Genomic DNA, 105,107 nt, shown 5'->3' on the forward strand with positions numbered 1-105,107 from the left:
TGTGGAGTCAATCTCCACCAGTTCCCCGGGCCGCGAGGGCGCCTGCCGGCCCCAGGGCCGGTCGGGGCGGTTGGCCTGGGTCCTGCGGGTCGTGGCGTTGCCGAACGGGTGCCGGGACTTCTCCAGCTTGGCCAGGATCCTGTAGAGAGTTGCGCGGGACGGGGCCCTCAGGCCCTGCTGCCCGGCGAGGGCGCAGACGCGGGTGACGGCGCGGGACCGGCTGCCGGTGGAGGTGCTGGTCTGGCCTGCTATCTCGGCTTCCAGCAGCGCCACGACACGCGGATCGGCCCAGCCCGCGACGCTGGCCTCCCTGGTGTTCCGTCCGTCGGCGAGCCCGGCGATGCCGTGCCTGCGGTATGCGGCCAGGTGGCGGTGGAGTGTGCGGCGCCCGATCGGGGTCCCCGCGGCGGCGAGTTCGGCCACCTTGGCGTCGACCCGGCGCACGAGCGGGTTGGCGAGGTCGTATTCCGGCTTCGGCGCCGACCCAGGGGCGGCGTCCGGTGGGGTCCCGTTGAGGAGCTCGTAGACGTGGCGGTGCAGGAATTCGGTCTGTGCCCGGGCGCTGGGGTCAAGCGATTCGAGCACGGCGGCACCGTCCAGGGACGGCAGCGGAGCGGGGGAGTCCGGCAGGTAGGAGTCATCGGCCAGGAGCTGGCCCACCGGCACCCGGCGGATGCGGTTGGTGGCCAGGTTCTTCAACGCCAGCTCGGCGCCGTCCTGGGCGACCACCTGCCACGAGGCGCCGTCAAAGTGGATGAAGTCGAACAGGCGGACCGACTTCACGAGGCCACCTCCGACACCCCGGCACCCCAGGCCGGGCCGACCGTCAGCGCCTGGCAAGGAGAGACCACAGAGTCCTGCGAGAGCGGCCTGTCGAGATCGACGGCCAGCACGCCGGAGAACAGGAGATGCAGGACGTGCGCGCGGACGATCCCATCGTCCACCCGCAGCGTCCGAGCGGCCCGGCGGACACCGCTGGACAGCGAAGACTCCGGAACGAAAGAGTCGACCAGCACGGCCGCGGCTGTGTCGTCGGGGGCGAAACGGTCCTGACGGTATCCGGCAAGCCACCGCAGATTGGACCCCCGGGGCTCCCCGAGGCCAGTGAACAGCTCGTATTCCCACCCCGCCGCTTCGCAGGCCTCCCGGGTCAGCCCGAACTGGCGCTCCGCCGACCCGACCCGGTCCGGGTGCTTGACGTCAACGACCCGGCCCCCGCCGTCCCGCAGCCGGACGAAGAAGTCCGGGACATGCCAGCGCCCGCCCTCCGTGCCACGGGGCCACAGAAAGGCGAAAGGCTGGGAGGCCACGCCGACCAGGTCCCGGTCATAGTCGGCCGACATTAGGAATTCGCGCTCAAGGAGGCTCTCGAACCCCACATGAGACCGCGTCGTGCTGGACCACCACACGCCCTCGTAGTTACGCTTGCCCGGCCACGAGAAGAACGCCCGGACCGGAAGCGCCGACTCAAGCGCGAGCGATGCCAGAGCCGTGGACACCGGCGCATTCGCCATCCCATCGACGAGGCACGCCAGAAGACGCCCCTCGTCAGCCATGTTCGAGGGCATCGATCTCAGACCACCGGCAACTTCCATGATTGCCAGCTTAACTGAGACAGATCACCGAATCCCGCAGATTGCCAACTAAAATGAGAAAATTGCCAACTAAATTGAGACCGGACAACTTCACGTTGCTTCATCACTATTTTGTCCTTCTACACACTGCCAACCTTACATAATCACGGTTATCGGTGATTAAGGGTGTGATTTGAGATGTGTTTGAGTCGTTGATTCAGTGGGCCTTTTCGTGGGACCATGAACCATGACTGCAGTGACAGGCGCCCGTGGCGGGCTGAAGGCGCACCAGGATTCCATCCGGCTGCCCGAGGACGTGCTGGTCCGGGATCTGAGGGACCTGCTCGGGGCGAAACTGGTGGCGTACATCGGGTCCGTGAAGGAGACCCGGGCCGTCCGGCAGTGGGCCGACGGGGAACGGAAACCGTCCGCCGATGTGATGCACCGACTAAGGACCGCCTACCATGTGGCGGCCCTGCTCGCGGAGCGGGATTCCCGGGCCGTGGTGCAGGCCTGGTTTCAAGGCATGAACCCGCAGCTGGACGATGTCCCGCCGGCACGGCTGCTCCGCGAAGGCCAACTGGACGACGCCGGCCCGCAGGTGCTGGCCGCCGCACGCGCGTTCGCGGCCGCAGGCTGATCGGTGGTTTCTGCACAACTGACCGCGGGCGGGGCCGAGGGCAGGGTCTGGCGTGTCGGGTTCCGCCCGGAACCGTGGGCCTGGAGCGGCTGGGAATGGGCCACCGACGGCCGGTTCCCGGGCCGGTGGGATGACCTTCACGGCAACTTCCGCACCATCTACGCCGGCTCCTCCCTGCTGGCGTGCCTGCTCGAGGTTCTGGCGCACTTCCGCAAGGATGCACGGCTGAGCCTGGAACTGGACGAGATCGTCGAGGACGACGAAGATAAGGTCCTGCACCCCACCATCGCTCCGGGTCAGGTCCCCAGGGAGTGGCTCGAAGTAAGGACAGCCGCGTCCGGTCAGCTGTCCGGGCGGTACTGTGCGGTGACCGCCGCGGGCAGCGTCGCGGCCCTGTACCCACACTTCATCGGCTTGGCCCTAAGCCAAGGTCTTGCTGACTTTGACGCCGCCGCGCTGAAGGACGCCCGACCGCGACGCCTGACCCAGGCCGTCGCCTCGTGGCTCTACGAGATGACAGACTTCGATGGCGTCACTTTTGCCTCCCGTCACGGTGACGACCTCCAGCTATGGGCCATTTTCGAACGCCCCGGCGATCCAGCGGTCACGCCGAACATTCATGAGGTAATCCGCGAAGAACCGCTACAGCACGACGGCCCGGAAATCAGCAACGCTTTCCGCCTCCTCGGGCTCCAGTGGGAAAACGACTAAGCCGCCCTGTCAACGGGGGCTACTTCCGTCCCGAAGCAGTCTCCGGTGTGGAGGCGCTGTGGCGCCGGGACCCGCTGAAACGGTCCCGACCCGCTTGGGTGGGAGGATTGGGGCATGGACCTGGGCGCTTGGATTTCGACGATTGTGGCCGGCTTGTTGAGCGGCCTTCTTGGAGGCATGTGGACCGCCGCGGCCATTGCACGAAAAGGTGAGGTAGCTCGGAAACGCTATGAGGCTGAACTGGCCATATGGCGGGAGCTGGCCACCTACCGTGACCTGCTCCGGTACGACCACGATCAGCTGTACGTCCAGCAATCGTTTCCGGTGAAGTATGCGGAGATCAAAGGCCAGCAGCAGCTTGCCGAGAAGGTACTCGTTCATCTGCCGGCCCTCGGGCGCCGGACGCGCGCCAAGCTTTACAGCGGTCTATTTCTACTCGTCGGACCTACCTCTCTTGGGTGGGTCGAGAAGTACCTTTACGTCCCGGACGAACAGAGAAATGCCGATGGGGACGGACAACAGCAGCTCGTCGAGCAATACAAAGCAATCAAGGATGACGAGTACCGAGGGGCCGTCAGCGCCTTGCTCCGAACGCAAAACAAAACATCCGAGCATCAAGACCTCTACGACTCGATAATGGCCAGCTTCGCCTCTCTCATGGTCCTTGTCGCCCCAGATCACCCCGGTCCGTGGGGGAAAATTCGCGGGTCGGTTACGTCGCGGTGGCGTACTGCACGCACTTGAACCAGCCTTCAAGGGCACTAGGGTGTGTCTCCCAATGCGGCGCTCCAGATGACGACGGCGTGCAGGACGGCCGCTGAGCGGTAGGTGAGGGCCAGTTTGTCGTAGCGGGTGGCCAGGGACCGCCATTGCTTGAGGGTGTTGAAGCTGCGCTCGACCACATTGCGCCGTTTGTAGGCGTCCCTGTCGTATCTGACGGGGCGTCCCCCGGCGGAGCCCTTGCGTTTCCGGTTGGCCTTCTGGTCGTCCTTTTCCGGGATAACGCACTCGATGCCCCGCCCGCGCAGGTACGCCCGGATTGCTTTGGAGGAATAGGCCTTGTCGGCCATGGCCCGGTCCGGGCGGGTGCGGGCCCGGCCGGGACCGGGCCTTTCTACCTTCAGGGCCTCCATGAGGTTCTCAAACATCGGCGAGTCCCCGCCCTGGCCCGGCCCCAGCAGCAGGACCAGGGGACGCATGTTGCCATCCACCAGGGCGTGGATCTTGGTGGTCAGCCCGCCGCGGGACCGGCCGATGGCATGGTCCTCAGGCTCGTCGAGCAGATTCCTGTAATTCGACAGGTCCCCCTGTGTGGCGGGGCAGGTTCGTGCCGTGCTGGTGGGCACGGTTGACCGTGGAGTCGATCGAGACCTCCCAGTTGATCAGCCCGGCCGTGTCCGCGCGGGTCAGCAACGCCGCCAGGACCTTGTCCCAGGTCCCGTTGGCGGCGTTGCGGCGGTGGTGCTTCCACACGGTCTTCCACGACCCGAAATAGGCAGGGAGATCACGCCATGGGATCCCTGCCCGGTAGCGGTAGATGATGCCCTCGGTCATCAGCCGGTGGTCGTTGAAGGGTCGGCCCGGTTTCCCCGACGAATCGGGCATCAACGGGGCAATGGACTCCCACTGGGCATCGGACAACACGGAATAGCGAGAAGGCACCCATCAATCATGCCAAACCGCAAAACCACTGATTAGGAGACACACCCTAGCGGGAGTTTCCGGGCTATTTCGTTTTTGAGGGCTCCGACAAAGTAAAAACCGCGCAAGTTGCGGCGTGTCGGGGCCTTCATTTCATTGAAGTATGTATGACCTAAAGTATCATGTATGGCATGGCGCTCTACAAGAAAACGGTCAACGGCAAGGTGTACTGGTACCTGCGTGAAATGGCGCGGGTGGACGGGAAGCCGAAGATGGTTTCCGAGCGCTACCTGGGCAGTGCCAAGGACATCGAGAAACTGCTGGACGCCAAGGAAGCCGCCATCGTTCCGGAGAAGACCCGGCACCTGGGCTTCGGCGACAGTGCCGCGGTGTGGGGCATTCTGCAACGTCTGGATGTCGCCGGGATCATCGACGGGGTGGTTGGCCCGCGGCGTAGCGACGCTGGCGCGTCCGCGGGGACCTACCTGTCGTTGGCGGCCTTGAACCGGGTCGTGGCGCCGACCTCAAAGCTGGGATTCGCCGACTGGTGGAAAACCACTGCGGCGGACCGCTTCACCAAGATCCCCGCTTCCGTGCTGGATCACCGCCGGTTCTGGGACGCGATGCACCGGGTGTCCCTGGAGGAGCTGGCGGTGGTTGAAGAGCGCATCGCGTTGGCGATCATCAGCGAATTCAACCTCGACATCTCCGCCCTGGCCCTGGATATGACCAACTTCGCCACCTACATTGACTCGGCCAACGAGAAGGCCCCGATCGCCCAGCGCGGCAAGGCGAAACAGAAACGCACCGACCTGCGACTGGTGGGCTTGGGCCTGGTGATCACCCGCGACGGTGGGATCCCGCTGCTGGCCCACGCCTACCCGGGCAACAAACCCGACCTCACGCAGTTCCCGGTCAGGATCGACGCCCTCGGTGCCCGCCACCGCAAGCTCGCCGAAACCGCCGGGACTGGCGAAACCCCGGAGGTGACCGTGGTCTTTGACGCCGGACAGAACTCGGCCTCCAACTTCTCCCGCGTCACCGACACCGAGCTCGCGTTCGTCGGATCCATCCCGCCCTCCCACGTCACCGAGCTGCTGAAAACCCCCGCCAAGGACCGTGCCATCGTGGACGGGGCACGGTTCGGCGGGCTCACTGCGGCCGAGACCCGGAAGGTGGTCTACGGCACCGAACGCCGGGTAATCCTCACCCACTCACCGACCCTGCACGAGAAACAAGTGGCAGGGTTCGCCCAGACCCTGGCCAAGGCCCAGGCAAAGCTCGCGGACCTCGCCGAGACCCTGGCCCGCGGAAAAACCCGCCGCACCACGGCCGCACTCACCGACCACATCGCCTCCATCACCGGCGACCCGTGGCTCCGTCGCGTCCTGGACTGCGAGCTGACCGGCACCACCCCGGCCACCCGCCGCCTTACCGTGAGCGTCAACGAGAAGGCACGGGCGGAACTCGAGGACGAGGCCTTCGGCAAAAGGATCCTGGTCACCACCCATGAGGACTGGCCCGTCGCCGAAGTGGTGGCCGCCTACCAGTCCCAATCCGATGCCGAGTTCGGATTCCGGCAACTCAAGGACCCCCACGTCGTCTCCTTCTCACCTATGCACCACTGGACCGAGCACAACATCCGCATCCACACCTTCACCTGTGTCCTGGCCCTGCAAATCGCCCACCTCATGCGACGAGAAGCCGACAATGCGGACGAACACCACTCCGTCCGCGAATTACTCGAGCGGCTGGCCAGCATCGGCGAAACCGTGATGATCTACCCCTCCACCGGAGGCCGCCCCAAAGCCCGCCGCATGCTCACCGAGGAAATCGACACCTACAGCAAACTCGCCGAGATCTTCAACCTCACCAAGCTGGCCCCGAAGAAAAGTTAGGCCATACACTCCCAACCACCGAAAACCACCCCTGACCTGCACCGATACAAGTCCCGGACCACTTAGCTAGGAAACTTCCGCTAGTGCTGGGTTCCTCAAAGGAGGTAGACAAACCGGCGGCGGAGGGTCCGGGTCGGCGCGGCGGGCCGTCCCCAGATCCAGGGTCTGGCGCGGGTGTTGAGCCAGACGGGGGCCAGCCGGGCGGCCGTTTCGATCTCTTCGGGGCTGGCGAAGGACCGCCCGGCCAGGGCGGCCTTGCGGAAGATCCGCCACCAGCCCTCCTCCAGGTTCAGCCAGCACGCGCCAACCGGGATGAAGGCGTGGGAGATCCGCGGGTGCTCTCCCAGCCAGGTGCGGGTGGAGAGGCTGTTGTGGGAGGAAAGGTTGTCGGCGATGACCACGATCTGCCCGTGCGGGTTGGCCTGCTCCACGGTCTGCACGAACCGCTGGTAGTTGGCGCTGTTGCGGGATGAGGCGGTCATCGTGAGCTCGCGGCCGTCCGATGGCCGCAGGGCGCCGTACACCCAGATCTTTTCCGGGCCCCGGCCGTAGTCGAGGTCGCTTTTGATCCGGTGCCCGTCCGGGGACCAACCGGGCGCCGGAGCGAAGGTGCGCGGGATCACCGGACCGAGTTCGTCGAGGCAGAGGACCGTCGAACCCCCGGGCGGGTCCGTGTAGAGCTCGACGATCCGCGTCCTTTTCCCGCGAAGTCCGGGTCCTTGCTCCGGATCCAGGAGCGGGTGCGGCGCCAGCGGACCCCTTCTTGCCGCAGAATCCGGCGCACCTGGCTGCGGTGAATGTCAATGCCCTGGGCGCGGGCGGCCTCGGTGATCCGCCGTAGGCGGCCCTGCCCGCCCAGATCGGCCAAACCGTCCAGACCGGAGGCGTTGAACCGGACCAGCCACCGGCGCACCGTCTGCTCGTGGCAGCCAAGCTCCCTGGCGATTGCCGGCACCCGCAGCCCGGACCAGCTCAGGGCCACGATGCGGCCCCGCTGGTTCCAGTCGGCCGGGGCATGCCGGGCACCGGCCAGCTTCCGGACCGTTCTTTCCTCGGCCGCATCCGCGGCCGCCCTCGCGCGCAGGATTTTCGGCATGCCACCCACCTCCAGACTTTTGAGGCAGCCCTCTTCCAATCTACGCCTGCAAAGAGGAACCCAGCACTAGTACTACAGTCGCGTTTGTTTTCGGCTGGGTCGGCGTTTTAATCGGACCTTGGTCCCAAATCCTGTTAATCATGACGGGTGAGCGATGATATTTGGGTGGCAGAGATACAGGAATGGGCGCAGGGCCTGGAGGAAATCCGGGACCTGATCGGGGACGAGTTCGCACGTACGGAGCCGCGGAACAACGCGATGAGTTACATTCGTGGCCTGCTCTCGGATGAGGAGCGGAAGAACTCCTGGACCCTGTCCGAGCGGGCCGGGCACGGCACTCCTGACGGGATGCAGCGCCTGCTCTCGACCACGGACTGGGATCCGGATGCGGTGCGCGATGCCCTGTTCGCCTACGTAAAACGGCATCTGGGTGATGCGAGGGGGATCCTGGCGATCGACGAGACCGGTTTCCTGAAAAAGGGGACGGCTTCGGCCGGGGTCGCCCGCCAGTATTCGGGCACCCCGGGGTGTTGTTCCTGAATAACTGTCAGAGTTGATCTGCTGGGTGGTCCTCGCCGGAGAAGCGGGCTCGGATCTGTTCCAGGGTGCGGGCGGGCGGTCCGGGCAGCGGTGTGACGACGACGCGGTGCAGGTCCAGAAGGCGGTGCCCGTCCTGGAACTGGTTGGACAGGTTGGTGCGGCCGACCCCCAGCAATTGGGCCAGCAGGGTGCTGGTGATCGCCCTGCGGCGGCGCAGCAGCGCCGCCAGGAGACGGTGGTAGTGGTCCAGGCTGCTGGTCTGCGGGTGGAGGTAGCTGCGCGGGCGATGGAAGCGCCGCTGAAAGGCCGCCTCGGCCAGAGCATCCCAGTACGGCTCCGAGGCTGCCGCCAGGCGTTCGAAGTCAGCCCGTGGCATGCCGGTCAGGGCCGGATCGCTGAGCATCGTGGCCAGGGCGGGGTCGATCCGCCGGATGGTCGCCGGCGCCTCCGGGACTCGGGGAGGAACGGGGTCCACGGCGTAGTTCCAGTCGCCATGGAACGCATTGGGAGTGATCGGCAGGGCGTTGAACTCGGCGGCGGATACGGTGGTGCCCAGGCAGTAGCTGCCGGTATCCAGCTCGGCCCCGATGCTCAACCCTCCCCGGGTGGTCGTCGCGGCGATGGTTTCGATGACGACCTGGTAGCCGGTCAGCGGCCGGCCCCGCCAGCTCGCGGTGATGTGGCAGAACATCCGGTGTTCGATCTTGTTCCATTTCGACGTGCCAGGCGGAAAGTGGCAGACAGTGATCTCCAGTCCGCTCGCGAGGGCGAAGGCGGCCAGGTGTTTCTTCCAGGTCCAGCGGCGGGGATCGTTGGACCCGCCGGCGTCGGCGGTGATCAGCAAGCGGGTGGCGTCGGCGGTGATCAGCAAGCGGGTGGCGTCGGCGGTGATCGGCCCGCCCACGGCGCTGCCACCAGCGGCGTATGGATTCCACCGCGAACTCGGCGGTGTCGTGGTCAGTGCCGACGTTGACCCAGCCGGTGTTGGTGGCGAGGTCGTAGATCCCGTAGGGAATGGCCACCGGCTGGTCGCTGGTGGTGAAGGTGTGGCAGTCGACCTTGATCGGGTCCTTGCCCGGCCGCCAGGTGCGGCCGGGCCGGTCACGGTTGCCGAGCCATTCCTTGGCCTTGGTGTCGACACTGGTCACCGGCTGCCCGTCGTCGAGGAAAGCGGTGGCCGTAGCGTTCAGGTGGGCGAACTGGGCATCGCGATCCGGGTGGCTGGCGCCTTCGGTGGTCTTGACCGTGCCCTGCAGACTGTAGCCCAGCTTGTGCAGCAGGCGCCCGACGGTTGCGGCGCTGACCCGATGGCCCTGTGACGTGAGGACCGAAGCGAGGGCACGCAGCGACAGGGTGGTCCATCGCAACGGGGAGACGGGATCACCACGGGTGTGCGGGGCAATCAACGCCTCCAGCGCTGGCAGCAGACCGGGGTCGGTGACCGTCAACGGCTTGCGGCCGGCTCCCGGAGCACGGACCCTGCTCATCGGCACCGGGGCTCCGGCCAGTTCAGTGACCCCCCGAGTAACGGTGGCGATGCTGGCTCCGGAAGCAGCAGCCACCAGCGTGATCCCGCCGTGGCCGATGGCCGCAGACTCGCTGGCCAAATAGAGCCGACGGCGGCGTTCGTCAAGATGCGGCAAGATCCGATCGAACTTTGCCCCTAACACGGCAACGGGCGGACACACAGTCATGGTCCACCCTCCCACCAACTCCACCTAAGCAAGCACTAATTGAAATACAAGACCCCGGGAGGGTGGAAAACTGCCAGATCGGGATGTTCCTGAGCTACGCGTCCCCGGCCGGGCGGACGTTCCTGGACCGGGAGCTCTACCTGCCCAGGGTTTGGACCGAGGATGCCGAACGCCGCACGCGTGCCGGCATCCCCGAGGACCGGGTGATGGCCACCAAGCCCGTGCTGGCCGCCGACATGATCGAACGCGCCCTGGACGCCGGCATCCAAGCCGAATGGACCACCGGGGATGCCGTCTACGGCCAACACACCGGGCTGCGCCGCAGGCTCGAGGCGCGCGGCATGCACTACGTCATGGCCGTGCCCATGAACCAGCGCGCCATCGTCCCGGCCCCTGCTTCATTGGGCACCGAGGGCCGGGCCGATGGGCTCTTCGCCGCCCTGGACGGGCGCGCCTGGCGCACCCGCACCGCCGGCACCGGCACCAAGGGCGAACGGCTCTACGCCTGGGCAAGGATCCGCATCAACGGCCCCGCCGAGACCGGTGAGCACTGGCTGCTGACCCGCCGCTCCCTCAAAGACCCCACGGACCTGGCCTGCTTCATCTGCCACACGCCGGAAAACGCCACCCTGGCCGAACTGGCCCGGGTAGCAGGAGCCCGCTGGGCCATCGAGGAAACCTTCCAAACCTCCAAGGGCGAAACCGGGCTCGACCACTACCAGGTGCGGCAATACACCGGCTGGCACCGGCACATCACCCTGTCCATGTTCGCCCACGCCTTCCTGAGCGTCATCCGCTCAAAAAAGGGGGCCCAGACCCAGGTACCGGGCACTTGGTAAGACTTTCACTGCCCGAAATCAGGCACCTCATCACACGGATCGCCTGGTGCCGGGAACCAGACCCCCGCCACATCATCCGATGCTCCCTCTGGCGGCGAAAACACCAACACCGGGCCCAGCAATGCCACTACAAATCCCGCGGCCACACCCCACAAACGCGACTATAGTACTAGCTGCTTGGACCTCCGGTCCGGCTGGTGGTGTCGGCCGGTCCGAGGAGGCAGCTGTGGGGGCCGCCGCACAGCGGAGGCCCTCCTCAGTCGGGGAGCCGCACCGTCCTGCAGTCGTAGTAGAGATAGTGGTCCGTGGGTCCGTTGGTCACGCGCAGGCCCATGGACCGGCCGTGGATCACCATCACAACACCCTCGGCGTGCCCGTTGAACGGATCGTCAGCGACGACGTAGTCCCCCACTTTGAACGGATTCCTGGACATTGTTCTCCCCTGCCTGCTCGTGGTTCCGGTTCCATGGCCGCACCGATGTGCACGGAGCAGCGGCTTTTGCGGATGGGGGTACGTCCCGGCCCGCGGCGGCACGGTGATGTGGTGTACGACGTCGGGTGGCTGGGGCGGGTCGACGGTCCGAAGTGGTCGGCGGAGAGTTCATCGGAGCGGACCAGCCGGTGGATGGCCGCTGTGGACCCGTTCAGGCAGGCGGGGAGGTTCGGCGCAGCCGGAGGCTGTGGCGTGGAAAAGTCATGCGCTTCTGCGGTCTCACCCATCGGTCCCCCTCGCCTGTCAGCGGCCCCGGCCGTCGCTGCGGCCGGGTAAGAACTGTCCCTTCACCCTAGGTGCTGGTGTGACGGATGTTACAGATGGTCGCGGTTTCCGTTCTGTAACGATCACCGGGGCTTGGGGACCTCTGCTCCGAAAAGGCACGTCCCGCAGTGCGGGCAGCAAAGACGCCAAATCCCTTCCGGGTCGGGCGGGAGGGCCGGGGAACAGCTCCATGTGTGACTGTTAGCCTTCAGGATGGCGGTTTTTCACAGCCCGGTTTGGCGGTTTTGCAGTCCCTAATGGGCAACCTGTAGCGGGCTGACACCCGGCCGGCTTTAGACCTCGCCGGTGCTCGATATCGAATATCCGTGGACGACCCGGCCCGGCCCACGACCCGGGACGAAAGGCGACGGGCCGCCGGACCGGCTACCAAACCTCCCGCATCCACCGTGGATTCGTCGGTGGCGTGCACACGGATCTGCTGCCCCCACCTGCGCCCCTGGCGGGCATCCATCGACGAGTCACCGGCCACTGGCCGCCGGCCCTTGAATGTTGTTAGGCATGCTGTTTAGATCGTGGCTACGGCCACCTTCCACGACCGGTCTACCGAAAGGACGTGCAGTCATGGGAATTCTCGGTTTTCTCCTTCTCGGGCTCATCGCAGGAGCCATCGCCAAGGCGATCCTGCCAGGCCGGCAGGGCGGCGGCTGGGTCATCACCCTCGTTCTGGGTGTCGTGGGCGCAATCCTCGGGGGCTGGATCGGGTCGTTGATCTTCGGCGGAGGCCTCGGCGATTTCTTCGACATTCGGACCTGGCTCCTCTCCATCCTCGGCGCCGTCATTGTGCTCCTGATCTACGGCGCGGTTGCCGGCCGCAGAAGCAGGGTCTAGAGGCAATGCCGTTTACTTAGGATTCTTTGGTACTCGTTTGAGCGGCCGGTTCGACATCGTCCGTTTGACCACGCGCGGGTTGGTGCGGTGCCGGCGCGGGGGCAGCAGTTCGTGCAGGATTTCCCGGCAGAAGACGGCGAAGGCCTCAGCCAGGCGTTGAGGGGGAAAAAGCCGGGCGCCCGGCAAGGGAACGCTTGGCTGCCCGGAGGGTCCGTGTGAAGGAGAACCGCAGCGGGTCCTCCTCGAAGTGCCGGGCGACATCGCCGATGAGGGACCGGATGGCGTAGTGCACGCACAGGTGGCCGTAGATTTCCTGCAGGACCCCGCCGGGGGTTTTGGACCGCAGCACCATCCCCGGCCCGCGCTGGCGGGTCTTGAGTTCGTCGAAGCTGGACTCAATTTCCCACCGTCTGGCATACGCCCCGGCGAGGTCTTGTGCCGGTGCCGCTTCCGGGTCCAGGAGGGTGGTGATGAGGCGGAAGCCGCTGACCTCCTCCCCGGTGGTGACCGTGTATTCGATGACCCGCACCCGGACCGGGTCCGTGTCCTTCCTCCTGTCCTTGGGGCTGGCATAAAGGTCCGAGAGGTAGGACCCGTCGGCCAGCTCCTCAACGACGGGCACAGGTTGGAGGCCTTGACCCGCCACAGCAGCGCCGCCCCGGTTCCGGCACTGTCCGTCCAGGCGGTGTAGGAGAAGAATCCCCGGTCGGCCATCAGCAGCATCGAGGCATCCAGGTCCGCCTGCAGGGCCGGATACAGGTCGTGCTCGGAGGTGGAAAGCCCGGCGACCACGGCCGAGAGGACCGCGTGCGTGCCACATTCGACCAGGCCGAGCACCCGCGCCTGCGGGTAGGCGCTCTTGAAGTCCGTCGTCGTGCCCGGACGCCCGTAGGCGCGTTCGTTGGCCGGCGTGTCCGCCAGGTCCAGGGTGGTCCCGTCCACGGCCACCAGCCGCCACTTTTTGTAGAACCCGGGCCCGTCCGGTGCCGCGAACGGCGTCGCCACCTCGGCGAACAGCTCCGCCATCACCGTGGAGCCCAGCCGGGTGCGGGCCTTGAAGATCGCGGCCTTCGTCGGCATCTGCCATTCCCCGAACCGGCCCGTGAGCCACTCCATCCCGGCCAGCAGCGACCGCATCACCTCCTCGTACGACCCGGCCGAAAACAGCGCCAGGGACATCACGTAGTAGACCATCAGCCGGGAGGGCAACAGCCGGGTGCGCTGCTCGGCGGCCCCGGTCCGCTCAATCACCGCATCCACCACATCCGGCGGAAACACACCGATCGAGACGTGATCACTCAACCGCTCGGGACCCTCGCGTGTCACCCCGCCACTGCGCGCCATGCCGAAAGATTAACACAAAGGGCGTAAGTAAACGGCATTGGGTCTAGAGGGCCCCAGAACCTGATCGTCCCGCGGGGACGTGGCTTGGATGGCTGGGGGCCGCTTATGTCCGACCCCGGGAAATGCGCCGAGCACCCCGGCCGCCGGTGCTGCGAACCCGTTCCGGAGGAGACGCCGGGGCGAACGTATGAAACAGCCAGGAACCTGACGGAGACCATGCACGGGCCGCGCCCCGGGACCCAGGGACGACAACCTGCCAAGGGCCAACACCCCCGTAGCGGACACTTTCGCAGACAATTCCATCCCCAAGGAGGGTGCGCGATGACATCAGATCCGCTGACGCCGCAAGGTTCGACCCCTCCCCCGGCCGGTTCCCCGCCACCACCACGGGGGAAGGCGGCAGTGACCAGGGCGGGTATGGTGTGGGCGGCCACTGCCACCGGATTGGTGCTGCTGGTCCTCCTCATCATTTTCATCCTGCAGAACCAGGAATCCATCACGCTGCGTTACTTCGGGTGGGTCGGCGCAGTTTCACTCGGTGTGGCGCTGTTCGTCGCTGCGGTAGGCGGAGGCATTCTGGTGGCAGTGGCCGGCGCAGCCAGAATCATCCAGCTGCGCTACCGTGCCAGCCATCGCCCCCGCCAGACGCGGAGGACCCGGGTCGGCCGGGCTAGGTGGGCAGACACAGGGAAGGTGACGTGCGGAGCAAGTATGAGCCGTGCAGCTGTCGTTGGCGGTGCTGGTTGAACTTTGGTGTCGTTCCGGAACGTTTCGCTCACGACAACTGCGTTGCTTTCTATCGGCATCTGCCGGCTGGCGGCGTTTTGTCGGCTGGCTTTTGTACAGGACTTGATGGGCCATCCCCATGGGACTAGTAGATCGTCGTGGCTAATGTGCACAGTTGGGGATGATGTTCCTGGCGGGTTCTTCCCCGACCGACCGCCGGGATCGAGGCCGTGGTGTCCAGGACGAAGTCGCGGCCGGTGGCGCTCAGCCCGGCGGAGCGGCAACTGCTGACGGCCCTGACCCGGACCGGGGCGCATCCGGCCCAGCAGGTGCGCCGGGCCAGGATCCTGCTCGAGCTCGACGAGAACAACCCCCGGCGCGAGGGCCGCGTACCCACCCAGGCGGTAGTGGCCGAGCGGGCCGGTGTTGCCGTTGACACGGTCGTGAAGGTCTCCAAGGCCTACGCAGGGCGCGGCGGCGACGTGGCCGCCACGATCACCCGGAAGAAGCGGGCCACGCCGCCGGTGGCCCCGACCGTCACCGGCGAGGTCGAGGCCCGCTTGATCGCGCTGGCCTGTTCCGCCCCTCCCGAGGGCAGGGACCGGTGGAGCCTGCGCCTGCTGGAGAAGCACGTCGCGCTCATCGAGGACATCCCCGACCTGGACCACTCCACCATCGGCAGGGTGTTAAAAAAACGCAACTTCGCCCCCACCTGAAGCAGTGCTGGACCATCCCGCCGCACGCCAACGGGGAGTTCGCCGCCCGGAGGGAAGACGTCCTGGACGTCTACCCCACACCCTTCGACCCGGCCCGGCCGGTGGTGTGCACGGACGAATTATGCGAAGCTTTGCATAATTCGTCGATGCTGACTGCCACCGCGTTTTCCGGCGGGGACATGTACAGGCCCACCACGTCCCGGAGCTTGGACTCCAGCGCGGGGTCGGTGGAGAACTTGAACGTCCCGGTCCGGTGCGGTTGGATTTTCCAGCGGCGCCAGATCCGGGCCACGGAGGAAAAGGAGATTCCGTGGCGTTCGGCCATGATGCGGGCGGACCAGTGCGAGATCCCCAGCTCGGCCGGCGGGATCCCGTCATTGGTCAGGGTGTCCGCGACCAGGGCAAGCTCATCAATCTCCCGGTCCCGGCCCGGGCGCCGGACATCGGACAGGGCCTCGATCCCGCCCTCGGCATAGCGGTTGCGCCACTTCAAAACCGTGGGCGCCGAAAACCCGGTGGTCTTCTCGATCTGGATATTCGGCATCCCGTCGGCAGCCAACAGGACCGTGCGCGCCCGCAGGGCCACTGTCGCGGTGGATGCTTTCCCACGCGTCAGCGCCTCCAGGGCTCCACGGTCCCCGTTGCGCAGTTGAAGTGCCTTTGCCAGATAAACCATGGATCAAGTCTGACAAACAATCAGACCCAAAGGAATCAACGACACACTACACTAGGGACCAAGCCTGGCCGAGGGCAACGCTCTTCCTCAGTTTCGGCGTTCCCGTTCTTGTGCAGCGGTGCGCCGCCCGGTGGGGAGTTGGCCCGCGGGGATCCCGGGCCACGGCTTGCCCTTGTTGTATTTGCGCTGGAGTCGGCGGACTTCCCTGTGAGTAGCGGCCTCGATCAGGTCGGCGATCGCGCCGTATCCCTCGAGGTGCCCGACCGCGTCGTATGCAGCTCTCACCTGCTCGGCATCCGGCGTCCTGAAGTAATTGGAGGAGCTTAGCTTGTTATTTAACCTTTGGTGGGCCACGCCGACGGGCTGGATGACGGGTTTGACCCGGTTGGGGCGGCCCCTGGGACGTCCCGGCCCGGCCGTGGAGGCTATCGGCGTCTTTGCCGGATGAACCGCGTTCTGGCAGGTCCGCCGATAGGTGGCCCGGACCCGTGCGGGGGTGAGCCTTGACGGCGGTGTTGGCTGTTGCCACGGCAGGCGGCATTCGGCGGCCAGGGGCCGTGCGAGCCGGAGTTGCGCATGGGCGCTCGGCACGATCCAGGTCCACCGGTCGGCTGCCTCGGGGTGGCGCAGCCGGGGCCTGGTCCATCCCAGGCCCTGTTTGAGGAACCTGAAGGTGTGTTCCAGGTCGAAGCGGCGTAGATACATCGACCACCAGTGGTCCGCCTCCAGGGCGTCGGCGGGTGCGTGCTTTGAGGCCCACAGCCACAACGGCTTGGGGTTCTGGTTTCCCGGCAGACGCTCGACGTTCACCCCGATCACGGTTCCCTCGATCAGGGGCAAGGGGCCCGGGTGCCCTGTCCATCCGCCCCGCGACTCGAGCCTGGGGTGCATCCGGGCGAACGCGACCGCCCGGGTGGTGCCGTAGCGGTCAAGGACATGCTCCGTGGAACACACCGGCGCCGGGTGGGTGGACGGGTCGGCCAGCACGAGCTTGGGCCCCGTGCCGTGGCTGGCGTCCCTTGGTCGGGCCGCGGCGTGTGCCGGCAGGGGCATAGAACACCCGGTCCGATCGCAGCCGCCCGACCAGGATCACCGGCAAATCCTGCAGGAGCCAGGCCAGGCGGACCACGTCATAGCCGGCGTCCATCACGATCAGCACCTCAGGGTCGCCATCCCGGTAGTGCCCTGCCCGGGTGAGTTCTTCGACGACGGTGCGCAACTGGCCGGCGGTGACCTCCGTGGCATCATCGCCGGGCCCCAGCCGCACCACGTCGAGCAGGGCGGTCCACGAGGTCGCCCCCGGTTCCAGGGCGGCCACGAAGGAATAGGGCCATCCCGGGATCATCTGTGCCTGACCGCTGCCCCGGGCGTAGGTGTGGCAGAAGGCGCGTTCGGGACTGGCCGCGGCATCCGGACGCAACCAGTTCGAGACATCCATCGCGAGCACGATCCGTGCCCGGCCGGCAGGTTCGGGCATTCTCGGGACGGGGAGCGCGGTGATCCGGGCATCGGAGCGCCGCCAGGTTGATCTGCCCTGCGTTCATCGCGTCATAGAGCGCCCCGTACCCGCGGTGGTGTTCCGGCTCCAGGGACAGGTGGGCCAGGTCGGTGGCTTTCCCTGGCCGCACAGCAGGGCATCGGCCAGTTCGAACAACGTGTCGGCACGGCGCGTCAGGCACGCGTGGAACCCTTCCCGGAACGCATCGAATCGATGGTGATCCGATGCCGGTTGCGCTGCTGGAAAGCTGTCAGGGATGGTCATGATCAAGGCCGTCGTTTCCCGGTGGTGCTTCGTTGTTTGGTTACACAAAGCATCGGAAACGGCGGCCTTCTTGGCAACGTGATGCGCCGAACGGCCACCCCATCCTCCGTGGCCCCACCCTCAAGGGTTAAATAACAAGCTAAGAGATCGCGCCAATAGGTGAGGCCGGGCCGGATTAACGAAGCAGGCACAAGCCCTGCTAAACACGGATTGTTCAGATTCACGTTTAGCCAGGAGTGCTTGTGCCTGCCGTCCCATCCTCCAGCATGAAACCCCTGTGGACCCAATTCGAGGCGCTGATCCCGCCGGTCGAGGACAACCACCCGCTCGGCTGCCACCGGCCGCGGATCCCGGACCGGGTCGTGTTCGAGAAACCTATCCAGGTCCTCGTGCCCGGGGCCGCCTACGAGAAGATCGCCGACGCCGGCTGCTCGGCCACTTTCGATCAGGCGCCGCCGGGATGAATGGATCGCCGCAGGTGTCGTCGCGGACCTCGAACAGATCTGCCTGGACTCCTACGACCGGGTAGCCGGCATCGACTTCGAGGACCTGGCCGTGGACGGGTGCATCGTCAAGGCCCCCTGCGGGGGGTGAGGCCGCCGGGAAATCCCCGGTGGACCGCGGAAAACAGGGCACCAAACGCTCCGTGCTGGTCGAGGGCAACGGCATCCCGCTCGGCGTCGTGATCGCCCCGGCGAACCGGCACGACTCGCCCCTGCCACGGCCCACCCTGGAACGGCTCTGCCGCTTCGGGTTCCACCTCCCACAGCGGATCACGGTCCACCTCGGCGCCGGCTACGACTCCAAGAAAACCCGTGAACTGCTCGCGGAGCTTGGCTGTGAGGGGCAGGTTGCCACCAAGGGCAAACCCGCACCGATCCAGGTCGGCAAGCGGTGGGTGGTGGGCTGCTTGGGAGTTTTCGGACAGCGGATTAGTGGTTTTTCTACGCTGCCGCGGCCGGCTGCTGGTAACTGTAGTGGACTTCATTCGGTCGCCGGTAATCGAGTGCCGAATGGCGTCTGCGGCTGTTGTAGAACCCCTCGATGTAGCGGATGATGTCACTACGGGCCCGGTCCTTCGTGGCGTACGTCGTGCGGTACACGCGCTCGTTTTTCAGGGCCGAGAAGAAAGTTTCTGCCTGGCTGTTGTCCCAGCAAATGCCGGTTTTCCCCATGGATGAACGCATCCCCAAGCTGGCGACCAGGGCCCTGAACGAGGCTGAGGTGTAAACGCTCCCGCGGTCTGAATGCCAGATCGCGTTCGGCTCGATTCGTGTCGTGGCTGCGGCGTTGCGCAGGGCCCGTTCCACTAGTTCGGAGCGCATGTGGTCATCGATGGCCCAACCAACGACTTTCTTGGAATAGCAGTCGATGACCGTGGCCAGGTAGATGAAGCCCTGCCACGTATGGATGTACGTGATGTCTCCGACGAATTTGATGCCAGGCCGGTCGGCGGTGAAGTCCCGGCGGACCAGGTCCGGCATTGCGGCTGCCGCTTCTGCATCGGCGACCGTGGCGGGCCTGAAGGGCCGCGGCTGGCACGGAACCAGGCCTTCTTGCCTCATGATTTGGCGCACCAGTTCCGGGGAACACTCGGTCTCCTGGGCCGACAGGTCGGCGTGGATCCGGCGGTACCCGTAGGTCCCCTCGGATTCCTCAAAGAAATGCCGTACACGGGCGGTCAGTGCCGTCCTGCGGGCTGCGGTGGCCGAGACCGGGCGGGAGCGCCAGTGGTAGAACCCCCGAGCGGGAGACCTCCAACCACCGGCACATCTTCAACACCGCCGGCACCTTCTCGGTGGCCGCGTAGGAATCGATGAATTCATGCTTCGCCACTACCGTGGCTCCCTTGCGAAGTATGCGGCCGCTTTTTTTAGGAACGCGGCCTCCGCCTTCAGTTCCTGGTTCTCACGTTCCAGTTCCTTGAGCCGGGCACGTTCGGAGACGTTCAACTCCGCCTCCGTCTCAATGCCACCGTGGGCTTGCCTGTACTTCTTCAGCCAATTGCGCAACGTCTCGGCGCCCACGCCGTATTCGGTGGCGACGGATTTGATGGGCTTGGACGAGTCGATGACTTCGCGGCACAGTTCATCCTTGAATTCCTGACTAAACCTGCGACGGGTTGATGACATTCTGGTGAATCCTCATTCCGGTAGTCCCCATCATTTCAGGGGTACCACTGTCCGAAATCCCCAGAGCAGCCCATGGTCGAACGCACCAACTCCTGGCACACCAGGGGTTTTCGCAAACTGGCCATCTGCACCGAACGAAGCACCACCGTCATCAACGCCTACATCGCCCTGGCCAATGCCGTCATCATCCTCAGACGACTCATCCGCGGAGCCTGGACCACCCACCGCTGGGACACCCGCCCCAAACGACGCCCCTGACCCTATTGGCGCGATCTCTTACTGGTTTGGCCTTGCTCCCAGAGGTTTACGCCTCGTTCCCCTTCGGCCATCCCCCTGCGGGCTGCCGGGCGACAAATAGCGCTGCGAAAAGACCGCAATTTATCGCTGCGAGTCACACATCAACTGGCGCGGAACATGACAGTGGGCTTCCGCGGCACGGTGATCGACCGGCTTACGGGCAGGAGATCGCGTCAGTTCTTAGCGGCGACAATGGCGACCGTGGAGTAGTTCATGGTGAAGCTGCCGCCCCGGCTGTCAATGACCTGTCCGACCCCGCTGAGGAGTGCCGCGAGTTGGGCGGCCGGGATGTGGTTGTGGCCTCCCATCGTGGGGATCTGGTCGAGCCAAGCCTCACGGGTGATAGTGGTTCGCCAATCGAAGCGCATGCGCTTGGGCTCGCTAAAGGCACCAGCGGAGCAGATGCCGTCCGTGGTGCGGACGAGGATGCTCTCGTAGCTCTCGAGTGCCGGCGTCGTCCACGGGGTGAAGGGCATGCCCGATTCGACGGAACGGTAAACCTCGGCGAACTCAGCGGCGGTCTCGGGTTCAGGGTCGCCAATGTTCCAGAAGACGGCGAGCCGTCCGGCTGGCTTCAGTAAACTGGCGGCTTTGGTCGCTCCAGCGGCGGGATCGATCCAATGCCAAGTCTGCCCGGCAATCACTGCGTCGAAGGTGCGGCGCTTGGCATCCCAGTCCTCGAAGCGGGCCACCTCGACCGGAAAGCCGCGGGACTGGGCGACTTCGGCCATGCGCGCATCGATTTCGACGCCGAGAACCTCTGCGTCTGCGTCCCGGAATGGCAGCGCGGACAGTCCCGTACCGATGCCGATATCGAGGATCTGCCAACCAGGCAGGTCAGCGAGGACTGCGTCGGCGAGAGCCTGCGGATAGCGGGGCCGCGCGCGGTCATAGCGTTCGGCCTCGAACCCGAAGGACTCGGCAATCGAGCGGTTCTGATGCGGCATCGGATCTGGCGTTAAAGGTAGAGTGGGCATGCGCCCACTCTAAATGGGCGTATGCCTACCCGTCTATCACCTGCTGGAGGAATCATGCCGACCGGGGTGTCACTGCGCGATCCGAGGGCGCAACTGTTCGCCGCGGCCGAACGCGTCCTGGTACGCAAGGGCCCCAGCGCATTGACCAGCCGTGCAGTGACTGAGGAGGCCGAGGTTGCCAAAGGAGTTCTGCACCGGCATTTCACAGACTTCGACAGTTTCGTCTCAGAACTCGTCCGCAACCACATCTCCGAGCTCGCGACAGAGATCGCCGGGCTGAGCGAGGCTGCAGGCACCGGCTCAATAACAGTCAATCTGATCGAGGCGTTCGGGAGGATCTTCACCCCGGTCAACCTCGGACTGGTCAGCCTGGTCATCACACAAGATGGACTGCGCTCGAAGCTCCGCTCCACTACCCCGAGTGGCATACCGATCCTCACCGAGGCGGCCAAAGCGCTCTCGGCCTACCTAGCAGCCGAGCGCCACCTGGGTCGCATCGCACCCCAGACCGACGCCGATACGATCGCACTGACGCTCATCGGTACCGGCCACCTGCTGATCGCAGGCGAAGCGAGTTTCCCGCCAGCCTTCACTGCGCTCCAACAAGCCGTCGAATCCATCATCAATAGCGCCGGGTCAGTCCACCCCGCCCCCCCGTTACCCCCAGCCGGCCGCCAACTCGGATAGGGAACTCGTGCTCGGACTTTTAGCGCTTCCTGGCCTTCTTCGGTGCGCCGCCGCTTAACTGCCGACCGCCACGACGCACATACCGTTGCCCCGGCCCGGCCGGCCCCGCAGGGCATGCCAGTGAGCGCTGATCTTGATTCCCACCAGTCAGCTCTCCTGGACCGAGAGGATGAAACCCAAAACCGCTCCGGCGACCTCGCCATCCCCGACGACTACGCCTGCCGCCTCGATTGACTCAAGGCACACGTCTGGCCAGTCCGAATACAGGCACGACCGTGTATCAACACCCAGCTCATCGCCCTGTACTGGTCCATCGGCCAGCGTCGGAGCGGCCCTGAACCCAGCTGTTGAGCATCCTCGCAAGGAATTCCGGCTGTTTGGTCTGGCCGCCAGTGGGTATCGTTCGTGGCCATATGGTTCGTTTGCCTCGGAACGCTATTGGCCGCCCTCGGGCACTTTTCCGTGGCCGCTGACATAGGGGTGCGGTGCGTCGTCACACTCGCCGGCCCGCTGGCGTATCGGGTCATGATTGATGCATGGACATCCCTGCATACGCTGTTCCCCGCACGCATATCTGCCGTGCTGTCTTCTTCGACATGGACGGCACACTGGTCGATTCCACACCCGTCGTGGAACAGGTTTGGAGCGAGTTCGCGATCCGTTATGACCTGGACTATGCCGAGATCATACGTACGTCCCATGGTGTGCAGGCGCTTGACACTGTGCGCCGATTCGCCCCGGCAGGAGCCGACGTCCTAGCCCTTGCTGCCGAACTCGGTGCCATGGAACGTGGCCGGACCGAGGGGATCATGCCGCTGCCCGGGGCCGGCGAACTCCTACACAGCCTTCCCAGCGACGCCGTTGCCCTGGTGACGTCGGCCGACCGGATCTTAGCGGACCTCCGAATGGACGCAGCAGGGCTAACCATGCCCGCGACCGCCGTCACGGCCGACCTGATCACCCGTGGCAAACCGCATCCAGAAGGGTATCTGCTGGCGGCCGAACTGTTGGGTGTGCAGCCTGCAGACGCCCTGGTCTTCGAGGACGCTCCCGCCGGCATCGCGGCAGCCTTGGCTGCAGGCATTCGCACGGTAGCGGTCGGTGCGAATACTGGCCCGCTGCCCGAGGGCGTATTGCACATCAACGACTACAGCTCCGTCCAGGCCACGGTGGAAACGGACGCCACCGGATCCAGGACTATTTCCTTTCGCCTTTAGCATCGCCCACCCCGGGGCTGGCCCCTTCCGGGCGCCGGCTGGCGAGGCGCGATGGATGCGTCCGCCCGGAGAATTGTGTGCGCCCGGCACTGATTAGACGATATGAGGTGAGGGCCGGGGCCTTCTGTTTCACAGCGTTCGTGGGTTGCCAGTGAACAACCCCTTGGCCTACCGGCCTTCGCAAGGGTTGCATGGGTAGTGCCACATGTGAATTTTGGGAGGTCCCGGCTATGTACGAGCATACGTTTATTGGGTTGGATGTTCACGCGGTTTCCGTCGCGGGATGTGCGCTGGCCCCCGATACCGGCGAGCTGGTCCAGGCGCAGATCCACTCCGACCCGGCGGTGGTGTTGGAGTGGATCCGCCGCTTCGCCCCGCCGGTGAAGGCCGTGTACGAGTCCGGGCCGACCGGGTATGTGCTGGCCCGGTTCCTGCGCGAGGCCGGCATCGACTGCGTGGTCGCGGCGTCCTCGAAGCTGCTGCGGGCCCCGGGCGACAAGGTCAAGACCGACAAGCGCGATGCCCGTCTGTTGGCCGAGATGCTCGCCGTGGGGTCCGTCACCGAGGTGCGGGTGCCGACGCGGGAACAGGAGGACCTGCGGGACCTCTCCCGGCTGCGGGCCACCGCGGCGAAGGACCTGGCCCATGCCCGCCAGCACGTGAACGCGATCCTGCTCCGCCACGGCATCCGGTACCGAAGGAGACGAAGTGGACGAAGGAGCACCTGCTGTGGCTGCACCGGCAGCGCTTTGACTCACCGGTGCTGCAGTTCACCTACGAGGCCGACGTTGAACAGGCCGAACTGCTCGCAGCGCATCTGAAGCGCATTGACCAACGCGTCGCCCAGACCGCCAAGGACTGCCAGTACACCGCGGTGGTTGAGGCGTTGATGTGCCTGCGCGGCATCCAGGTCACGACCGGGTTCGGGCTCGCCGTGGAGATCGGCGACTGGACCCGGTTCACCGGGGCCACCATCGGCTCCTACCTGGGGCTCGTGCCCAGCGAGCAGTCCTCGGGCCAATCCCGGCACCAGGGACCGATCACCAAGGCCGGCAGCAAATACGGGCGCAAACTCCTCATCGAGGCAGCCTGGCAGCACCGGCGCCCCTACGCCCGGCCCGGAGCCCGGCTGCTGGGCCAGCTGGACCTCGTTGCCCCGGCCACCTGGATCCGTGCCCTGGAAGGCAACCACCGCCTCCACCGCAAATGGGAGCAGTTTGATGCCCGCAAGAAACGCTCCGTCACAGCCAACACCGCGATCGCCAGGGAGCTCGCCGGCTGGTGCTGGTCCCTGGCCGCACCCCTGCAACCGGGGAACGCATGAACGCGGCGTGAAGAACGTGCCCTCCGGGCAAGTGGCGGTCGTGACGTGGCAGCACTTTGGGGCCAACTCGGGACAGCGCTATGAGCAAACGGGCCACACCGTTGATGCTCGATCTTAGACAGCGATACGCCCCAGCCGAACAATCGTCATGCGGTACCCAATCCGCGCATATCAGCCTGACACTGCAGTCGAACACACGACTCGCCAGCACGACCGCCACACCCGGACGGCACCCAAGGAAGCGGCCCCCAACACCAACGCTGGGAGCCGCTCATCTCTGCCTCGGTGATGATGGTATTAGGCCGTTGGCCGGCGTGACTCGCCTCTTGACTGACACCCTTCGTGGTTGTCCTTCGTATGATCCGTCCGCCGGCCGATGGTCTGCACCAAACGCGTTGGCCAGGCGGACATGACTTAATAGGAGCTCGACCAGAAGTCCCATCACCGTCTTGTCTGCCCACCTGGCGAACGTGAGCCCGCACCGACGCTTCGCGAGAGTCAGAGGAGCCAGTTCCATCATGACAAACGAGGACATGAAAGTCATTGCCGGTGTCGATACCCACGCCGACACCCACCACGTCGCCCTGATCACGGAGTACGGTAAACACCTCGCCGACAGGAAGTTTTTGGCCGCCGGATCCGGCTACCGGGAAATCGCCGAATACATCACCCAATACGGCCCGGTCACCGCGGTCGGGGTCGAGGGCACCGGATCCTATGGGGCCGAATTGGCCCGCGTGCTGGCCAAGGATGGATTCATCGTCAAGGAGGTCAACCGGCCCAACCGTGCCCACCGGCGCCTGCACGGCAAGTCCGACCCGCTCGATGCCTACCAGGCCGCCGAATCGGTGCTGGCCGATCGTGGTGTCTCGACTCCGAAAACCCGCGACGGGTACGTGGAGGCCCTGCGGGTGCTGCGCACCGCGCGGACCAGCGCCCTGAAGGCACGCACCGCCGTGCTGACGCAGATCAGCGGTGTGCTGACCGCCGCTCCCGAGGCCGTGCGCGCCAAATACCGCGGCCAGACCAGCGAAGCGCGGGCCAAGGCCATGGCGATTTCCCGCCCCGCCGGGGATATCGCGAACCCCGCTGTCGCGACCGCCGTGACACTCAAACGCATGGGCGCCCGCTACCACTACCTCAACGCCGAAATCGACGAGACCGACGCCGAGCTGGCCCGCATCATCGCCGGCCACGCGCCGGCACTGCTTGAGATCAAGGGCGTCGGCACTGCCGTGGCCTCCCAGCTGCTGGTCACCATCGGCGACAACCCCGAACGCCTGACCAGCGAGGCCCAGTTCGCCGCGCTGACCGGCACCGCCCCGATCCCCGCGTCCTCGGGCAAGACGACCCGCCACCGGCTCTCCCGCGGCGGCGACAGGGCAGCGAACTCCGCGATCCACCGCATCGTGCTGGTGCGCATGTCCAAGGACCAGCGCACTCGGGATTATGTGGCCAAACGCACCGCGGATGGCAAAGCCAAGCTCGAGATCATGCGCTGCCTCAAACGCTACGTCGCCCGGGAAATCTACCGCGTCCTGCGCAACCCACGCCCAGCACCAGTCACCAATGACCTGCGCCCGCGCCGCCTCGCATTGCGCCTCACCCAGGCCCGGGCCGCCGGTGACCTGGGGGTCTGGACCACGGCCATTTCACGCATCGAACGAGGCAAATCCCGCGACGAAGAACTCATCAACCGCTACCGCGTCTGGCTGAACGAACAACCCCAAAAATAGCAATTGACAAAGATAGGAGCATCCTACATATCAGCTCTCCGTCGTGGTGATCGCTGTGTGTAGAGGTGGCCGGATGTTCCTCTGCACGGACCGACACCTCGGGGTGTCCACGTGATCGATCCTGCTGTGGAGCGACGGTCTGGGGAGGGCCAGAATGCTGCTTGAACCTGTGGGCGTCGGCGTCCATGACGGTCTGCCGCTTCCCCTTGGATGCCCCCAAAGGGCAGGTCAAGGCCGTAGATGAGTGGATGCATTGGTGAAGTGGCTGCGTCTTTCGACTCTGTGACTTTTTTGCGGCCCGTGGCTGTGGAAGTTTCCGGCTGGTGGTTTTGGTTGAGGCCGTGGGGTTTCGTTGCGAACGGTTGCCCCGGCCGGTCCCTGGGGGGGTGGCTTCCTCCGTTGCCGGCCGGGGCTGGTGGGTGGGCCGGGGGCTGGCGGGAACCGGGGGGCTTGGCAGTCTTTGGCCGCGTCGGGCTGGTTGATCCGGCGTCCGGGGACGACGGCGGGGGCGCATCCACTGCCCAGATCCTGGGAGTGCCGCTGCGGTGTCAGAGGAGACCTGGTCGGGCCGGGTGGATGGTTTCGTCCGCCGCAGGCTTCCAGGGGCAGCCGATGCTTAGCCGTGTCGCGGCTTCTCGATGCCGGTTGCGCCCTTATTGGGTCTGCGTTGGTTCCTTCGCAGCGGCGGTGGGCCGTTGGGGCTCATGTGGCCATGGTGGCGAACATTGCGGCCATGGCGGCGGCGCCGAGGGCTTCGAGTCCGTGTTCTGCCCGGAGGGTGAGTTTTCGTGTGGCCGTGTGGCCGGGGGTGGTTGTCGTTGCCCGGGAACGCAGTGGCAGGATCATGAACACCACCGCCGCGGCTCCGAAGAAGACCGTCAGCGGGATCGCCAGTCCGGCCGATCCGCCCAATGGTGCTGCGGCCGTGTTGGGGGCTGCGGCGGCCATCGCGTGGTGGTTGTGTGCCATTGGCGTTCCGCCTGCCGGAGCGATGCCCTGGCCGGGGGTGGTCATGTGGGCCATCATTGCGACCATGAGGGCGGCGCCGGCCATGGTGAGTCCGTGGTAGGCGCATTTGAGCCGGCTCTGGCCACCGGCGCAGAGTGTTTTGAATTCCGGCCGGGCGACCGCCTGGATGACAAACCACAGTGCCGCGGCGGTGAGGACTGCGATCTGGGCCAGGGTGGTTGCGGGGGCGAGGTTCCACAGCATGGCGGCCATCAGAACGTTCATGAGGGTGTGGAGGCTGTTGTTGACCTTGTCCGTGAGGTGGTGGGACCTTGCCGCCTGCAGGGCGTGGTGGCTTCCGCTCAGCAGCAGGACGGCTGTGAGGGTCCAGGTAATTGCGGGGATGTTGAACACGCCGATCACGTCCTCACTACTGGGTTGGGGGTAGGTACGCGTGCGGTCCCCGATGCTGCCGTCGACAGCACCGGGGACCGCCTGTTTAGGGTTGTTCCTTCTCCAGCTCTAGCTCCTTCGCCAGCTCCAGTTCCAGCTCATCATCCAGCCCGAGCCGACCCGAGGCATTCTCCAGCTCCAGTTCCCTGATGAGTTTGAGATCGATCGGGGTACTCGGCTCCGGATCTTCTTCGTCCAGGACCGGGCCGTGACCGTCGTCAGCAAGAACGACGTGGCCGATGGTTTCATACTTGAGCGGATTGGTCTTCCGCAGGTAGAGTGCTTGGCCTGCCCCCAAGATGAAGAGACCAGCGGCGATGTAGGGGATGAGCTTGAACAGCAGTGACGACGCCGCAGGCCCGGCGGCCGTGTCCAGGTTCAGGCACATCAGGATGACAACACCCAGCATCCCCAGTCCACCGAGAATGGGTGCGACTTTGGTGCGCCAGGCCTTTTCTTCCGGATGGTGATTGCGGAAATAGTTGAACACAGCGGCCATGGTGATGGTCTGCACAATCAGGAGCGAGAATGTCCCGAGCACGGCCAGAACGATAAAGAGATCCAGGTATGGGTCCTTGTTGAAGAACCAGAACCCGAGAACCCACAGGATTGCAAAACCTGTCTGGAAGAACGATGCGATGTAGGGGGATCCGTGCTTCTTATGGGTCTTGCCCAGTGCGCTGGGCAAGACTCCTTCGCGTCCCAGCGAATACATGTACCGTGATGCGGCGTTGTGGAAAGCCATGGCGCAGGCGAAGGATCCACTCATCATCAGCCATTCCATGACCAGAACCCACCCGTGGCCGACAAAGACGTCCGTGGGGTGGAAGAACATGTCCAGCGGGTTGGCGCTTTGCGCCAAGGCAATGGCTCCAGCGGCACCGTTCCCGGCCACGGACATCCAGGAGACAAATGTGTAGAAGACACCGACGCCGGTGACAGCGATCATCGTGGCGATAGGGATGATCTTCTTCGGGTTCTTCGATTCCTCCCCATACATGACTGTCGATTCGAAGCCGGTCCAGGACCAGAACGCGATGAACATGGCCAGTCCCGGTGCGGCGAATTGCAGACCGTTTGGCCCGAACGCATTAACCGGGTTCAGCGTCTCAGGCATCAGCCCGTCGGGGCCACCGCCATGGAAGAGCACGCCGAAGGCCATGACCGCCAGAATCCCGATCTCAGTGGCCAGGAGCAGTGTCAGGATTTTCGCTGCGAAGCTGATTTCAAAGTAGGTCAGTGCCCCGATGAGGACGAGGGCGATCACGGCGAAAACAGCCCAATGGATGTCCACCCCCAATTGGTCGTGGAAAGCCAGATGGGCGAAGTAGGAGAAAATACCGATGATGCTGGCTTCAAAGACGATGTAGCCGAAGGTGACCATGTAGCCGGTCCCGAGGCCAACCACCCGTCCCAAGCCCCGGGAAATGAATCCGTAGAAGGCGGCCGTTGATGTCACATAGCGGGCCATCGTGACATATGCGACCGCAAAAATCGACAGGATAACCGTCGCCCAGATGTATGTTGCCGGGGTTCCGGTTCCGACACCGAAGCCGACCGAAAACGGGACATTTCCGCTCATCACCGTAATCGGTGCGGACGTCGCGACGGCCATGAAAACAACATCCCACAGCCCCAGGCTGTTGGCTTTCAGCTTGCCCGGTTGGGAGCCATGCTTGGAGGGAGCGGAACTTGCCGTGTCTTTTGCGTTCCCCAGGCTGTTGGGCCGGTTCATTGTTTGTCTCCGGCGCAGCACTGTCCGGTGCTGGCGGGGGCCGTTTCGGACCGTGTCTCGGAGCTGGGCAGGTTCAGGGTGGGGTTCTGGTCGAAGAAGCCGTGGGGCTCGAGCATGAAGCCGATGTTCTGGCGGGGCATGATGGGCCAGTCCTCCAGACGCACGACGTGGTGCATGCCGAACGTGTACCAGACCACGAGGTCCTGATCGACGATGTTGCGGTCCTTCTGGGTCCAGATGTGCAGTCCGTCATCGGCGCCGGTGGCCTGGTTCGGGAACTCGCCGGCAGCGAAGCGTTCGGTCCGGTCGTAGGCGGTGACCCAGAGGTTGTTGCGGGCGAACTGTGCCCGCTTGCTCACGTAGGACTCGTCTCCGGCGGCCAGCTGGATGCCATCAGTGGGGATCAGCCGGTAGGCGACGGGTTCGTCCACGATGTTGCGGCTGTCGTGGTTGGCGATCTTCCAGAAGCGGTGCTTGGCCGAATCCGTCTTGCGGATGGCGGCCTGTTCGGTTTCCAGAAGCCGGTCCACGGCCATGAAGGCGGTGTGGGTCGGGTTGTCCTGGGGGATTTCCATGTCCACTTCATAGACGGCGTTCTTCGGGCCGTCGATTTCAAAGTCCATGCGGACGTTGAACATGTGCTGGTGGATCGGGGCGTAGAGGCCGTCGTTGTTCAGGGTCTGTCCGTACGGGCTCTTCTCACCGGGCTTCTGACCGGCGGTGGAGAGGATGCCGGTGGCCTTGACCAGGAACTCGATGCTGCCGTCAAGGAAGAGGTGCCAGTAGAAGGCGTACTCGTAGTTCGCGACGGTGGCGATGAAGGAGATCACGAGCTTGCGGCTGCGGCGGGTCTCGGTGGTGCCCTCGCGGAAGTCGAAGTGCTTCCACAGGATGCTGTCGTCCTCCTCGTGCATGCAGATCGCGTTTTCGATGGTCATCGGGTTGCCGTGGCTGTCGGTGGTGATGCCGTCGAAGTACTTGATCTCCCCGGTGCAGTCGCAGCCCAGGGTCAAGGAGTTGGCCATGTTGCCGATGTTGTACTCACCGGAGTCGAAGGCGTTCTTCTTCGCCTGGACCGGGGCGGTGTCTCCGTACGGGACGACCATTTCCGACAGGGAGGCCCGGTTGATGACGGGACGCTCGGTGTCCTTGTTGCGGAAGCGCAGCTGGTGCAGGACCAGGCCCTCGCGGGGGGTGAAGCCGACACGGAAGGACCAGTCGGCCCACTGGACGTGGTTACCGGTGACCGTGAAGGACGCCCCTTCGGGCTGGGTGATGGAGATGGGCTTCAGATCGGTCCGGGCCTCTCCGACGTACTTGGGCAGGTAGTTGCCGCTGGCGCTGGGAACCGGGATCGCCTGGTCGTCCTCGACCTTGACGACCTCTCCGGAGTTCAGGTCCACGATGACGATGAAGTTCTCGATCGGGTGCGCGTACGGGCTGTCGTCGGCCTCATCACGGACAAAGACCAGGGCGCGCATCAGGCGCCGGCCCTCGTTGTCTTCACCGAAGTAGCCCACGGACCACGGTTCGAAACAGACCAGGTCCATATCCGTGATGCCCCGCTTGGCCAGGGCCGCCTGGACCTCGGGGTTCTGCCGGCAGGTCGCTTCACCCTCGGCAAACTCGTCGAGCATAAAGGGAGGGTGGACGTTGGCAGCCAGTTGCGTCCACTTCGAAACGATGCCCGAATCAAGATCGACGACCGCCTCATAGGCGCGTCCCTCGGCACGGTTGACCAGCACGGCGTCTGCTTCACGCGCCGTCGCGGCACCGGTGCGCAGCAACTCCTTTTCGGGCTCGCGCAGCTCAACGCTGATGAAGCGGAAGGACTCCGCCGCGGCTGGGCCGTCCTTAAGGATGGCGGCCGCTCGGGAGATCTCGGCGCGGGACAGCGGATCCAGGGGGTGTGCTGTCCCTACCACGGTCTGGGTTTCAGTATTGATCGTCATGGTTCTCTCCTTGGTTCTTGTTCAGAATGAGGGTGACTATGGCCTGGCAGCCGAAGTGTTCCGGAAACCGGCCGTGAAGAAGCCGATCGTGTTCCCGCTGTAGCAGACCAGCAGGTTCTTGGTCTGCTGGTAGTGGTCCGGCACCATGGCGTGGTTCTCACGTCCGGTGCCGGAGGACTTATAGCCGCCAAACGCGGCCCCCGCGGGGTAGGCATGGCAGGTGCTGACCCATACACGCCCGGCCTGGATCTCGTGCCCGGTCCGGTAGGCGGTGTTGCCGTTACGGGACCACTAGAAACAAAGGGTCCTTAGATTGTCAGAACTGTTCATCTTTGTCAGAACTGCTCAACTTTGGTGCATATGAGACTGCGCTGGAAATCACCTCAGCAACCCCGGGTGTGGGTCTAAGAGGGATCGTCCGCAACCCCGGCATCCTCTATTTCTAGAGGGTCAGCAAGGGCTCCTCTCGGAGTCCTACCAACGTGATGTCGATCACATGCATTCCTTTCATGTAGCCAAATTACGTCAAGGAATTCATTTAGGCGAGTATTTTATGAAAATTTCCGTGAGAAATTCGACGCCGTATTTTCCCATTGGAGTTAACATGTTGGAAACATTCGGAAACATGTTCGCGGATGTCGTTGCCGGCCCGGGAATGCTAATGTTTGGCACTTCGGGTCGATGACTTGCGTCCCTCATAAGCAAGGCGAGCCTGCCCGTCTGAGGGAAAGTTGGTTCCCAGTGTCTGCCCGCGGTGATCGCTTCATCACTTCCCGCTCTCCGGTGGAGGGCCTGAGCCGCCGGAAACTTTCCTTCTTGCCGGTCTTCGCGCAGGCAGTGGCCGCAGTGGCGCCTGCCGGTGCCATGGCCGTCATTCCGGCTCTTGTCTTTGGATCCACTGGACTGACCCTTGTGCTGACATTCGGCGTAGCCATGGCGGTCATGGTCATGGTTTCCTTCTGTCTGCGACCGATGGCGAAGCGGATGGCTGCCGTCAGCGGCCTCTACAGCTACACAGCCAAGGGACTTGGCCAACGGACGGCAATCACCGTCGGCTGGTCGGCCATGTTCGGTTACGGCCTCGTGGCCATGGCCAGTCTGTTGGCAGTTGGCACCTATGTTGTTCAGCTGTTGATCAATCTTGGGGTCCCCCTGGCGGATCCCAAGGTTTTCACGGTTCTGGTCGTTCTTGCCGCCGCGGGTGCCGCCTGTTTTCTCATGGTCAGGGGGATCCGGGTATCCGCGTGGTTCACGTTGTTGATGGAAACCATTGCCATTGGAGTCCTCGTCGTCCTCATGATTGTCTACTTCACCTTCAACGCGCCGAAGGTGAGTCTTGGGAGCGTGTTTGCCTGGAACGGAAATTTTGATTCGTTGTGGATCGGCATCGTCGTGGCCGTAAGTGCCTTTGTGGGCTTCGAAAGCCCGACCACGCTGGGAGGCGAGGCGTACAAACCCTTCGTCAGCGTCCCTCGGGCCATCATGTGGACCCCCATCGTGACGGGCGTGCTCTATCTTCTTGCCGCGACCACCCAGGGCGTAGTGCTCAATGAGGCACCGTTAAACATTGCAACCAGCTCCACTCCGTTGTCTGACCTGGTTTCCCAAACTTCCCCCGTGATCGCCGCAGTCCTTGACCTGGGAATCGCAGCATCGTGGTTTGCGTGCGCGATCGCATCTGTCAACGCCCTCGCCCGGATATTTTTCTGTATGGGCAGAGAAGGCGTTGCGCCGCGAATAGTCGGCAGGACCCATCGCGCCTTTCGAACTCCCTCGCTGGCAATCATGGTCGTCATGCCGGTAGTGGCCATAGTCCCCATCGCGATTATCATCTCCGGTGCCAGTCCCGAGCAGGGCCTCGTGAACCTCTTCACGCTGGGCGCCTACGGATACCTTGGGGCCTATGTCCTTACCAGCGCGTCCCTGCCCTTCTTCCTGCGCCGGATAGGGGAAGACACTTACGCCAGCTGGATACTGGGATCGGCAACCTCCCTGGCCCTCGGGGCCGTGCTCTGGATGGCTGCGACGGTATCGATTCACACTGGCAGCCTGCAGACCTTCATCTACGGCGGGGTCCTCCTCGCCAGCGTCCTTTACGCCCTATTCCTTCGCCTCCGGGTACCTGAGCGTCTGGCATCCGTGGGCATCTACGACGAGACGCGGGAATTGGACCTGTTTCATGGCGGGCCCATCCCATGAACTACAGGTCCGGAAACCGGGGGCCCAGCACAGCATCAAACCCGCTCAGGATCTTGGAAGTCGTGGCCCGGTTAGGCACCGGGACAACGGCGAAAGAGGTCGCCGACGCCCTGCAGATGCCCCCGGCGACCGCCTACCGGGTGCTGAATGCGCTCGTCGGGGACGAATATCTGGCCCGCACATCCGACCTCCGCGGATTCGCACTCGGACACGCGATTTCAGGCCTGATTATGGCTGCGACCCCGCCAACCGTTCCCACCGCAGCCCACACCGTAATAGAAGAGTTCCGGAGTGGAAACCGTTTCGCAGTGCACCTCATCATGTTCCGGAACGCCTCTCTCAGAATCGCCGATGAGGATCCGGATTACCCGCTCCACTCAGCATTCGAAATGCTCCGGTATCCACACGCCTCCGCCGCAGGGAAACTGATGCTCGCTGAACTTGGCAATTCGGCCTCCCCTCTCCCGAAGGGGCCGTTGATGAAGCTGACCCAGCACACGATCACAGACAAGCGGCGGCTGGAAGAGGTACTCGCGGAAATACGGTTTAAAGGCGAGGCCACGGAAATCAACGAATTGGAAGAAGGCTCCGCCAGACTGGCGCTTCCAGTGAGACTGCCCAATGGGTCTGTCGGTGCAGCCCTCTGCCTCTCCGGCCCCTCAGAACGGTTCGGCACTATCTGTGAACATGCGGAAGGGGCCCGAGAACTAACGTCGCGACTAGCCCCGTTTCTGTTCTGATTGAGAAACCGGAACGAGTCTCCAGCCGTCCCGGACACCGTGAACCGATCGTCAGTCAGGATCCAGTGGCGTGGTCGTAACGCCAAACCGGGGTGGTCACCGGTGAAGCCTGCGCTGGGAAATGAGTTGACTCTGTCAACCCGTTCTGCCCCCGCCAGGACGGCCATTTTGGCCCCCCTTGTCTTGGCCCGTGGCCTCAGGATCTACAGTCTTGCCGAACCCTGGATGATCCCGGGCAAGAACTCTCCGCGGATCTGACGATCACACGGCCATGACGGACATCCATGGGGCATCAGGCAGCTGAGGTGCTGCCGCTGCGTTGGCGTCGGCTCGCCACCTTGGGAATTTCGACCTCGTTCTGGGGACAGGGCCCCTCGTATCGGACCGATCCTTCTTGGAAGCCCGGGGCAGGTCCAACTCAAGATCCGGTGGCGGCGGTTGGCGATGACGGGAACATCCACGGCCGGCTGGTGCTCTTTGTGCCAGGTTTCGAAACCCTCCGGCGTCATGGTCACCAACGCGCACTGTCGCACAAGCCGACTACCATCCCGGCGGTTCCTTCCTGCCGAAGGATGACCTGCCGGTCCCTATCCAGCCGTCGCGAACACGATCTCCGGTGCAGCGTCCGAGGCCATGTCCGGGTGGGCTGCCCACCAGGCAGCACAGGCAGCGCGCCAGCTGTTAAGGTCGTCTTCACGGCCACTGATGCTCACCGTCGATCCCGATACCCGGGCCACGGCGGCGCCACAGGAGTAAGCTCCGTCGTTGGCCGTGATCTCCGGGTATTCCTCGTAAAGTTCGCCCAGGGAACGGATCAAGTAGTTCGGACGCTCGTCCAAGCGGGCAGCCAGGGCCGTTTGAACGGAGTCCACACCCGTGAGGACGAGGACCGTAGCCATGCCCGCGCGATTTCCACCCAGGATGTCGGTGTCCAGTCGGTCGCCGACGACGAGGGCGCGCTCTACGCCGGAGTGGCGTGCCGCCGTCTCGAAGAGTGCTGGTTCTGGTTTTCCTGCCACCAGGGGCGACTTGCCGGTGGCAGAGGCAACCGCGGCCACCAGTGATCCGTTGCCGGGAGCGAACCCCCGCTCCTGTGGAAGGGTCATGTCCATGTTCGTCGCTACCCAGGTGGCACCCGCTGTGATCGCGAAGGCGGCCTCTGCCAGATCCTTCCAGCCGAGGGCAGGGGAAAATCCTTGAATGACAGCGTCTGGCCGACTATCCGAGGTGGGCACAACGACCAGTCCTTGTGCCCTGACGGCGTCCGCGAGGATCTGACTGCCGACGACGAGCACAGCCGCGCCTGCGGCTACCTCGCCAGCCAGCAGCTCTGCACCGGCCAGCGCGGATCCGAACACCTGCCCGGCGGTGGCAGGTGCTCCTAGTTCCCGGAGATGGGTGGCAACCTCCTCGCAAGAGCGCGACGCGTTGTTGGTTACGTATGCCAGGCTCTTGCCCTCGCCCTCGAGCCTATCGAGAGCGTCGGTGGCACCGTCGATCGCCCTCGATCCGGTATACACGACACCGTCAAGGTCAGCGAGCACCCCATCAAAGCCATCAATTAGCCGTCTGGTCATCGATATCTCGCCCTCGCTGGTCTTGCTGGCCGGTTTGCGTTTTTCCATGGAGACCGTGCCCTCGTCGGAGTCAGCAGGAGACGGGCCAACCCCTGGCGCCATGTCTTGACGCTTTGGTGTGCCGGCGGAGCGTCTATGCCGACGTTCATCTTGGTGACACCCTAGGACACCGCGTCAGCGATATCCTAATTGGAAGAACCGGGTCCACCGTGGAACGCAGTCAAACGGTTTATCGTTGCCGGTGTTCTGGCCTGCCTACTCCTGGATGTCCATGAGGATTTCCGTACGCAGCTTCACACCGCCGGACACAGGCGCCCGGGCCTGTCCACGCAGGCGATGACCAGCAGTGCATTGCTGACCGTAAATGTGAGCGCCAGGTTCTGCCGGTTCCTGCGGGCAATGTGTGGGCTTCTCCTAACCTCAGCGTCCTCGTCACAGGTGCCCACAGTTGCTGCAGTTCACCGATGGACACCATAGCGATGACATCTTCATCGCCGGCACTCTTCTGCGGCCGCCTGCACTCAGCCGTGAAGATCACCAGTGTGTTTCCGCCAGCAAAGGGCAGGACTGCCTCCCGAAGCAACTCCGGTACGCAGAGAGCGGCACGTCCGCGGTCCGGGCAATGGACCTAGGGAACGCCCACGGCCGCCCGGGCTCGGCCACCGTCGCCGGGGAATGAACGATGTGGGCTCATTCATCAGGGCCCGCGTTCGGGACAACCCACGCAGTGGCCTATTCAAATGGGTAGTCAAAACCATCCTGAATTAGCGTTCCCCCTATCCAAAAGGGACAGGAGGATTGATGCCATGCTCACCTCACTTTGGAAAGGCAGCCCGATGCTACAAACCTCAGATTCTTGTCTTGCTACATGGATGGGCCGCGAGGCCCTCGCTGAGGCCATGATTCCGGTGATCGGCCGGCTGTTCCGCGAAAACAACGTGGTCACCTCCATCCACGGACGCAGCCTGATCAGCAAGTCCACCATGGGCATCCTGAAGGCGCACCGTTTCGCGCGCCGGATCAGCATGGACGAGCTGCTCCTGGAGGAGACTGCCCCGCTGCTGAACACATTGGCGCGGCTGCAGCTCGGTCCGGCCTCGATCGACATCGCCGTCCTGAACCAAAAATTCAAGGAAAGGGACAGCGATGCCACCTTGGAGGAATTCCTCCGCACGGAACTCGCCGAGCTCGTGGGCAAGCGCGACGGCGATAGCCGCACCAGCACCGACGTGGTGCTCTACGGATTCGGCAGGATCGGCCGTCTCCTGGCACGCCTCCTGATCGAAAAGACAGGCGGCGGGCACGACCTGCGACTGCGAGGCATCGTGGTCCGGCGCGGTTCTGAGAACGACCTTACCAAGCGTGCCAGCCTCCTGCGCCGCGACTCGGTGCACGGTGCCTTCGAAGGCACGATCAAGGTGGACCACCAAACCAACACCATCACAGCCAACGGCGTCCAGATTCAGGTCATCTACTCGGACAACCCCGCCACCATCGACTACACGGCCTACGGCATCAAGGACGCCCTCGTGGTGGACAACACGGGCCGGTGGCGTGACGAGGAGGGCCTGTCCCAGCACCTGCTGAGCAAGGGCGTGGCCCGGGTGCTGCTGACCGCTCCGGGCAAGGGCGGGCTGAAGAACATTGTGCATGGCATCAACCACAGCGACATCACCAACGCGGACCGGATCATTTCCGCAGCGTCCTGCACCACGAACGCCATCACACCGGTCCTGAAAGCCGTCAATGACAGGTTCGGCCTGGTTCACGGCCACGTGGAGACCGTCCATTCCTTCACCAATGACCAGAACCTGACCGACAACTTCCACCAGGGCGACCGGCGCGGTCGCTCCGCAGCACTGAACATGGTCATCACCGAAACCGGGGCCGCGAAGGCAGTGGCCAAGGCGCTGCCCGAATTGCTAGGCAAGCTCAGCGGCAGCTCCATCCGCGTTCCTACCCCGGACGTTTCCCTGGCGATACTGAACCTCAGCCTCCAAAGCGGCACCACCAGGGATGAGGTCAACAACTTCCTCCGCGAAATGTCACTGCACTCGAACCTGCGCAAGCAGATCGATTTCGTCGACTCACCCGAGGTGGTCTCCACCGACTTCGTCGGTTCCCGCCGAACTGGCATCGTTGACGGCCTCGCCACCATTTCCAACGACAATCACCTGGTCCTTTACGTCTGGTACGACAACGAGTTCGGCTACAGCTGCCAGGTGGTCCGTGTCATGGAAGAGATGGCCAGCGTGAAGCGACCGTCTTTCCCGGCTACGAATGTCGTTGAAGAGGCCATGTCGGTGCTTGCCTCCCTGGGATAAGTTCAACCGCTGCTTAGTCGAGCCGCGGCCATCACCACCAGCCCGCCGGAGACTATACCGGCGAGCAGCAGCAGAAAGGTACATCCAATGAGCAAAACCTTCCAGCCCACCGAGCTCTTCGAGGGGAAACTAGACGAATCCCTGCTCGGCCCTCCCTTGGCCGAAGTGCTGGGCGACGAGATTCCAACGCGAATTTCCATACCCTTCACCAGTGACGATTCCCGCATCCTCTCTGGAGTCTGGGAGGCCGAACCCGGACTATCCCGGTGGGAGTTTTTGGAGCGCGGTGAGGTGATTCACGTCCTTGAGGGCCGCATGGTGGTCACTGAGGATGGCGGTAAACCGGTCACCCTGGAGGCTGGAACTGCCGGCTTCTTCCCAATTGGGTGGCAGGGAACCTGGGAGATCCAGGAACGGATCAGAAAGTTCTTCGTGATCTTCGCCGCCTAACCACGGAAGACCTCCACCGGGTCAGGCCCGGGGTGAACCCCGGGCCTGACAGGTTGTGAGCATGAGTAGGCTTGCCTGGCACGGGCGGCCCTCCTGCAGTGGGGTATCTGGTTCGAACGGCTATCAAATCAACATGAGGTATGCCGAAGATTCGAGGGCCACTGGCGCCTGAAGGAGCCGGCTTCAAACGCCGCGGATGGTGTCTGGGCCCACAAGAGTTGGCCACCTCAACCCGGCAAGTGGCCATTTTTCACGGCACCAAACAGTGGGACCTTGTGTAAGGGGTTGCGCCTGACATCCGGCTCGGGAATTTCTCCCAAAGTCCGTGGCACAGAACCGGTCGCTCAGTGTCCGGTTCACGACGGTGGAGTCCAGGACGGCAGGGTCACATGGATCATCCGATTTGGCTATGTCGGCCACGCATGCGGAGCATGTATCCTGCGGTGTCCACCTTGACTGCAGACCAGCTGTACTACGGTGCCCGGACTTGTGGACGTTGTCGAAGGGGCCTTGGAACGGGCCGCTGCGTTTGGCGCGATGGACGTCGTACGGGCGGCTGGGCCGCATTAAGAAGTGGACTTTGACGAGAGGACCAGGGCGGTGGTCTCCCCGGCCGGAATCTTGTCATGGCTTTGTGTCCCACCCCTCGCCGAACCCACCACCCATCTAAGTGGGTTCGGCGAGGCACTCTCCCCACGCACCTTCTCCGACGATTTGAGCCGAAACATGAAAATTGGAATTCTCACCAGCGGCGGCGACTGCCCCGGACTCAATGCCGTGATCCGCGGAGCCGTGCTCAAGGGCATCAAGGTCCACGGGCAGGAGTTTGTGGGCTTCCGCGACGGCTGGCGCGGCGTGGTGGAGGGCGACATCATGGACCTGCCCCGCCAGAGCGTCCGCGGCATTTCCAAGCAGGGCGGCACCATCCTGGGCACCTCGCGCACCAACCCGTTCGAGGGCAACGGCGGCCCCGGGGTCATCAAGGCGCACATGGACCGCCTCGGCATCGACGCCATCATCGCCATCGGCGGCGAGGGCACCCTGGCCGCCGCCCAGCGCCTCACCGACGCCGGCCTGAAGATCGTGGGCGTGCCCAAGACGGTGGACAACGACCTGGACGCCACCGACTACACCTTCGGCTTCGACACCGCCGTCCAGATCGCCACCGAGGCCATCGACCGGCTGCGGACCACCGGCGAATCCCACCACCGTTGCATGATCGCGGAGGTCATGGGCCGCCACGTGGGCTGGATTGCCCTGCACTCCGGCATGGCCACCGGCGCCCACGCCATCCTCATCCCGGAGCAGAAGACGTCCCTGGAACAGATCGCCACCTGGGTCAACGAGGCGCATGAGCGCGGCCGCGCGCCCCTGGTGGTCGTCGCCGAGGGCTTCGTGCCGGACCACCAGGATTCGGCCCACTCCGAACGCGGCCTGGATGCCTTCGGCCGCCCGCGCCTGGGCGGCATCGGCGAGCAGCTGGCCCCGCTGATCGAGGAAATGACGGGCATCGAGACCCGGGCCACGGTGCTGGGCCACATCCAGCGCGGCGGCGTGCCGAGCGCCTTCGACCGCGTGCTGGCCACCCGCCTGGGCATGGCCGCCGTGGATTCGGTGGTGGAATCCCGCTGGGGCACCATGGTGTCGCTCAACGGCACCGAGATCGAGCATGTGCCCTTTGCGGAGGCGCTGGGCAACCTCAAGACCGTCCCGCAGCACCGCTACGACGAGGCCGCCGTCCTGTTCGGCTGAGCTGCCCGCCCCATATAAACAATTCGCAAAGTTCCGGAAGATGAAGTCGGCGCGGACAGGGGCTCCCATCCACTGTGCCCAGCCAGATTGTCCCATCGGGGCCTCCGCGCCTGGACCTAGTACGACAGTCGCGTTTGATTTGGGCTGCATCGGCGGTTTAAACGGACTTTCCGCTTGGGGCCTGTCAATCGTTGGTGGTGGGTGATGATATTTGTGTGGCGGACGTGGAAGAGCGGGCCGAAGGTCTGGAGGAAACCGGCGATCTTATGGGGCCGCGGTTTGTCCGTTCCGAACCCCGCCGGACTGCTGTTGGGTATGTGCGGGGGCTGCTTTCGGAGGAGGAACGCAAGAATTCCTGGACCCTGTCCGAACGTGCCGGGCACGGCACCCCGGATGGCATGCAGCGCCTGCTCTCCACCACCGGCTGGGACCGGGATGCGGTGCGCGATGCCCTGTTCGGCTACGTCAACCGCCACCTGGGCGATCCCGACGGGATCCTGGCCATCGACGAGACCGGATTCCTCAAGAAGGGCGCCGCGTCCGCCGGGGTCGCACGCCAGTCTTCGGGCACCGCCGGGTCGGGTCGAAAACTGCCAGATCGGGGTGTTCCTGACGTACTCCACCCCGGCGGGGCGGAGCCTGCTGGACCGGGAACTCCACCCGCCCAAGGCCTGGACCGACGACCGGGAACGGTGCACCCGGGCGGGGATCCCCAAGACCAGGGAATTCGCCACGAAGCCGGTGCTGGCCGCGGACATGATTGACCGGGCCCTCGCGGCCGGGATACCGGCCCGCTGGGCCACCGGCGACGCGGTCTACGGGCAGCACACGGGGTTGCGCCGCCGGCTGGAGGCCAAGGGCCTGCACCATGTGCTGGCTGTGCCCATGAACCAAAACGTCATCGCCCCCACCGCCGGGGCCGGCGAGCAATGGCGCGCCGATCAGCTCATCGCGTCCCTGCGCGGCACTGCCTGGCGGACCCGGACGGCCGGGGCCGGCGAGCAATGGCGACCGCCGCTATTCCTGGGCACGGACCCGCATCAACGGCCCCGCCGAAACAGGGGAACACTGGCTGCTGGCCCGCCGGTCCCTGAAGGACCCCACCGGCCTGTCCTGCTACATCTGCCATGGCCCCAAACGGGTCTCGCTGGCCGAACTGGCCCGGATCGCCGGCACCCGCTGGGCGATCGAGGAAACCTTCCGGACCTCCAAGGGCGAAACCGGACTGGACCACTACCAGGTCCGCCAATGCACCGGCTGGTACCGGCACATCACCCTCTCCATGGTCGCCCAGGCCTTCCCGACCGTGATCCGCTCCACAAAAGGGGGCGCTGCCGCCGGAAACGGGGAACTGATCCGGCTCTCGCTGCCCGAAATCAGGCAGCTGCTCGTCCGGCTCGCCTGGCACCGCACCACCAGCCCTCACCACGTCCTGGACCACTCAACCTGGCGACGGAAACACCAACACCGCGCCCGACATTGGCATTACAAGCCCCGCGGCCACACCCCGCAAACGCACCTGTAGTACTAGGGTGTGTCTCCTAATCAGTGGTTTTGCGGTTTGGCATGATTGATGGGTGCCTTCTCGCTATTCCGTGTTGTCCGATGCCCAGTGGGAGTCCATTGCCCCGTTGATGCCCGATTCGTCGGGGAAACCGGGCCGACCCTTCAACGACCACCGGCTGATGACCGAGGGCATCATCTACCGCTACCGGGCAGGGATCCCATGGCGTGATCTCCCTGCCTATTTCGGGTCGTGGAAGACCGTGTGGAAGCACCACCGCCGCAACGCCGCCAACGGGACCTGGGACAAGGTCCTGGCGGCGTTGCTGACCCGCGCGGACACGGCCGGGCTGATCAACTGGGAGGTCTCGATCGACTCCACGGTCAACCGTGCCCACCAGCACGGCACGAACCTGCCCCGCCACACAGGGGGACCTGTCGAATTACAGGAATCTGCTCGACGAGCCTGAGGACCATGCCATCGGCCGGTCCCGCGGCGGGCTGACCACCAAGATCCACGCCCTGGTGGATGGCAACATGCGTCCCCTGGTCCTGCTGCTGGGGCCGGGCCAGGGCGGGGACTCGCCGATGTTTGAGAACCTCATGGAGGCCCTGAAGGTAGAAAGGCCCGGTCCCGGCCGGGCCCGCACCCGCCCGGACCGGGCCATGGCCGACAAGGCCTATTCCTCCAAAGCAATCCGGGCGTACCTGCGCGGGCGGGGCATCGAGTGCGTTATCCCGGAAAAGGACGACCAGAAGGCCAACCGGAAACGCAAGGGCTCCGCCGGGGGACGCCCCGTCAGATACGACAGGGACGCCTACAAACGGCGCAATGTGGTCGAGCGCAGCTTCAACACCCTCAAGCAATGGCGGTCCCTGGCCACCCGCTACGACAAACTGGCCCTCACCTACCGCTCAGCGGCCGTCCTGCACGCCGTCGTCATCTGGAGCGCCGCATTGGGAGACACGCCCTAGGGCGTGTCCGTTCCGTCAGCCACGACAGCAGCGGCAAAGGCGCCAGTGAACGCTGTGGCCAACCCGGCCGCAGGTGCTCGCCTGTCAACCGGCTCCCTCGACGGCCGCGATGACGGCACCCTCTTCCACGGGCTCACGACCCGCCCCACAAGCCCCCCCATCGGCGTGCCGGTGGCGGTGTTCCCCCGCTGAGGGTCAGGACGCGACGATCCGCACCTATTCCCCGCAGCGCCTTCAGGCCACGCATACCCGGGATGGACAGGTTCTCGTTGCCATCGCTGCCTCCATCAGTAAACGTCGGCCAAGCCGGCCGGTGGCCCATCTGTAGGACATCAATGTCGGCGGCCACGGCTTGATGCTCCTGGCCGAAGGCTGGCATTGCACTGCCGTATGGTCAGGACCGCTGCTTTCCCGCGAGGTTCAATGCTTCCTAGTCCGCTTCCAACTGTTCGTAGGCCTCGGTCTCGACCGGCAGGAGCGTGGGCTCCGGGCCGAGCAGGTTGGTGCGGAACGATTCGCCCATGTCTACTTGAACGTCTTGCCTGCGGAGCCGAGCTCCTGGGCGGCAACGCCGACACGGGCAGCCATTCCGGCCTCGGCCAGTGCGCCCCAGACGCGCGGGTCGTAGAGCTTCTTGTTCCCGACCTCCCCGTCAACCTTCAGCACGCCATCGTAGTTGGCAAGCATGTGGCCGGCCACCGGGCGGGTGAACGCGTACTGCGTGTCCGTGTCAATGTTCATCTTGATGACACCGTAGGAGACGGCGTCCTTGATTTCCTGCTCGGTGGAGCCGGAGCCGCCGTGGAAGACGAGGTCGAACGGGTTGGCCTTGCCCACCTTGGCACCGACCTGGGCCTGGATGTCCTTGAGGATCTCCGGGCGCAGCTTGACGTTGCCGGGCTTGTAGACGCCGTGCACGTTGCCGAAGGTCAGCGCGGTGATGTAGCGGCCGTTCTCGCCGGAGCCCAGGGCCTCGACCGTGGCCATGCCATCGGCAACCGTGGAGTACAGCTTGTCGTTGATGGCGTTCTCCACGCCATCCTCCTCGCCGCCCACGGCGCCGATCTCGATTTCGAGGATGATCTTGGCGGCAGCGGCGCGGTCCAGCATTTCGCGGGCGATGCGCAGGTTCTCATCGAGGGTTTCGGCGGAGCCGTCCCACATGTGGGACTGGAAGATCGGGTTTTCGCCGCGCTTGACGGCGGCCTCGGACTCGGCCAGCAGGGGCAGCACGAAGTCGGCCAGGTGGCCCTTGGGGCAGTGGTCGGTGTGCAGGGCGACGTTGATGTCGTAGTGCTTGGCAACCTCGCGCGCGTAGGCCGCGAAGGCCAGCGAACCGGTGACCATGTTCTTCACGGAGGAACCGGACCAGTAGGCGGATCCACCGGTGGTGACCTGGATGATGCCGTCGGAACCGGCGTCGGCAAACCCGCGCAGTGCGGCGCTCAGCGTCTGGGAGGACGTGACGTTGACCGCGGGGTAGGCGAAGCCGCCGGCCTTGGCGCGGTCGATCATCTCTGCGTAGATTTCAGGGGTTGCGATGGGCATGCTGGCTCCTTGTATGAGATTCGTCCATGGGCCCTTCCCGGCCGGTCAGGGCATACTCCGCCGTCCATTAGGTTTTCAACCGAACGGGAAGGCGGCTTCTTCGTAGCGTTAATAAGGGGTGAGCTTGGCCTGTGGGTGGCTCTGCGATGCCTGCCCCGCCGGGGTGTGTTGCCACTGCGCAGTCGTCGGTGCTGGGTACACCTGTGCGTTGCGCGAATCCAACGGCTGTGGCGTGGGATCCGGTACCGGACGGAATTGACCCACTCCGCCGCGATGTCGAAGCCACACGATTAATCAGTCGCGGCGAGGTCATTGCCCAGTGTTCAGGGCACGCCCGCCACACAGCCCAGCCTCCGGGAGCATCACTCCCCTTTTGGCGAACCCGCGCCGACGCCGTTGGTGAAGCGCCAAGCTATTCGGCAACCTCGCCGGTGGTTTCATAGCTGGCGATCTTGCCAATGCGGCGCTCGTGGCGCTCGGCATTGCTGAAGGGCTCGGCAAGGAAGGCCTCGATGATCTCGGTGGCCTCCTCCACGCTGTGCTGGCGCCCGCCCACGGCCACCACATTGGCGTCGTTGTGCTCGCGGGCCAGCGTGGCCGTGCTCAGGTTCCAGGCCAGGGCCGCGCGCGCGCCTTTGACCTTGTTCGCGGCGATCTGCTCACCGTTGCCGGAGCCGCCCAGCACGATGCCCAACGCATCCATGCCGGCAGCCTGGTCTGCCACGACGGCGGATGCGGCGTTGATGCAGAAGCTCGGGTAGTCGTCCTCGGCGTCGTACTCGGTCGGCCCGTGGTCGACCATCTCGTAGCCCTTGGCGCTCAACGCGGAGATGAGGTGGGTGCTGAGCTCGAGGCCGGCGTGGTCGGTGGCAATGTGAACGCGCATGAGTGGTCCTTTAGGCTTGTTGGAGTGCAATGTCATTGAAGTGCAGTGTCGCCGGGGCGAAGGCGAGCTGGCTTTTCGCACGCAGCGATTCGATGGCGTCCGCAGGCGATGGCCTGCCGTACACCGCCGATCCGGCCACGAAGACGTTGGCACCCGCCTCCGCTGCGCGGATGATGGTTTCCTCCGTGATCCCGCCGTCGACTTGGATGGCCACGTCCACCCCCGACCCATCGACCGCCGCTCGGGCGCGGCGGATCTTGGGCAGCATGACGTCCAGGAACGCCTGGCCTCCAAAGCCGGGCTCCACCGTCATGATCAACAGCATGTCCAGCTCGGGGAGCATGTCCAAGTACGGTTCCACCGGGGTGGCCGGGCGCAGCGCCATGCCGGCCTTGGCCCCCCGGGCGCGAAGTTCGCGGGCGAGCTTGATCGGTGCATCGGACGCCTCTACATGAAACGTCACCGAGCTCAGACCGGCGTCGGCGAACTGCGGCGCCCAGCGGTCGACATTGGAAATCATCAGATGGGCGTCCAACGGCACGGGGCTGACCTTTTGCAGCCGTTCCACGACGGGCAGGCCGATGGTCAGGTTCGGCACGAAGTGGTTGTCCATGACATCCACATGCACGGCATCGGCATTGCTGATGCGGGCCAGCTCGGCCTCGAGGTTGACGAAATCGGCCGAGAGGATGCTGGGGTTGATGCAGCACTTCGGGGGCACACTGGGCATGGTGTCTGCCTTTCGGTATCGGTCGGATCTTGCGGAACAGGGCCTGGAACTGCGCCGGCTGCTCGTTGGCCTCGGCTGCGTGGAGACCCCCAAGGTCGTATCCACGCAGCCGGGACGCATGGCGGATTCAGCATCGGGACCCACAGGGTGTAGTCCTTAGCGAAAACCCTTGGTGGTGCTCCCTGCTGCGGAGCATCGGTGGCGCCGCAGCAGGGAGTGCTCGGTGGGTTAGGCTGCCTGCCGTGCAGCGGCGAGGGCTTCGTCGACGTCGGCCAACAGTTCCTTCCAGCTGGCCACGAACTTCTCCAGCCCTTCGGATTCCAGGAGTGCGACGACGTCGTTGTAGGAGACGCCGACGCCTTCGAGGGCGTTGAGCACGCCTTTTGCTTCCGTGTAGGTGCCGGTGATGGTGTCACCTTCGACCACGCCGTGGTCGAAGGTGGCGTCGAGGGTCTTTTCCGGCATGGTGTTCACGACGTCGGCAGCTGCCAGCCCGGTCACGTACAGGGTGTCCGGCAGGGCCGGGTCCTTCACACCGGTGGAGGCCCACAGGGGACGCTGCGGCCGGGCGCCGGCAGCCGCCAGCACGGCCCAGCGCTCGGTGGAGAAGAGCTCTTCATAGACCTGGTAGGCGAGACGGGCATTGGCAACGCCCGCCTTGCCCTTCAGCGCCTTGGCTTCATCGGTGCCAATGGCGTCCAGACGCTTGTCGATCTCGGTGTCCACGCGGGAGACGAAGAACGATGCCACCGAGTGGATGGTGGAGAGGTCGTGGCCGTTGTCCTTGGCCAGTTTCAGACCCGTCTGGAAGGCGTTGATGACGGCCCGGTAGCGCTCCAGCGAGAAGATCAGCGTGACGTTGACGCTGATGCCTTCGCCCAGGGTTTCTGCGATGGCGGCCAGACCTTCCAGGGTTGCCGGGATCTTGATGTGGACGTTGTCCTTGTTGACCTTCTTGTAGAGCTGCTTGGCCTCGGCGATGGTGCCCTTGGTGTCCCAGGCCTTGCGCGGGTCGACCTCGATGGAGACGCGGCCGTCGACGCCCTTGGTGGACTTGGCGATGGAGGCGAAGAGGTCGCAAGCGTCGGCGACGTCGGCGGTGGTGATCTCGAAGATCGTCTCCTCAAGGCTGGCGCCCTGCGCGGCAAGGTCGGCGATCTTCGCGTCGTAGTCCGTGCCGGAGGTGATCGCGGCCTGGAAGATGGATGGGTTGGTGGTCACGCCGACGACGTTCTTTTCGTCGATGAGCCTCTGCAGGCTGCCGCTGGAGAGCCGTTCGCGGGAAAGGTCGTCCAGCCAGATGGATACACCGGCGTCGGAAAGCTGTGCGGTGGGTGTTGCATTGGTCATGGCTTCTGCTTCTTCCTTCGAAAATGATGACGGTTGGCCCCGGTGCCGCGGGACGGCCGTGGTCCGTCCCGCGGCACCGGCCGCAGGGCAGTTGGTTGTTAGTTGCCTGCGGCGGAAAGGGAATCCTTGGCCGCGGCGGCGACTGCTTCTGCCGTGATGCCAAACTCCTGGAACAGGCGCTTGTAGTCGGCCGAGGCGCCGAAGTGCTCCAGCGAGATGGAACGGCCGGCGTCGCCGACGAATTCGCGCCAGCCCAGCGCCAGGCCGGCCTCAACGGAGACGCGGGCCTTGACGGCGGCGGGAAGGACGGATTCCTTGTACTCGTCCGTCTGGGCGTTGAACCACTCCACGCACGGCATGGAGATGACGCGGGTGGGGATGCCCTCGGCCTGCAGGGCCTCGCGGGCCTCGACGGCCAGCTGCACCTCGGAACCGGTGGCGATGAGCAGCACCTGCGGGGCCACAACGGCGCCGTTCGCGGTGGACTCGGCCAGCACGTAGCCGCCCTTGGCGACGCCGTCGGCGGAGCCGAAGAGCTCGGCCGTGGCGGCACCCTCGGAGCGGGCGTACGTGGGGATGTTCTGGCGGGTCAGCACGATGCCGGCCGGGTTGGAGGTGTTCTCCAGGATCTGCTTCCACGCCTGGGGCACCTCGTTGGCATCGCCGGGGCGGACCACGTCCAGGCCCGGGATCGCACGCAGCGAGGAGAGCTGCTCCACCGGCTGGTGCGTGGGGCCGTCTTCGCCGAGGCCGATGGAATCGTGCGACCACACATAGATGGAGGGAACGCCCATCAGGGCGGAGAGGCGGATCGCCGGGCGCTGGTAGTCGGAGAAGATCATGAACGTGCCGGAGAACGCCCGGGTCGGGCCCGCGAGGTGGATGCCGTTCACGATGGAGGCAGCGGCGTGCTCGCGGATGCCGAAGTGCAGCACCCGGCCGTACGGGTTGCCCTTCCACGTTTCCGTGGAGCGGGAGGCGGGGATGAACGACGGCGAACCCTCGATGGTGGTGTTGTTGGACTCCGCGAGGTCGCAGGATCCGCCCCAGAGCTCGGGCAGGACCGGGCCGATCGCGTTGAGCACCTTGCCGGAGGCGGCACGGGTGGAGACGTCCTTGCCTGCTTCGAAGGAGGGCAGGGCGGCGTCGAGTCCGGCCGGAAGCTTCTTGGCTTCGATGCGCTCCAGCAGGGCAGCACCCTCGGGGTTGGCCGACTGCCAGGCGGTGAAGGACTCGTCCCATGCGCTGCGCGCGGCGGCACCGCGGTCGACGACGGAGCGGGCGTGGGCCAGCACGGCCGGGTCGACCTCGAAGGACTTGGCGGGGTCGAAGCCCAGGACTTCCTTTAGGCCCGCGACTTCGTCGGCACCGAGCGCTGAACCGTGGATCTTGCCGGTGTTCTGCTTCTTGGGGGCCGGGTACCCGATGATGGTGCGCAGCGAGATGATGGACGGCTTGGAGGTCTCGGCCTTGGCCTTCAGCAGCGCCGTGTACAGCTCGGCAATGTCCTCCACGTATTCGCCCGTCTTGGTCCAGTCCACGCGCTGGGTGTGCCAGCCGTAGGCCTCGTAGCGGCCGAGGACGTCCTCGGTGAAGGCGATGTCGGTGTCGTCCTCGATGGAGATGTGGTTCTCGTCGTAGACCACCACGAGGTTGCCCAGTTCCTGGTGGCCGGCCAGGGAGGAGGCCTCGGACGTGACGCCTTCCTGGATGTCGCCGTCGGAGGCGATGACCCAGATGGTGTGGTCGAACGGGCTTTCTCCGGCAGGAGCATCGGCGTCGAACAGGCCGCGCATCCGGCGCTGGGAGTACGCGAAGCCCACGGAGGAAGCCAGGCCCTGGCCCAGCGGGCCGGTGGTGATCTCGACACCCTTGGTGTGCTTGTACTCCGGGTGGCCCGGCGTCAGCGAACCCCAGGTGCGCAGGGCCTGCAGGTCCTCCAGCTCCAGGCCGTACCCGGAGAGGAACAGCTGGATGTACAGCGTCAGCGAGGAGTGGCCGGGGGAAAGGATGAAACGGTCGCGGCCCAGCCAATCCGGATCGGACGGGTCATGGCACATCAGCTTCTGGAAGAGAAGGTAGGCGGCGGGAGCCAGGGACATCGCGGTGCCGGGGTGGCCGTTGCCGACCTTCTCGACCGCATCGGCGGCCAGAACTCGTGCGGTGTCCACCGCGCGCTGGTCTTCGGGCGTCCAGTCGAGTGTTGCTGATTTAGGATCTGACAAGGTGGTCACCAAAGTTGCTGTCGGATTCACGATTAATCCCCTTCGATTCGGTCATCGGCCGGTAGTGGCCGCACGGATGTTTTCTGGCTGATACCCATCCTCGCGAAACGAACGGGTAGGTGTAACACTGTTTTCTGACGGTTCTTACTACCCATTCGGACTGGTCGGACGTGGCCGCCCCCGGTAGACTGCTTCGATGAGCTCAGCCACCCACCGATCGCTGCAGGAATCCACCGCGCCTAGTCCTGACCCGCACTGGCCGCTTTTGCAGGCCATAGCAACATTGGCCGACGCGCCCCTGACCCATATCGCGGAGCAGCTGCGGAACGCCTCGCTCCCCTATCTGGGAAGCAGCTCGCTGGTCATCTTCACCGAAGACTGCACGGGGCGGCCACAGAAGAAGGCAGGTGAGGAAGAGATCATTTCCCGGGTCTCCATCGCCGAGCTGGATAATCTTCGAGCTGCCCTCACGGATGAGACCCCCTGGTTCGGGGAGGCCGAGATTGCAGGCCGGCCACGCCCGGTGCTCGCCCTGAAGTATGCCCCCAGCCATGCCCTCCTCGTCCTCACGGATCCCCACCCGGCCGGCCCGGGGCACAACGCCGGGCTGGACATGGTGACGTATTTGTGGCGTCTTGCTGCCCGGCGGATCCAGGAGAAAGTGGCCGATGCACCGCCGTCGTATCTGCTGGAATCGCGGGCGGCCTCAGCTGAACGCATCCGTGTGACGGCGGAATTGACCGATCTGCACTCCACGACCCTGGAGACCCTCCTGGCTGCCCTGCGCTCGTCCTCCTTGGCGGATGCAGCGGCCCGCACAACCGTCACCGACCTCGCCGCCAAGGCCTTGGTCGGGCTCCGCACCCTCAGCGACCGCACGACCGATCTGGCGAAAGAACCCGTCGCCAAGGCCTTCGAACGCCTGCGGGAGGACCTGCGGCCGCTCACCCGGTTCAGCGGCGTTGAGGTCGAGTTCATCGAACCGCCGCTGAATGGCCGGGACCTGCCCGGCGAAGTTGCCCACGCGGCACGGGCCATCGTCCGCGGACTTGTGCTGGCCATGATGGAACAAACCGACATCAGCAGGATCCGGACGCAGTGGGACTGCGACGGCGAAAACCTGCTGATCAACGTCCGAGACGACGGCCGCGGCACACTCTCCGCCGACACGCCGAGCATCAGCGGCCTTGAGCGCCGGGTCCAGGCGCTCACCGGGCACCTGCGGATGGACGTCATGCCCGGCTGGGGTGCGGACATCTTCGTCTCGCTCCCCCTGGACCTGCCGACACGCCCTGCCGGGGATGTCGCCGGATGGAACCTTGCCGCCCGGGAACTAGAAGTGCTCCAGCACCTTGCCGCCGGACACCGCAACCGCACCATCGCATCAACGCTGGGCATCAGCGAGAACACGGTCAAGTTCCACGTGCGGAACCTGTTCAAGAAGCTCGGGGTCGGCTCGCGCACCGAGGCCATCGCCCTGGCACACAGCCACGGACTCCGGTGACAGGCATGAACCCGGGAGCACGGGGGCAATCTGTGCCCCGTCGAAGCACCCCTATGTGTCAGGCTGGAACGGTACCAGGGGCTCATAGCAAGTCCAGTCCAGTTTTGAGTGCGGTGCGCGAAGATGGTTCCATGAGTAGTCCCGGGCCGGTGGGCCGAGGCCTCGCCGGTCGTTGACCCCGGTGCAGAAGCTCGAGTTTTTGACCGCGTACGAGACCGCATGCCAGGGCAATGAGGGTGGTGCGTTCCTGCGCCGGGAAGGGCTGTATTCCTCGCAGATGACCGAGTAGCGCCGGCTGCGTGACGCCGGGGTCCTGGCCGGGAAGAAGGCCGGTGAGCCGATGGGGAAACCGTCGGCGGAGCAGGCCGAGAATGCGCGGCTGCGCCGCCAGCTGGAGGTGAGCGAGAGCCGGTTGAAGAAGACCGAGGCAGCCTTGGAGCTGATGGGAAAACTGCAAGCGTTCATAGAGAGCGCCTCACAGGATATCCCGGACGAGCCCCGGTCCAAGAAGCACTGATGGCCACGCATCGGTCGATGCTGGAATTGAAGATCCCCGCACGGAAGGCCGCATCGTTGACGGGTGTTTCGCGGACGACGGCGAACCGCAAACCGGCCCCGCCGCGGGACCATGCGGCGGTGGTGCCCAAGAACAAGCTCAGTTCCACCGAAGAGGGCCGGCATCCTGGCGGCGCTGAATTCACCCGAGTTCGTGGACCTGGCCCCATGCAGGTCGATGCCAAGCTGCTGGATGCGGGGATCTATCTGGGATCGCTGTCGACCTTTACCGGGTGCTGGAGGAAAACAAACAGGTCAAGGAACGCCGCCGGCTGGCCAAGCACCCGCCCCGGACCATTCCCGAGCTTGCCGGTCCGCTCAGGGGCAAGTATTTCGACTGCTACATGATGGTCGACATCCATTCGAGGTTCATCGTCGGCGCGCACGTGCACGCCACCGAATCCGGGGCGTTGGCCGTGGAAATGATGAAGGAAATCTTCGGCATCCACGGCGTCCCGCAGGTCGTGCACGCGGACCGGGGGGACATCCATGACCTCCAAAACGGTGGCCGCGCTGCTGGCGGATTTGGAGGTCATCCGCTCGCACTCCAGGCCGCGGGTGAGCAACGACACCCCATATTTCCAGGGGCTGTTCAAGACCCTGAAATACGGTCCGGAATTCCCCGTGCACTTCGCGTCAGTCCATGACGCCTGGGCCTTCATCGGTGCTTCGTGGACTGGTACAACTGTGAGACTCCACGGGGAGATCGGCCACATCCCGCCGGTGGAGGCCGAGGCAACCTTCCAGCCACACCAGCCCGGTACCACATCGGTGAAACGGGTGAAACCGGACCTCCATCAAACCCGGCGCTTGACAGTCTCGGAGCCGCCCTCTCAACACGGCCTGCTCATTCAGAATCCTGGACTTCTAGGCCTGCAATGCCGTCACCCACATCAAGGCCCACTTCCCCGCCACTGCCTGCCTTTTCGCCATCGTCTGCGCCATGAAAGGCGGCATGGACGACAACCGGACACGCCACCTGAACCCACGGCGAAATGAAGGAAATCAGATGAGACAAGACATGCATTCAGACAAAGGTTTTTAAAGAGTCGACATGAACCGTTGACTTGAACATTCGTCCATGTCAAAGTATTCACAGCGAAGTGACCCGCATCACGCTGGTGCAATGTCACCGAGATCCACCAAGGCACGCTGCACAGCAGATTCTCCCCACTAGCGAAACGGTTAAAGACAATGTCCACAACCACTCCTCAGCTCCCGACACTGACGTCCAGGGAAGCGATCGACTTCTGGCAAGCGAAGCCCATGACGGCCATGGAGGGCGAATGGGGTCGATTGCGCTGCAGATTCATAAATTCCCACCCCAACGGCAAATGGGATGACTTCATACTCTCGGAGTGGGAGCTGAAGGCCTGTGCCTGGGAGGACTTTCACCCGCACAGCGAGACTGCTTTCGTGCTGGAAGGCGAACTCCATATCGAGAGCGAAGGCAAGACTGTCATCCTGAAGCCGGGCGACTCGGCGCGTGTCAATCCCGGCCGTCTGGGCCGATACTGGGCACCCGTCTACGCGCGAATGGTCACCATTTACGGCCCCAACCCCGAAGGTCTCGAGTCGCACTCCTTCCGATACTCCGAAATATAGGCCTTTCCGCAATGAAACAAAAAGTAGAACCTCTATCGGCAGACGTGACTGGTAGCCCACACGAAAGGCAAAACAATGACTGAAAAGACAGCCTCCATCTCCGCCCGCCTTATCCGCGATGCAGGGAACGTTACGGAGCTGGATGACTGGGGCCCTTGTCCTGAAGCGACGGGGCATCAGATGGACACTCGCGGAGTCTACCTGTGGAAGGACGAGGACGGTGCCGAATCTGGCATCTGGGAATGCACCGCAGGACCCTCCCGCTGGGTCCTTGAAACAAACGAATTTGTGCACGTTCTTTCAGGCTCGATGACAATTACCCCCGACGGCGGCGAGCCTGAGTTCCTGGGTCCCGGAGACACGGTCTTCATCCCTCGGGGCTGGAGTGGCAACTGGGAGATTCACGAGACACTGCGCAAACTCTACGTGATCTTCTGACAGCGACCAGGACAGGCGTTCCGATGCGGAACCCTGTCGATCAGTACCAGAAATTTCATTGACCGGGAGAGCCGTTATGAGTGCTGCAGGAGCAAACACGCAACGCTAACGGCTATCAATATTACACAGTTCTGACAAAGATAAGTCAGGCTTTCACACCACTATCCACAGGAGAAAACCATGGAAACCCTCACCGTAGGAACACTGAGCAAGACCGGATCCATTCACAAGGTGGAAAACGGTTATATCGGACTGCCGTCAATGAACGTCCCTGGATGTGACGCCGCAATCGCTGACTCCCTCACCCACCCCAACGGTTCAGTCATGAGTTCCGGATTCTTCGAGCTGAAGGCCTCCGAGCCCCTGGTGTACACGTACACCTGCGACGAGATGAAAGTTGTCATCAAGGGTGAGTTCATCCTCACCGACCGGGCGACAGGGGAAGTGACACACGCGAAGGAGCGCGATGTCCTATTTTTCCCCAAGGGAGCAGAAGTGACGTTTGAAACCCCTGACTACGGTCTGGGTTTCTTCACCGCTCACGGCTCCATGTCATCCTAAAGAAGACCTCGCGAGCCGAATCCAGCGGCGTTAATGCCTATTCGCTCACCGGTTTAGGCAGCGCCCCGTTTGGTTGCACCGTCTTCGGTCCTCCAGATCGAAGACGGTGCTGGCGACTCCCTGGCAATGCATCGGTTCGCGATCGGTGACCGTGTGCATGTTTCACGTCCTCGCAGTACCTTCGCCCCAGCGGCAACAGCCACGCACAATCTGCCCGTTGCGGCAGGAATCGGAATCATACCTTGGGCGGGGGCGCGCATGGGGAACGAGGAAATTTCCGGGACCGGGGCTGGCAGAATGCACTGATCGCGGTACCTTCCAGAAGGTTCTGACGGAAAATTTCACCATCCAGAAACTCGGAACTCACCTCTACGTCTGCGGGCCGGCTGCCTTCCTGGATACAATCTCGGGCCAAGCGCGGGATCTTGGCCGCTGGTCCGCCTGTATTAAGAAGCCTTTGGCACGACCGAGCTGGACGAGAGCCACCCGTTCACGGTGAATCTGCATCATAGCGGCATCCGATTGGAAGTTCCGGCGCCGAGGGCACCTCGGCACCGGAATCTCTATCTGACCTACCAGGAAAAGGCCGCGAACACCACAATGACGTGCTGTGCTTCACGCAGCCTGGACCAAAAATTGGAGCGGGACCCTTGAGTACCACCATCATCGACAAAGACAAAGACGCTAACACAGCGCCCCCACAACTCATTAAAGACGGCGGCCCCAGGGTTAACTGGCGCGTCTTCATCATCGCTTCAACCATTATCATCGCCTTCACGCTCTGGGCGATGCTGATGCCCACCAACGCAGAGAACACCATGACAACGGTGGTGGCCTGGATCGCGCAGAACCTCGGCTGGTTTTACGTCCTCACCGTCACTGTAGTGATCGGTTTTGTCCTGTGGGTGGCCCTGTCCAAGGTGGGGTCGGTCCGGATGGGCCCGGACCACTCCCGGCCCCAGTACAAGCTTTTCACGTGGGTGGCCCAACTGTTCGCCTGCGGTGTGGGAATCGACATGCTGTTCTACTCCGTGACCGGACCCATCACTCAATATATGCATCCTCCGGAAGGGACCGGCCAAACGGCGGCCGCCGCCCAGGACGCCGTGGTCTGGACCATGTTCCACTACGGTGTGGCTGGCTGGTCCATGTATGCGCTCCTTGGAATGGCCATGGGGTATTTCGCCTACCGGTGGGGCATGCCGCTGTCGATTAGGTCGGCCCTGTACCCTTTGCTGGGGAAGCGCGTCAAGGGTGGCATCGGTGACACGATCGACATCGTCACCCTGGTGGGCACTGTCTTCGGCGTGGCCACGGCCATGGGAATCGGCGTGGTCCTGCTGGATATCGGCTTCTCCATAATTTTTGGTCTGGAGCAAGGCTTGGCCCTGCAGATCGCGCTGGTGATTGTCGCCGTCGTACTGACCATCGCCTCGTGCACGTCCGGCGTTGACAAAGGAATCCGCTGGATCGCGGAGCTGAACATCTGGGTCGCCGCGGCCTTGCTGCTGTACATACTCGTGACCGGCCAGACCGCGTTCCTGCTCAACGCCCTGGTGGAAAACATCGGCCGCTTTGCCGTCACCCTGCCCGGCCGCACGCTGGAAACGTTCGCGTACGATGCGGGCGGTTCGGATTGGATGGCCGGCTGGACCCTGTTCTTCTGGGCCTTCTGGCTTGCCTGGGGGCCGTTCGTGGGCCTGTTCCTGGCACGTATCTCCCGCGGCCGGACGCTGCGCGAGTTCGTCATAGCTGCGATCACCGCCCCCGTGCTGTGCGATTTCCTGGTCGTGAGCATCTTCGGCAACAGCGCCATGCACGAGGTTTTGAGCGGCAACACAAAGTTCGCCGAACTCGCCATCGACAGCCCGGAACGAGGCTGGTACGCACTGCTCGGGATGTTCCCCGGAGCCTCTTTCCTGATCGGGTTGGGTACGTTATCCGGCATGCTGTTCTATCTCACCAGTGCCAACTCCGGCGCCATGATGATGTCCAATTTCTCCTCCACCATCAAGGATCCGTCGCAGGACGGGGCCAAGTGGCTACGAATCTTCTGGGCCGTCCTCACCGCGCTGCTCACCATTGCGATGCTGGTGGCTGGCGGCGTGACCACCATGGAGCACGCCACGCTGATCTTCGCCCTGCCGGTGACGATCATCGCCTGGCTGGTGATGGCTTCCTTCGCGAAGGCGTTGCGGACGGAGCAGGCACAACGTGTGGGCCGGGAACTGCGCCGGCAGGCGAAGGCCGTGCACGGTGGCCACGGGCCGGACCGCACCTGGCGGCAGAGGCTGACGGGGATCCGGTCCTATCCCTCGAAGATGGAAATAGCCCAGTTCATGGAACACACAGTGGAGCCGGCACTGGCCGAATTGGTGGAGGAATTCACCAAGCAGGGCCACCAGGCCACCTTGGACATTGTCCGGCACGAATCCACGGGTATTTCCAGTTACGCGCTGGTGGTTCCCATTCCGGATCATCGCGATTTCCTCTATCAGATCGAGGCCGTGGAAGCTCCGGTGCCGACGTTCGGTGGGCGTACATTCCACGAAACGGACGTTTACTATCGCGCGGAAGTCTTCGATCAGACCGGCTCCGAGGGCTACGACCTGATGGGCGTAACGCGCCAACAGGTGATCGACGACGCTCTGGGCCGTTACGAGGGCCACCTGGGCTTTCTTACCTATCTGGGCACGGGGCCATCATGACCGCTTCCGTGTTCACCGCCGGTAGCGCCGTCCATGACTTCAAGCGCGCAGGCGGCGCGCGAGAAGGCCACAGCGTGCCCGGCGGCGCGCGACCCCACCCAGCCAGGGTCAGACAGTGACCTCTTGCGCCATCCGGAACTCGCCAGCGGCATAGACACCCAGGATGCGGACTTCCTTGGTAAAGAAATCCTGCTCATCCAGGGCCACGAGTATAGGCAGGCTAAGGGGTGGCCTTCACCGGCCACCCCTTAGTGGGCTGCTCTGGGGATTTCGGACAGTGGTACCCCTGAAATGATGGGGACTACCGGAATGAGGAATCACCAGAATGTCATCAACCCGTCGCAGGTTTAGTCAGGAATTCAAGGATGAACTGTGCCGCGAAGTCATCGACTCGTCCAAGCCCATCAAATCCGTCGCCACCGAATACGGCGTGGGCGCCGAGACGTTGCGCAATTGGCTGAAGAAGTACAGGCAAGCCCACGGTGGCATTGAGACGGAGGCGGAGTTGAACGTCTCCGAACGTGCCCGGCTCAAGGAACTGGAACGTGAGAACCAGGAACTGAAGGCGGAGGCCGCGTTCCTAAAAAAAGCGGCCGCATACTTCGTGCGGGAGCCACGGTAGTGGCGAAGCATGAATTCATCGATTCCTACGCGGCCACCGAGAAGGTGCCGGCGGTGTTGAAGATGTGCCGGTGGTTGGAGGTCTCCCGCTCGGGGGTTCTACCACTGGCGCTCCCGCCCGGTCTCGGCCACCGCAGCCCGCAGGACGGCACTGACCGCCCGTGTACGGCATTTCTTTGAGGAATCCGAGGGGACCTACGGGTACCGCCGGATCCACGCCGACCTGTCGGCCCAGGAGACCGAGTGTTCCCCGGAACTGGTGCGCCAAATCATGAGGCAAGAAGGCCTGGTTCCGTGCCAGCCGCGGCCCTTCAGGACCGCCACGGTCGCCGATGCAGAAGCGGCAGCCGCAATGCCGGACCTGGTCCGCCGGGACTTCACCGCCGACCGGCCTGGCATCAAATTCGTCGGAGACATCACGTACATCCATACGTGGCAGGGCTTCATCTACCTGGCCACGGTCATCGACTGCTATTCCAAGAAAGTCGTTGGTTGGGCCATCGATGACCACATGCGCTCCGAACTAGTGGAACGGGCCCTGCGCAACGCCGCAGCCACGACACGAATCGAGCCGAACGCGATCTGGCATTCAGACCGCGGGAGCGTTTACACCTCAGCCTCGTTCAGGGCCCTGGTCGCCAGCTTGGGGATGCGTTCATCCATGGGGAAAACCGGCATTTGCTGGGACAACAGCCAGGCAGAAACTTTCTTCTCGGCCCTGAAAAACGAGCGCGTGTACCGCACGACGTACGCCACGAAGGACCGGGCCCGTAGTGACATCATCCGCTACATCGAGGGGTTCTACAACAGCCGCAGACGCCATTCGGCACTCGATTACCGGCGACCGAATGAAGTCCACTACAGTTACCAGCAGCCGGCCGCGGCAGCGTAGAAAAACCACTAATCCGCTGTCCGAAAACTCCTAAGCAGCCCACCGGGCCCTGGGCGTCTACATGCTCAGCGTCCAGCACCTGCCGCTCAAACGCACCGCCGAACTGATGAGCGACGTGGTCCGGGCCCCGGTCAGCCAGGGCTCGTTGGTCAGCTGGCAAGCTGGTGCGGCCGCTGCCTTGGACGGCTTCGATGAGGCCCTGGCCCGGGGATTGTCGAGGGCACCGGTGCTTGGCGCCGACGAGACCGGGATCCGGGTGGACGGGAAACTGGCCTGGGTGCACGCGGCCCGCACGGAGAAGTTGACCCGGTACACGGTCTCGCCCAAGCGCGGGTACCAGGGGATGGAGGACGCCGGGGTGCTGACGGCCCTGAAACCAGATACGGTGCTCACGACGGACTTCTTTGCACCTTACTGGCGTCTGAACGTCATCCACGCGGTCTGCGGGGCCCACCTGTCCCGGGAGTTGGTGGCCACGGCCGAAGTCGACGGCCAGGAAGGCTGGGCGCAGCCGATGGAGCGGCTGCTGGCTGAGAATAACCGTGTCGCACACCGTGGCAGGGAGGCCGGCGGGACCCACTTCGCCCCCGCCTTGCTGGCACAGTACCAGCGAAGATACGAAACCCTCGTCCAGGCCGGGTGGGCGGCAAACCCTGTCCACCATCCTGGCAAGCACGCCAAGAAACGTCCCAAGCATGTGAACCTGCTTGACCGACTCGACGGGCACCGTGAGGAGGTGCTGCGCTTCGCCACGGACCTGCGTGTGCCGTTCACCAACAATGGATCCGAGAGGGATATCCGGCCGTTGAAGATCAAGATGAAAGTCTCCGGCGGGCTGCGCAGCATGGCCGGTGCCGAAGCATTCTGCCGGTTGCGTTCCTACTTCTCCACCGCAGCCAAACAAGGCCAATCAGCGTTCGACGCGATAGTCCTACTCCACAACGGAAACCCCTGGCAACCCGCCATTAACTGAACCGGCCCCTGCCCAAGAACCAGCTGAGTAGTTACGCAATATCTACGGGATCCGCGGAAAGTGGGGGTGCCTACGCGACGGGGGCGTCCGCGGGAGGAGGCTGGAAAGGCGGGGTGCCTACGCGACGGGGGCGTCCGCGGGAGGAGGCTGGAAAGGCGGGGTGCCTATGCGGCGCGGTCGTCCGCGGCGCAGCACACCGGCCAGGCTGATCGCCGAGATGATGGACCAGACACCCTCCAGCAGCAGAAAGCCCCACTGCGCGCTGAACAGGGCCTGCAATGCCAGGACACCGGATCCGAACGTGTTCAGCAGCAGGTAGCGGCGGGACTTGTGGTCCAGGATTCCCAGCTGTGCCAGGCCAAAAGCGATAAGGACCAGCACCGATCCGCCGATCTGGATGAGCTGGTCCATATCTGTCTCCTTGAAGTCATTTGTGGTAATCCGTCGAGTTTACCGGGTGGCCCACAATCGGCCTATCCGCGGATACCGCCCTGCCGTAGCATTCGAGGCCAGTCGGCGCCTTCCGGGCGCCACATACAAGGAGGCCACATGTATTTGGTGGTCTGGGGTAGTCAGCTGACCGGACTAAAATGAGGGTGTGGACGAGTTCCAGCCCCGGGCTGGGGTGGATTACCCGCGCTCTGCCGGTGAGTTTCGGGCGTGGTTTGCGACCGATGCTGATTGTCTGGACTATCTGGATTGGCTGCGCTGGCCGGATGGCTTCGTTTGCCCGCACTGCTCGCATGCCGGCGGGTGGGTTATGGCCGACGGGCGGCACAAATGTGTTGCCTGCGGCGCCCGGACGGCCGTCACGGCAGGGACTCTCTTCGATCGCCGCCGGACACCGCTGACGGTGTGGTTCACGGCCTGCTGGCTGTTTTCCATGCAGAAGAACGGCATCTCCGCCCAGGGCCTGCAACGGTCGCTGGGGATCGGCTCATACCCGACGGCGTGGGCGATGCTGCACCGGTTGCGCTCGGTGCTGGTGCGTCCGGGCCGGGAACGGCTGGCCGGCGTGGTCGAGGTCGATGAAACATTCATCGGCGGGCACGAACCCGGATTGCAGGGTGGGCGTGCCCGCGGCAAGAAGGCCCTGGCCGGTGTCGCGGTCGAGGTCACCGAACCGGCGGGTTTCGGCCGGGCCCGCATGGCGTTGCTGACGGATGCCACGGGGCCGTCACTGCATCACTTCGTCGCGGAGAATGTTGCACCGGGCACCCTGGTCATCACCGATGGCTGGGCCGGCTACCAGGGCATCGGGGCGCTCGGCTATGGCCACGAGCCGCGCAGCCAACGCGCTGCCCGCGCCCGCGGCGAGGACCCGGGGTCATTGTTGCCGGCGGTCCACCGCGTCATTTCATTAGCCAAGCGCTGGCTGCTGGGCACCCACCAGGGCTCGGTCGGTGAGGCGCACCTGCAGGCCTACCTCAACGAGTTCGTGTTCCGCTTCAACCGCCGCCACTCCACCAGCCCGGGCCTGATCTTCTTCCGCGTGCTGCAACTCGCCGTCGCCCACGACCCGGTACGCTACCGCGGCATAGTCGCCGATCCCGGGCCCAAACCAGCCCACCCCACTCCGCCTACACGCCGCGGCCACCCGCCAAGCATGGAGCACACTGCCGCCGACCGGCCATGGCGGACCCAAAACTAGGCCGGTCAGATGAATACCCCAGTTGGCGGTAATGCGGGCGATTGCGTCGTAGTCGGCCGCCCCGGGGCTGACCGCGGCCGGTCAGAGCGGGAACGTCCCGGAGAGTTCCAGCGTCCCGGCGCAGGTCCAGGCGGCCAGCCGTTCGTTCTCGGACGGGCCGCCGGCCAGCGGGCTCGTCAGCCTCGGGCGCTGTACCCAGCAGCCGGCCTCTTCGGCGATCAGGGCGCCGGCCGCGAAGTCGTGTTCATGGAGGCCGCGTTCGCCATACGCGTCATGGGTGCCGTCTGCCACGAGGCACAGGTCCAGCGCTGCGGACCCGAGCCGGCGCACGTCGGCGAAGCCCTCCATGATACTGCCGAGGTTCGCCATCTGTTCCGCCCGGAGGGCCGGATCGTAATTGAACCCGGTGGCTAGGATCTGCCCGGTGCGTCCGGCAACGGGACCGTTGAGCTGGGTGCGCTGTCCTTTTTCCTCAAGCCAGGCGCCGCGGCCCCGGGATGCGTAATAGGTCCGGCCCAGCGCCGGGGCGTTGACGACGCCGGCCAGCCAGAGACCCTCGGAGTCCGCCACGGCCACTGAGGTGCCGTAGTAGACGATGTTGCGGATAAAGTTCGTGGTGCCGTCGAGCGGGTCGATGGACCAGCGGTAACCGCTGGGCGTGGCCGGAAGGGCGGTGCCCCCTTCCTCGCCGGTGATGATATCCAACGGCCGCGCCGCGGTGATGACGTCCCGGACGGCGGTTTCCGCAGCGAGGTCGAAGGCGGTCACCCAGTCCCCCGAATCTCCCTTGTTGGTGACATCCAGTTCCGCCGCGTTCCGGCCGGCCAGGACCCCGGCCCCGGCCGCGGCCGCGGCCAGCGCGAGGTCCAGCAGCGCGGCGGGCGACCCTCCGACAGGCCATTCAACGGCATCGGCACTCATTCGGGCCCGACTTTCTGATGGACCTTGTCCGCGCCCAGGCCGTTGGCGAGCAGATCCCGGATCTGCAGGTCCGTGTCCTGGGCCCTGGTCGAGACCCGGACATAGCCGATCAGTTTTCCCATGGAAGCCCCGCAAATATCCAGCAAGCAATACTCATGTCGCCAAAGCTAGCAGAAGGCTCCGATACATGGCGTAAATCGCAGCGCTATTTTGCACGGTATTCGCAGGGTACCCAGTGTCAACGACAACCAACCTCGCTGGCGGCAGACGCGCCTGGCACAACGTTTGGTGCACTTCCCAAACTGGCGGAGGTGGGCGCCACTTCTGGAGTGTGGGAACCGCAGTTTTAACAGGTGCCGGGGAGTGCTCCGGGGGTGGATGCTATCGATCGAAGCATCACTGGTTGACTCCAAGGTGCACAAGTGACGTGCGAAAGATGCGACAAGCCGACCTGGACCGACTGCGGGGAACATATCGAGGGGGCTGGCAGGTATCCCCCGGAGTACCTGCTGCCGGTGCTAGGCATCGAGTCCGCTTTTTCAACACTCTACAGGCTCCGCCCCGACCGCTCATGCGCTGTGGTCGTGCCTCGCGAGCCATACCGCGAGGTGCTCGGCCGTCGCGCCCCTGCCGCCCGCGATGTCCCTTGGGGTGCCGGACGCAACTACCTGGCCGCCCGCGTCTCCGCCGCCGGGCCCCAGATCGATGACCCAGTCGCAGGCGGTGATCGAAGCCAGGTCATGCTCCACCAGGACAACGGTGTTGCCTGCATCCACCAGTCGTTGCAGTTGGTCAAGCAGCAACCGGATGTCGGCCGGGTGCAAGCCCGCGGTCGGCTCATCGAGCAGGTAGAGCGCATGCCCCCGGCGGGCCCGTTGCAACTCGGTCGCCAGCTTGATGCGCTGCGCCTCGCCGCCGCTGAGCTCGGTCGCGGGCTGGCCGAGACCGAGATAGCCGAGACCGACATCACGGAGCGTCTCCAGACTGCGGGACGCGGCGGGGACATCGGCGAAGAAGACCGCGGCGGCGTCAACGGTCATCCCCAAGACATCCGCGATGGACTCCCCGCGATAGGTCACCTCGATCGTCTCGGCGTTGTATCGTGCTCCGTGACAGGTGTGACAGGGCGCGTAGGTTCCGGGCAGGAACAGTAATTCGACCGACACGAAGCCTTCGCCCTGACACGCCTCGCAGCGCCCACCGGGGACGTTGAACGAGAATCGTCCCGCGGTGTATCGACGGGCCCTCGCCGCTTCCGTGGCAGCGAAGAGTTTGCGCACAACATCGAACATGCCAGTGTAGGTGGCGAGGTTGGAGCGCGGGGTGCGGCCAATGGGGCGTTGGTCGACGACCACCAGCCGATCAAAGGATTCCACCCCCGACACACCCTCCACGTCAACCTCGAGCACCGCCTCGTCCAGACCCTCGGGCGCCGCCCCCAGATGACCGCGCACCACGTGCGCGAGCACCTGGGTCACGAGAGTCGACTTCCCCGATCCCGAGACGCCGGTGACGGCCGTCATCACACCGAGGGGAACCTCGACTGACGCGTCACGGAGATTGTGCCGGGTGACCCCGCGCAGGCGCAACCACCCCAAGGGTGTTCGAGGCTCGCGAACGGCCGTCGCCGTGCGCGGGAAGAGGTAGCGGCCGGTGACCGACTCCTCAACCTGGCGGAGCCCGTCGACAGCCCCGGAATAGACGACGTGCCCGCCACCCTCGCCTGCAGCGGGTCCGATGTCGACGACCCAGTCCGCACGGCGGATGACGTCGAGGTCGTGTTCGACCACAAAAAGCGAGTTGCCGGAAGCGATGAGGCGCTCCAACACGTTCAGAAGTGGCTGCGCATCGGCGGGATGCAGCCCAGCGGAGGGTTCATCGAGCACGTAGACGACTCCGAAGAGCCCGGAGCGCAATTGGGTCGCGATGCGCAACCTTTGCGATTCACCAGGCGAGAGCGTGGTCGAGCTTCGTCCCAGACTAAGATACCCGAGGCCGAGGTCAAGGAGTATGTCGACCCGCGCGATCACGTCGGCGGAGATTCGGCTGGCCGCCTCGCTGCTCCCCTCCGGAGATGCCGCTGCGCGGTCGACGCCGGCTCTCAATTCGGCTGCGAGATCTGAGAGTGGCACCGCATTGATCTCAGCAATCGTGCGCCCGGCGAAGGTGACCGCGTGAGCCTCCGGACGCAGGCCGCTGCCGCTGCAGTCAGGGCACGCAATGCTCCGAACGAAGCGCAAGGCCCGGTCGCGCATCCGCTCGCTCTGCGACTGTGAGAGCACATTCATGATGTGTTTGCGGGCACTCCAGAACTTTCCGTAATAGCCGTGGTCGATGCGCCCGGGCTCGGGTTCGACCAGCACGGAGGGCTGCTCATCGGTATACAGCAGCCAGTCCCGATCTGCGCGGGGCAGCTCAAGCCATGGTTTCTCGATGTCGATCCCCAGACCGCGCACAATGCTGCGCAGGTTTGCACCCTGCCACGCCCCCGGCCAGGCAGCGATCGCCCCTTGGCGGATGCTCAACTCGCTGTCCGGCACGAGGAGCTCTTCCGAGACGTCGTGTACCACCCCGAGGCCGTGGCAGCGAGGGCAGGCGCCGGCGGCGGTATTCGGCGAGAACGCCTCGGCGGCGAGGTGCGTGGCACCGGGCGGATATGTGCCGGCCCTGGAGTAGAGCATGCGGAGCAGATTGGACAAAGTGGTGATCGTGCCGACCGTCGAGCGAGAGCTTGGCGCGCCACGGCGTTGCTGCAAGGCGACCGCGGGAGGCAGCCCGGTGATCTCCTCGACTTCCGGCGCGCCAACTTGATTGAGCAGTCGCCGCGCGTAAGGCGCAACCGATTCGAAATAGCGCCGCTGAGCCTCCGCATACAGCGTGCCGAACGCAAGCGAGGACTTGCCCGAGCCAGACACGCCGGTGAAGACCACCATGCAGTCCCTGGGAATGTCGATGTCGACATTCTTGAGATTATGCTCGCAGGCGCCGCGAACACGCACCCAGCCGTCCAAGTCGACGCGTGTCATGGTTCCACCGTTCTCACACCGAATGAGGGAATACAACTTCACCGGGGCCGCACATTTTCCGTACTCGCCCGATCGACGAGCGGCCCGCCACGACCCCATAATACGCGTACGGGACCAAGCCCCCGGGCTTTCGCTCTACCGGTGGACGTGCCGCGCTCCGCGGCGAATTCGGTTTGGATGTGCGAACTCGCATCGAAGGCGATTGCCGAACCGGGGACGCCCCCCACGCTCACTCATTGCCGGCTTTAAGATTGTGCCGCGAATGGGTTTTCCTACAAAAGGGGGGAGCAGACGACCGCCGGGGGAAAGCCTTGGTCTCAGAAGGACTGCCCGCCGACTCCGAATGTGGAGTCCAACCATTGCTGGTGGACTGGTGGATCGTGCCGACGGGGTGAAATACCACAGCAAGGACGGCTGTTCGACAGCCGTTTGGACTTCTCCCAACATGGAGGAACGTTGTTCCTCAGCTTGCTATTTAACCTTGTAGTGGGCCAACCCGACGGGCTGGATCACAGGTTTGGTCCGGTTGATGCTGCCCTTGGGGCGTCCGGGGCCGGCAGTTGAGGCTATCGGCGGCTTCGCGGGATGCACCGTGTTCTGGCAGGTCCGCCGATAGGTTGCCCGGACCCGCGCCGGGGACAGGCATGTTGCCGGGGTTGGCGGTTGCCATGGCAGACGGCATTCAACGGCCAGTGGCCGGGCCAGGCGCAGCAGCGTGTGTGCTGCCATCACGATCCAGGTCCACCGGTCGGCCGCGGCCGGTTCCCGCAGGTGTGGTCTGGCCCAGCCCAGGTTCTGTTTCAGGAACCTGAAGGTGTGCTCCAGATCGAAGCGGCGCAGATACATCGACCACCAATGATCCATTTCCTGCCCGTCATCGGGAACCGGCTTGGAGGCCCACAACCACAAGGGCTTGGGGTTCCGGTTCCCCGGCAAATACTCGACCTTCAAGTTGATCACGGTGCCCTCGATCAACGGCAGTGGACCTTGGTGGTCCTTGAACCCGCCGCGGGAACCGGGCTTCGGGTGCATGCGCCCGAACGCGGCCGCCTCCACCGTTCCGTACCGGTCCAGGACATGCTCCGTGGCGCACACCGGGACCGGATGCGTGGCCGGGTCGCGCAACACCAGTTTGTCCCCGTGGCGTGGCGCCCGGCCCCTGGTCGGGCCGCGGCGGGCACCGCCCGGGGCGTAGAACACCCGGTCCGAACGCAGCCTGGCCACCAGGATGACCGGCAGGTCCCGCAGCAGCCAGGCCAGCCGGGCCACGTCATAGCCGGCATCCATGACCACCAGAACCTCGGGATCGGAAGCCACCTGATGCCCCGTGGCGATCAGCCGTTCGACGACACCGCGCAACTGGATGGCGGTGACCTCCGTGGCATCATCGCCGGGGCGCAGCCGCACCACGTCCAGCAGGGCCGTCCACGAGGTGGCCCCGGGCTCCAGGGCCGCAACGAAGGAGTACGGCCAGCCCGGAACCATTTGCGCCTGCCCGCTGCCCCGGGCGTAGGCGTGGCAGAAGGCGCGTCCGGGACTGGCCGCGGCGTCAGGGCGCAACCAGTTTGAGACATCCACCGCGAGCACGATCCGTGCCCGGCCGGTAGGTTCGGGCATCCTTGGGACACCGATCGCGGTGCTCCGGGCATTGAGCGCCTCAAGGTTGATCCGTCCGGAGTTCACAGCATCAAACAGTGCCCCGTACCCGCGGTGGTGTTCCGGCTCCAGGGACAGGTGGGCCAGGTCGGTGACCTTTCCCTGGCCACACAGCAGCGCATCGGTCAGTTCGAACAACGTGTCGGCCCGGCGCGTCAGGCAGTCGTAGAAGCCTTCCCGGAACGCATCAAATTGCCTGCGATCCGCTGCTGGTGGCGAGATGGGGGAACCGTCATGGATGATCATGATCAAGGCCGACGTTTCCCGGTGATGTTTCATTGTTTGGATACACAAAGCATCGGAAACGGCGGCCTTCTGGGCTACTCGACACGCCGAATGGCCACCCTCGTTTTTCTCGGTTCCACCCGCAGGGGTTAAATAGCAAGCTTAGTTCCCCCAGTCCTACCTCGAGAATGCCGGCGGCACCTGAGGTGGGCGCTTTCGATCCCGGCTCCTCCGACGCCATGCCACTAAATGGGAGCGTCGACCGCCAGGCTGAGGCGGTCAACACCGTGCATGGCATCTGCTGCCCTGACCAGGGTCAAGTGCGAGAATGCCTGCGGAAAGTTCCCAGCCATCCGATGCTCGTCTGTTGCGTACTCCTCGCTAAGCAGACCAAGGTCGTTGGCAAGCCCCACGAGCTTGTCCATAAGAGCCTTGGCCTCGGCCTGGCGACCTGTGCGCGCGTACTGCTCCACAAGCCAGAAAGAGCATGCGAGGAAAGGATGCTCACCCGGTGTCAGGCCGTCAACGCCGCTCTCGGTCCGATAGCGCAGCAACAGGCCGTCGTCGGTCAGGAGTTCCTGTTCCAGCCGTGTGACGGTGCTAAGCATGTGCTTGTCATTGTAGGGGAGAAAACCGATCTGGGGCATGACAAGCAGCGCCGCATCTGTTTGCGTTCCGCCATAGGTCTGCGTAAAGGAATCGATGCTCCGGTTGAATCCCTCGCGCATGATCTCTTCACGCAAGTAGGCGCGGAGATTCTCCCACTTTGTTGCATCGCCAGGCAGTCCGTGGATCCGTATGGCCCGGATCCCGCTGTTGAAGGCGGCCCACATCATCACGCGGGAGTGGGTGAAGTACTGTGCAGTCCCGCGCATCTCCCAAAGGCCGAAGTCCTTGTCATCGATGTGTTTTTCGACGAATCCCAGGAGTGCCTTCTGAAGGGCCCAGGAGAAATGGTCTTCTCTGCCTCCGGCCATACGCAGTCTTTCCAATGCCACCATCACTTCGCCCACAACATCAGCCTGGAACTGCGATACCGCCGCATTTCCAATGCGCACAGGCTTGGAGTTGGCATAACCGGGGAGGTGGTTGAGTTCGCGTTCAGGGAGTTCCCGTTCTCCCCCAACCCCGTACATGATCTGCATCTGCTCGGGATCGCCAGCGAGGGCCCGAAGAAGCCAGTTGCGCCACTGAAGTGCCTCCGTTTCGTAGCCATGGGTCAGCATCGATTCCAGTGTCAGAGCCGCATCGCGCAGCCAGCAGTATCGGTAATCCCAGTTCCGTGGCCCGCCGAAATCCTCGGGGAGGGACGTGGTGGGCGCTGCGACTATGCCGCCCGTTTCAAAATGTGTGAGAGCCCGCAGCACCAACAGCGAACGTTTTACCGCACCCCCATAAACGCCCTCCTGCCGGCAGTGACTTCCCCAGCGGCTCCAATAGTCAGTGGCTTCTTCGAGAGCCACATCAACGTCAGTTGCTGCGGGCAACGGGCGGTGCGAGGGGAACCATGCCAGTTCGAAATCAAGCCGCTCGCCCTTCGAAACGAGGAATTCCCCCTCGTGCCCGTGCGCGTGGGCATGCGGAAGATGAGGTCCCCTCAGTGCGAGGGCATCCGGACCGGCCATGGCCAACAGGACGGGCGCCGCGGTCTGCTCGTTGTCGCGCGCGCGGCTCATCCAAGGCAGGACCGTTGAATATCCAGGCCGGATCCGGAGTTCCTGGTGCATTTCTACGCTGCCTTCCAGACCCGTGACACGGCGGACAAGGGATGATCCGCTGCCCCCCAGTGGCATGAAATCGGTGACTAAGACGGTTCCGCCGCCGGTCTTCCAGATGGTTTGGAGCACAAATGTCGAGTCAATATAGTGCCGATCGACAACGGCAGCGCCAGCTTCGCTGGGCGCTAGCAGCCAGCGGCCGTGCTCATCGCTGCCCAAGATTCGGCTAAACACGGATGGTGAGTCGAACCGTGGGAAACAGAGCCAGTCCACGCTGCCATCCCGGGATATGAGAGGCCCGGTCTGAAGGTCCGATACCAACGCATAGTCTTCGATGGGGGAAGCCATACTCCACTCAATCACAACTTTCCAGATCAGTGTCAACGTCAACCCTTCTATGGGTTGAGTCAAGGCATGATGGAGTTGATTTTGCGGTAGAGCTGTCGGCCGATGATGCGTTTGAGGCAGCGGCGGATCTCGCGGCGGGTTTTCCCTTCCTGGGTCCGTCGTGCGACGTAGTCCCGTGGGTCGGGGTCGAAACTCATGCGGCTTCCGGCGATGGTGTCCGGCCCCTGGTTCAGCCGCCCTTCCCCGTGCCGGTTGAGCCGGTGACGAACGGTGTTGCCGGAGGACGCCGGGATCGGATTGACGCCCGCAATGGCGGCGAATGTGGCCTCGGAACGGATCCTTCCATGGTGTGAGTAGGCGGTGAGAATGACCGCCCACGTCACCGGCCCAACACCTGGCACGCCTAGGAGGCCCGGTGCCATGTCCGCCACGATCTGTGCCAGGGCGGCCTTGTTGTTCTCCAGTTCGGCCGTGAAGCGAACGACGGCCAGGGTCAGGCGCCGGGCCTCGGCCCGGGCCACCGCATCGGCCCGGTCGCCATGGGCGCGCTGGCGCCAGGCGATGATGGTGCGGATTTGGGTGTCGGTGAGCGCCTTGCGGGCATCGATGCCCAAGGCGGTGGTCCAGGCCAAGGCCGTCAGTGCCAGGCGGTCCGCCGTGCGCTGGCCCTCCATGCTGCGCCTGGCGTTCAAGAGGATCCGCAGGGCGTTGCGGTCACCGTCGGGACGGGGGCGGAGCAACGACAGGACATCAATTCCCAGGACGGTTTGGGCGGCGGCAGCCTCGGCGATGGCATCGGATTTCCCCTTGCCCAGCTGGGATTTCCTTCGCGGGGGCCGCACGTCACAGACCTCGGTTCCGGCGCCCAGCAGGGCACGGGTCAGGCCGGCCCCGTGTAGGAGCTGGCGCCTCAATGGAAACCAGTGCCTTCCGGTTGCCTGTCCGGCGGTCCATCCACGCCATGGCGCGGGTGATGTCCGGCGGACTGGTTGGAAAAGTTGCCATCTCGGTGATCTGGCCGGTCGCCAAGGACAGGATGGCGTAGGTGTGGGTCTTGGCATGGGTGTCCAAACCGATGAGGTGCACGTACTTTTCGGCCACGTTGGTCATGTCGATTTCTCCCTTCCCATTGGCTGGCGGAAGCGCCAATCCGGGGTGAGTCACGCTGAGACAGTTCTCTAACGAGTCACGGCCTACCGGCGTCGGCGGGCTGGAGAAAACATGGCCACGGTGTGTGGTTCCAGTGTGCCAGAGTCGGTGGCCTGAGCCGGTAGCTGTTGCCGGGGAAGTTGATGACCTCGGTGTGGTGGACGATCCTGTCGATCATGGCCGAGGCGATCGTGGCGTCGCCGAACACGTCGGCCCAGCGGCTGAACGCGAGGTTGCTGGTGAGGACCAGCGCGGCCTTCTCGTAGCGGGAAGAGAACAGCTGGAAGAACAGGTTCGCGGAGTCCTGGTCAAACGGGATGTAGCCCACCTCGTCAATCTATGCGGATATCCGCATAGATCGATTTATGCCGAGCCGGCAACTATGCCGAGGCGCTTGACGTGCCGGCCCCGGAACGGGCGCTGTTGCCGTGATTCCGTGGGGAACCGGCTCGCCCATATCGGCATAGTTACAGGCTTTCGAGGAACGCCAAGGTCTTGTCCGGTGGGCGGTACCGTCCCGGGGTCGCCGTGGTTGGTGCCACCAGAGCGAGTGCCTTTTCCTTGATGGTGAGGTCGGCATGAAGGTAGGCGTCTGTGGAGCGGACTCCGGCGTGGCCAAGCCAGAGCGCGATCACCGAGGTGTCAACACCGGCCTGGAGCAGGGACATGGCACAGGTGTGGCGGAAGACGTGGGGATGGACTGTCTTCCCTGCCAGCGACGGGCATTTCTGCGCGGCAGCCTTGGCGTGGGTGCTGACTCGCAGCGCGACGGCATCGCGGCTGAGCCGGCGTCCGGTGCGCGTGGGGAAGAGCGGATCGTGGGGTTGTCCCGCCCGTTCCTTCAGCCAGGCGCGCAGCAGAGCTTCGACGGGTCGGTTGAGTGGGACCGCGCGTTGTTTGCGTCCCTTGCCTTCACAACGGACGTTCGCGCCGGTTCCCAGAGTGAGGTCGTTGCAGTTCAGCCCGGTGATTTCGGAAACGCGCAGTCCGGTCTGGATGGCCAGGAGCATCAGCACCTTGTCGGGCCGGCCTTCCCAGCTGGACTGGTCCGGGGCCGCCAGGATGGCATCAACCTCCGGTGCGGTCAGGAACGTCACGACACGCTTTTCGAAGCTTTTGGGCGGGATGGCCAGCACCCGTTGCATCAGGAGCGCATGTTCGGGATGGCGCAGTGCTGCGTATGAATAGAGTCAACGGATCGCGGTGAGCCGAACATTGCGGGTCCTGACACTGTTGTGCCGCCGGTCCTCGAGGTGGTTGAGGAATCGGGAGATCATGGCTGCATCCAGGTCGTCCCAGTCGAGTTGGGCGGGCAGCTTGTTGGTCTGTTCGTGTACGAACCCGAGAAGGAGTTTGAAGGCGCCGCGGTATGCGGCGATGGTGCGGGGACTGGCTTGGCGTTGTTGGGCAAGGCGGTCGGTGAAGAACAGCTGCAGCGTCGGGGCTATGAGCGTCACGAGCGCACCTCCGTCCAGCGCGTGTTTTGCCGTTCGGCGGCCAAGGCGAGCAGCTCCGGAGCGGCGGAGAGATACCAGCAGGTGGAGGCCGGTTCCCGGTGGCCAAGGTACGTTGACAACGATGGAACCTTTGCCTGGACGTCTTCACCGCTCCGGTACCAACTGAGCAGGGTCCGGATGGCAAAGGTATGGCGCAAGTCGTGGATCCGCGGGGCTGAGGGCGCATCGGCCCCGATCCCGGCATTCGTGACCAGTTGCCGGAATGTCTGGCACACCACGGTGTAGCAGAGCCGTTTGCGCGTCAGGGAGACGAAGAAACTGGCATCGACCGAGACTGTTTGCAGCTCGTCACGCAGTGCTGCATGACGTTTCAAGGCCTGGAGGGTGCTGTCCTGAAGGGGTACCAGGCGGGACTTGCCGAACTTGGACTCACGGATCAGCAACACCTGCCCGCTCCAGTCCACGTCGGCGCGGTCGAGTTTGATGGCCTCGCCGATGCGCAGCCCGGTGGCCGCCAACAACCCGATCAAGGTCTCATAGGTTGCTGCCCGCAATGGTTGGGCGATCGAGCTGCGGGCCTGGTGCATCAATGCTTCGATGTCGGCGCTGGAGTAGATGAACGGCAGGCGCCATCGTTGCCGGCGCGGCACCAGCCCCAACGGCGGAACCTCGGTCTCGGGGTGGATTCCTGAGCTTGCTATTTAACCTTGTAGTGGGCCAACCCGACGGGCTGGATCACAGGTTTGGTCCGGTTGATGCTGCCCTTGGGGCGTCCGGGGCCGGCAGTTGAGGCTATCGGCGGCTTCGCGGGATGCACCGTGTTCTGGCAGGTCCGCCGATAGGTTGCCCGGACCCGCGCCGGGGACAGGCATGTTGCCGGGGTTGGCGGTTGCCATGGCAGACGGCATTCAACGGCCAGTGGCCGGGCCAGGCGCAGCAGCGTGTGTGCTGCCATCACGATCCAGGTCCACCGGTCGGCCGCGGCCGGTTCCCGCAGGTGTGGTCTGGCCCAGCCCAGGTTCTGTTTCAGGAACCTGAAGGTGTGCTCCAGATCGAAGCGGCGCAGATACATCGACCACCAATGATCCATTTCCTGCCCGTCATCGGGAACCGGCTTGGAGGCCCACAACCACAAGGGCTTGGGGTTCCGGTTCCCCGGCAAATACTCGACCTTCAAGTTGATCACGGTGCCCTCGATCAACGGCAGTGGACCTTGGTGGTCCTTGAACCCGCCGCGGGAACCGGGCTTCGGGTGCATGCGCCCGAACGCGGCCGCCTCCACCGTTCCGTACCGGTCCAGGACATGCTCCGTGGCGCACACCGGGACCGGATGCGTGGCCGGGTCGCGCAACACCAGTTTGTCCCCGTGGCGTGGCGCCCGGCCCCTGGTCGGGCCGCGGCGGGCACCGCCCGGGGCGTAGAACACCCGGTCCGAACGCAGCCTGGCCACCAGGATGACCGGCAGGTCCCGCAGCAGCCAGGCCAGCCGGGCCACGTCATAGCCGGCATCCATGACCACCAGAACCTCGGGATCGGAAGCCACCTGATGCCCCGTGGCGATCAGCCGTTCGACGACACCGCGCAACTGGATGGCGGTGACCTCCGTGGCATCATCGCCGGGGCGCAGCCGCACCACGTCCAGCAGGGCCGTCCACGAGGTGGCCCCGGGCTCCAGGGCCGCAACGAAGGAGTACGGCCAGCCCGGAACCATTTGCGCCTGCCCGCTGCCCCGGGCGTAGGCGTGGCAGAAGGCGCGTCCGGGACTGCAAGCGGCATCCGGGCGCAGCCAGTTCGAGACGTCCACCGCCAGCACGACCCTCTCCCGGCCGTCGGGACCAGGCATTGTGGGCACGGGCACCGCGCCGATGTGTTCCTTCAGTGCCGTGTGGTTGATCTGGCCGTGGTTGATCGCGTCGTACAGGGCACCGTAACCACGGTGGTGCCCGGGTTCCAGGGACAGGTGGGCCAGGTCCGTGACTTTCCCCCGGGCGCACAGCAGCGCATCGGTGAGTTCGAAGAGCGTGTCGGCCCGGCGGGTGAGGCACCGGTAATAGCCTTGGCGGAACGCATCAAAGTGTTCAGTTGCCGCGGTGCATTGCGGCGGAAGGGAACCCCCGTGCATAATCATGGCTACGGCCCTCGGTTCCTGGTGATGCTTCGTTGTTTGGTAACAAAAAGCATCGGAAACGAGGGCCGGTTATGGTGCCATGACACGCCGGGCAGGGCCCGGAGATTCAAGGATTTTTCCGCCAAAGGTAACTATTCAGGGGGCGTGTGGCGTGTTGACGCGGTTTAGGCGTCCGCCGGGTGGATTCTGAAGAGGTTCGCAGGCAGGTAGGCACCTTCCCGGGTTGGCTGGTTCACATGTCCGATTCATCCGCTGTTCCCACGGTCGGGTCGTTGCTGGCCCGGCTGGAAGAATCCGACGCGCGAATCGGGTCGTTGCTGGCCCGGCTGGAAGAATCCGACGCGCTGATCACGGCCCTGAAAACCGGGGTCGGCTCCCTGCGCTCGACGGTCGCCACCCTCGACGGCCGCCTGAAAAAGAACTCGCAGAACTCCTCCAAACCACCGAGCACCGACGCGTTCACCAAACCGCCGCCACGGTCCCTGCGCCGGCCCTCGGGCCGTTCCCCGGGCAAGCAGTCCGGGGATCCGGGGATGCGCCCGGAACCGGTCGATACCCCCGATGTGGTGCCGATCCACGAACCGGACCGCTGCGGGCGCTGCGGGCTGGATGTTTCCCAGGGACCGGTGACCGGAGAGCGGTTCCGGCAGGTCTTCGACCTGCCCGCGATCCGGCTGCACATCACCGAGCACCGGGCACGCACCCGCCAATGCTCCTGCGGGCACCAGTGCGAAGCGCCCTTCCCGGCCGAGGCCACCGCCACCACCTGCTACGGGCCAAGGATCCAGGGGCTGGGCGCCTAGCTGATGGGCCGGCACCACCTGCCGGTGGCCCGCACCGCCGAGCTGATGGCCGACGCCTTCGGTGCCCCGGTCTCCACCGGGTGGCTGGCCTCCCTGCAACCGCGGGCGAAGAAGCTGCTCGAACCGTTCCTGGAAGCGGCCAGGGCCCGGGTGCGCCACGCAGGGGTGGCGCACTTTGATGAGACCGGGGCCCGGGTTCAGGGGAAGCTGGCCTGGGTGCATGTGGCCTCCACCGGGGCGGTGACGCTCTTGCATCTGGCCCCGGCACGCAGCGGCGGGTCCATTGAAGCCGGCGGGATCCTGGGGCACGGCTTCAACGGGGTGGCGGTGCACGCCGGGCTTCCGGCCTACCGCCGCTACCCGGTCCGGCATGGGTTGTGCAACGCGCACCACCTCCGGGAACTGGCCGGGATCGCCGAGGCCGGCGGGCAGGACTGGCCGCTGCGGATGGCCGATTTGTTGGTGGAGATGCTCGTGGCCGTGGACGGGGCCAAAGCGGCAGGCAAGACCAGCCTGAACAAGTGGGTGCTGCGCGGATACCGGCGCCGGTACCGGTGCCTGATTGCCCGCGGGGTGGGACTGAATCCGCTCCCGCCACCGACCGGGAAGCGCGGCCGGCCCGCGATGGGCCCGGTGCGTTCCCTGCTCAAACGCCTGGACACCTACGAGGACGATGTCCTGCGCTTCGCCCACGACTTCACCGTCAGCTTCGATAACAACCACGCGGAGCGTGACGTCCGGATGGTCAAGCTGCAGCAGAAGGTCTCCGGATCCTGGCGGTCATGGGAGGGCGCCGAAGCGTTTCTGGCCGTGCGCTCCTACGTCGGAACCGCACGGAAACAGGGCAAAAACGCCGGTGGTGCCCTCAGGGACCTCTTCTGCGGGAACCCCTGGATCCCCGCCACCCCCTGAACAGTTACGACCTGGGCAAGGTCGGCAACTGCCAGATCGGCGTGTCCGTGAACGCCGTCACCGACGCCGCCTCGTGCCCGCTGGACTGGCGCCTGTTCCTGCCCGAATCCTGGGACGACACCTGCCAGGACACCAACGAGGACGCCGCGAAGGCCGCGGCCCGGCGGGCGAAGGCGCAGATCCCTGACACGGTGCGGCACCGGGGAAAGTGGGAACTGGCCCTGGAAATGATCGACGAGCTCGCCGCCTGGGGCTTTCCCCCGCCGCTGCTGGTCATGGACGCCGGCTATGGTGAGTGCGGCCCGTTCCGGTCCTCACTCACCGAAAGGGGCATCTTGTATGTGGCCGCGGTGAAGTCCGACACCAGCGTCCACCGGGACGGGGCGGCCCCCGCGCTGATGGACTACGGCGGGCGCGGGCCCAGGCCACACGCCCTCCGGTACCACGACACCCCGGTCTCGGTGAAGGAACTGGCGCAGGAGGCGCGCGATGCCTTCACCGCGGTCACCTGGCGGCAGGGCACGAGAACCGGCCCCGGGAACCCGGACGCGGCCATGACCGGACGGTTCGCCGCCCTGCGGGTCCGTCCGGCCAACCGGACCATCCCGCGGGACGGTGAGGGGGCCGTGCCCGCCGAATGGCTCATCATCGAGTGGCCCCAAAACGCGCCGGAACCCACGGACTACTGGCTCTCCACCCTGCCCGGGGCCACCGCGCTGGCCGGGCTCGTGCGCCTGGCGAAGATCCGGTGGCAGATCGAACACGACTACCGCGAACTCAAGCACGGCCTGGGACTGGACCATTTCGAAGGCCGGACCTGGGCCGGCTGGCACCACCACGCCACCCTGGTCAGCGCCGCCCACCTCTTCCTCACGACCCTCCGCCTGGCTGCCCACCCAAAAGCCCGGCCGCCGCCCTGAGCTTCTACCAGGTGCTGCACGAACTCCAGGCCGCAGTCATCGGGCTCATCGGCCGCTGCCCCTGGTGCCGGCAACGGGCACCAACCTAACCAAGCACTACTAGGGTGTGTCTCCTAATCAGTGGTTTTGCGGTTTGGCATGATTGATGGGTGCCTTCTCGCTATTCCGTGTTGTCCGATGCCCAGTGGGAGTCCATTGCCCCGTTGATGCCCGATTCGTCGGGGAAACCGGGCCGACCCTTCAACGACCACCGGCTGATGACCGAGGGCATCATCTACCGCTACCGGGCAGGGATCCCATGGCGTGATCTCCCTGCCTATTTCGGGTCGTGGAAGACCGTGTGGAAGCACCACCGCCGCAACGCCGCCAACGGGACCTGGGACAAGGTCCTGGCGGCGTTGCTGACCCGCGCGGACACGGCCGGGCTGATCAACTGGGAGGTCTCGATCGACTCCACGGTCAACCGTGCCCACCAGCACGGCACGAACCTGCCCCGCCACACAGGGGGACCTGTCGAATTACAGGAATCTGCTCGACGAGCCTGAGGACCATGCCATCGGCCGGTCCCGCGGCGGGCTGACCACCAAGATCCACGCCCTGGTGGATGGCAACATGCGTCCCCTGGTCCTGCTGCTGGGGCCGGGCCAGGGCGGGGACTCGCCGATGTTTGAGAACCTCATGGAGGCCCTGAAGGTAGAAAGGCCCGGTCCCGGCCGGGCCCGCACCCGCCCGGACCGGGCCATGGCCGACAAGGCCTATTCCTCCAAAGCAATCCGGGCGTACCTGCGCGGGCGGGGCATCGAGTGCGTTATCCCGGAAAAGGACGACCAGAAGGCCAACCGGAAACGCAAGGGCTCCGCCGGGGGACGCCCCGTCAGATACGACAGGGACGCCTACAAACGGCGCAATGTGGTCGAGCGCAGCTTCAACACCCTCAAGCAATGGCGGTCCCTGGCCACCCGCTACGACAAACTGGCCCTCACCTACCGCTCAGCGGCCGTCCTGCACGCCGTCGTCATCTGGAGCGCCGCATTGGGAGACACGCCCTAGGGTGTGTCTCCTAATCAGTGGTTTTGCGGTTTGGCATGATTGATGGGTGCCTTCTCGCTATTCCGTGTTGTCCGATGCCCAGTGGGAGTCCATTGCCCCGTTGATGCCCGATTCGTCGGGGAAACCGGGCCGACCCTTCAACGACCACCGGCTGATGACCGAGGGCATCATCTACCGCTACCGGGCAGGGATCCCATGGCGTGATCTCCCTGCCTATTTCGGGTCGTGGAAGACCGTGTGGAAGCACCACCGCCGCAACGCCGCCAACGGGACCTGGGACAAGGTCCTGGCGGCGTTGCTGACCCGCGCGGACACGGCCGGGCTGATCAACTGGGAGGTCTCGATCGACTCCACGGTCAACCGTGCCCACCAGCACGGCACGAACCTGCCCCGCCACACAGGGGGACCTGTCGAATTACAGGAATCTGCTCGACGAGCCTGAGGACCATGCCATCGGCCGGTCCCGCGGCGGGCTGACCACCAAGATCCACGCCCTGGTGGATGGCAACATGCGTCCCCTGGTCCTGCTGCTGGGGCCGGGCCAGGGCGGGGACTCGCCGATGTTTGAGAACCTCATGGAGGCCCTGAAGGTAGAAAGGCCCGGTCCCGGCCGGGCCCGCACCCGCCCGGACCGGGCCATGGCCGACAAGGCCTATTCCTCCAAAGCAATCCGGGCGTACCTGCGCGGGCGGGGCATCGAGTGCGTTATCCCGGAAAAGGACGACCAGAAGGCCAACCGGAAACGCAAGGGCTCCGCCGGGGGACGCCCCGTCAGATACGACAGGGACGCCTACAAACGGCGCAATGTGGTCGAGCGCAGCTTCAACACCCTCAAGCAATGGCGGTCCCTGGCCACCCGCTACGACAAACTGGCCCTCACCTACCGCTCAGCGGCCGTCCTGCACGCCGTCGTCATCTGGAGCGCCGCATTGGGAGACACGCCCTAGTGGTAGGTGCCCCGCCTGCTGCGAGGCAGACAGGTGAAAAAGGAGGGCTGCTCAACTGGCGCAAGCGGAATGACAAGCCACTGCCCGCCGTAGAACTCCACGTACGAGTCCGAAGGGCAACCTGCATAGGCTTCTTCTCGTGTCATGCTGATCATTTCCTTTCAAAACCCGGTTGCGGAGATGTCTACATCCCTCTGTTCTTCCTTAAGTCTTAGACCTTTAAGCTTATATGTCAATAGACATTTGAAGTTAAAGGTTAGACAATGAAGAAGGCGTAGCCGAGCACGCCTACGAAGGAGCAAGGGTCCATGACCACGTGGAGAGAGCAGCTCGCCTTCGCCCCCTTGGCCACCTTTGATCGGGGGGAAGAGGTCGGGAGGCGGCTCAGGTACGCCATTGAGCTCGGAGTGCTTGAAGACGGGACTCAGCTGCCCAGTGAAAACGAGCTTGCAGCCAAGATGGGCGTGTCAACACTGACTCTTCGCGCCGCGTTGGCCGAGCTACGGGGGCGCGGCTTGCTCGAGACGCGGCGGGGCAAGGGCGGCGGAAGCTTCGTCAAGGCCAGTACCGGCGACATCATCAAGGCCGAGCGTGAATCTCTCATGGCCTATTCTCTTGATGACCTGCGCGATATCCGTGACTACTGGGCCTTCTTGGCGGGTTCGGCAGCTGCGGCCGCGGCGGAGCGGAGCGGACGGCTTTCCCTTGGGCGCTTGGCATCCATGGCGCTGAAGATCGAGTCGGCTGAGGATTCTGCGCAGGCGATCCGTGACGACAGCAGGTTTCACATCGAACTTGCCGCAAGCTCGGGTTCCGTCAGGCTCACACGCGAGGAGATGGCGATGCAGGCCGAGGTGGGGCCGCTGATTTGGGCAGCCCCCGTCGGATACGGTAACGCCGCGGCAGAACATGTCGCTATCGTGGAGGCCATCCGGTCCGGAGACGGGGCACAAGCCCGGGCTCTGGCCGAAGATCATGTCCGTTCGGATATGAACCGGGTACTCGACTTACGAATGAGCGTGGACGGATCACGCGAAGAGTCTTTTTCTGACCCCGTCAAGGAAGAACGCCAAGTAGCGTTGATCGAATCCTTTACGGAGTTGCTGGCGGATACGGCCTCATCCTCGATCCGTTCGATTGAACACGCGGTTCGCGCACAGCTAGGCTCTAAGCGTCAGGGGGACAGCTCTGACCTGGACGCAATCTACGACGCTTCGCGACAGACTCTCGAAGGGGCCGTTCCACTTTTATACGGAGCGGGCTTCTTGCCTGACGTCTCATTCGGCCCTGCGGGCGCGGCGTGGTGCCATGCCCCGTCTGGACCTCAGTCCCTTCAGCGGCTCGTGATCGACTGGGACTTATATGAGGGCGGTACGGCAACGTGGCGTCCCGAGGATTACGGCGATGGAGCCGTCCACATCAGCCATGCGTACTTGGACGCGAACGGGAGCAACGAAAACATCATCACCTTCAGCAAAGCCGTTTTCGTGGGGGAAGAAATGGTCGGGATCGTCGCTGCGGATGTACTTGTCCGGGGAATTCAAAGCCAGCTCGAACCGAACCTTCGGGCCCTACCTCCGAATACGTGCCTCGTCGACCAGAACGATGTGATCATCGCAACCAACACCGGCCGCTTCATGGGGGGAATCTACTCCCCCGGACGATACGCGGGGAAGCAGATTGACCTCCACGCCGTGCCCTGGCGGCTCTTCGTGGGCACCCCTGCCTCCGACCGCGCGCCGCAAATAATCGCTCCACACATATAGCCTTACATTGTGGACGACCAGCCGTCGAAGGTTTCGTCGTATATACGGCTCCAGCAGAAGGGGGCATTCTCCGGCTGAACCATGGCCAGGATCCCCTTGCACGGATATGGCTGCTATGACAGTCCATGACCAGTTGTTGCGAAGTACGGTCACTCCGCCTCCTGTCAATATTAGGTAAACGCTAGCCTGACGTCAGGCAGCATGGGATAAGAGTGTCAGAACAGGGCCTGGACAGCACTTCCTGCACGTGTCCCCTGAACAGTCTTAGCTTGCGATTAAACCTCAGCGCTCCCGTTGCGCGTTCTCTTTGAGCAGGAGTTCGGTGGGTTGGTTGGCGACGCTGCGCATCTGGGAAACGAGTGCGCGTAGTTTCCGGTCGTTGGCGATCCATTCGGCCTAGAGCTCGGGCCCGGTGAGCCGGCGGGTGGCGGTCTTGCCGTGGATCTTGGCGGTCCATTGCCAGCAGGGACCATGCAGCACCGGCCGGTCGGCATGGCACCGGCAGTTCGGCTTGCCACACCGGTTATGGCGCAGGGCAAGGCTGCCGGCGCAGATGTAGCCAAGACTTGCCATCTCTAGCGCCAGCTCCCTGTAGCGGCGCCGGCAGGCGGCGAGCCGGTCTGCGGCTGAAGGTGCCATCGTGGGGATCCTTCCGGAGTGCCGGTCAATTCCGGAGTCCCTGCTGTCCACTCGTAATAATACTCTGGGGTAGTCAGCTGACCGGACTAAAATGAGGGTGTGGACGAGTTCCGGCCCCGGGCTGGGGTGGATTACCCGCGCTCTGCCGGGGAGTTCCGGGCATGGTTTGCGACCGATGCTGATTGTCTGGACTATCTGGATTGGCTGCGCTGGCCGGATGGCTTCGTTTGCCCGCACTGCTCGCATGCCGGCGGGTGGGTTATGGCCGACGGGCGGCACAAATGTGTTGCCTGCGGCGCCCGGACGGCCGTCACGGCAGGGACTCTCTTCGATCGCCGCCGGACACCGCTGACGGTGTGGTTCACGGCCTGCCGGCTGTTTTCCATGCAGAAGAACGGCATCTCCGCCCAGGGCCTGCAACGGTCGCTGGGGATCGGCTCATACCCGACGGCGTGGGCGATGCTGCACCGGTTGCGCTCGGTGCTGGTGCGTCCGGGCCGGGAACGGCTGGCCGGCGTGGTCGAGGTCGATGAAACATTCATCGGCGGCTACGAGCCAGGACTGGCCGGCGGACGTGCCCGCGGCAAGAAGGCCCCGGCCGGTGTCGCGGTCGAGGTCACCGAACCGGCGGGTTTCGGCCGGGCCCGCATGGCGTTGCTGACGGATGCCACGGGGCCGTCACTGCATCACTTCGTCGCGGAGAATGTTGCACCGGGCACCCTGGTCATCACCGATGGCTGGGCCGGCTACCAGGGCATCGGGGCGCTCGGCTATGGCCACGAGCCGCGCAGCCAACGCGCTGCCCGCGCCCGCGGCGAGGACCCGGGGCCATTGTTGCCGGCGGTCCACCGCGTCATTTCATTAGCCAAGCGCTGGCTGCTGGGCACCCACCAGGGCTCGGTCGGTGAGGCGCACCTGCAGGCCTACCTCAACGAGTTCGTGTTCCGCTTCAACCGCCGCCACTCCACCAGCCCGGGCCTGATCTTCTTCCGCGTGCTGCAACTCGCCGTCGCCCACGACCCGGTACGCTACCGCGGCATAGTCGCCGATCCCGGGCCCAAACCAGCCCACCCCACTCCGCCTACACGCCGCGGCCACCCGCCAAGCATGGAGCACACTGCCGCCGACCGGCCATGGCGGACCCAAAACTAGGCCGGTCAGATGAATACCCCAGATCGGCATAACCGGGAGCACATAGTGTTCGCCCCGGCCGTGCAAGTAGGCGGCGTGATTACGTTGGGTGTGCAGCGCATCGGCGGCCACGACGACACCACGGACGTCCTTGATGCCGTCCGGCAGGGTGGAGAAATAGGGGATTTCGTTGGATTTCTCGGCCACCGAGACCTGCCCCAGCACGGCACCGGTGTCCTGGTCGATGGCGGACATCAAATGCACCCTGGAACCGCCACCGTTCTTCGCACCACGGACTTCCTTCCCGTCAATCGCGATCGCCGTTGCGGAGGTCACCGCCTGGGCCCAGGCGCCGGCCAGTTTGTCCATCGCGTCCCCGTCGAGGCGTTCAAGCACCCGGCCGAGCGTGGTGGCGTGTGGGGCGCCGATGCCCAATTCGGCGAGCTGGTCCCGGGCCGTGTCGGCGGCCCATTCGGCGATCTCCACCAGGGTTTTCTGCCCGGCGATGACGGCGCACACCATGATGACCAGCAGGTGCGCGAAGCGGTGCCGCACGCCCCGCTTCGCCCGCGGATCCGGCAGTTCACACAGCACCGCCAGGGCCCGGGCGCGATCGATGGATGGACACCGGCCCGGAACCGGAAAATCCGTCGACCAACAAGGCAAGGTGAGAGGATGGCACGAGGGAACTCCTGGTAAGACAGCGGCTTCAACACCTACTGGCTTAACGGGGGTTATCCTCTTTTAATCCTCTTTTAACAGTCAGTCGGACCCCGGATCGTCTCACTATTTAAGACGCCAACCAGTCACCCGCGACTTTGCAGTCGCCCTGGGTAAGGTCGTCGTTGAACGAATCGGGGGCTCGAGTCTACGGCGGCGGCGTGATGAAGATGCTCAACGTAAAGGCTGAAGACGTCACCTCGGCAGAAGCAAAAGACATCAGCCCGGCAGAGTACGGAGGCTGGGGTCTCGGGACATGGCTGGGTGAAGACCTGGGGTGTTCGTTGATTTTCCGGGGTCTCCCGTCGATGCACTGCTGTTAATTTTGCCCATTTAACGATAATAATTTTGCCCATTTAACGATAAAATAGACATGAGAATTCATTGCGTTTGGAAGGGCGACATGATGGCTGTCATGACCACCCAACCGCCCCTGCCTGTTGCGATGGTTTCGGCTGCCGTGCCGGTGGGCCTGGCAGTGTCCCTGGTGGAGGACGACCAGGGCGGGGAAGTCTATATTCGCGGGCAGTTGACGTTTTCCTGGAGCCCTCTTCAAGTCGACGTAGCAAAACGGGTGTGCACTCTTCTTGCTGCTTCAGAGATTCCGGGAGCCCCGTCAAAGTGGTCCCGATGACCGCTCATGGGAGTTCTCAGACCATGATGCTCCACCGGTACGCTCCGAGCTGTGAATCGCAGCAGTATCCGGCGTTGTTTTGTTAGCGGTAAATGGCCGGTGTCGTGAGTGGAGGGCGCCGCCATACCGTCGCTGATCAGCTGGGAACGGTTCCATCAATCAACCCCCTGACGAGGCGCCGGCCGGGGTCAGGCCAGCGGACGGCACGAGGTTCCACTCGCTGTCGTGCGTGGTTCGCTGGCATCGGTCGGCGATAACTCGATTCATGGTTATGAACATCAAGCTCAGCGACCGACAGACCGCCGACAGCGATGATCCGCTCGGGCGTGACTGGTACGGCTAGGACCCTGAGGCAACACCAGAGCAGCTCTGGGCGCACAATCGCGGTGACTGGTTCCTGGACAAGACGCGCATCGCGAGTGAGCGATGGGCAGCTCTCAACTACCAAGGCCGGATCGTGCTGGTCGTGGAACTCCGTGGCCCGGATCACGAGATCGTGACGGGTATCGACACAGGGCGACCAAAGAAGGCTCTCAACGGCCGCCCCCTGTCGGCTGGACATCCCGTCCACGAGGCCTTGATCTGGACGCCGGTCGAATACGCGCCCGGCAGCAGGAACTCAATTTTGTATGGCCCGGACCCTGAGACTGCCGGCGCGGTAGAGGCGGACCTACCAGAGGCGCGGGATCTACCCGGTGCAGGGGGCCAAGGGCTGCAAATGGACGCCGACATCCGCAGAGCGATTGAGAATGCTGCACATGATCGTTTGATGCGCCACTACCGAAACGCCGGCTGGACCGTTACAGACACCCGGCAAAATCATCCCTACGACGCCGCAGCGGACAGGGCTACCGAGCGGATCTACCTTGAAGCGAAAGGCACCCAGAGCAGAGGGAACTCGGTCATCGTCACGCGCAATGAGGTCGATCACGCCGGCCACCATCCGGGACTCTGCAAGATGGGCGTGTGGTCCGGGATGCGACTCGTGGACGGGGCAGTGGATCCTGAGGCGGGGGTCTTCAGGATTCTTCCCTTCAATCCAGACGACGGGCAACTGCGTCCCGCGACTTCGATTGGACGCTTCCCAGCGACGCCACATGACGACGGGTGGAGCGCCCCGCCGGACTACCGCCGTGTCAAGGCACCGCTTAAGAGGGTGAGCATCACTTGGTGGCACCTCCCGTCCACGAAGTGGATATGAGCGCCTGGGGGACGGAGTTTTACGTCCTATCAAAGGTTCCTTTATCAGGACACGACGGCCGGCCGACGGCGGTTGGCCGAAGTCCAGCTTTCGCGGCAGTTCCCGGGACCCGGAATCGTCTCATCAATGTGTCTCACGTAGGCTATTCTCAACAAAAGGAAATTTGGCCTTTGATGATCATTTGAGGAGTCGGCATGGGGAGTATCGGATATGCCAGAGTCAGCACCGTGGACCAGAACACGGATCTGCAGCATGCGGCGTTGAGGGCCGCGGGCTGCCACCGGATCTTCACCGACCACGGCGTGAGCGGCACGAAGGCCAGCCGGCCCGAACTGGACAAAATGCTCGATCACCTGCGCGACGGTGATGAGGTGGTGGTCTGGAAGCTGGACCGGCTGGGGCGCAACACCCGCAACCTGCTGGCTCTCATCGATGACCTGGAACACCGAGGCGTGCACTTCCGCAGCATTACGGAAGGCATCAGCACGACGGGGCCGATGGGCCGGGCCATGCTCACCGTCATGTCCGCGTTCGCCCAGCTCGAGCGCGACCAGCTGGCCGAGCGGACCAGGGCCGGCATGGCCGCGGCCGCCGAACACGGGCGAAAGGCCGGACGGCGGGAAGTCACCGCCGCCCATGCGAAGGTCAAGCGCGCCCGCGACCTGAAAGCCCAGGGGCTCACGCCGGCCGACATCGGGAAGATCATCGGGGCCAGCCGCGCCACCGTGTACCGCTACCTGAACATGGGAAGCAGCGACTTGGTCTGACAAGGACCGAATGGGACGTCCTCGACGCCCGGGCTGAGCGCTTGGCCAGCGATTTACGTTCCTGCGGGGCACTCCTCCCAGGCACGCCTGTTCTATAACTGGGTGCCGTAGATGAATTCCTTGGCGTGGTCTACGGCCTTTCTGAAGGCGTCGTTGCGGAGGGTGATCTGTTCGCCGGTGTCTGTTTTGCCTGGCTCGATGTAGGCCGTGTAGCCGGGGTGCAGCACCCAGATGTCCCCGGACGGGGGCAGGTAGAAGACCCCGAAGGAGCGGTGCCGGGGGTCCTCGGCCCAGATGGGGACCACGGCGATGGCCGCGCCGGTGTCGGCGTTGATCCATTGTGCCCGGGGCAGGGGTTGTTCATGTACTTCGGGGTCCAGGAACGGGGCCGTCCCTTTGCCCCAGCGCTGTTCAAACCGTTCATGAAACGCCGGTAGCAGAAGGTGATCGTACGGGTGCCAGGGGCTCATGGCAGGCTCCTTTCAGGATCGTTCGGTGTGACGGTGGCAGGCCGGGCGTGGCGGATTCACCGCCGGTTCCACCACAGGATCCGGTACCCGCCCGGAGCGGGTTCTTCACCCCGTGCTCCACGGTCCGGCAGCCGGCCGAACAGATCCCATCGGCCGGTAACCTGACCTCCGGTGATCTGCCGTCCGGGAGCCGGGTTCCCGTGGTGTGTTTCGTCAAGTCTAAGTAGGCCGTTTCAGCGCTAAGAATTAGGCCACCTCGGCCCGTTTCTGGTCCATTTCAGCGGTTGGCTATTTCATGAGGGCATTTTTGACCCGGTAGGACTCGCCGCGGAATTGCAGAAGCCGTCCGTGGTGGACCAGCCGGTCGATGACGGCGGCGGCCATGTTGTCGTCCCCGAACACTGTTCCCCAGCGGGAAAACTCCAAATTTGTGGTGATGATCAGGCTGCGTTTTTCATACCCGTCAGCGATCACCTGGAAGAGAAGCCTGGCCCCTTCGGTATCGATCGGCAGGTAGCCCAGTTCGTCAATCGCCAGGAGCTGGTTCTTGGCCAGGGCGGCCAGTTCCTTGTCGAGGCGGTCTTCGTCCTTGGCGCGGCGCAGCATCATGACCAGGGCGGAGGTCGTGAAGAACCTGGCCTGGATGCCCTGCCGGCAGGCTGCGGCCACCAGGGCGGTGGCCATGTGGGTCTTGCCCGTGCCGACGTCCCCGTAGAGGACCAGGTCCTGGGCCCGGTTGATGAAATCCAGGGATTCGAGGGGTTCGCGGCCGTAGTCCTCCGGGAACCGGACACTGCCGTAGTCGAACCCGGTGAGTGTTTTCATGGCCGGCAGCCTCGCTGCCTTCAGCAATCGTTGGCGGCGTGACTCCTGCCGGGATTCGTGCTCGGCCAGCAGGACCTCGTGGAGGTATTCGCGTTGTTTCGGGGTGCCCTTCTCGGCCCATTCGGTCAACACGCTGCCGGTCAGCGAGGCATGCTTGCCCGCTTCGAGGATGTCTTGGACGGTGATCGGGTTCATGCGACTTCTCCGGTGGTGGTGTTCAGGGTGGTGAAGGTGTCATAGACACTCAGATCCACGTTGGCTGCCGGCGGTTCGGTGCCGTCAGCCAGACGGCGGGCCAGCATGCCCAGCATGGCCATGTCCGGTGCATCCCCGCGCTGGATCAGGGTGTCGGCAGCGGCCACCGCGGCATCGAATCCCGCCGCCGACGAGGCGGCGTCCACGGCGTTGAACAGGCGGCGCCGCCCGGTGGCGGTGGCTTTGTCCAGCCAGTCACGCACGGGGTCGGTGACCAGGGCCCGCAGCGGGGAATGGGACCACGCCCCGGGCTTCGTCACGAGCAGCGGCACCAGGGAAGCCGGGTCGAAGACCGTCTCGGCCTGCTTCCCGAAGACGCGTGGGAACGTGCGGACGGGTTCGGAATGCTCGTCAAGGATCTGCACCACGTCGTGTCCCAACCCCACCGTGAGCATCCGCCCGTGGAAGACGGGCCCGGCGGCGTACGTGTTCCCGTCAATGAGCAGGTTCCCGGTCTTGTCGGCCTTGCGCGATTCGTAGCGCACGGCATCGAAACCGATCCCCGGCAGTTCCATGGAGGCGCGGCCACGTCCTGGGCGAACAGCTCACCCAGGGGCAGGCCCTTGCGGTAGTGCACTGTGGTGGCCAACGCATCGCAGCGCGCCATGAGGACCTTGTTGAGCCCCTCCAAGGTGGCGGCCTCCGGCTCGGGGACCATGAAGTTCCGGCGCAGGAACCCCACCGCGTTCTCCACGTTGCCCTTCTCGTGGCCCGAGTATGGATTGCAATAGCGGGACTGGGACCGGTAATGGAGTTTGAAGGCGCCAAACAGCTTCGTCTCGGTCACCCTGGTTCCCACCCGGTTTCCGATGCCCGTCGCGTTGTCAAAGACCATGTGCCGCGGCGCAGCCCGAATGTGCTCGAACACGGTCCGCAGCCCGTGGGCAACGCATTCAGCGGTCTCGCCGCGGTATGCCTGGACGAAGCGCATGTTCGAGAACGGGAAGGTCACCACGAGGATGTGCAGGACCTGCCGGATCCCGGCAATGATGGCCTCGGCCTGACCGAAGTCGACCTGCACGGTGCCGGCAGGCCAGACCAGTTCGGTGAACCCCTCGCCGGGCTGCCGGTTGGCGGCCAACCATTTCTTCACGTGCCGCTGGACCGGTGAATAGGTGCCGGTGAACCCATGCTCTTCCACGAGCCTGTCAAAGATCCGCTTGACCGTGTGCCGCTGCTTGCGGTTCCGGCGCGCATCCTCGATGAGCCACCGCTCAATGATGTGCTCGAACCCGGCCAGGACCGAGGCACCCGGCCTGGCCAGCGGTGCCGGCGGCGCCGGGGAGAAGTCCTGCTGCTCGGCGTACTTGGCCGCCGAGGTCCGGCTGACTCCCAGCCTGCGGGCGATCTCCCGCACGGGGACTCCCTGGGAGTCGAGTCGTCTGATATTTTCTTGTACGGACATGGGTACCGTCATCTGCTTTCCAGCCCTTCCGGCGCATACGCTTCGCAATGGCAGCGCCGTAAGGAACCTATCTGGGGGTGGCGGGCCCATGTCCCTGACACTCAAGGCGGGGCCCGAACCACCGGGTGATCTCTATCTCCAAACCAGCCCCCGAAACCTGATTCCGGGATGAAATGACTGGCCTGATTCTTACCGCTCTTTTGGCCTGAAACGAGCCACCAACGTGGCCCATATTCTCGGCTGAAACGGCCTACAGATAGTCGATCACACACACGTGGCTTTCCCACCGCACCGGGCCGATGATCAGGGCAGGACCGGACCGGCCGTGTGGTGCAACACCCAAGGGCCCGTATGCCCGCGGTGCCGGCGCTGGTGCCGGCGGCGGAGATTCCCGCCGGTGCCGGTCGTAGGCGGCCCGCTTGGCGGGGTCGCCGAGCACCGCGTAGGCGTCCATGATGTCCTGCAGTTCCTGCGCGCCGGCTTCCGGACCGGCGGGCCCTGCCCCGGGGGTACGGGTGTCGGGATGATGGGCGCGCACCAGCGCCCGGTGGGCGCGGGCGACCTCACGGGCCGTCGCGGCGGGCCCGAGATGGAGTACCCCGTAGGGATCCGGGCTGTGTTCTTTCATGGTCCGGTTTCCGTCTGCTGTTTTCCTCGTCCTGTCCCCCAAGGACCTGGAGTGCGGCCAGGGGCGGGGATGGTCCCCGGCCCGTGGGGCCGGGGACCATCGGTGCGGGAGGCATCGTCGGGGGCCGTTTTTTGGGTGCGTAACTGGCGCGGTGGCGTGGCTGGTCTGCATCGCCCTTTACTCTTCCGGCGGCCGGTCCAATGCTCCCGGTCCTGCGGGCCTGACCGGGCGCGTCTTAGGCGTTGATTTCCTGATGCGGGGTCTTGTCCGATGCGATTTCGATGCGGCGCGGTTTGGCCTTTTCGGCCACGGGGATCCGCAGCGTCAGGACCCCGGCGTCGTAGCTGGCCTTCACCGCGTCGGCATCCAGGGCGTCTCCCAAAATGAGCTGGCGGCTGAAGACGCCGCGGGGCCGTTCGGCGGCGATCAGCTCCGTCTTTTCATCGGCCGGGTCCTTGCGCTCCGCTTTCACCGTCAGGACGTTGCGTTCGATGTCGATGTCCACCGAATCGACGGCGACTCCGGGCAGGTCGAACGCGACGACGAATTCTTCGCCCTCCTGCCAGGCGTCCATGGGCATGGCGGCCGGCCGGGCTGTGGTGCCAAGGACCTGCTGGGCGAGCCTGTCGAGCTCGCGGAACGGGTCGGTACGCATCAGCATGGTCTCCTCACTCCTTACAGATCGTTTCCTATCATTCAGTCCCAGCCTGCTTATCTGTTGTGGCTGGTATAGATTTTTTATAGCACCGGTAGGAAACTGGTGCAAGGGGGTAATTCGGAGTATTCGAGGAGGGTCCGATGGAGCAGCACACCGGGAGAACCGCGGCGGTGTATGCCATCTCGGTGGCTGCGGAACTGGTCGGGACAGGTCAGCAGAACCTCCGGCTGTATGAGCGCAGGGGCCTGCTGGAACCCGGGCGGACGGTCGGGGGAACTCGCAGGTACAGCGAACAGGATCTGGAGACCCTGCGCCGGATCAGCGCACTGCTCCAGGACGGTCTGAATCTGGCCGGCATCCACGTCGTCCTTGAACTCGAAGCGGCCAACAGGGGCCTGCAAAAGCAATTGGCTGCCGCCCGGGCCCAACGGCACTGAATCGACTGCGGCCCGCATCGACGGCACTCTTTTTTGGACAGAGGAGGTGAGGTCCGGCGGCAGCACGTCAATGCCGGCGAAGTCCCACATCCCGAGGTTCGCATGGGCGCTGTCATCGTGGTCTCGAGGCCACCCTCCTGCCAGCCCATGGCGGTTTAATCGCCGTGGGTCGGGTGGATATCCGCAGGGACAGCGGAAGATGACGGCGAGCGTTGCCATTGTCTACCGAGCGCCGTACCGAAAGTTGTCCCTGGCGGCACTTTTGGGACAACTTGCGGGACAGTCAGGTTACGCGGCAATCCACACTCCGAGCTCAGATCGTCATCGCTCCTACCGGCATGTCTTGTAACCCTTGGGATATGAGACGCCTCACCGGCCGAACGACCGCGAACACGGGCAGTGCCTTAATTTTCGCGGAACGGTGTGGGTTCGCCCGCAGCCGGCGATTCTCGTAACTACGTCTCGAAACCTTCTGATTGAATCCGTGCATCCACCATTAGTTACGAGACACATCGGAGCAGTCCATGACGAAACTGATCGGCTACGCACGCGTTTCGACGCGCCAGCAGTCCACCGACCGGCAGCGGGCGGATCTTCTGGCCGCCGGCGTCCGGCGCGATGACCTCTACGTTGATCACGGTGTGTCCGGGGCGCGGGCCTCACGACCTCAGTTCGATCGGGCACTTGACGCGCTGATCGAGGGTGACACCCTGGTCATCACGACGCTGGACCGGCTCGGACGATCCACCCAGAACATGCTCGCCTTCGCCCACGAACTCCGCAGCCGGGGCGCGGGGCTGCGTGTCCTGAACCTCGGTGGTGGGGACGTCGACACCGCGACACCCATGGGATCGATGCTGTTCACGATCATGGCCGCTCTCGCGCAAATGGAACACGAGATCAAACGCGAACGCGTCACCGATTCCATCAGCAAACGCCGAGAAGCGGGAAAGGACCTTGGCGGCCGACCCCGCCGGGTCACCGACAGCCAGGTACGAAGCGCTGTCCGCCTGGTCGAAGGCGGCGAGCCCGCTGCGCAGGTTGCCCGGGACCTTGGAATGTCCCGCGCAACGTTTTATAGACGCTCGGGAGAACTCAAGGACTAGCCGCGATTCATCCTCCTTAAAGGCGACACCAAGCGTTAACGGAATGCCGCCAAAGAGCGATCAAATCCACACTCCAAGTGCCCCGCATGTGTGCAGTTATTGAGACGCGAAACATCACCGAGGCTGTGCGTCAGGATGGGGCTTACTTTGGCGGTTGTGTCACCTATGCGGGACGGTTTTGCGGGCGGGGTGTACGTCAATCGGGAGACCCGGTATCTGCATGGATTTTTCGCGACGGGGGAATGGTCGGCAGGTGTCGCGGTGGGGATCGGCTTACGGACGGTGAGAACCGACATCGGTGGGCGCAGTCCAGGCCGGGCACACCTGGGCGCGGTGCGGTGCGGGATTTTCCCACGGATTCGTGGCGTTTCAGCAGAAGCACCGCCCGGTCTTCGGGCGGTAGCGCGGACCCGTTGACGGTCTTAGACCAACGGTTTAGACTAGTGGTCTAAACCGGTCGCCGGAAAGGATGCGTCATGAAGGTCTTGATCGTGGGAGCCGGGATCGCCGGCCCGACGCTGGCATTCTGGCTCAACAAGTCGGGCCACGAGGTCACCATCGTGGAACACGCCCCCAAGTTGCGCACCGGCGGTTACCTGATCGATTTCTGGGGCGCCGGCTTCGATGTGGCGCAGCGGATGGGCATCGTGCCCGAGCTGCGCACGCGCGGCTACGTGTTCACCGAGGCGAGAGCGATCGATCGGAACGGTCGCAAGATCGCGTCGTTCAACCCCGAGGCCGTGATCGAGTCGAACAAGCGGTATCTGAGCATTCCGCGAACTGACCTCGCCGCGGTCATCTACGACTCCCTCGACGGCGCGGTGGAGCTGATGCTCAGCGACACCGTGCGAGACCTCGCCGACGACGGTGAGCGCGTTCGGGTCACCTTCGAGAGCGGTAGCACCCGCGATTTCGATCTCGTCATCGGCGCGGATGGCCTGCACTCGCGGGTGCGCAAGCTCGCTTTCGGACCGGATGAGCAATTCGAGAAGTATCTCGGCATGGTGGTGGCCGCGTTCGATGCGGAGCGGTATCCGGAACGTGACGAGCTCGTCGCGATGATGTACGCCGAGGTCGGGTTTCAGGCGATCCGACTCTCTTTTCGCGACGACGCCACGCTGCTCCTGTTCAGCCTGCGGCACGACGGCGACGTGCCGGTCGAGCGCGCGGCACAGGAGAGCTTGCTACGGGAGAAGCTGGGCGACAAAGGGTGGGAGGTTCCCGAGATGCTGGCCGCCATGCCCAACGCGAAGAACTTCTACTTCGACTCGGTGAGCCAGATCCAGATGCCGTCGTGGTCGACCGGCCGCATCGCCTTGGTGGGCGATGCCGGCGCGTGCCCGTCATTCCTGGCCGGACAGGGCTCGGCACTGGCCATGGTGGAGGCCTACACGCTGGCGGCGGAACTGGCACGAACCAGCGACCACCGCGAGGCGTTCGCCCGCTACGAGGAGCGGCTGGCCCCGCTGATACGCTCCAAGCAGGATGCCGCCCAGGGCTTGGGTCTGGCCTTCGCCCCGAAGAACAGAGTCCAGCTTTTCGTCAGGAATACGGTGTTGAAGATGATGGGGCTTCCCAAGGTTGCCGACATCGCGATGGGCAGGAGCTTCCACGACCGCGTCGAACTCCCGTCCTTCCCGGAACAGAACTCGAGGCGCTGACCGAATGGTTCGACCCCGATTCACGAAATTGCCTGCGCAGCAGCAACAGGCGATCGTGCAAGCGGCCCTCGACGAGTTCGCGGCGCACGGATTTCACGACGCCTCGCTCAACCGGGTCATCGATGCCGCCGGAATCTCCAAGGGGTCGATGTACTACTACTTCGACGGCAAAGAGGATCTCTACGCCTACGTCGCGCACCTCGGCCTGGCCGGGCTGTTCGAGCAGGTCGGTCCACTGCCCGACCTGAGCGTAGGGGATGCCGACGCCTTCTGGTCGGATCTGGGCGACTACTACCTCCGGCTGATGCGAGCACTCGTCGCGTCACCGCAGTTGGCCGCCATGCTGCGCGGCTGGGCCGCCGCGGCGAAGAGCCCCGCTTCACAGAATGCGCAGGAGGAACTGGAGCAGTCATCCCTCCCATGGATCGCGCAGGTGCTCGCCACCGGGCAACGGGTGGGAGCGGTGCGCGACGACGTCCCACCCACCCTGCTGATCGCGGTCGCGATGGGCATGGGCGAGGCGATGGATGTCTGGCTCATGTCCCAGCAGGCCGACGATGACGCGCTTCCCGGCCGGATCGCGTCGCTGATGAGCATGATCAGGGGAGCAGTCAGTCCCCGACTGGATAACCATCCATGACTACACCGCGACGAGCCCGGAGTCGCTCAGTCGTCAAGCAGGGCGGGCCGCTACCGGCCCGCCCTGCGCCACCGGCTGAGCCGTCGACGGGGAGCTTCCTGGGGCCGCTCAAACGCTTCTGGGTACATCGCTCTCGCGGTCCGGCCCGGCAGGTCGTAGAGGAACACGCCCAGCATCTCGACCAACGCCACGATCACGGCTCTGGACGATGGTGAAGAAACGGATAGCGCTCGTCACCATCAAGGTTGTCGAACTGCCCGCGTGCGGATCCCCTACTGAAAACCGACCTTGTCGCGCTCAGCGTTCCCCTGCGGACGGTTACTGACACGGCGTCCATCGACAAGTTGTGCGCCAGCGGGTACGTTGCCTCGACGGTCCCTTAGCGTAAGATTTTTCCGTTTTCTGTAGCCACCCGAATCATAAGTTGACTGCCGCCCTCGGATTTATTGGGCTCACTTGGCCAGGTCCTCCTGAAGGTGGCGTGAGTGGCCACGTTTAATGGTCCAGGGCCGGGTTAACGTTGGCGGTCGAGTTTTAGTGGTCTGAGCTGGATCTGTGTGGCGAGTGCGTAGGCCGCTTCGTGATCGCCCTCGTCAGCGACGAACACTCGACCGATGAGCAATGCGGCATGATGCGGCACTTCGATCCGGGTCATCCGTGCTGGCGTGTCGCCTCCCCACTTGGTTTCGCAGAGGAGGAAGTTACCGGCCGTGGTGCCGGTGGTGCGTTTGCCGACGTAGGCGAAATTGGCGCCGCTGGTCAGGTCGGTGAACTGCACGCTGTAGTAGCGGCCTTCCATCTCGGGCACGTGCAGAAGTTGTGGTCCGGCCTTTACGTCCAGCCAGCCGCCGACGTACAGGACATCATCGGTGCCGGTTGCGATGACGCTGCCGGACGAAGTGGACTGCGACGCACTCTCAGGCACGGCATAGATCGTGTTGACAGGAATCGGCCCGCCGCCCAACCCGCGGCTGACGATTATGCGCTTGAAGCCGCCGACCGTGATTCGCGGCCAGAAGTAGATGAAGACGAACGTACCGGTCACCCACACGGCCACAGCCGTTACTGCCAGCGGAATGATCGCGTCCAGACCGCCATCGACAATCCGTCGGTAGATGACCCAAGCAAAGATCGCAAGAATGACGATCGTGACCGCAGTGCCGTGCTTCAGAATCAGGCGATTCATGACCGCACCTCAACCACCGGGGGTACCTCGTAATTGCCGTCCACGATGGCAGATCCCGGCAGATAGGCGCGGAGCATGAGCTTGAACCGACCCGGCGGCGTCGCCAGCCAGTTCTGTGCGGCACCGGATGGCTGGTGTGGCTGCAGCAGAATGTCGACGGAGTCGTCAGCGTTCTTCAGCAGGCCGGAGTGGCTATCTACGCTCGATCGGCCGATGGAGGTGCTGATTTTGTAGCCGACGGTGTCCGTGGCTGTGAGCGACCAGAAGGCGTCAGTCGGTGGAAGCTGACCAGCCGGGAAGTGAAGGCAATAGGCATGCCCTCCACTGAGGCGCGCCCCTGCGTCATCGCTGGTTGCTGTCCAGTAGGCGGCCTCTTCGAACACGTTGACGACTGGCAGTGCCTTCTGCAGTGCGGCCCGCACCAGCAGTCCGTTGCCGGGCTGGCCGGCATTGGGGATCGCGCTCCAGCCGTTGACGGTCTTTGTCTCGGTCTTCGCCACGGCGTTCAAGGCCAGGACCGTGGTCAGGTACGCGAAGGTCAGGCCGATGATCACACCCTGCACGACACCGGAACCCGCAACCCAGGCGAGGAAACCATTCACGACGACTGCCGCATCACAGCACCCCGGTTCTGAACAGCACGACAACGGTAACAATCGCAGCGACGATGACCGCCAGTATCAGCCCGCCCTGCCAGGAACTTGGGTGCCATCCCGGGCCGGACCGGTTCGGTCGGAACCACGGTTTGCCCTTCTTCCCGGTCGGTCCTTCGGAATCGATCGGCGGTTCTTGTTCATCCTGCGACATGCATTCTCCCCTTGTCTTTACCGTGCGTCCCAGCGGAACCAGCGGATGCCGATGAAGGCGCCGACGACGGTGTAGCCGGCGGTGCCGATGAGCCCGATGGTGTCCGTCCAGTCCCAGCCGGAGAGGTTCAGCACGCCGGCGTAGAGGTTGATCATGGCCCCAACGGGTGACCAGTTGGCAACGGCGTGGATGGTGGTGCCGAGGATTCCGCTGGCGCCCAGGAGTCCGAGCAGCAGGAAGACGATGTAGAGGATGCGGCCCACGGCGTTGATCACGGCCGCGGATCTGACCAGGGCGACGAGTGCCTGGGCGATGGCGAGGAACATGGCCCCGCCCAGGATCGACACACACACCAGGAGGAGGTACTGGCCGGGGCTGAAGACGGTGTTGGTGATGATGCCGCCGAGGACGACGACGATAATGGTCATGATGAGGTCGACAACGATCTGCACGGCCAGGCGGCTGGCCATGATCGCCCAGGTCGGGGCCGGGGTGACGCGCAGCCGCTGGAACACGCCGGCATCGCGGTCACGGGCGATCGTGTTGGAGTAGCCGATCAGGCTGGAGGCCATCAGCCCGTAGGTCAGGGCGAGACCGATAATGAACCCGGGACCGGCGAATGCGGACGTTCCGCCCTTGGTGCGAAGGCCGATGATGACCAGGATGAAGATTGGGACCGCGAAGTTCAACAGCAGCGTCCGGCCGCTGCGCAGCAACACGGTGAAGTCAGCACGCAGCAGCGCCCCGAAGATCAGCCCGATCTCCGGGCGCACACTGCCACTGTCGGTGGGGGTGGTGATTGCCTTAGCCACGGATCTCACTCCCTGTCAGCCCAATGAACACGTCTTCAAGGGTCACATCGCCTCGGGCGCCTTTCACCACTCGCGGGTCGTTCCGGTGCTTGGCGATCAACCCCGCGGGCGTGTCCAGGGTGAGCAGCTTGCCATGGTCGATGATCGCGACACGATCGCACACTGCCTGCGCTTCTTCCATCGAATGGGTGGTCAGCAAGATGCTGCCACCACCGGTGCGCAGCGTCTCGATGCGATCCCACAACTGTCGTCTCGATTGCGGATCCAGGCCCGAGGTGGGCTCATCGAGCAGCAGCAGGATCGGCTGGTGAATCACGGCGATCAGCAAGGACAAGCGCTGCTGTTGTCCACCGGAGAGCGACTTGTAGGTTTTGCCCCGCTCGTCACCCAGCCCGATATTGCGAATTCGATCGGCGATTCCGGTCTTGCCGATGCGCAGGCTGTACAGCCCCGCGTACAGGCGCACGATCTGTTCGATGGTCAGCTCCGACTGGAAACTGGAGGCCTGCAACTGCACGCCCAGGCGCGCCTTCGCCGCGAGCGGGTCGCGTTGAATGTCGAGCCCGTCCACCAGGACGGTGCCGGCCGCTAGCTTCAGCAGGCCCTCGATCGCGCTCAGCGTGCTGGTCTTACCGGCACCGTTGGGTCCCAGCAGGCCAAAGATCTCGCCGCGGTTGATCTGAAGGCTTACCCCCTCCACCGCAGTTCTTGTCCCGTACCGGACCACCAGAGCATTGACGTCCAGGATCGGTGCAGGGTCAGGGCCTGGTGTGACTGGATTGTTCATCGTGCCTTCCGGTGCGAACAGGCCCTCAAGGGACTGCTCATAGGGACAGGCTACGTCAAGGTGCTACCAAGGACCCGGCCCGTATTCTGAGTGTTTCCTATGTATCCGCTGTTAGACAGAAGTTACGTCGGCCCTTTCCCCGGTTTCCTTCTGGATTCCGGGGGAAGGGCCGTTTTTGCACCAACATTTGTAGCCACTAAATTATTTGGGAAACCCGTTCACTTTCCCTGTCGCGGGGCGTACCGTTGGGACATGACGCAGAAGACGCCGGCGATGCATTTAGCCGTGAACACGTCCCGCCGGGTGAACAAGTCCGGGGTGGAGGTCGAGTACCGGTCGGTACTGCTGCGCACCTCCTACCGGGAAGCCGGGAAGGTCAAGCACGAGACCCTGGCGAACCTCTCGGCGCTGCCGGACACTGCCGTGGAGACGCTGAAGGCGTCCCTGGCCGGCAAGACCATGGTCGAGGCCGGCGCTGCCCTGGCGATCACGAGGTCCCTGCCCCACGGACACATCGACGCCGTCTACGCCATGGCCCGCGGGCTCGGTCTCGAAGCAATGCTCGGGCCGGCGTGCCGGGAACGGGATCTGGTCATGGCGTTGCTGGCGGCCCGGATCTGCGCACCGTCCTCGAAACTGGCAACCCTGTCCTTCTTCGCCGACACCACCTTGGGCCGCGACCTGGGGGTAGTGAACACCGATGAGCTGTATCGGGCCATGGACTGGCTCGGCAACCGCCAAAACACCATCGAAAAGGCGTTGGCCCGCACGTACCTGCGCCCGGAGGTCAACCCGGACAAACTGGCCCTGTTTGATCTGTCTTCCTCCTGGGTGACCGGCACCCACAACCCTTTGGCCGCCTTCGGGTATTCGCGGGACAAAAAGCGCGGAATGGAGCAGATCGAATACGGGATGCTGGCCACCCGGGCCGGGATCCCGATCGCCGTGCGCGTCTTCGAAGGGAACACGGCGGACCCGGCCGCATGTATCAAGATTGCCGGTGAAATTCAGGCGCTGTCCGGGGTTGAAGACATGGTCATGGTCGGGGACCGCGGCATGATCACCTCCGCCCGCATCGAAGCCCTCAAAGAAACGTCTCTGGGCTGGGTCAGTGCCCTGCGCAACACCGCCATCCAGGAACTCGCCGAGGACCAGGGACCCTTGCAGATGAGCCTGTTCGACGAGCAGAACCTGGCCGAAATCAGCCACCCCGACTACCCCGGTGAACGCCTGATCGCCTGCTGGAACCCCGCCCTGTCCGCGAGGCGCAAACACAAGCGCGCCGAGCTCCTCGACGCGACCGAGGAGCGGCTGGAAACCATCCAAAAGGCCGTTGCGGCGGGCCGTTCCAAGGACGCCGGGAAAACCGGGGTCCGGGTCGGGAAAACCCTGGGCAAGAACAACATGGCCAAACACTTCCAGATCACCCTCACCAACACCTCCCTTTCCTGGGTGCGGAACCCTGAAAGCATTGCGCGGGAAGCGGACCTGGACGGGGTGTACGTCATCCGCACCAACACCACCGCAGAGGCCATGGATGCCGCCGAGGCCGTGCGGGTCTACAAGTCCCTGGCGAACGTGGAGAAGATCTTCAAAACCCTCAAATCCCGGGACCTGCGCATCCGCCCGATCTACCACCACACGGAGGAGCGCACCCGTTCCCACGTGTTCCTGTGCATGCTCGCCGGACACCTGACCTGGCACCTGCGCAAAGCCCTCGCCCCGTTGACATTCACCGATGAGGACCGGCCCGTCCCGGAAGAACCCGTTGCCGCCGTGACCCGCTCCGCCGCCGCGGCACGCAAGGCCAGCACCCAGACACTCGATGATGGCACCCCTGCCCGCGACTACCAGGCCCTGCTGCGCCACCTGGCGACCCGGACCCGGAACACCATGACGATGACCGGCACCACCGGCACCTTCGAGCTCCTTGCCGTACCCACACAAACCCAGCAGCAGGCCATGACCCTCATCCACAACCACGCCGCTAACCACGGAAAGTAGCCAGACACCCCAGAAGCAAAGACAGGAAGATCCCCGGAAAACCGGGGATCTTCCTGTCTTAACCTGCGTAACTTCAGATTAGACGAGGTGGAAGGTGCTCCGACGTAGCCGGGCAGGCATACTCTGTTGTGGATGCCGTACCTGCGGCCCAAAGGATGACGAAATGCCCAGCAGCCTGACCCCGTGATCGTCCTCATCGTCGTGCTGGCGCTCTCCGTCATCGCGCAAGCGATATTGAGCAGGAACTCGGAGTTCCAGTGCGGGAAGGGCGGGGACAAGTTCGCCCTTTCCCCCTTCGTCGCGGCACTGACGCCCCACTGGTTCAGTCAGAAGCTCGCCACCTCGCCGAACTGCGGTACCAGGACATGGGCTGTGAATCACAGCGATATTTGGCGTTGTTCTGTCAGCGGTAAATGGCGGGTGGGCGTTTCAGGAACGCTGAGCGGGCGCCTTCTCGATCCGGGTCAGTTGTGCGCGGCGGCTGCTGCAACAGTCAGCGGATCCACCAGTTCCCTTCCCAGGATGTGGGTGATGTCGGTGGTGGTTCCGTCGAGGAATCCGTGAGCTGCAGCGGTGTGGATGGAAAGCAGCATGGGGTGTTGGAACGGCAACAGCCCTGCTGTGTTCAGGGACTGCCTGAGATCCTCCATTGTGCCGGGCCGGTACGCCGATCCCAGCCGGTCCGCGACGTCCTGGTGAGTAATCACCCTTTTCCCGACCAGGTTGTAGGTCCGGCCGCTGTGCGGCCTGGGGTTCCGGGAGACGATTGATGCTGTTTCGGCGAGGTCCTGCCGAGCGACGGCCACTACCCCGCCGCGTCCGAACGGGGCTGTAATCACTCCATCTCGTGGCGTGAGGAGTTGACCGATCAGCTCGGCATACAAGCCATTCCGTAGGACCGTCCACGGGAGCTTTCCGTTCCGGAGGCGGCGTTCGGTCCACCGGTGGCCAGGGCGTACCTGTCGGCGGTACGTCCAAATCCGTATCCGCCATGAGAAAACCTACCGAGGCTTCCTTTATTCAGGAGCGTGGATGGGGGGAGCAATTAGGCTCTTGAGCATTTGTCGTTCTGCAACGTTCAGCCGGTCAGTGAGGTTCTTTTGGGCCTCATCGATCTTTCCGGCCACGACCAGGTCACAGAATTCCTGATGTTCGTGCAGTTCGTCGGTCATTACGTTCTCGTCAGCTTCCTGGTGTGTCATGGCGAGCCGGAGGCGTCTCATGAGCGAAGCGTGCGTCTCAGAGAGTATGCGGGATTTGAGGAAGCTGACGGTTGTTACATGGCTGAGCTTGTCGGCTTCAACGAACCCGACCACGTCACCGTTGGTCACGGCGTCCTTCATTTGGGCAATGGCGTCTTTGAGTTGGAGGAGTGCTTCCTCTGGAGCGCCGTGGGCAGCCTTCACGCCGGCCAGTTCAAGGACGCGGCGTGCTCGGTAAATCTCCTTAACGTCATCGGGGTCGAGGGTGAGGACTTCCAGGACCCGGGAGGCAGGATTGCGGACGAGCAGCCCTTCTAACTCCAGGGAGTTCAAGGCTTGGCGGACAGTGGCACGCGAAACGCCGAGTTCAGTTGCCACGGCATCTTCCGTAACCCGCGTTCCCGGGAGTATTTCGCGGGTCAGGATCTGCTGCCGAAGCGCCGCGGTGCTCAGCTCAGCTGCGGTCATACGTCGGATTTTATTCACAGGGTGCTCCTACTGTCCTCGGCGGTGGCGGGTCCGTCCAGCCGGGACCCGCCACCACTTATCTAGTCACGATCCTAGGTGTTCCTGGAGCGTGGATTTATCGATTACTGTTGCCCGGGCTGGCGGGGCGCGGCCAGAACCTGTTGGGGGTAGCTGTCCAACAGCCTGGTGGGCCGGAAACTATCGAACAGCGGCTCGGGCTCGTCAAACACTTCCGCAGCGACTGCCGATCCCAGGAACGGTGCCAGAGTCACGCCACTGTGGGAAGCAACAAGGTAAAGCCAAGGCCTGGAAGGGACGGCGCCGATGACACTTTGCCCATCAGCAGGCATTGCTCGGACTCCGACATGGAGTTCAGTGATATGGGCGTTTTCGGTGTTTTTTAGGATGTGTTGGAGCCTGTCGATGAACTCCTTTGCCAAGTCCGATTCCAGAGCGGGGACCGAACCAACTGTCGCGGTCACATCGAGATCGAGTGCTTGCAGCAATAAACGACCACCGCCATCGGGGCGGATGTTCAGCTTTGGGCTGGTGAGCATCCGGTCTATGGCCACGGGCAGGGGGTTTGTGACCGCAAGATAGCCGACGGTCACATCGCCTGGCTCTTGGTACTCGGCAACAACCGGACCCAATCCTGCGGCCGCTGTGATGTCGTTTGTCCACCGTCCAACAGCGCTGATCACTTGGTCTACAACAATGCTGCTGCCGTCGCTAAGGCCGACGTTCACGCCGTCGGTCATCTCTTCGAAGGATTCCACGTTCGCTCCGATGCGCAGGCGGACACCGAGGTGTTTGGCACGCTGGAGCTGGTGACGTATGTACAGGGTGGGGTAGCAGTGAGCTTCGTGTGGGAAGTAAGCAGCGGCGGTGCAGTCCTCAGGGACGATCAGGTCAGGAACGAGTTCGTTGGCCGTTGAACTGCTGATGCCTGCTGCTTCGTACCCGCGCTGGACAAGCCGTTCCAATCGGTGTTGGAGTTCGTTGGCGTGCTCAAGCGTGGCTGCGAGTTCGATGTGACCGGTGGGTCGGAACCAGTCCGCGCCCGTGCCGGCAAGGCGGTGGTGTGCTTCGAGGCCGGCGCGGTTGAGTTCGTAGTAACCTACGGGTTCCTTGCCATTCGAGTTTACCCATGCATATGAGGTCGAAGACGTCCCAGAGCCCGGGGCGTTCTTGTCGATCAGGGTTACTTCAGCCCCCCGGGCAGCTGCCTCGGCGGCGATGGACACGCCAATTATTCCTGCTCCGATTACGGCTATTTTCATTGATGGTTCCTTCGGCGGTGGTAATGCTCTGGTTTAGAGGACTTTGCTGAGGAAGGCTTGGGTGCGTTCCTCCTGGGGGTTGCTTAGAACATCTTTGGGGCGGCCACTTTCGACCACGACGCCACCGTCCATGAAGACGACGGAGTCAGCGACTTCCCGTGCAAAGCCCATCTCGTGCGTCACAACGATCATGGTCATTCCCGTGGAGGCGAGGTCATGCATGACATCCAGTACCTCCCCGACCAGTTCGGGATCCAGTGCCGAGGTGGGTTCGTCGAACAGCATGAGTTTGGGTTCCATTGCCAGTGCACGGGCGATGGCAATGCGCTGTTGTTGCCCGCCGGAGAGTGACCCGGGGTAGGCGTTGCGCTTGTCGGCAAGACCGACCCGCTCAAGCAGGCGTTCGGCGCGTTCCCTAACCCTGGCCTTCGGTTCCTTTTTCACGCCCATGGGGGCCTCCATGATGTTCTGAAGAACCGACATGTGCGGGAACAAGTTGAACTGTTGGAATACCATTCCCACTTCCGAGCGCATCTTCGCGATGGACTGAGGGCGCAGTTCGTGGAGGGACCCATTGTGTTCGCGGTAACCAACCAGGTCACCGTCGACGGTGATGCGCCCCGCTGAGGCAGTGTCGAGGTGATTGATGAGGCGCAGGAAAGTTGACTTTCCAGATCCGGAAGGGCCGAGAAGGGTGGTTACTTCTCCGGCCTTAACTTCCAGGTTGATGCCTTTGAGGACTTCGTTGTGCCCGAAGGACTTCCATACGTTCGTTGCCTTAACCATCACTTTTGGTGTCTGGGTCATCGGGTTCTCCTAACCGGCCGGGGCATCATTGGTGCCGCGCCTTTTTTGCAGTTCAATAACGCGGCGCATGACGCTCAGACCCTGGGCGCGGGTGCTCTTGTTGTAGTGGCGTTCGGTGTAGTACTGGCCGATGGTCATGAGGGTCGTGACGATCAGGTACCAAATGGATGCCGTGATCAGGAGCGGTATGGTTTGGAAGTTTTCGGCGTAGATGAGTTGGGTTGCGTAGAGCAGCTCAGGGACGGACAGGACGCTGACCAGCGACGTCGTCTTCAGCATGGAAATGACGTTATTGGCCGTCGGCGGAACGATGACGCTCATCGCCTGGGGGAGTATCACTCGGCGCAGGGTGCGCATGTTTGACATACCCAGCGCGTGTGCTGCCTCCGTCTGTCCCTTGCCGACCGAGACGATGCCTGCCCGGACGATTTCAGCCATGTAGGCGGCTTCGTTCAGTGCAAGCCCAAGGATCGCGGCTACGACGGGAGTGATCAGTGAGTTGGTGTCCGTCGAGAAGAGGGGTTCCGCTCCCGGGATGCCGAGGACAAGCGTGGGATACAGGGCTGAGATGAAGCCCCAGAACAGCAACTGAACGAACACCGGGGTTCCGCGGAAGAACCAGATGTAGAGGCCGGCCGCCCCATAGAGCGCGGGGTTGGTGCTCAAGCGCATGACTGCCAGGATCACTCCGAGGACTACGCCCAGGAGCATGGCGATGAAGGTCAGTTGCAGGGTATTCACCAGGCCGTCAAGCACGCGGGGTGAGGTGAAGTATTCACCGACAATGGGCCAGCCGAAGTTGGGGTTCGTTGCGACGGATTGAATGACTAGAACCGCAACCAGACCCATCAGAATGTAGGACGCCCAGCGGCCGGGCCGCTTGAGCTTTTTGACTTTCTCCGGGCTTCGCTGTCCGACGGAAACGTCGGGGACAGCGAGTCCGTTCATGCTTGTTTTCACGAAAGAGCTCCGTTGATTTCAGATTTTTCAATCTTGATATCGCCCAGGTTCCACTTGTTCAGGATGGATTCGTAGGTGCCGTTGCTGATCAGTTCGTTGATCGCGGCGTTTATCGCTACAGTCAGCTTGCTGTCCTTGGGAAGCGCCACGGCACCGGGGTTGGGGTTCTTCAGGAGGGGCCCCACGGACTCGAATTTTGCCGGATTCTTCTTCGCGGCATCGGCGATGGGTGGCGCGTCGGTCAGGACTCCATCGATCCTGTTGCTCTGGAGAGCGAGCTGGGCCTGCGGAGCCGTTTGGTAGACGTCGGCTGTGGGCGCGGGCTTGCCGGCGGCCTTGCAGGATTCCTCCTGGGCGGGCAGGAAGGTGGTCTGCTGTAGCGAGCCTCTGATCACGCCGATTCGTCCGCCGCATGTCTGTTCGGCGGTGAGTTCCTTGGGGTTTCCCTTGCTAACCAAGAGAAGTGTGCCGTTCCAGTAGTAGGTAGCGAAGTCCACGGTCTCCTCTCGCTTCTTTGTGTCACCGATGGAAGACATGGCCATATCCACTTTGTTTGCTGCCAAGGACGGGATCAGTGCGTCAAAGGATGTGGGAACGAGTTCAACGTCCAGGCCCAGCAGCCCGCCGACGGCGTTTGCCAGGTCAGGGTCGAGCCCCATGATGGTCTTTCCATCTGTGTCAGTGGATTCGAAGGGAGCGTAGGTCGGATCGGTACCGACGCGGATCTTTCCTGCCTGCCGGATGTTCTCGGGCACCATCGCCGCGAGCTTTGAATTCACCGCAGGGGCCGAGGACGTTGCAGACGATTGAGGAGTCGAGCCCCCGCAGGCAGTGATGGACATGACTCCGGCCGCCACTGCTGCGATGGCGATATTGCGAAATTTGGCTTGCATATTCCAGCCTATCTTCCTAGTATCAGACTGTCTGACAGTTCAAGTGTCAGACGTCACAGCAGATACGTCAAGATGCTCCCGAAAAAAACACCACACAAGAGGAATGGTTACCCATGCCCAAAGAAGAGATCAGGACCCCCGCAGCTCCCCTTCCGCTAGGAAGCTACTCCCAGGGGGTGCGGGTCGGGGATCACTTGTACCTGACCGGGCAGTGCGGGTTCGACCCCGTTTCCCGTGAACTCGTGAGCGAGGACGCCGGAGAGCAGACGCGGCAGGCGCTGACAAACCTGCGAAGTGTCATCGAGGCAGCAGGCGGAAAGATGTCCGATCTCGTGACGGTGCGCGTGTATATCAGCAGCGATGACGACTGGCCGGAAGTCAACGCCGCCTACGGTGAATTCTTCGAACGCCCCTTCCCCGCTCGCACCACGGTCCCTGTCGGTCTTGGCGACGGGATCAGGGTCGAAATCGACGGAATCGCTGTCCTAGCGTAGCCACGCATAGAACCGGAGGGCGGACCTAATGGGCTGGCTGACGGACAACTTTTCACCTCAGTCCTTGTCACACCGTTCGTGATTATGGACCCTCCTGGCACTGTGCCACAGTTCATTCATTGACGGCAGAGAAGCCGATCCGGTACGGAATCGCGTTCAACAAGAACGACACCGAGCTGCAGAAGGCTTTCCGGGCCGCACTGCTGAAAATGGTTGGCTCCGGGGACTATGCCAAGCTGATCGATGGATACGGCCTGAGCGAGCTTGTCCTGCCGGAAATGCCTGTCGATGGTGGCGGCCCGGCCAACGGCTGATCACCACCACCTCTCGTTTGATCTACGCAACGGCCGCCCGCAGACAACGTCTGGGCGGCCGTTGGCGTCTCTCGCGAAGAATGATCAGCGAATGGTCCGGGCTCAGATACCTGTAGGCCGTTGCAGCGGACGTCTCTAAAGGGGATATGGGGCGGTAAATAGGGAGAAATGCGCCCAGTTCGAAGCCCAGTAGGTGTCTTGA

Annotated in this window: 81 protein-coding genes and 19 pseudogenes (1 of these 100 cut by a window edge); 48 read left to right on the top strand and 52 right to left on the bottom strand. The window is 64.1% G+C overall.

What is annotated here, in order from left to right:
* Positions 1–783, bottom strand: the beginning of a protein-coding gene (locus ACQCSX_RS21390) for a Mu transposase C-terminal domain-containing protein (RefSeq protein WP_427019131.1). The gene continues 1,260 nt to the left of window position 1, outside the view; the window shows 783 of its 2,043 coding nt (coding positions 1–783); its start codon is at positions 781–783; its stop codon lies off the left edge, out of view.
* Positions 780–1,595, bottom strand: coding sequence for a TnsA-like heteromeric transposase endonuclease subunit (locus ACQCSX_RS21395; RefSeq protein ID WP_427019132.1), 816 nt, complete (start codon positions 1,593–1,595; stop codon positions 780–782). Before ACQCSX_RS21395 ends, ACQCSX_RS21390 begins: the two co-directional genes overlap by 4 nt.
* A 226-nt stretch (positions 1,596–1,821) precedes the next feature.
* On the opposite strand from ACQCSX_RS21395, the gene ACQCSX_RS21400 reads away from it, so the two are divergent.
* The 3 genes from ACQCSX_RS21400 to ACQCSX_RS21410 all read left to right on the top strand — a co-directional run bounded on the left by ACQCSX_RS21400 (position 1,822) and on the right by ACQCSX_RS21410 (position 3,669).
* Positions 1,822–2,214, top strand: coding sequence for a hypothetical protein (locus tag ACQCSX_RS21400; protein ID WP_427019133.1), 393 nt, complete (start codon positions 1,822–1,824; stop codon positions 2,212–2,214).
* A 3-nt stretch (positions 2,215–2,217) separates the two neighbouring features.
* A complete protein-coding gene (locus ACQCSX_RS21405) occupies positions 2,218–2,925 on the top strand; it encodes an RES domain-containing protein (RefSeq protein ID WP_427019134.1) in 708 nt (235 codons plus the stop codon).
* Between the two features lie 114 nt (positions 2,926–3,039).
* Positions 3,040–3,669 carry a hypothetical protein gene (locus tag ACQCSX_RS21410; RefSeq protein ID WP_427019135.1) on the top strand — a complete coding sequence of 210 codons (630 nt, stop codon included), beginning with the start codon at positions 3,040–3,042 and terminating at the stop codon, positions 3,667–3,669.
* Positions 3,670–3,686: 17 nt separating this feature from the next.
* On the opposite strand, the gene ACQCSX_RS21415 is transcribed toward ACQCSX_RS21410, so the two are convergent.
* Positions 3,687–4,530 (bottom strand): IS5 family transposase gene (locus ACQCSX_RS21415; RefSeq protein WP_427019270.1). Its coding sequence is split into 2 segments (ribosomal slippage): positions 3,687–4,193 and positions 4,195–4,530, totalling 843 coding nucleotides; the frame shifts between segments, so codons are not numbered across the junction.
* Between the two features lie 227 nt (positions 4,531–4,757).
* Here ACQCSX_RS21415 and ACQCSX_RS21420 point away from each other — a divergent pair.
* Positions 4,758–6,464: an IS1634 family transposase gene (locus ACQCSX_RS21420; RefSeq protein WP_427019136.1), complete on the top strand. Its 1,707-nt coding sequence runs from the start codon at positions 4,758–4,760 to the stop codon at positions 6,462–6,464.
* A gap of 95 nt (positions 6,465–6,559) precedes the next feature.
* Here the strand turns inward: ACQCSX_RS21420 and ACQCSX_RS21425 are convergent, their stop codons facing one another.
* Together ACQCSX_RS21425 and ACQCSX_RS21430 are read right to left on the bottom strand one after the other, a co-directional pair.
* Complete coding sequence (locus ACQCSX_RS21425) at positions 6,560–7,153, bottom strand: IS630 family transposase (RefSeq protein WP_427019274.1); 594 nt, start codon at positions 7,151–7,153, stop codon at positions 6,560–6,562.
* The gene (locus ACQCSX_RS21430) at positions 7,084–7,560 is read right to left on the bottom strand and encodes a helix-turn-helix domain-containing protein (RefSeq protein WP_427019137.1); all 477 of its coding nucleotides are present in this window, start codon (positions 7,558–7,560) and stop codon (positions 7,084–7,086) included. The genes ACQCSX_RS21425 and ACQCSX_RS21430 overlap by 70 nt, the downstream gene beginning before the upstream one ends.
* Before the next feature lie 147 nt (positions 7,561–7,707).
* Between ACQCSX_RS21430 and ACQCSX_RS21435 the strand changes: the two are divergent.
* A pseudogene (locus ACQCSX_RS21435) lies at positions 7,708–8,088 on the top strand (transposase); the annotation flags it as partial.
* On the opposite strand, the pseudogene ACQCSX_RS21440 reads toward ACQCSX_RS21435, so the two are convergent.
* A pseudogene (locus tag ACQCSX_RS21440) lies at positions 7,971–9,794 on the bottom strand (ISAzo13 family transposase). The pseudogenes ACQCSX_RS21435 and ACQCSX_RS21440 sit on opposite strands and share 118 nt — an antisense overlap.
* Before the next feature lie 56 nt (positions 9,795–9,850).
* On the opposite strand from ACQCSX_RS21440, the pseudogene ACQCSX_RS21445 reads away from it, so the two are divergent.
* Positions 9,851–10,633: pseudogene (locus ACQCSX_RS21445) on the top strand (IS701 family transposase); the annotation flags it as partial.
* A gap of 256 nt (positions 10,634–10,889) precedes the next feature.
* On the opposite strand, the gene ACQCSX_RS21450 reads toward ACQCSX_RS21445, so the two are convergent.
* The gene (locus ACQCSX_RS21450) at positions 10,890–11,066 is read right to left on the bottom strand and encodes a hypothetical protein (protein ID WP_427019138.1); all 177 of its coding nucleotides are present in this window, start codon (positions 11,064–11,066) and stop codon (positions 10,890–10,892) included.
* 906 nt (positions 11,067–11,972) lie between these two features.
* Here ACQCSX_RS21450 and ACQCSX_RS21455 point away from each other — a divergent pair.
* The gene (locus tag ACQCSX_RS21455) at positions 11,973–12,239 is read left to right on the top strand and encodes a GlsB/YeaQ/YmgE family stress response membrane protein (protein ID WP_427019139.1); all 267 of its coding nucleotides are present in this window, start codon (positions 11,973–11,975) and stop codon (positions 12,237–12,239) included.
* A gap of 145 nt (positions 12,240–12,384) precedes the next feature.
* Here the strand turns inward: ACQCSX_RS21455 and ACQCSX_RS21460 are convergent.
* A pseudogene (locus tag ACQCSX_RS21460) lies at positions 12,385–13,583 on the bottom strand (IS4 family transposase).
* 417 nt (positions 13,584–14,000) lie between these two features.
* On the opposite strand from ACQCSX_RS21460, the gene ACQCSX_RS21465 reads away from it, so the two are divergent.
* Complete coding sequence (locus ACQCSX_RS21465) at positions 14,001–14,330, top strand: LapA family protein (RefSeq protein ID WP_427019275.1); 330 nt, start codon at positions 14,001–14,003, stop codon at positions 14,328–14,330.
* Between the two features lie 212 nt (positions 14,331–14,542).
* Positions 14,543–15,025 (top strand): helix-turn-helix domain-containing protein, encoded by a 483-nt coding sequence (locus ACQCSX_RS21470; protein ID WP_427019276.1) that lies wholly within the window; start codon positions 14,543–14,545, stop codon positions 15,023–15,025.
* A 70-nt stretch (positions 15,026–15,095) separates the two neighbouring features.
* On the opposite strand, the gene ACQCSX_RS21475 is transcribed toward ACQCSX_RS21470, so the two are convergent.
* The 3 genes and pseudogenes from ACQCSX_RS21475 to ACQCSX_RS21485 all read right to left on the bottom strand — a co-directional run.
* Positions 15,096–15,701, bottom strand: coding sequence for a helix-turn-helix domain-containing protein (locus ACQCSX_RS21475; RefSeq protein ID WP_427019140.1), 606 nt, complete (start codon positions 15,699–15,701; stop codon positions 15,096–15,098).
* 87 nt (positions 15,702–15,788) lie between these two features.
* A complete protein-coding gene (locus ACQCSX_RS21480; protein ID WP_427019277.1) occupies positions 15,789–16,055 on the bottom strand; it encodes a ParB family protein in 267 nt (88 codons plus the stop codon).
* Positions 16,041–17,463 (bottom strand): annotated as a pseudogene (locus ACQCSX_RS21485) (NF041680 family putative transposase); the annotation flags it as partial. The pseudogene ACQCSX_RS21485 and the gene ACQCSX_RS21480, both read right to left, overlap by 15 nt.
* 242 nt (positions 17,464–17,705) lie before the next feature.
* Between ACQCSX_RS21485 and ACQCSX_RS21490 the strand changes: the two are divergent.
* Positions 17,706–18,367, top strand: a pseudogene (locus ACQCSX_RS21490) (IS5 family transposase); the annotation flags it as partial.
* A 40-nt stretch (positions 18,368–18,407) separates the two neighbouring features.
* On the opposite strand, the pseudogene ACQCSX_RS21495 reads toward ACQCSX_RS21490, so the two are convergent.
* Positions 18,408–19,595, bottom strand: a pseudogene (locus tag ACQCSX_RS21495) (IS3 family transposase).
* 72 nt (positions 19,596–19,667) lie between these two features.
* Here ACQCSX_RS21495 and ACQCSX_RS21500 point away from each other — a divergent pair.
* Positions 19,668–19,853: pseudogene (locus ACQCSX_RS21500) on the top strand (IS5/IS1182 family transposase); the annotation flags it as partial.
* 212 nt (positions 19,854–20,065) lie between these two features.
* Here ACQCSX_RS21500 and ACQCSX_RS21505 read toward each other — a convergent pair.
* Entirely contained in the window at positions 20,066–20,869 is an 804-nt protein-coding gene (locus ACQCSX_RS21505; protein WP_427019141.1) for a class I SAM-dependent methyltransferase, read from the bottom strand.
* Between the two features lie 54 nt (positions 20,870–20,923).
* On the opposite strand from ACQCSX_RS21505, the gene ACQCSX_RS21510 reads away from it, so the two are divergent.
* The 4 genes and pseudogenes from ACQCSX_RS21510 (at position 20,924) to ACQCSX_RS21525 (ending at position 25,833) form a co-directional block, all read left to right on the top strand.
* Positions 20,924–21,556, top strand: a complete 633-nt coding sequence (locus ACQCSX_RS21510) for a TetR/AcrR family transcriptional regulator (RefSeq protein ID WP_427019142.1) — start codon at positions 20,924–20,926, stop codon at positions 21,554–21,556.
* 536 nt (positions 21,557–22,092) lie between these two features.
* Complete coding sequence (locus ACQCSX_RS21515; protein ID WP_427019143.1) at positions 22,093–22,773, top strand: HAD-IA family hydrolase; 681 nt, start codon at positions 22,093–22,095, stop codon at positions 22,771–22,773.
* A gap of 230 nt (positions 22,774–23,003) precedes the next feature.
* A pseudogene (locus ACQCSX_RS21520) lies at positions 23,004–24,097 on the top strand (IS110 family transposase).
* A gap of 518 nt (positions 24,098–24,615) precedes the next feature.
* Complete coding sequence (locus ACQCSX_RS21525) at positions 24,616–25,833, top strand: IS110 family transposase (protein WP_427017056.1); 1,218 nt, start codon at positions 24,616–24,618, stop codon at positions 25,831–25,833.
* Positions 25,834–26,535: 702 nt separating this feature from the next.
* Here the strand turns inward: ACQCSX_RS21525 and ACQCSX_RS21530 are convergent.
* The 4 genes and pseudogenes from ACQCSX_RS21530 to ACQCSX_RS21545 form a co-directional block, all read right to left on the bottom strand.
* Positions 26,536–27,195: a DUF5134 domain-containing protein gene (locus ACQCSX_RS21530; protein WP_427019144.1), complete on the bottom strand. Its 660-nt coding sequence runs from the start codon at positions 27,193–27,195 to the stop codon at positions 26,536–26,538.
* Positions 27,196–27,280: 85 nt separating this feature from the next.
* Positions 27,281–28,969, bottom strand: a complete 1,689-nt coding sequence (locus ACQCSX_RS21535; RefSeq protein WP_427019145.1) for an APC family permease — start codon at positions 28,967–28,969, stop codon at positions 27,281–27,283.
* Positions 28,966–30,921, bottom strand: coding sequence for a primary-amine oxidase (locus ACQCSX_RS21540; protein WP_427019146.1), 1,956 nt, complete (start codon positions 30,919–30,921; stop codon positions 28,966–28,968). The genes ACQCSX_RS21535 and ACQCSX_RS21540 overlap by 4 nt, the downstream gene beginning before the upstream one ends.
* Before the next feature lie 36 nt (positions 30,922–30,957).
* Positions 30,958–31,212 (bottom strand): annotated as a pseudogene (locus ACQCSX_RS21545) (aldehyde dehydrogenase family protein); the annotation flags it as partial.
* A 450-nt stretch (positions 31,213–31,662) separates the two neighbouring features.
* Here ACQCSX_RS21545 and ACQCSX_RS21550 point away from each other — a divergent pair.
* Together ACQCSX_RS21550 and ACQCSX_RS21555 are read left to right on the top strand one after the other, a co-directional pair.
* Positions 31,663–33,120, top strand: coding sequence for an APC family permease (locus ACQCSX_RS21550; RefSeq protein ID WP_427019147.1), 1,458 nt, complete (start codon positions 31,663–31,665; stop codon positions 33,118–33,120).
* The gene (locus ACQCSX_RS21555) at positions 33,117–33,860 is read left to right on the top strand and encodes an IclR family transcriptional regulator (protein WP_427019148.1); all 744 of its coding nucleotides are present in this window, start codon (positions 33,117–33,119) and stop codon (positions 33,858–33,860) included. Before ACQCSX_RS21550 ends, ACQCSX_RS21555 begins: the two co-directional genes overlap by 4 nt.
* A gap of 587 nt (positions 33,861–34,447) precedes the next feature.
* Here the strand turns inward: ACQCSX_RS21555 and ACQCSX_RS21560 are convergent.
* A complete protein-coding gene (locus ACQCSX_RS21560) occupies positions 34,448–35,437 on the bottom strand; it encodes an HAD-IIA family hydrolase (protein ID WP_427019278.1) in 990 nt (329 codons plus the stop codon).
* A gap of 836 nt (positions 35,438–36,273) precedes the next feature.
* Between ACQCSX_RS21560 and ACQCSX_RS21565 the strand changes: the two genes are divergently transcribed.
* The 5 genes and pseudogenes from ACQCSX_RS21565 (at position 36,274) to ACQCSX_RS21585 (ending at position 42,441) form a co-directional block, all read left to right on the top strand.
* Positions 36,274–37,761, top strand: coding sequence for a glyceraldehyde-3-phosphate dehydrogenase (locus ACQCSX_RS21565; protein WP_427019149.1), 1,488 nt, complete (start codon positions 36,274–36,276; stop codon positions 37,759–37,761).
* 87 nt (positions 37,762–37,848) lie between these two features.
* The gene (locus ACQCSX_RS21570) at positions 37,849–38,211 is read left to right on the top strand and encodes a cupin domain-containing protein (RefSeq protein ID WP_427019150.1); all 363 of its coding nucleotides are present in this window, start codon (positions 37,849–37,851) and stop codon (positions 38,209–38,211) included.
* Positions 38,212–38,937: 726 nt separating this feature from the next.
* Complete coding sequence (locus ACQCSX_RS21575; RefSeq protein ID WP_427019151.1) at positions 38,938–39,963, top strand: 6-phosphofructokinase; 1,026 nt, start codon at positions 38,938–38,940, stop codon at positions 39,961–39,963.
* A 266-nt stretch (positions 39,964–40,229) separates the two neighbouring features.
* Positions 40,230–41,488 (top strand): annotated as a pseudogene (locus tag ACQCSX_RS21580) (IS701 family transposase).
* Positions 41,489–41,597: 109 nt separating this feature from the next.
* A protein-coding gene (locus ACQCSX_RS21585) for an IS5 family transposase (RefSeq protein ID WP_427019270.1) occupies positions 41,598–42,441 on the top strand; the annotation gives its coding sequence in 2 pieces (ribosomal slippage) (positions 41,598–41,933 and positions 41,935–42,441; 843 coding nt in all).
* 525 nt (positions 42,442–42,966) lie between these two features.
* On the opposite strand, the gene fbaA is transcribed toward ACQCSX_RS21585, so the two are convergent.
* The 5 genes from fbaA to tkt form a co-directional block, all read right to left on the bottom strand.
* Positions 42,967–44,004, bottom strand: coding sequence for a class II fructose-bisphosphate aldolase (gene fbaA, locus ACQCSX_RS21590; RefSeq protein WP_427019279.1), 1,038 nt, complete (start codon positions 44,002–44,004; stop codon positions 42,967–42,969).
* 397 nt (positions 44,005–44,401) lie between these two features.
* Positions 44,402–44,875 (bottom strand): ribose-5-phosphate isomerase, encoded by a 474-nt coding sequence (locus tag ACQCSX_RS21595; RefSeq protein WP_427019152.1) that lies wholly within the window; start codon positions 44,873–44,875, stop codon positions 44,402–44,404.
* Between the two features lie 10 nt (positions 44,876–44,885).
* Positions 44,886–45,605, bottom strand: coding sequence for a ribulose-phosphate 3-epimerase (gene rpe, locus ACQCSX_RS21600; RefSeq protein WP_427019153.1), 720 nt, complete (start codon positions 45,603–45,605; stop codon positions 44,886–44,888).
* A gap of 228 nt (positions 45,606–45,833) precedes the next feature.
* Positions 45,834–46,955 carry a transaldolase gene (gene tal / locus ACQCSX_RS21605; protein WP_427019154.1) on the bottom strand — a complete coding sequence of 374 codons (1,122 nt, stop codon included), beginning with the start codon at positions 46,953–46,955 and terminating at the stop codon, positions 45,834–45,836.
* Between the two features lie 98 nt (positions 46,956–47,053).
* Entirely contained in the window at positions 47,054–49,180 is a 2,127-nt protein-coding gene (tkt, locus tag ACQCSX_RS21610) for a transketolase (protein ID WP_427019155.1), read from the bottom strand.
* A 196-nt stretch (positions 49,181–49,376) separates the two neighbouring features.
* Between tkt and ACQCSX_RS21615 the strand changes: the two genes are divergently transcribed.
* The 8 genes and pseudogenes from ACQCSX_RS21615 (at position 49,377) to tnpC (ACQCSX_RS21650) (ending at position 59,037) form a co-directional block, all read left to right on the top strand.
* The gene (locus ACQCSX_RS21615) at positions 49,377–50,684 is read left to right on the top strand and encodes a LuxR C-terminal-related transcriptional regulator (protein WP_427019156.1); all 1,308 of its coding nucleotides are present in this window, start codon (positions 49,377–49,379) and stop codon (positions 50,682–50,684) included.
* A 172-nt stretch (positions 50,685–50,856) separates the two neighbouring features.
* A pseudogene (locus ACQCSX_RS21620) lies at positions 50,857–51,925 on the top strand (transposase); the annotation flags it as partial.
* A 508-nt stretch (positions 51,926–52,433) separates the two neighbouring features.
* Entirely contained in the window at positions 52,434–52,844 is a 411-nt protein-coding gene (locus tag ACQCSX_RS21625) for a cupin domain-containing protein (protein WP_427019157.1), read from the top strand.
* Positions 52,845–52,919: 75 nt separating this feature from the next.
* Entirely contained in the window at positions 52,920–53,282 is a 363-nt protein-coding gene (locus ACQCSX_RS21630) for a cupin domain-containing protein (RefSeq protein WP_427019158.1), read from the top strand.
* Between the two features lie 180 nt (positions 53,283–53,462).
* A complete protein-coding gene (locus tag ACQCSX_RS21635) occupies positions 53,463–53,843 on the top strand; it encodes a cupin domain-containing protein (RefSeq protein WP_427019159.1) in 381 nt (126 codons plus the stop codon).
* Between the two features lie 707 nt (positions 53,844–54,550).
* Positions 54,551–56,551, top strand: a complete 2,001-nt coding sequence (betT, locus tag ACQCSX_RS21640; RefSeq protein WP_427019280.1) for a choline BCCT transporter BetT — start codon at positions 54,551–54,553, stop codon at positions 56,549–56,551.
* 325 nt (positions 56,552–56,876) lie between these two features.
* Positions 56,877–58,064, top strand: a pseudogene (locus tag ACQCSX_RS21645) (IS3 family transposase).
* A 61-nt stretch (positions 58,065–58,125) separates the two neighbouring features.
* Complete coding sequence (gene tnpC, locus ACQCSX_RS21650) at positions 58,126–59,037, top strand: IS66 family transposase (RefSeq protein ID WP_427019160.1); 912 nt, start codon at positions 58,126–58,128, stop codon at positions 59,035–59,037.
* 117 nt (positions 59,038–59,154) lie between these two features.
* On the opposite strand, the gene ACQCSX_RS21655 is transcribed toward tnpC (ACQCSX_RS21650), so the two are convergent.
* The gene (locus ACQCSX_RS21655) at positions 59,155–59,448 is read right to left on the bottom strand and encodes a CBU_0592 family membrane protein (RefSeq protein ID WP_427019161.1); all 294 of its coding nucleotides are present in this window, start codon (positions 59,446–59,448) and stop codon (positions 59,155–59,157) included.
* Positions 59,449–59,635: 187 nt separating this feature from the next.
* Here ACQCSX_RS21655 and ACQCSX_RS21660 point away from each other — a divergent pair, with 187 nt between their 5' ends.
* Entirely contained in the window at positions 59,636–60,688 is a 1,053-nt protein-coding gene (locus tag ACQCSX_RS21660) for an IS1595 family transposase (protein WP_427019162.1), read from the top strand.
* Positions 60,689–60,769: 81 nt separating this feature from the next.
* Here ACQCSX_RS21660 and ACQCSX_RS21665 read toward each other — a convergent pair whose 3' ends face one another.
* From ACQCSX_RS21665 to ACQCSX_RS21690, 6 genes are all read right to left on the bottom strand, one after another.
* Positions 60,770–61,609: an inositol monophosphatase family protein gene (locus ACQCSX_RS21665; RefSeq protein WP_427019163.1), complete on the bottom strand. Its 840-nt coding sequence runs from the start codon at positions 61,607–61,609 to the stop codon at positions 60,770–60,772.
* Entirely contained in the window at positions 61,606–61,731 is a 126-nt protein-coding gene (locus tag ACQCSX_RS21670) for a hypothetical protein (RefSeq protein WP_427019164.1), read from the bottom strand. Before ACQCSX_RS21670 ends, ACQCSX_RS21665 begins: the two co-directional genes overlap by 4 nt.
* A 447-nt stretch (positions 61,732–62,178) precedes the next feature.
* Positions 62,179–64,635, bottom strand: a complete 2,457-nt coding sequence (gene uvrA, locus ACQCSX_RS21675) for an excinuclease ABC subunit UvrA (RefSeq protein ID WP_427019165.1) — start codon at positions 64,633–64,635, stop codon at positions 62,179–62,181.
* Positions 64,636–65,106: 471 nt separating this feature from the next.
* Entirely contained in the window at positions 65,107–66,537 is a 1,431-nt protein-coding gene (locus tag ACQCSX_RS21680) for an NF041680 family putative transposase (protein WP_427019166.1), read from the bottom strand.
* Positions 66,538–66,761: 224 nt separating this feature from the next.
* Positions 66,762–68,582 (bottom strand): glycoside hydrolase family 15 protein, encoded by a 1,821-nt coding sequence (locus tag ACQCSX_RS21685; RefSeq protein ID WP_427019281.1) that lies wholly within the window; start codon positions 68,580–68,582, stop codon positions 66,762–66,764.
* 59 nt (positions 68,583–68,641) lie between these two features.
* Entirely contained in the window at positions 68,642–69,496 is an 855-nt protein-coding gene (locus ACQCSX_RS21690; RefSeq protein ID WP_427019167.1) for a transposase, read from the bottom strand.
* Between ACQCSX_RS21690 and ACQCSX_RS21695 the strand changes: the two genes are divergently transcribed.
* A complete protein-coding gene (locus ACQCSX_RS21695; RefSeq protein WP_427019168.1) occupies positions 69,496–69,627 on the top strand; it encodes a hypothetical protein in 132 nt (43 codons plus the stop codon). The two genes, ACQCSX_RS21690 and ACQCSX_RS21695, sit on opposite strands and share 1 nt — an antisense overlap.
* A gap of 141 nt (positions 69,628–69,768) precedes the next feature.
* On the opposite strand, the pseudogene ACQCSX_RS21700 reads toward ACQCSX_RS21695, so the two are convergent.
* The 4 genes and pseudogenes from ACQCSX_RS21700 to ACQCSX_RS21715 form a co-directional block, all read right to left on the bottom strand.
* A pseudogene (locus tag ACQCSX_RS21700) lies at positions 69,769–70,068 on the bottom strand (ATP-binding protein); the annotation flags it as partial.
* 130 nt (positions 70,069–70,198) lie between these two features.
* Positions 70,199–71,188, bottom strand: a pseudogene (locus ACQCSX_RS21705) (tyrosine-type recombinase/integrase).
* Positions 71,185–71,838 carry a tyrosine-type recombinase/integrase gene (locus tag ACQCSX_RS21710; protein ID WP_427019282.1) on the bottom strand — a complete coding sequence of 218 codons (654 nt, stop codon included), beginning with the start codon at positions 71,836–71,838 and terminating at the stop codon, positions 71,185–71,187. Before ACQCSX_RS21710 ends, ACQCSX_RS21705 begins: the two are co-directional and overlap by 4 nt.
* Positions 71,839–71,885: 47 nt before the next feature.
* Positions 71,886–73,316: an NF041680 family putative transposase gene (locus ACQCSX_RS21715; RefSeq protein ID WP_427019169.1), complete on the bottom strand. Its 1,431-nt coding sequence runs from the start codon at positions 73,314–73,316 to the stop codon at positions 71,886–71,888.
* Positions 73,317–73,552: 236 nt separating this feature from the next.
* On the opposite strand from ACQCSX_RS21715, the gene ACQCSX_RS21720 reads away from it, so the two are divergent.
* The 6 genes and pseudogenes from ACQCSX_RS21720 to ACQCSX_RS21745 all read left to right on the top strand — a co-directional run bounded on the left by ACQCSX_RS21720 (position 73,553) and on the right by ACQCSX_RS21745 (position 79,714).
* On the top strand, positions 73,553–74,119 hold the full coding sequence (locus ACQCSX_RS21720; protein ID WP_427019170.1) for a DUF6444 domain-containing protein: 567 nt from the start codon (positions 73,553–73,555) through the stop codon (positions 74,117–74,119).
* A gap of 3 nt (positions 74,120–74,122) precedes the next feature.
* Positions 74,123–75,031 (top strand): IS66 family transposase, encoded by a 909-nt coding sequence (gene tnpC, locus ACQCSX_RS21725; RefSeq protein ID WP_427019171.1) that lies wholly within the window; start codon positions 74,123–74,125, stop codon positions 75,029–75,031.
* 11 nt (positions 75,032–75,042) lie between these two features.
* Positions 75,043–75,951: pseudogene (locus ACQCSX_RS21730) on the top strand (IS701 family transposase); the annotation flags it as partial.
* Positions 75,952–76,157: 206 nt separating this feature from the next.
* A protein-coding gene (locus ACQCSX_RS21735) for an IS5 family transposase (RefSeq protein ID WP_427019270.1) occupies positions 76,158–77,001 on the top strand; the annotation gives its coding sequence in 2 pieces (ribosomal slippage) (positions 76,158–76,493 and positions 76,495–77,001; 843 coding nt in all).
* Positions 77,002–77,104: 103 nt separating this feature from the next.
* Positions 77,105–77,948, top strand: a protein-coding gene (locus ACQCSX_RS21740) for an IS5 family transposase (protein WP_427019270.1) whose coding sequence is annotated in 2 segments (ribosomal slippage) — positions 77,105–77,440 and positions 77,442–77,948 — 843 coding nt in all. Because the reading frame shifts where the segments join, the coding sequence is not laid out codon by codon here.
* Positions 77,949–78,256: 308 nt separating this feature from the next.
* The gene (locus ACQCSX_RS21745) at positions 78,257–79,714 is read left to right on the top strand and encodes a GntR family transcriptional regulator (RefSeq protein WP_427019172.1); all 1,458 of its coding nucleotides are present in this window, start codon (positions 78,257–78,259) and stop codon (positions 79,712–79,714) included.
* Between the two features lie 396 nt (positions 79,715–80,110).
* Here the strand turns inward: ACQCSX_RS21745 and ACQCSX_RS21750 are convergent, their stop codons facing one another.
* Positions 80,111–80,353: a DUF6788 family protein gene (locus ACQCSX_RS21750; protein ID WP_427019173.1), complete on the bottom strand. Its 243-nt coding sequence runs from the start codon at positions 80,351–80,353 to the stop codon at positions 80,111–80,113.
* Positions 80,354–80,452: 99 nt separating this feature from the next.
* On the opposite strand from ACQCSX_RS21750, the gene ACQCSX_RS21755 reads away from it, so the two are divergent.
* Complete coding sequence (locus tag ACQCSX_RS21755) at positions 80,453–81,505, top strand: IS1595 family transposase (RefSeq protein WP_427019174.1); 1,053 nt, start codon at positions 80,453–80,455, stop codon at positions 81,503–81,505.
* 90 nt (positions 81,506–81,595) lie between these two features.
* Here the strand turns inward: ACQCSX_RS21755 and ACQCSX_RS21760 are convergent.
* Positions 81,596–82,078 (bottom strand): annotated as a pseudogene (locus tag ACQCSX_RS21760) (ISAs1 family transposase); the annotation flags it as partial.
* 1,217 nt (positions 82,079–83,295) lie between these two features.
* On the opposite strand from ACQCSX_RS21760, the gene ACQCSX_RS21765 reads away from it, so the two are divergent.
* Entirely contained in the window at positions 83,296–84,039 is a 744-nt protein-coding gene (locus tag ACQCSX_RS21765) for a protein NO VEIN domain-containing protein (RefSeq protein WP_427019175.1), read from the top strand.
* Between the two features lie 194 nt (positions 84,040–84,233).
* A complete protein-coding gene (locus ACQCSX_RS21770; RefSeq protein WP_427019176.1) occupies positions 84,234–84,806 on the top strand; it encodes a recombinase family protein in 573 nt (190 codons plus the stop codon).
* A 92-nt stretch (positions 84,807–84,898) separates the two neighbouring features.
* Here ACQCSX_RS21770 and ACQCSX_RS21775 read toward each other — a convergent pair whose 3' ends face one another.
* From ACQCSX_RS21775 to ACQCSX_RS21795, 5 genes and pseudogenes are all read right to left on the bottom strand, one after another.
* Positions 84,899–85,276: a hypothetical protein gene (locus tag ACQCSX_RS21775; protein ID WP_427019177.1), complete on the bottom strand. Its 378-nt coding sequence runs from the start codon at positions 85,274–85,276 to the stop codon at positions 84,899–84,901.
* A gap of 288 nt (positions 85,277–85,564) precedes the next feature.
* Positions 85,565–86,296 carry an IS21-like element helper ATPase IstB gene (gene istB, locus ACQCSX_RS21780; protein ID WP_427015968.1) on the bottom strand — a complete coding sequence of 244 codons (732 nt, stop codon included), beginning with the start codon at positions 86,294–86,296 and terminating at the stop codon, positions 85,565–85,567.
* Positions 86,293–87,761 (bottom strand): annotated as a pseudogene (gene istA, locus ACQCSX_RS21785) (IS21 family transposase). The gene istB and the pseudogene istA overlap by 4 nt, the downstream one beginning before the upstream one ends.
* A gap of 250 nt (positions 87,762–88,011) precedes the next feature.
* Complete coding sequence (locus ACQCSX_RS21790; protein ID WP_427019178.1) at positions 88,012–88,389, bottom strand: J domain-containing protein; 378 nt, start codon at positions 88,387–88,389, stop codon at positions 88,012–88,014.
* A gap of 235 nt (positions 88,390–88,624) precedes the next feature.
* Complete coding sequence (locus ACQCSX_RS21795) at positions 88,625–89,050, bottom strand: Hsp20/alpha crystallin family protein (RefSeq protein ID WP_427019179.1); 426 nt, start codon at positions 89,048–89,050, stop codon at positions 88,625–88,627.
* Positions 89,051–89,187: 137 nt separating this feature from the next.
* On the opposite strand from ACQCSX_RS21795, the gene ACQCSX_RS21800 reads away from it, so the two are divergent.
* From ACQCSX_RS21800 to ACQCSX_RS21815, 4 genes are all read left to right on the top strand, one after another.
* On the top strand, positions 89,188–89,484 hold the full coding sequence (locus ACQCSX_RS21800; protein WP_427019180.1) for a MerR family transcriptional regulator: 297 nt from the start codon (positions 89,188–89,190) through the stop codon (positions 89,482–89,484).
* Between the two features lie 524 nt (positions 89,485–90,008).
* Positions 90,009–90,590 carry a recombinase family protein gene (locus ACQCSX_RS21805; RefSeq protein WP_427019181.1) on the top strand — a complete coding sequence of 194 codons (582 nt, stop codon included), beginning with the start codon at positions 90,009–90,011 and terminating at the stop codon, positions 90,588–90,590.
* 476 nt (positions 90,591–91,066) lie between these two features.
* Positions 91,067–92,251, top strand: a complete 1,185-nt coding sequence (locus tag ACQCSX_RS21810; protein ID WP_427019182.1) for an FAD-binding domain — start codon at positions 91,067–91,069, stop codon at positions 92,249–92,251.
* A 28-nt stretch (positions 92,252–92,279) separates the two neighbouring features.
* Complete coding sequence (locus ACQCSX_RS21815) at positions 92,280–92,891, top strand: TetR/AcrR family transcriptional regulator (protein ID WP_427019183.1); 612 nt, start codon at positions 92,280–92,282, stop codon at positions 92,889–92,891.
* 514 nt (positions 92,892–93,405) lie between these two features.
* Here ACQCSX_RS21815 and ACQCSX_RS21820 read toward each other — a convergent pair.
* The 5 genes from ACQCSX_RS21820 to ACQCSX_RS21840 form a co-directional block, all read right to left on the bottom strand.
* Entirely contained in the window at positions 93,406–94,077 is a 672-nt protein-coding gene (locus tag ACQCSX_RS21820) for a DUF1254 domain-containing protein (protein WP_427019184.1), read from the bottom strand.
* Positions 94,074–94,631 (bottom strand): DUF1214 domain-containing protein, encoded by a 558-nt coding sequence (locus ACQCSX_RS21825; RefSeq protein ID WP_427019185.1) that lies wholly within the window; start codon positions 94,629–94,631, stop codon positions 94,074–94,076. The genes ACQCSX_RS21820 and ACQCSX_RS21825 overlap by 4 nt, the downstream gene beginning before the upstream one ends.
* Before the next feature lie 61 nt (positions 94,632–94,692).
* Positions 94,693–94,884, bottom strand: coding sequence for a hypothetical protein (locus tag ACQCSX_RS21830; RefSeq protein ID WP_427019186.1), 192 nt, complete (start codon positions 94,882–94,884; stop codon positions 94,693–94,695).
* A 17-nt stretch (positions 94,885–94,901) separates the two neighbouring features.
* Positions 94,902–95,696, bottom strand: coding sequence for an ABC transporter permease (locus tag ACQCSX_RS21835; protein WP_427019187.1), 795 nt, complete (start codon positions 95,694–95,696; stop codon positions 94,902–94,904).
* Positions 95,689–96,483 (bottom strand): ABC transporter ATP-binding protein, encoded by a 795-nt coding sequence (locus tag ACQCSX_RS21840; protein ID WP_427019188.1) that lies wholly within the window; start codon positions 96,481–96,483, stop codon positions 95,689–95,691. The genes ACQCSX_RS21835 and ACQCSX_RS21840 overlap by 8 nt, the downstream gene beginning before the upstream one ends.
* A gap of 252 nt (positions 96,484–96,735) precedes the next feature.
* Here ACQCSX_RS21840 and ACQCSX_RS21845 point away from each other — a divergent pair.
* Positions 96,736–98,457, top strand: a pseudogene (locus ACQCSX_RS21845) (IS1634 family transposase); the annotation flags it as partial.
* A 494-nt stretch (positions 98,458–98,951) separates the two neighbouring features.
* On the opposite strand, the gene ACQCSX_RS21850 reads toward ACQCSX_RS21845, so the two are convergent.
* The 6 genes from ACQCSX_RS21850 to ACQCSX_RS21875 form a co-directional block, all read right to left on the bottom strand.
* On the bottom strand, positions 98,952–99,371 hold the full coding sequence (locus ACQCSX_RS21850) for a hypothetical protein (protein WP_427019189.1): 420 nt from the start codon (positions 99,369–99,371) through the stop codon (positions 98,952–98,954).
* Positions 99,372–99,503: 132 nt separating this feature from the next.
* The gene (locus ACQCSX_RS21855) at positions 99,504–100,157 is read right to left on the bottom strand and encodes a GntR family transcriptional regulator (protein ID WP_427019190.1); all 654 of its coding nucleotides are present in this window, start codon (positions 100,155–100,157) and stop codon (positions 99,504–99,506) included.
* A 122-nt stretch (positions 100,158–100,279) separates the two neighbouring features.
* Positions 100,280–101,437, bottom strand: a complete 1,158-nt coding sequence (locus ACQCSX_RS21860; protein ID WP_427019191.1) for an NAD(P)/FAD-dependent oxidoreductase — start codon at positions 101,435–101,437, stop codon at positions 100,280–100,282.
* A gap of 33 nt (positions 101,438–101,470) precedes the next feature.
* Positions 101,471–102,244, bottom strand: coding sequence for an amino acid ABC transporter ATP-binding protein (locus tag ACQCSX_RS21865; protein ID WP_427019192.1), 774 nt, complete (start codon positions 102,242–102,244; stop codon positions 101,471–101,473).
* 9 nt (positions 102,245–102,253) lie between these two features.
* Positions 102,254–103,204: an amino acid ABC transporter permease gene (locus tag ACQCSX_RS21870; RefSeq protein WP_427019193.1), complete on the bottom strand. Its 951-nt coding sequence runs from the start codon at positions 103,202–103,204 to the stop codon at positions 102,254–102,256.
* A complete protein-coding gene (locus ACQCSX_RS21875; protein ID WP_427019194.1) occupies positions 103,201–104,097 on the bottom strand; it encodes an ABC transporter substrate-binding protein in 897 nt (298 codons plus the stop codon). The genes ACQCSX_RS21870 and ACQCSX_RS21875 overlap by 4 nt, the downstream gene beginning before the upstream one ends.
* Before the next feature lie 113 nt (positions 104,098–104,210).
* Between ACQCSX_RS21875 and ACQCSX_RS21880 the strand changes: the two genes are divergently transcribed.
* Together ACQCSX_RS21880 and ACQCSX_RS21885 are read left to right on the top strand one after the other, a co-directional pair.
* Positions 104,211–104,591 carry a RidA family protein gene (locus tag ACQCSX_RS21880; protein WP_427019195.1) on the top strand — a complete coding sequence of 127 codons (381 nt, stop codon included), beginning with the start codon at positions 104,211–104,213 and terminating at the stop codon, positions 104,589–104,591.
* Between the two features lie 119 nt (positions 104,592–104,710).
* Positions 104,711–104,905, top strand: coding sequence for a hypothetical protein (locus ACQCSX_RS21885; protein WP_427019196.1), 195 nt, complete (start codon positions 104,711–104,713; stop codon positions 104,903–104,905).
* The last annotated feature ends 202 nt before the right edge of the window (positions 104,906–105,107 follow it).

The organism is Pseudarthrobacter sp. P1 (genome assembly GCF_050156935.1).
Taxonomy (GTDB): Bacteria; Actinomycetota; Actinomycetes; order Actinomycetales; family Micrococcaceae; genus Specibacter.

Coding starts and splice junctions, on each gene's coding strand:
- ACQCSX_RS21685 (WP_427019281.1), bottom strand. CDS start 68,582: ATGGCTTCCCCCATCGAAGACTATGCGTTGGTATCGGACCTTCAGACC.
- ACQCSX_RS21840 (WP_427019188.1), bottom strand. CDS start 96,483: ATGAACAATCCAGTCACACCAGGCCCTGACCCTGCACCGATCCTGGAC.
- ACQCSX_RS21875 (WP_427019194.1), bottom strand. CDS start 104,097: ATGCAAGCCAAATTTCGCAATATCGCCATCGCAGCAGTGGCGGCCGGA.
- ACQCSX_RS21595 (WP_427019152.1), bottom strand. CDS start 44,875: ATGCGCGTTCACATTGCCACCGACCACGCCGGCCTCGAGCTCAGCACC.
- ACQCSX_RS21680 (WP_427019166.1), bottom strand. CDS start 66,537: ATGATCATCCATGACGGTTCCCCCATCTCGCCACCAGCAGCGGATCGC.
- ACQCSX_RS21465 (WP_427019275.1), top strand. CDS start 14,001: ATGGTGTGGGCGGCCACTGCCACCGGATTGGTGCTGCTGGTCCTCCTC.
- uvrA (WP_427019165.1), bottom strand. CDS start 64,635: ATGACACGCGTCGACTTGGACGGCTGGGTGCGTGTTCGCGGCGCCTGC.
- ACQCSX_RS21630 (WP_427019158.1), top strand. CDS start 52,920: ATGACTGAAAAGACAGCCTCCATCTCCGCCCGCCTTATCCGCGATGCA.
- ACQCSX_RS21625 (WP_427019157.1), top strand. CDS start 52,434: ATGTCCACAACCACTCCTCAGCTCCCGACACTGACGTCCAGGGAAGCG.
- ACQCSX_RS21800 (WP_427019180.1), top strand. CDS start 89,188: ATGGAGCAGCACACCGGGAGAACCGCGGCGGTGTATGCCATCTCGGTG.
- ACQCSX_RS21565 (WP_427019149.1), top strand. CDS start 36,274: ATGCTACAAACCTCAGATTCTTGTCTTGCTACATGGATGGGCCGCGAG.
- ACQCSX_RS21570 (WP_427019150.1), top strand. CDS start 37,849: ATGAGCAAAACCTTCCAGCCCACCGAGCTCTTCGAGGGGAAACTAGAC.
- ACQCSX_RS21555 (WP_427019148.1), top strand. CDS start 33,117: ATGAACTACAGGTCCGGAAACCGGGGGCCCAGCACAGCATCAAACCCG.
- ACQCSX_RS21455 (WP_427019139.1), top strand. CDS start 11,973: ATGGGAATTCTCGGTTTTCTCCTTCTCGGGCTCATCGCAGGAGCCATC.
- ACQCSX_RS21430 (WP_427019137.1), bottom strand. CDS start 7,560: ATGCCGAAAATCCTGCGCGCGAGGGCGGCCGCGGATGCGGCCGAGGAA.
- ACQCSX_RS21450 (WP_427019138.1), bottom strand. CDS start 11,066: ATGTCCAGGAATCCGTTCAAAGTGGGGGACTACGTCGTCGCTGACGAT.
- istB (WP_427015968.1), bottom strand. CDS start 86,296: ATGAACCCGATCACCGTCCAAGACATCCTCGAAGCGGGCAAGCATGCC.
- ACQCSX_RS21655 (WP_427019161.1), bottom strand. CDS start 59,448: ATGGACCAGCTCATCCAGATCGGCGGATCGGTGCTGGTCCTTATCGCT.
- ACQCSX_RS21665 (WP_427019163.1), bottom strand. CDS start 61,609: ATGAGTGCCGATGCCGTTGAATGGCCTGTCGGAGGGTCGCCCGCCGCG.
- ACQCSX_RS21865 (WP_427019192.1), bottom strand. CDS start 102,244: ATGACCCAGACACCAAAAGTGATGGTTAAGGCAACGAACGTATGGAAG.
- ACQCSX_RS21515 (WP_427019143.1), top strand. CDS start 22,093: ATGGACATCCCTGCATACGCTGTTCCCCGCACGCATATCTGCCGTGCT.
- ACQCSX_RS21795 (WP_427019179.1), bottom strand. CDS start 89,050: ATGCTGATGCGTACCGACCCGTTCCGCGAGCTCGACAGGCTCGCCCAG.
- ACQCSX_RS21805 (WP_427019181.1), top strand. CDS start 90,009: ATGACGAAACTGATCGGCTACGCACGCGTTTCGACGCGCCAGCAGTCC.
- tnpC (WP_427019171.1), top strand. CDS start 74,123: ATGGGCCGGCACCACCTGCCGGTGGCCCGCACCGCCGAGCTGATGGCC.
- ACQCSX_RS21775 (WP_427019177.1), bottom strand. CDS start 85,276: ATGAGCCCCTGGCACCCGTACGATCACCTTCTGCTACCGGCGTTTCAT.
- ACQCSX_RS21750 (WP_427019173.1), bottom strand. CDS start 80,353: ATGGCACCTTCAGCCGCAGACCGGCTCGCCGCCTGCCGGCGCCGCTAC.
- ACQCSX_RS21420 (WP_427019136.1), top strand. CDS start 4,758: ATGGCGCTCTACAAGAAAACGGTCAACGGCAAGGTGTACTGGTACCTG.
- ACQCSX_RS21615 (WP_427019156.1), top strand. CDS start 49,377: ATGAGCTCAGCCACCCACCGATCGCTGCAGGAATCCACCGCGCCTAGT.
- ACQCSX_RS21575 (WP_427019151.1), top strand. CDS start 38,938: ATGAAAATTGGAATTCTCACCAGCGGCGGCGACTGCCCCGGACTCAAT.
- ACQCSX_RS21860 (WP_427019191.1), bottom strand. CDS start 101,437: ATGAAAATAGCCGTAATCGGAGCAGGAATAATTGGCGTGTCCATCGCC.
- ACQCSX_RS21400 (WP_427019133.1), top strand. CDS start 1,822: ATGACTGCAGTGACAGGCGCCCGTGGCGGGCTGAAGGCGCACCAGGAT.
- ACQCSX_RS21395 (WP_427019132.1), bottom strand. CDS start 1,595: ATGGAAGTTGCCGGTGGTCTGAGATCGATGCCCTCGAACATGGCTGAC.
- ACQCSX_RS21720 (WP_427019170.1), top strand. CDS start 73,553: ATGTCCGATTCATCCGCTGTTCCCACGGTCGGGTCGTTGCTGGCCCGG.
- ACQCSX_RS21790 (WP_427019178.1), bottom strand. CDS start 88,389: ATGAAAGAACACAGCCCGGATCCCTACGGGGTACTCCATCTCGGGCCC.
- ACQCSX_RS21810 (WP_427019182.1), top strand. CDS start 91,067: ATGAAGGTCTTGATCGTGGGAGCCGGGATCGCCGGCCCGACGCTGGCA.
- ACQCSX_RS21535 (WP_427019145.1), bottom strand. CDS start 28,969: ATGAACCGGCCCAACAGCCTGGGGAACGCAAAAGACACGGCAAGTTCC.
- ACQCSX_RS21635 (WP_427019159.1), top strand. CDS start 53,463: ATGGAAACCCTCACCGTAGGAACACTGAGCAAGACCGGATCCATTCAC.
- ACQCSX_RS21880 (WP_427019195.1), top strand. CDS start 104,211: ATGCCCAAAGAAGAGATCAGGACCCCCGCAGCTCCCCTTCCGCTAGGA.
- ACQCSX_RS21830 (WP_427019186.1), bottom strand. CDS start 94,884: ATGTCGCAGGATGAACAAGAACCGCCGATCGATTCCGAAGGACCGACC.
- ACQCSX_RS21510 (WP_427019142.1), top strand. CDS start 20,924: ATGCCGACCGGGGTGTCACTGCGCGATCCGAGGGCGCAACTGTTCGCC.
- rpe (WP_427019153.1), bottom strand. CDS start 45,605: ATGCCCAGTGTGCCCCCGAAGTGCTGCATCAACCCCAGCATCCTCTCG.
- ACQCSX_RS21475 (WP_427019140.1), bottom strand. CDS start 15,701: ATGGTTTATCTGGCAAAGGCACTTCAACTGCGCAACGGGGACCGTGGA.
- ACQCSX_RS21505 (WP_427019141.1), bottom strand. CDS start 20,869: ATGCCCACTCTACCTTTAACGCCAGATCCGATGCCGCATCAGAACCGC.
- ACQCSX_RS21560 (WP_427019278.1), bottom strand. CDS start 35,437: ATGACCAGACGGCTAATTGATGGCTTTGATGGGGTGCTCGCTGACCTT.
- tal (WP_427019154.1), bottom strand. CDS start 46,955: ATGACCAATGCAACACCCACCGCACAGCTTTCCGACGCCGGTGTATCC.
- ACQCSX_RS21540 (WP_427019146.1), bottom strand. CDS start 30,921: ATGACGATCAATACTGAAACCCAGACCGTGGTAGGGACAGCACACCCC.
- ACQCSX_RS21820 (WP_427019184.1), bottom strand. CDS start 94,077: ATGAATCGCCTGATTCTGAAGCACGGCACTGCGGTCACGATCGTCATT.
- ACQCSX_RS21525 (WP_427017056.1), top strand. CDS start 24,616: ATGACAAACGAGGACATGAAAGTCATTGCCGGTGTCGATACCCACGCC.
- ACQCSX_RS21770 (WP_427019176.1), top strand. CDS start 84,234: ATGGGGAGTATCGGATATGCCAGAGTCAGCACCGTGGACCAGAACACG.
- tnpC (WP_427019160.1), top strand. CDS start 58,126: ATGCTCAGCGTCCAGCACCTGCCGCTCAAACGCACCGCCGAACTGATG.
- ACQCSX_RS21745 (WP_427019172.1), top strand. CDS start 78,257: ATGACCACGTGGAGAGAGCAGCTCGCCTTCGCCCCCTTGGCCACCTTT.
- ACQCSX_RS21855 (WP_427019190.1), bottom strand. CDS start 100,157: ATGACCGCAGCTGAGCTGAGCACCGCGGCGCTTCGGCAGCAGATCCTG.
- ACQCSX_RS21695 (WP_427019168.1), top strand. CDS start 69,496: ATGGAAACCAGTGCCTTCCGGTTGCCTGTCCGGCGGTCCATCCACGCC.
- ACQCSX_RS21410 (WP_427019135.1), top strand. CDS start 3,040: ATGGACCTGGGCGCTTGGATTTCGACGATTGTGGCCGGCTTGTTGAGC.
- ACQCSX_RS21670 (WP_427019164.1), bottom strand. CDS start 61,731: ATGGGAAAACTGATCGGCTATGTCCGGGTCTCGACCAGGGCCCAGGAC.
- ACQCSX_RS21715 (WP_427019169.1), bottom strand. CDS start 73,316: ATGATTATGCACGGGGGTTCCCTTCCGCCGCAATGCACCGCGGCAACT.